Source organism: Corynebacterium gallinarum (genome assembly GCF_014837045.1).
In the GTDB taxonomy this organism is placed as follows: Bacteria; Actinomycetota; Actinomycetes; order Mycobacteriales; family Mycobacteriaceae; genus Corynebacterium; species Corynebacterium gallinarum.
On sequence record NZ_JACSPR010000004.1, the window covers coordinates 1 to 115,343 of the forward strand.

Consider the following 115,343-nt stretch of genomic DNA (forward strand, 5'->3'; position numbering starts at 1 on the left):
CAAAACGCTGTTTCGGTTTCGATGTGATGGTGTCGTTGGGGTCAGCACCTGTTGTCCTACCGCCGCACACTCCAGTAAGTACTGGATGGGGCGTTGTCGGTCGCGCTGACTGGTATTAATCTACACACCCCACCGACAACCCACAAACCCCCAGCTCACAGCACTAAACCGACGAACCGACCAACGGGATCTAGCCTACAACCCGTTGGATATCGGCCCCCAGAGCCTGCAGGTTCTCCACGAAGTTCGGGTAGCCGCGGTCAATATGGAAGACATCGCGGACCTCGGTGGTCCCTTCAGCACAGAGTGCTGCGATGACCAGGCCGGCGCCGGCGCGAATGTCCGAGGACCACACGGTGGTTGAGGACAGTTCCTCTATACCGCGGATCACCACATGGTGACCGTCTACGGAGGTATCCGCACCGAGGCGCTGCATTTCGTCGACAAAGCGGAACCGCGATTCGAAGACGTTCTCGGTCACCACCGCAACTCCATCCGCAATGGCGTTGAGGCCGATGGCCATCGGCTGCAGGTCTGTGGGGAAGCCCGGGAAGGGAAGGGTCTGGTAGTCGGTGGACTTGGGACGCTTGTTCATCACTACGCGGAAACCATTTTCAAAGGTGTCCACCTGGGCGCCGGCGAGCTTGAGCTTTTCCAGTGGGAGGTGAAGGTAACGGGGTGCGATGCCCCCGACAGTGACATCTCCCCGCGTCATGGCGGCGGCGAACGCCCATGTGCCCGCAACGATGCGGTCACCGATGACCTCATGCGAGGTCGGGTGGAGCTTCTCCACGCCGTTGATGGTGATCTTGGGGGAACCCTCACCTTCAATATCGGCACCCATAGAACGCAGCATGCGGCAGAGGTCGACAATCTCGGGTTCGCGGGCTGCGTTATCCAGGGTGGTCTGCCCCTCAGCCATGACTGAGGCCATGAGGATGTTCTCCGTCGCACCCACCGAGGGGAAGTCCAGGGAGATTTCCGCGCCGACGAGCTTTTCAGCCTCGGCGACCACAGCACCATGCTGGGTACGGGTGGTCGCACCGAGCTGCTCGAGTCCACTCTGGTGCATATCCAGAGGGCGGGATCCGATGGCGTCGCCACCGGGAAGTGACACGACTGCCCTGCCACAGCGGGCGGTCAGTGGTCCCAGCACGCAGACCGATGCGCGGAACTGGGTGACCGCCGGGAAGTCAGCATCGGATTTGAGTTCAGCCGGGGTGTGGATGGTGACAGTATGTCCGTCGATCTCCACTTCGCAGCCGAGACCGACCAGGACATCACGCATGAGGGGGACATCGAGAATCTCGGGACAGTTGGTCAGGGTCGTGGTGCCCTCCGCCAGCAGCGCGGCCGCCATGAGTTTGAGCACGCTGTTCTTTGCGCCGTCGACACGCACGGATCCCTGGAGCCTTGCTCCACCATTGACTAGAAACTTGTCTTTCACCCCACCCACCTTATCCGCCCCCGCCGTCGGAATGGTGCACGGCGGGGGCGGATGACGGCTACCGTTTGAAACATGGCTATTCACCTAACCAAGATCTATACCCGCACCGGCGATGACGGCACGACCGGATTGTCGAATTTCAGCCGCGTACCCAAGGATGACGCGCGCCTCATCGCCTACGCCGACACCGACGAAGCGAACTGCGCCATCGGCGAGGTGCTCGCCTTGGGCAACCCCGACGAGGCGATGGTGACGTTGCTGCGTCGGGTGCAGAATGAGCTTTTCGACGTCGGCGCCGATCTCGCCAACCCCATCGAGGAAAACCCCAAGTACCCGCCCCTGCGTGTCCTGCCCGAGTACGTCGACCGGCTCGAGGCGGACTGCGACAAGTGGAATGAGGATCTCCCCAACCTCGATTCCTTCATCCTGCCCGGAGGAACCCCTGCCGCGGCGCTGCTGCACACCGCACGCGTGGTCACCCGTCGGGCGGAACGCTCCGCATGGGTGGCGGTACGCGAACACCCGGACACCACATCCGTCCTGCCGGCGAAATATCTGAACAGGTTGAGCGATCTACTGTTCATTCTCTCGCGCGTCGCCAACAAGGGCGATGACGTGAAGTGGGTTCCGGGTGGAAAACGCTAGGGGAAAACGCTAACTGCTTCTCAGCAGGTGGAACGGATCAGGGCAGTGCGCCGATGCGGCGGGCTGCATTGACTGCTTCATAACGGGTATGGGCGCCGAGCTTACGCATGACTGAGCGCAGGTAACTCTTCACCGTCTCCGCGCCGATACCCATCTCCTCAGCCGCCTCAACATTGGTGTGCCCCAGTGCCACACAGGCGAGCACATCAAGCTCACGGGCGGACAGCTTGGTCGTCTGCTTCACGCGGACCGGCGTGACCATCTGGTCACACAGCTCCTCGAGCTCCCGACGCAGCTCCTCATCCGCCACCCGGTTCGCCAGCATGCGCAGCTTGGAGTGGGTGGATCGGACCTGCTCCCATTCCGCACCATTCATGACGCGGTTCGGCTTGAGTGCGCCACGACCGTCCGGAGCCCCACTGCGGCGCAGGGCGGAGTTGATCGCAAGATCCTGCTCCAGGGTGCGGGCGGTCATGGTGACCTCCTCGATGACAGTGTCGCCGAGACGAACCGCGGAATGGACACCAACGTAGAGAACGCCACGGATCTCCCGGTGGACGATCACGGGAACTGCCACGATGGAGTGCAGCCCCTCATCCTGGATCGCGGAGTCCTTCTCATGCGAGATCACATTGGCACGGGTGTAGTCACTGACACCGACCGGACGACGGGTTGCCACGACCCTGCCACCGACACCCACACCGGGTTCGATGATCAGGTTCTGGAGCGCCGGTGTACGAAGACCAACCCACTGGGTGATCTGAAGGCGATTGTCCGGGAGGACTGTCGCATACATCGTCACGGGAATGCCGGTGGCGGTTTTCAGCGATGCCAGCGCCGAGCGAATGGCATCCTCATCGTCTTTGATCCGCTGGGTATCCACCTTGTTGTTTTCCTCCTGCTTTACACCCGTGCTGGTACACCCGAAGGGGTTCAGACGAGTAAGAAATATCCGTCAGATGTACAGTATAACTCCCCTTTGGGGGTAGTCATAGTTCGCCCTACCTGCTGACTATGTTGACTATCTGCATTATTTCTTTTGACTTTGGGGGTATGGGAAAAAGTTCCCCACCCCCTTAACTCTACCCCCTCCCCACAACTTCCACCCCCATTGTCCACTTACATGCAGTTCACACCGCATTTTTCCCCTTTTCCCACCGTCACAGTGCCCATTACTGCCCACCCACACCCAATCACCCCCGAGTTAGGTTGAAAATTCCGAAAGGTCCCACCATCACAGTGGCGTATAACACGTTTTTGTGGGTTTTCATGTGGGGAATCTGCCAATAAATGCCTCCTCCGCCCTACTTCCACCCACCCTCCGACCACTCCCGCATTTAATTCATCCTTCAAAAAACCCGCCAACCTGCCCAAACCTAACAGTCTAGAAAAACTAGACCGATCCGTCTGCTTTGCGGGGGATCTTTGGTGTAGACTCGCTTCTTATAGGGCGCGGGACACCCCGGTCATCCACACACGGGTATCCCGACCGTCCGGTGAACTTTCCATCGAGAGAACTGTTTAGTTAAGGAGCACCCCCTTCATGGGCAACGTGTACAACAACATCACTGAGACCATCGGCCGCACCCCCCTGGTCAAACTCAATCGCCTCACCGAGGGCCTGGACGCCACCGTCCTGGTTAAGGTCGAGTCCTTCAACCCCGCCAACTCCGTCAAGGACCGCATCGGTCTGGCCATCATCGACGCAGCCGAGGCTTCCGGTGAGCTGAAGCCGGGTGGCACCATCGTCGAGGCAACCTCCGGCAACACCGGTATCGCCCTGGCCATGGTTGGCGCAGCCCGCGGTTACAAGGTTGTCCTGACCATGCCGGAGACCATGTCCACCGAGCGCCGTGTTCTGCTGCGCGCCTACGGTGCGGAAATCGTCCTCACCCCGGGTGCCGCCGGCATGCAGGGCGCCAAGGACAAGGCCGACGAGATCGTCGCCGAGCGCGAGAACGCCATCCTCGCCCGTCAGTTCGAGAACCCTGCCAACCCGGAGGTCCACCGCGCAACCACCGCCAAGGAGCTCATGGAGGACACCGACGGCAACTTCGACATCTTCGTTGCAGGCTTCGGTACCGGCGGCACCCTCACCGGTGTCGGTGGCGTGCTCAAGGAGCACAATCCGGAGGCCCAGGTCTACGCCGTCGAGCCAGAGGCATCCCCGCTGCTGACCTCCGGTAAGGCCGGCCCGCACAAGATCCAGGGCATCGGCGCCAACTTCATCCCGGAGAACCTCGACCGCAAGGTCCTGGATGATGTCATCACCATCTCCAACGAGGATGCTGTCACCTGGTCCCGCAAGCTGGCCACCGAGGAGGGCATCCTGGGTGGTATCTCCACCGGTGCCAACATCAAGGCCGCTCTGGACCTGGCTGCCAAGCCGGAGAACGCCGGCAAGACCATCGTCACCATCGTCTGCGACTTCGGTGAGCGCTACGTCTCCACCGTCCTCTACGAAGACATCCGCGACTAATCAACCGCGAGCATCTCACCGCCCCTTCCCCGCGCCAGTTCGGGAAAGGGGCGGTTTTGTCATTCGGGTCAGGCCCCTGAATTAATCCGGGTGGGATTCTCTGATGGCCCAAGTGCACGCTGTTAGACTTGCCTGCATGCTTTCAGTTGTGAAGATGATCCGCGAAGACCTCGCCAATGCCCGCGACCATGACCCTGCGGCGCGGGGGGATCTCGAAAATGCCATCGTGTACTCCGGTCTTCACGCAATCTGGGCCCACCGCATCGCCCATGCCTGGTGGAAGTCAGGTTTCCGTGGCCCCGCTCGAATCCTGTCGCAGCTGAACCGTTTCTTCACCGGCATTGAGATCCACCCAGGTGCCACCATCGGTCGTCGTTTCTTCATCGACCACGGCATGGGTGTGGTCATCGGGGAGACCTCAGAGATCGGTGACGGCGTGATGCTGTACCACGGCGTCACCCTGGGCGGTCAGGTGCTCACCCAGACGAAGCGTCACCCCACCATCGAGGACAATGTCACCATCGGTGCCGGCGCGAAGGTGCTCGGCCCCATCACGGTCGGAGCGGGTTCCGCCATCGGTTCCAACGCTGTGGTGACCAAGGATGTCCCCGCCAACCACATCGCTGTGGGTATCCCCGCCAAGGCCCGTCCGCGTGGCAAGGAGGAGACCATCAAGCTGGTTGATCCGGACTACTACATCTAATACCAGCCAATCCGTGGCCCGGTTCCCGACAGGGGAACCGGGCCACAGTCATATGTTTGGGCAGTCGCCTACTTCTTCAGGTCCTCATACTCCGGGTTCTTCTTGATGAAGCCGGAGACCGCCCAGCAGGAGTCATGGATGCGGATGCCGTTGGCGCGGGCATCGTCGAGGGCATATTTGATCAGGGGCGTGGACAGCCCCCGCCCGCGGAATTCGGGCTTGATCACGGTGTGGTTGAAGTTGCGGTAGTCCGTGCCGTCGACGTAGCTGGCGAACCCTGCCGCCTCGCCGTCGAGGGTGATGACGAAACGTTTCTGGTTCTCGTGGTGGGTGATGTCGATCTTGCCGGTGTCATCGCTCATGGGCGTGCTCCTTGGGTTTTCTGCTCGTGGTGTGACCTGTCTGAGGCCTTTATACAGAAAACAACAAACCGCCCTCATCAATTCCTTGATGAGGGCGGACATTGTGGCCAGAGCCGGGATCGAACCGGCGACCTTTCACTTTTCAGGCGAACGCTCTACCGACTGAGCTATCTGGCCAGAGAATGAACTACAGTATAGAACATCTCTAGCGACCCTGACGGGACTTGAACCCGCGACCTCCGCCGTGACAGGGCGGCGCGCTAACCAACTGCGCCACAGGGCCTTACAAAATGCACTATCCGAAGCAGTCGCTCCGTCCTGCGCACAAGTGAATACCTTACACAGATGTCATATTAACCCACAAATCCGCAGCTCAACGATGCTTTTCGACGCACGACAGCGCCTGCCCACTAGCGGTCGGCGATGCTCTCCTTCATGATCTCGGCGGCCTCGGACGGAGTGGTGCCCACCCGCACCCCAACTGCCTCGAGCGCCTCCTTCTTCGCCTGGGCCGTGCCGACGGACCCGGTGACGATCGCCCCGGCATGCCCCATGGTCTTGCCCTCCGGGGCGGTGAAACCCGCGACATAACCGACCACCGGTTTACTCACGTGGTCGCGGATGAATTCTGCGGCGCGTTCCTCCGCATCCCCACCGATCTCCCCGATCATCACGATGGCCTCGGTGTCGGGGTCGTCCTCGAAGGCGCGCAGAGCGTCGATGTGCGTGGTGCCGATGATGGGATCGCCGCCGATGCCGATGGCGGTGGAGATCCCGACATCCGCCAGCTCGTTCATCATCTGATAGGTCAGGGTGCCCGACTTGGAGATCAGCCCGATGGGACCGGAGCTGGTGATCGTCGCGGGGATGATGCCGGCCAGTGACACCTCCGGGGTGATGATGCCGGGGCAGTTGGGGCCGATGATGCGGGTAGCCCCCACCTGCTGTGCGTGGGCCCACGCCTCGGCGACATCGTGGACAGGGATACCCTCGGTGATAACCACGAGCAGGGGTATCCGGGCGTCGATAGCCTCCCTCATCGCCTCCCCGGCGAACGCGGGAGGCACGAAGACCACGGACACGTTCGCGCCCGTCTCCTCCATGGCCTCGGCGACGGTGCCGAAGACGGGGAGCTCCACCTCGCCCAGTGTCACCGTCTCCCCGGCCTTGCGGGGGTTGGTTCCGCCGACCACGGTGGCACCCGAGGCGAGCATCCGGGCGGTGTGCAGGGACCCCTCCGAACCGGTGATGCCCTGGATGATGATGCGGGAGGTGTCATCGAGAAAGATGGCCATGAGGGTGCTCCTAGTTGGTGACGGCGGCGAATTCGGTGGTGGGCTGCTCTGCTGCGAGCTGGGCCGCCCGGTCGGCGGCCTCATCCATCCCGGAGATCAGTGTGACCAGCGGGTGGTTGAATTCCTCCAGGATCTCCCGCCCCTTGTCCACATTGTGGCCATCCAGGCGGACGACGATCGGCTTCGACGCCCCGGAGCCGAGCTCCTCCAGGGCACCCACGATGCCCCGGGCCACCTCGTCACACGCGGTGATGCCACCGAAGACATTGACCAGAACGCTGCGCACCTGCGGATCCCCGAGGATCACCTCCAGACCCGCCACCATGCTCTCCGCTGATGCTCCCCCACCGATGTCGAGGAAGTTGGCCGGCGCCTGCCCACCATGCTGTCGACCCGCCTCGGCCACAATGTCGAGCGTGGACATCACCAGACCCGCACCATTGCCGATGATCCCTACGGTGCCCTCCAGCCGCACATAATTGAGGTCGTTCTTTTTCGCCTTGAGCTCCAACGGGTCCAGGGTGTCGGCCGATCCCGCCAGCTCCTCCCGGTGATCATGCCGGAAGTGGGCATTGTCATCCAGGGTGATCTTCCCATCCAGTGCCAGGACCTTTCCCTCCCCGGTGAGGACCAGCGGGTTCACCTCGACGAGGGTGGCGTCCTCCTCATGGTAAACGCGGTAGAGCTGCTGCAGAACAGGACTGATCTTCTGCGCGGTGGTGTCGTCGAAACCTGCAGCCTGGGTGATCTCCCTGGCCTTGGCTTCATCGATGCCGGTCAGTGGGTTCACCTCTACACGAGCCAGGGCCCCGGGGCGCTCCTTCGCCAGGAGTTCGATCTCCATGCCCCCTTCCATGGAGCACATGGCCAGGTAGGAGCGGTTGGCGCGATCCAGGAGGATGGAGAAGTAATACTCCTCGGCGATGTCCACCGCCTCCACCACCATGACCTGCTCGACGGTGTGGCCCTTGATGTCCATGCCCAGGATCGCCCCGGCAGCCTCATGGGCCTTCTGGGGATCCGCGGCTAGTCGCACACCGCCGGCCTTGCCGCGACCCCCGATTTTCACCTGTGCCTTGACCACCGTTGGCCCACCCAGTTCCTCGGCGGCCCGGCGGGCACCCTCCGGGGTGTCGGCCACAATGCCGCGCACCACGGGCACGCCATGGGATTCAAAGAGGTCACGGGCCTGGTATTCGAAGAGATCCATGATCTGTTCCGTCCTCGACAGGGTGTGCGGGTGGATGTGGCTACCCGGGACCTGCCGATGCCGGGAACCACAGTTGCAACTATCCTGTGAAGTCTATCACTTTCATGTTCGCAGCTCAGTGATGAATATTTTCGACCGTCTGCTCCCCCGGAAGCCCCGAAATCCCGGGTTCCCCGATGCAAACCAACGAAAACGTTCAACCAGAAACCGGCGGGAAACAGAAAAAACTGGAGGCACCCACTTTCCAAGAAAGTGGGTGCCTCCAGTGCGCATTGCGACCCTGACGGGACTTGAACCCGCGACCTCCGCCGTGACAGGGCGGCGCGCTAACCAACTGCGCCACAGGGCCATCTGCAATTATCTACCTGCAAGGGCAGATAGTACTCCCAACGGGATTCGAACCCGTGTCGCCGCCGTGAAAGGGCGGTGTCCTAGGCCCCTAGACGATGGGAGCTCGTCGCGTAGGCGACTGGATAAGAATATACGTGACATTTATCCTTATGCAAAATCGCCCGGTGAGCTGGGGTTTTACCCCCACCCAGATGCGCTAATTGCAGGTGCCGTCCACCGAGCAGGTCTGCCCCTCGATGACCTCAAAGGGGCTGGCAGGGTTGGCCTCCGCCCATTCACCGAAGGACTTCTCGATGGTGCCCTCGAAGACCGCCGCCTCCTGGGCGCCACTGATGGCGTATTTACGATCGAAGACGAAAAACGGCACGCCGGTGACACCGAGCTGACGGGCCTCGTGGATGTCACGCTGGACCTCATTGGTATAGGCGTCGGACTCCAATACCGTGCGGGCCTCTGCCCCATCAAGACCTGCGCCCTGCGCGATGGCCACAAGGGTATCGATGTCATCGACATTCTTCTGCTCCGTGAAATAGGCGCGGAACAGTGCGTGGGCGACATCCTTCTGCCTGCCGTGCTTCTTGGCCAGGTGGGTGAGGCGGTGGGCGTTGATGGTGTTGGCGGGGATGGAGGTCTCGGAGTCCATCTCCAGGCCCACGGCGGCAGCGAACTGAGCGACCTGGCTGTTCATCTGACGGGCCTGTTCGACGGTCATGCCCTTGGTTTCCGCGAGCATCTCATTGGTGGTGCGGATGGGGTGGGTCTCCAGGCCGGGCATGAGTTCGAAGCTCTTGAATTCGACGTCGATACGCTCAGCGTCGACGAAACCGGCGAGCGCGTCGTCGAGTTTCTTCTCACCGATGTAGCAGAACGGGCACATGATGTCGCTCCACACTTCAATTTTCATCTTCGCAGCCACGGCGGATTCCCCATTTCTTTTAGTTGACACTTCCACAAATGACAACGGACCCCACGCCTCTTCTATTCCAGATGATTGAACACGGCGAAGAGGTCGGACAGACCAGGCTCCTCGATCGGGAAGTGCCCGCATTCCCGGAGCGTGACCACAGCGGTGGGCCCCTTGGCACGTTTGAGGGTGCGCAGGCTGAGCTGCACGGGGGTCCAGCCATCATGCCCTGGGTGCACCAGGGTGACCGGCACGGTAGGCATATCGTGCTTGAAATGCAGGTAGGAGCTGAGAAACCGCAACGGTACCTTCACTCCCCCGCCGAGTTCATCACTGGCGCACAGTTTGGACAGCCCCGGGCTGCGGCTCATCTTCGAGATACGAGCAAATGACCGGATCCGCACCATCTTTCTACCCGGCGCGAGTTTGAGCAGCGGTTTGGTCAGGATGGCCAGCGACCCGAAGCGGGTCATCTTACGCCGGGCCAGGGGGTCGGCGGGGTTCATCAGGCAGGTCGCCACCACGTGGGTAACGTGTGTGCTTTTCGACGCCACATGCGCCGCCAGCAATCCCCCGACGCTGGCACCAAACAGGATGAGGGGTCGGCCGTCGTGTTCTTCCTCGATGAGATCGATGAGCAGGGCTATCCAGTCGCTATAAAGCACCTCCGTCGGGTCGCAGACGGTGAGGCCGAACAGGGGCAGGTCGACTGCGAGCACCTCGAAACCGCGGTCCACCAGGGTCGCGGCGTGGGGCCAGAGCGCGCCGCTGTGCGCGCCCATGCCGTGGATGACGAGCACACGGGCGCGGGCCTTGGGGCGGCGTGCGCGGGCGATGTGGATTTTGTTGTCACGCCACTGCCACCACGTGTGCTCCGGTTCCACCCGGGAACGGTATGGCAGTGGGAGGAAGGCTGTGTAGGGATTGCTGGTCATCCCCACCCAACTTAGCAACAAATCAGGCCGTGGCCTTCTTCTTTTTCTTCCTAGCTGGCATGAACAGCATCAGCGCAACCAGCGCCGACCCGCCGATGAAGATCACCAGCCACCAGGGGAAGCCAGCGCGGATTCCGTCGCCATCGATGACCTGCTCCCCTCCCGCTTCAGGGCCGGGGATGCGCTGCGCATGGACGAGCAGACGGTGACTGTTCACACCCACCGGGGTGCAGGTGAACAGCGTGACCCAATCCTCGCCTTCAATGATTTGGAAAGAGTCGGTTTCATTGGGCAGGACGGTTTCCAACTCACGGACTTCATAATAATGCTCCTCGCCGAGTACTGAGAACCAGAAGATGTCGCCCACCTGGGCGTCGTGAAGCTCAGTGAAGAGCTTCGCATGCGGCAGACCACTGTGCGCAGTCACCACCGCGCGTGTCGACGGCCCACCCACCGGCAGTGAAGTGCCGTAGAGGTGCCCGATTCCCTTCGAGATCACCTCATCGGAGGTTCCGTGATACATGGGCAGAGCAATATTGACATCCGGATAATTCAGAGTGCCGATGGCATCAGTGCCACTGACCCGGAGCATCTCTTCATAAGCTTTATATACCTCGCTACCGACAAGGGCGTCTTCGGCTTCGCTCAGGTAGGGATCTGTAAGGGGACCGGGTTCAAGCTGGTCATTGTAATTGTAGGCTACGTCCAGGATCCGCTGGCGTTCCTCCGGTGGGGTGTTCTCAATCTGACGCGTATATCCGGAGATCTCAGAATTATGCCCCAGTGAATTTACCCAGTCCGCACCATCGGGATAGATGAGCAGACCGATGCCGAACATGGCGAAGATCTGCAGGAAGATATTGGTGGCAAGCCGCTGTTTCTGCTTCTTGGTCCGTACCTTTTTCGGCTGCCGCTCCAACCGGTGACGGCCTTCAATGGTATCGGTCATTCGTTCTGGTTTCCACGCCTACGCATAATCAATAATACGCCGGCCGCAATGAGTACCAAGGCGAAGGTAATCAGCCCAGTCACCTGCGCACCAGTGGAGGCCAGACCGGTGCGAGAATCTTTGTTGTCGAATTCCTGCGGGCTGCCTGGCTCACTGGATGACGCATCCGGATTGGGGCCGGGGCCACCATCAGCAGATCCAGACGAGGAACCGCCGTTGAACCAATCAAAGGGGAAGAAGATAATCGGCAGCAAGATACCAGGCCTGGTTGGGTCATCTTCACGAATAACCTCATAAATCAATGTCTGGAACGTCACCTCAGAGTTGACAGCCCCGCCCAGTGGATCTGCATCCACCCACTCCCATCCGGGTGGAGAGTTGGTGGGAACAACCCAATACGTCCGGTAGAGGGGATCCGTTAATTCACGATCCAACCCATTGGCGAAGTTGGAGAAACGCAGCCCCTCAATGATCAGGCGCCCCTGCTCATCCGTGATCCATTCAGAGACCCCCTCAATAATGATCGGATCGCGCCGGGCTGCGGCATCCTCCGGGGAGCGATAGAGCTGGAAAGAAGCCCCGGGAATACGATTATCTGGTTTATCATTCTCATGGACCACCACGGACAACGGCCCCCATCGGGTTTCCGCCGTACTGTTGACCCCTATTTGGCTGTCAATCGCCTCACGACTGGGGTAGAGCACCGACGTATTGGCATGAACACCATCGCTTAAGACTGTGGTGCCATATTCAATCTGCACTTCAGCACTTGGATCTGCGGCCACCGCAGCTTCCAACTTCCTCAAACCAGACTCAAGGAAGTCGACGGTGATGGTGCGATCACCGGAAGTGTAATTGATGTGATAATCCTGACCCAGAATCAGAGCGGAAACCCCGACGCCTGTGATGCTCACCTTTACCTGCGCTGTTTTATCGCTGGCAGAGCCGAGAAGCTCCAGCTGGGGGTTAATGATCTGCTGGACACGGTAACCGTCGATCGTGGAGCGCAACGGGATGCCGGACCGGGAAGTCCACTGAACTGTATCCCCCAGGCCCACGGCATCCTGATCAATTACCTCCAGGGTGATTCCTGCCCGGGCATTCTTGGGATAGACATGCACGGTGGTGAGCCAGCTGCTGTGATCTTGCGGGTTGGTCAGCGGGAGTGCCACGAGAAACGGTGATGTTCCTGCAAAACCTGGCTGAATAGAAGTTTCCTGGACATAATAAAGCCCCACCTTGAGGTTGGAAAGTACCGCGGTACCATTGCCGTTTGTTACAGCTTGTGCTGCAATAGGCTCACTGCTGACGCGTTGAGCTGCCTCGGTGACACCTAAACCCGCTGCGGAACGCTGCCCTTCATTGGTATGCAGATCAATACCGGGAACGCGCTTAGCCGTGAAAGAGGCACCGGGGACTGGAACCAATCCGCTGGTGTCTTTCGGTAACCCATCAGCGGAGGGTCGGAGAAGCTCGGGCTGTTCAAACTTATGGACTACCAGGGTGGTTTCTGCATTCCGGTCAATGGTTTGACCGTGTGCAGAAAACGGGATGAGTACTTGAGTCAGCATCAAAGCTATGCACAAAGCAAGCGCGTGCATCGCAGTGGAGGATGCTCCACGACGAGTTCTGATCTCGACCCTCATTATTGCTTCACTTTCAGGATTTGTTTATTCACCCGGTGCCGGCCACCCTGATTTTTTTCCGGACGTTGAGCAAAAATCACATAGGCCACAATGCTGGAGCTTGCGCAGAATATCAGTGCCCACCATGGGATGCCGGCCTTCTGTCCATCACCAGCAATAACGTCATTGACATCCGTGGATGGTGCGGAAACACGTTGAGCGTGAACAAGAAGACGATGGCTATTGACACCGATGGGAGTGCAGGTAATCAGGGTTATCCAGTCCTCACCATCAATGACTTTCAAGGATTCAGTTTGTTGCGGTAATACGGTTTCAAGACTTTTAACTTCGTAGTGGAGGCGTTCGCCGAGCACCGACACGCTGAAGATGTGTCCTACTTCTGCGTCGAAAAGCTCAGTGAACAGGGAAGCATTGACCAGCCCGGAATGACTGGTCAATACCGCCCGTGTAGATTCCCCACCTACCGGAAGCGAGCTGCCATGCACATGCCCGACCCCTTTTTTAAGGACTGCATCATCAGTTCCCTGATAAATGGGAAGAGAGATACCGACATCCGGATACAGGAACTCACCGATTGCCTCACGATCCCCGACCTGCAGCATCTCGGCATAGTTCTGATGAGCACCAGTGGAATTCTGCTGGTTGCCGGTAACAGGCCGGGTGAAGGGATCTTGGAGTATACCTTCAGGAATATCGGCGTTGTATTGGGCTGCGAGACGACGTTGTTCGACCAATTCCGTCGCCGGTGCCTTCTCCACTTCTTGGAGGTAGCCTGAGACTTCAGCGTTATGCGCGCGGGTAGCAAACCAGTCAGCGGCACTAGGATACAGCAGCACCGCGATGCCGATCATGGCACCCAGCTGCAATATCCACGGGATCACAAGATTGCGTTTGGAAGTTCCTACCCGCTTCATATGTGGTGGTGTTTTTAATATTCCACCGGGATCGGAGGAGCCGACCATATCCGCATTCTGCTTCATGGCGGGCTCCTCCCTTGTTTCTTTCAGTTACTGCTTATGCCTCGGATGCGGAACGACGACGCGCCAAGAACAGCACGACCGCCAGGATCAAGATACCGGCGATGGTCAGCATCGCAGTACCCGAACCACCAGTCAGCGGCAGCACGAATGCACCGGTGGTTGCCTGGTTGACAATCGTTTCATCAGAAGTCCATGGAGTACTAGCGCCAGTGGTTTCATCAACAGTGAATGGAACTGGAGCGGCAAGAAGCTGGTGGCCATCAAGTGCCTGGACTTCCACCAGGTAGTAGGTGATGTAACGCGGGTCTGCCTCAGTAAAGGACTCGCCATCGGCGAATCCGCTGTGCCGCAGACCGTTGATGCTGATCTGTCCACTCGCATCAGTTTCCCAGAGGCCATCGGTAGGACCGGTGGTTGGCTCCAGGTGGTTGGTGAGTGCTTCAGCATCATCAAGATTGGAATACACGCGGAATTGTGCGCCTGAGAGATCAGTCAAGGCATCATCAGAACTGTCCTTCTGGAAATTGTAGCTACCGTAGCGAACTTCTTCCGCAGGGGTGACCAGGGGTTCATTCTGAGTCACTGAGTTTTGATTAGGAAAGACACTTGCCGTGTTGTCGATGACCTCTGCAGCAAGAACCTTGGTGTCCAATTCTACGCTCACCTTCGCAATTGGATCTAAATTCACCGCAGCTGCGAGGGCTTCACGACCAGCCTGGGTGAAAAGGATCTGGTAGGTGTTTGCTCCAGAAGTAGAAGAATCCTCGGTGATGCCATAGTCGGTTCCCTCAACAAGCGAGGTGGTTCCAGCAGTGACCCTGATGCCGGTGTTGCTTACTGCATTGAATGCAGGGTCCAACACAAGTTGATCTGCCTGAAGGGTATCATCGATACGGAAATAATCCGGTGCGATGAATCGGGCGTTTGAGCCATTATAGGCAGGATTTTCCACCCGGGGAATATCCGCATTGATGGTCCAGGTTACGGTGTCACCAACGATAAGGTCAGCGGCATTTTCTACCGTCTTCTCAGCATCGATCTGAGAGTTCTTTGGGTACACGTAGATATGATCAAGCCACTCGTCAAGATTAGTAGGATTAGTCAGTGGCACTGCCAGCATAAATGGTGCTGCCGCAGTAACACCCGCAGGAACAGATGTCGGGTCTTCCTGAACCACATAAAGACCGCGTGGGAGTGTGGCGGTGGTCTCTCCTGCGGGAGATGTAGCAGGGAAGGAACCGGTGGGTGAACCAGGAATAGTTGCAGTTGCAGGGGTCAGACTAGCAGCATCTCGCTGACCTTCAATGGTTCCAATATCAGCAGTTCCGTCTGCACCGGTATTTTCAACCAGGTAGTAATCGAAAACCACATCTCTGATGGGGGTTGCGCCCGCAGGCAAAGCTGATAGCGGTTCGCCGGTTGCCGCGGATCCCAGGGTACCGGGCTGAGACAGCTTCGTGATGGTGACGGGAACCGAGGTTGGGAGGGGCTGGGACTGTGCACTAGCGGATGAACCGCCGAAGAGTGCAACAAACAACACCAGGACAGTGCTGATGATTAATGCGCTAGCTGCTTGTAGGCGGCCACGCGTCGTGAAGTTGAGCATGGTTTTCTTTCTTTTCAAGGGACGGAGGAGTCATTGACTTCCTCCTGAATTAGGTGGGAATCATTTCAAAAGCACTAGCGTCTACATGGGATTCTCACCACCAATGATTCTCCGCGACTGGTTTCGACGCCACAACCACAAGCCGATCACTGAAGCAGTTATTACACCGCTACCGGCAACGATGAGCCATGTTGTCCCCTTGCCACCAGTCAAAGGCATGGTTATGGGAACTACATCCTGAACAATCATCAGGTAACCTGTCGGGTTAACGCAGGCAACTGGTCTTTCTCCAACCGGGGCACCTGGGGAACACCGATCTTGTTCTAGACCTTCAATATCCAGCTGTCCCCGGCCCTCCATCGATTGCTGGGGATTCTGTGTACCAAAGTAAGGTGCATCCGCTTCTGGCCACACCCTGAAACCAATTGGTTGAGCCAAGAGCTGGACACCCGGAACAGGGCGTCGTTCTGTGCCTGCATTGTTAATTTGCAACTCCGGGGCTTTTGTCTCAACCAGCCAATAATCACCCTCGCTGAGATACTCCGATCGCCAGCGGCCATCCTGACCACCTGCGTGTGGCTGTCCGCTAAAGGTGCCCTGCGGATAAAATAACCCGCAAAGTGGAAGCTCATTCGGTGATCCTGCTGGCAGAGTATTATTATGCGCAATAATTGCGGCCAAAGTAGCTGAATCTTCACCCCAGTCAGGTGTCCCTCCTGAAATAAAGTTTCCATCCCAGATGGTTGGGTTGTATTCCGCACGGCAGAGCTTTACAGATGGATGATCTGTGGGAGCACCACCTTGATCATCACGGATTTCAAACTCATGGCCGACCATATTTGTAAGACCCGTGGAATCGCCCCATCCCGAAATGGAATCTGGAAACTCGACACCTGCACCCCGAGCATCCTTGCGAATGGTGAAATAATTATCAGACATTTGGTGAATGACCCGGCAGGCCTCAGGAAAATCAACGTCCTGCGGAATAGGAGCAGTTGGAGAGAATCCAGTATTCGGGGCGTTGGTGGTAGCCAAGCTACATTGATTAGGTAAAAGGGCATCTTGTGCCTGAGCTCGAACATAATTAACATACTTGGAACCAAAAGCAGGATTGGAGTCTTCAGGCCAGTTCGAGGGAATATTAGCTGGAAGTTGTCCAGCTTCCACCGCAAACCACATTTCTGCACGCACAGCGTTTACAGGCAGAGTTACTGGGAGTGACCTGATAATCCACCGACCTGTGTCGACATGAAAAGTTGGTTCTGGAACGTACCCACTGTTTTCGTCAAAAGCAGCGACCGGAACTGCTACCGTTCCGACCGGCTCGCCAGCTGCATCAAGAGCCTGATCATTTTCATCGAAGAAATAGATTCCTCGCTTCAATGCTCCTCCGGGCACAGCTGCACCAGGTGCCCAGCCTGCTGTTTTAAAGACGTGAGTCAGGTCATCCTCGAAAACCAGATCTTCAAGAGGCGTTGCCGCATTCATCTTCGTCGCGATGATCTGGTAATGGGTATTACCGCCCTTGTGCAGACGCGCTCCATCGGCAGGACGTGAGTCTTTAGCAACGGACCAGGCCGGAACCGGATGCTGTGTGCAGGAAGATGGTTCTCCAGGAGCTGGTTCAGGGCATGCCTGAGGAACTGGGCTACCAGCAGGCAAGAGATAGTTACTCAGCATATAACCCACCTGGTTAGGAGCTTCGTCTGAGCTGCGGACTATACCTTCTTGACGAGGTCCAGCGTTATCCTGGTTGGACAACACAGTGACCCTAAACCACACTGTTCTGGTTTGGGCTCGCTGAACGGTTCCAGTGATGCCGAGTTGGGGATTAAGCTGATTGAGCTGCTCTGTTACCACAATGCCCGGATCATCCATGTGGTTCGGGTATGCAGTTTCTTCACCATTGGAGATTCTCACGCTGTTGGTGACAAACTGAGCGTCATCCAAGACGTCACCCAGATAGTCTCGGTAATCTAGCTCCATTGCCGCGGTGCCTGAATTTCGGAAAGTCAGTTTGTAGCTGATGGTCTCATTTGCATTGACCACACTGTCTCGATCCACGACATTTCCTGAGGCATCGAAAACTTCCTTCTCTGCCTCAAGTTGCGGTTCTCTGGCGACATTGCGATAGGTGCAAACAATATTATTGCCGGGATTTATCTGAAGGCTGCCAGCAGCTACTGTGCCGTCCTGTCCCGAAGTGAGGGCAAATGCCCCAAGCGCAGTAGACCCTGGTTGAGGAGCACAGACGAGGTTTGCCCAATCATATCCATAAGGCCAATTCCCCTGGGTTTCAGGGTTGGGACCATTTTCTTGAAGTGCATACTGTCCGGTTGCAACGGCCCGTTTTGTCACTGCCGCGGCCTGATTTCCAGGTCCCCGAATCATCGATACCGGGCTGACCTGTCGCGTTGCTTGCAGAGTGAAATCAGCAGCTGTATGTGTCGCTGCTGTCGCTCCATTATCTACTTCTTTGAGAAGAGTGAGATAAGGAGGTGTGTATTCGATATTGCACTTCAAATACTGACCTACCGAAAGTAGCGTGAATGGATCTGATGGGGCCGGTGGCGTGGGGCTCGTAGTAGTTTGGGATGGCCAATATGATGTGGTTCCGTTCGCGGGGTTTGTCCTTTCACATCTCCATGCGGACCTATAAGAGGAGGCCAAAGAGCCGGAGGCCACGGAGGTGAACCGTAATTGTGTTCCCAATGTACTGACTGGCAACGCAGAAGTTCCTTCTGGACTTTGCAGTGCGTTGGTCCCGGTCTCCGTGGTTGCGATTTGGGTATTGCCAATGGTCTGGAGAATGGTTCCAGAGAAGTTAGTCTGGTCCGCAGCTTGATTGGAAGAGTTTACGATACGGTCTGTAACCGAAGTCTGGACTGCTGCTCGAGCGATAATCACGCCGAAAGCAACACCTTGAAGACCATTGCCCTTCATCTGCTGGGTGATCTGAAATGAACCGGTTGAAGGCGGAGCAGTAGCCAACATGGCTGTTCCAGTCTTATTACCGCTTGCGCCACCCTTACAGGAAGCCTGAGCAGTAGGCGTGCTTGAATTCCAAGCCGGGCTAGCAGTGCTGCACGCATTACCCATCACATTTAACTTGGAACCGCCGGGAGGGGTATTTGGCAACCATCTAAACCCCTCTCCGGTAGTCGTCCAGTCGATCGACTCGTTCGTGTCTGTGGATTCAGCATCAGCAACAACGATTGAATAATCACGCAGAAGAGTGCCGTCTCTTTCAAGTTCAATGTTCTTAAGAGTTAGAGAGGTGTCTCCCCCATTACCAGTTTGGTATAGCGCGGGGCGTCCCCCGACACCACTATAGAAATTACGGTTTCCGAGAAAAGCCCCACTCCAAGTAGGAAAACTATTTGCTACCACTTGTTTACCTGCATTATTATTTCCGGTCACATCAAGATCAGCCCTCAGAACATACCCACCGCCAAGATCCATGTTGACCTCATAGTTCTGAATATTTCCCCAGTTGCCGATACGGCCACCAGCGGTGTACTGGGAACCCATCACACTTTGCCAATTCGGAAGCCAACTACCTACATTTCGATAAGCCGTGGTAAAACCAGTGAAATCCAACCAACACAGTGTTTCTGCATAAGCACCAGTGCCAGGATTTGCGTTATTGCAGTTATCATCACCGACAGCCAAGGGTGAAAGCGTTGCATTGAGCTGGTTCAACGACTGGAGGAGTTGCTCAGTCTCGGACAGCGCCGGCGATTGTGGCTCAAGTTCAGTCCCCGACTCAAGGGTAGGAATGTTCTCGTTCGCTTCAGAATTTGAAGGCGAATCAAGAGTTGCACCGCTATTTACATCATCAACATCCCGTTCAGACTCCACCTCCTCCACTGGCGAAGACGACTCGGTATCGGAATCCTCTGTCAGTGCTACTGGTTCCTCGGTCCGGCTTTCCAGATTGAGGGGCACAGCTTCGGCAGGAAGAGCTGTCAGAACGAACAGCAAGATAGCCAACCCCATCGCACAAGCCACTCGCACGAGGTGTCGCCAATTCGCTAATCCGCCTGACATTGTCCGTCCCTTCCGCTAAAAATAGCCCACTGCGTAGATATCGCCACGATAACATCACGCTTTTAACAAAAGCAATCGATAAATTAGCTGCCAAATCCTCAGCTTTTATTAAGCTAAATAGGATAATCACAGGAAATCCAGGTGATTCAAAGTCACCATTGGACTTACCTAATTGCCCCGCGAGCAGAACCTCATGGGAGTTCATCACATTTTTTAAAGCTGTTATGAATAGTTACTCACCCCCTGTGCATCGCCAAGGTATGAAAATCAGTCAAATCCTGCCCACACTAGGCCCCCATTCGAGTAGAATCTTCTTTAAGCACTTCGCAAACTTGCTGATCAACATCAGAAAATAAGAACCTCCCGCAATGAAGTGACCTTTTCATGCCCATGGGAATCTAGTCATTGGTTCTATGCACCTCTCTGAAAATTGTGGAATTACCTATGGTGGCGCACGTTATAGGAAAGAATCACCCCACATCTTCGCCACCCCACTACTGATGTAGGACAAAATCTGCCTATTTGAGCGAATGAAAATCCACACGCTTTAAGTTCACCACCCGAAATATGAGCAAAATCATATTCTCAAGTGATTGTTTGAATACTTTTCACCCCTTTTCCACCCCCTATCGTCTCGAAAAGTTCAGCACAGGTAGGAGAAAATGAAGGCTACGGTTCTCAGAGTGGTGTACAGCTATCGCACGGTGAACTCCCTGATCAAGAACACCGGAAGGCCACCACGGTGCCTTTCGGCGCAGTTTCCACACATCCTCGAAGAGACTTCCGCGAGGGCCTCAGCGCCTCATTCGATCGACCCGATGGAATAAGAAAATCCGCCGGCGCACGAACGTGGTCGGAATCTTCCCTGACCGAGGCTCAGTCGTTCGCCTTGTCGGGGCAGAGTTGGCGGAGCAGCATGAGGACTGGATCCAGCAGCGTCATCATATGCAACTCGGCGTCTTGAAAGACACGGCCGCAATGCTGACCAAAGCGGCTACCGATGCGGTTGACGCTGATCTTTCCGCGAGCTTTAGGGAGGCGATCGTGGTAGAGGAACCGGTGGCCGTAAGTCAGTTAATCCCCACTGAGTCGGGCTGATGCTCATACCACTCGAATAGACTTAACCAAATTATCCCCCGCTTCGGCAGTAATATGTCGAAGCGGGGGCGTTTGTGGGCCCTCCGGGGCTCGAACCCGGGACCTGCGGATTAAAAGTCCGTAGCTCTACCAACTGAGCTAAAGGCCCAACTCTGCACATATTAGTTCATGGGTTTTCCAGATGGAAAACGACCCCCCGGAAATCCCCTGCGATCACCGTTCCACACGCACCCGCATGCCGGTTTCGGAGCGGGTGAGCATCTGTGTCCAGGGGAAACGGGTATCGGCCGGATCTGTGGAGAGCACCACACCGGGCCTGCACAGGGCCTCCACCATGGCTGTGAGTGCGGCCATGGCGATCTTCTCCCCGGGGCAGCGGTGACCGGTGTACACCCCGGCCCCGCCCTGGGGTACAAAGCTGGCGAGCTTCTCGTAGTCCTCCTGAGTGGTCAGATCACCCTGAGACAGGAAGCGCTCTGGCTGGAACGCACTCGGGTTCTCCCACTCATTGGGGTCGGTGTTGGTGCCGTAGATGTCGATGATCACCCGTTCACCCTCATGCACGGGGCAGCCCTGGATCTCGGTGTCGGTGGTGGCGATCGCCGGCAGCATGGGCACAAACGGGTAGACGCGGCGCACCTCCTGGGCGAAGGCGAAGGCCACAGGTTGCCCTCCCTCGCGGATCTTCTCCACCCACTCGGGGTGATCCACCAGGGCACTGCCGGCGAAGGAGGCGAACAGGGATACCGCCACGGTGGGTCGGGTGAGGTTCTGTAATTCGATGCCGGCGATGGAGGCGTCGACAAGCTCCCCGTCCGGACCGACCAACCGGGACATGGCCTCCAGCGCGCTACCCGGTGCCACGTGCCGCTCCCCGGCGCGTGCCTGCCTGATGAGCTTCGCGGCCCACCTGTTCAACCGCGCCCGGTTGATCCAGCCCAGGGCGTGACCTTTGAGGGGATGGCCGAACTGATACACCAGCTCAGCCATCTGATGGGCGCGTCGGCTGGCTTCTTTCTGACTGAGCTCAATGCCCGCCCAGCGGTAGGCCGCGCGCCCGAAGGCCAGCGCCGCGCCGTCATAGACCGTCCCGGGTTCACGGGCCCAGTCCTGCACCACCCGATCCACCTCCCTGCGGACGAGGACATCGAACTCGGCGACCTTGTCATCGTCATAGGCGACATCGGCGAGCTGACGTTTGCGCAGACGGTGTTCCTCACCGTCCAGCGAATGCACCGCTCCCTCACCGAACAGGGGGATGCGGATCACCGCGGGCATGGCCCCGTCGCGTTTCATCCGGTCATTGTCATAGAACAACTCCACCCCGGCCGAACCGCGCACGATGGTCACGGGCTTGAACATCATGCGCGAACGCAGCGGGGTGTTGGCATCGGGCGAGATACCTGCCTTGCGGCGCAGACGGGAGAGAAAAAGATAACCGTGGCGCAGCAGGTTGGGGGCCTGTTCGCCGGGGGCAAAGGGGCAGGAGGATGTCTGGGTCATCGGTGGGACCTCTTCCAAAGGTGGTGTGGTCGGTGAATGCCTTCTGCCAGCCCATCATCCCGAAAAATTCCCATCCCCGTCGGCTCCCCACCCAGGATCACCTATCCGGGGGGCCGGGACGAATGACAAAAGCCGCCCCGTGGGGCGGCTTCATCAGACAGCTGAGGGACTAGACCAGCTGATCCTGGCTCTTCATGGAGCCATTCTTGGCCAGGTTGCGGTGGAAGTCGAACGCGGTGGCCAGGTCATGCGGGGTCTGCATGAACTTGTTGTCACCGGAGGTGGCGCGTGCGTAGTACTCCTCCAGCAGTGGGCGGTAGTCAGGATGCGCCAGGGCGATCATCTTGGATACGCGCTCACGAGGTGCCAGGCCACGCAGGTCGGCGTAGCCGTACTCGGAGATGACCACCATGACATCGTGCTCGGTGTGGTCGATGTGGGAGGCGAAAGGAACGATCGCGGAGATCGCACCACCCTTGGCCTCAGATGGGGTGATGAAGGAGGAGATGTAGGCGTTGCGGGTGAAGTCGCCGGAGCCGCCGATGCCGTTCATGACACGGGAGCCGGAGACGTTGGTGGAGTTCACGTTGCCGTAGATGTCGGCTTCGATCAGGCCGTTGGTGGCGATCAGGCCAACACGACGGATGACCTCCGGGTGGTTGGAGATCTGCTGTGGGCGCAGGATGATGGACTCGCGGTAACGTGCGGCCTCGTTGTTCATCTTCTCCGCGTACTCAGGGGAAAGTGAGAAGGAGGTGGCGGAGGCAACGGTCATCTTGCCGGCGTCGATGAGGTCGACCATGCCGTCCTGGATGACCTCGGTGTAGGCCTGGATGTTCTCGAACTTGGAATCCAGCAGGCCTGCCATCACAGCGTTGGGGACGTTGCCCACGCCGGACTGCATGACATAGCCGTCGTAGGACAGGCGACCAGCGGCAACCTCGCCCTCGAGGAAATCGAGGAAGTTGCCGGCGATCTTCTGGGAGACCTCATCGACTGGCTTGAATGGCGCGTTGCGGTCCGGGGTGTTGGTCTCAACAACGGCGACAACCTTGTCGGTGTCGATCTCGATGTAGGACTTACCAATGCGGTCACCAGCGTTGCTGATTGGAATGGCAATGCGGTTAGGCAGCTTAGGCATGTTCCAGATGTCGTGCATGCCCTCAAGATCCAGGGACTGCCAGGAGTTGACCTCAATGATGATCTTCTCAGCAGCAGCCAGGTACTCAACGTTGTTGCCCACGGAGGAGGAAGGCACGATGTGGCCTTCTTCGGTGATGCGGACTGCTTCCACGATGGCGACGTTCAGCTTGCCGAAGAAGCCGTTCTCCACGTACTGACCGGAGTGGGACAGGTGGATATCGGAGTATCCCATCTTGCCCTCGTTGATCTTGTTACGCATGATCGGATCAGAGGCATAAGGCATGCGGAAGCGGACGGCGTCGGCTTCTGCGAGAACACCATCGCAGTCAGGTGCGGTGGATGCACCGGTGAACAGATCAATCGCGTACTCGGAACCTGCTGCGTGTGCTTCCTTCGCGCGGTTGGCGATGGCGGTCGGCAGGGCCTTCGGGTAGCCAGCACCGGTGAAGCCGGACATACCGACCTTGTCACCGGCGTTGACGAACTGAGCTGCCTCATCGGCAGACATGACCTTGGAACGCAGCTTCTCCGAAGCAATGCGATCTGACATTGGTTACCTCCTCAGGTAGCCGGGGACTCCGGCGGACAATCGTACTGCGGCACATGTGAAACCCTCCGCCTAGCAAAAGGAAGCTGAACCTGCTGCCAAATCACTACCGCGGAGGTTTTATGACGTACCCCACTTTATGATGTTGTGTCCCTAAGGATAAACCATCACATCATCAAATGTCCGAATTTGGGGTGTGATCTGCGCGGATCGGGACGGATCCCCACCCCCTGCTTGACATTGGACCTATCCCGTTGATCCCCGCTCGGGAGGGGGACCGCATGAAATTAATGCCCCAGCCACGCGACAGGACAGCGATATTTTGCCCCCACCGGGTGAGATAGGACAATAGAGAGTGTGACTCTCAAGATCGGACCCTTTGACCTCGCTTCCCCGGTGATCCTGGCCCCCATGGCAGGTGTCACCAACGTGGCGTTCCGCACCCTGTGTCGTGAGCAGGAGCTGCAGCGCACCGGGACGATCTCCGGGTTGTACGTCTGTGAGATGGTCACGGCGCGTGCCCTGGTGGAGCGCAACGAGAAGACCCTCCACATGACCACCTTCGCCCCGGATGAGAATCCGCGCAGCCTGCAGCTGTACACGGTGGACCCGCAGTACACCTATGAAGCTGCGAAGATGATCGTGGACGAGAACCTCGCCGATCACATTGATATGAACTTCGGCTGCCCGGTGCCCAAGGTGACCCGCCGTGGCGGTGGCTCCGCCATCCCCTACAAGCGTCGCCTGTTTGAGAACATCGTCTCCGCAGCCGTACGCGCCACGGAGGGCACCGACATCCCCGTCACGGTGAAATTCCGCGTGGGCATTGACGACGACCACCACACCCACCTCGATGCCGGCCGCATCGCTGTCGACGCTGGCGCGAAGTCCGTGGCGCTGCATGCCCGCACCGCGGCGCAGCGCTACTCCGGCCAGGCGGACTGGAATGAGATCGCCCGCCTCAAGGAGCATCTAGCCGACACCGGCGTGCCGGTGCTGGGCAACGGGGACATCTTCGCTGCCGCAGATGCCACCCGGATGATGGAGCAGACCGGATGCGACGGCGTGGTGGTCGGCCGCGGCTGCCTGGGACGCCCGTGGCTGTTCGCCGAACTGTCCGCCGCCGTGCGCGGGGAACCCATCCCGGAGGAACCCACCCTCGGTGAGGTTACCCAGATCATCCTCCGCCACGCCGAGCTGCTGGTGCAGCACGACGGGGAGCTCAAGGGCATCCGTGACCTGCGTAAGCACATGGGCTGGTATCTCCGCGGTTTTCCGGTCGGAGGTGAGTTCCGCGCCAACCTGGCTCGCGTATCCACCTACACCGAGCTGGAGGACCTCCTGGCACCGTGGGCCACCTCCACCGCGCGGGCTGAGGACGCCGACGGTGCTCGGGGCCGCAAGGGCTCCTCGGCCAAGGTCGCGCTTCCCGACGGTTGGCTCGACGATCCGGAGGATGACACCGTTCCGGTCGGTGCGGAGATGGAGAACTCCGGCGGCTAATACGTCTGGCCTAGACCTTTTCGCCCGTGGGGCCTGCGGTTTCGGCCTCAAGAGCTTATAGTTGGGCCCATGCGTATGGCATACCGGCAGCAACTCGACCAGTTCGCACACGATCTCATCATCCTGTGTGATCTCACCAAGGACACGATGACCAAGGCCACGGAGGCCCTGGTCAACACCTCCCTGGCCTCTGCTGAGGCGGCCCTATCCAATGCCGATCAGTTGGAGGAGGTCCGCCTGCGCTGTGAGGTGCAGGCAGTGGAACTCCTCGCCCTGGAAACCCCGGTCGCCCGCGACCTGCGCCAGGTGGTCTCCTCCATCTACATCGTGGAGGACTTCAACCGCATGGGTGCACTGGGCATGCATGTGGCCAGCGCTGCACGCCGCCGCCACCCGGAGCCGGTGGTCCCCGCCGATCTGCAGGGCTTTGTGAAGGAACTCGGTCGCCTGGTCACCAACATGTCCGACAAGATCCGCGAGGTTCTCATCGCGCCGGACGCGGACATCGCCCTGGCACTATCGTCAGATGATGATGCCGTGGATGATCTCCACCACCACATCATGGGTCTGCTCACCGTCCGCGAGTGGCCCTATTCCGCCCGCGAGGCGGTGGATCTGGGGCTGCTGTCGCGCTTCTATGAACGCTACGCCGACCACACCGTCAATGTGGCAGCCCGCGTGGTGTACCTCTCCAGTGGCCTGCAGCCGGAGGAATACATCCGCAAACGCAAGCAGGAGGAGATCGAGGCCGACGTGGAACGCCGCTGGGTCGAGCTGGAGAAACAGTTCCGCAGCGGGAAGAACCCCCTGACCTAACGCGCCGTCAGTCTCACCGGCACGGAGATGTAGCCACCCAGCGGGTAGGTGGCACGCTCCGGCTCACCGTCGGGGGTGACCAGGTGGGCGTCGACAAGCGCACGGATAAAACTCCGCAGCTCCGCCATGGATAGGTCCCTTCCCGGGCATTCGTGGGGCCCGGTTCCCCAGACGAGGTTCGCCGCGAGATTGTGCGGGTTGAAGGCGTCGGGGTCGTCGAAGACGCGCTCATCGCGGTTGGCGGAGGTCCAGTTGATGTTGATCTGCTCCCCCGCCCCGATCCGCTGGCCCCCGAGTGTCACCGGGCAGGTGGTGACGCGACGGTTGGTGACAAAAGGGCTGTCGATGCGCAGGAATTCATCGATGATCGCCTCCAGCTCCCGGTCTGACACACCGCTGCGGATGCGGTCCTGGATGGCCCGGTTGTGCGCGAGCGCCTGCACCACCACGCCGATACACAGCGCCATGGAGCTCAGGTCCCCACCGGTCCAGTTGCGCAGGATGGACACGATCTCCTCGAATTCGAGCGCTCGACCCAGTGATTCATCACGTACCAGGCTGGCGGTGACGTCCGTGATGGAAGCATCGGTCAGGCGTGGTTCCACCACCTGGCGGATGATCGCGTCGAAATCAGCGGCCACCGTCGCCAGCCTGGAATCATCACCGGAACGTGAGGCCTCGGCGTTGCGGTGCACCCACTCAACCAACCGTGGTTCGAGTTCCCGGGGCCAGCCCAGCCAGGCGGTCATCGCGCGCACAGCGAAGGTGATGCCGAGCTCCAGCGCGTCCTGCTTGTCGACGCCCCCAGTCTCCGCCACCACTTCGTCAGCAATGCTCCGGAGCGTCGGTTCCAGCTCCGCGACCACAGCCCTGGTGAGGTATCGGTCGATCAGGGAGCGGAATTCCCAGTGCTCCGCGCCATCGAGGCCGTTAGGCAGCTGAAGGAACCGGGAGGCGGCAGAGGAGAACACGTGCGGATTATTGGCCACCGCACGGGCCTCAGAATGCCCCAGGACGGTCCAGTTACCGTCCATGCGTTGCACAGGCCCCTGAAGGCGCTTCTGGTCGGTCACAGCACGTGGATCTGATCCCTGCAGCATGTACTTTCCTCCCTTTGATGTACCCGCAGTTTACCGACCCAAAGGAAAAACCGCCGTGCACTACTGCACGGCGGTTTTGTTGGTCTGGCTTATCCGAAGCGACCGGAGATGTAGTCCTCGGTCTCCTTGTTGTCGGGATTCTCGAAGATCTTCTTGGTCGGTCCGAGCTCCACGAGGCGACCCGGCTTGCCGGTGGCCTCCAGGGAGTAGAAGGCGGTCTGATCGGACACACGTGCAGCCTGCTGCATGTTGTGGGTCACGATCACGATGGTGAACTCCTCCTTCAGCTCGTGGATGAGGTCCTCCACAGCCAGGGTGGAAATCGGGTCGAGAGCGGAGCAGGGCTCATCCATGAGGAGGACCTCCGGCTTGACCGCGATGGCGCGGGCGATGCACAGACGCTGCTGCTGACCACCGGAGAGGCCACCACCCGGCTTGTCCAGACGGTCCTTGACCTCTTCCCAGAGATTGGCACCGCGCAGGGACTGCTCAGCGACCTCCTTGAGCTTCTTCTTGTTCTTCTCACCGGAGAGCCTCAGGCCCGCGACCACATTGTCCTCGATGGACATGGTTGGGAACGGGTTGGCCTTCTGGAAGACCATGCCGATGGTGTTACGGACGGCTACCGGGTCGATCTTGGAGCCGTAGATGTTCTCGCCATCGAGCAGGATCTCGCCTTCGACGTAGGCACCCGGGATGACCTCATGCATCCGGTTGATGGAACGCAGCACGGTGGACTTGCCGCAACCGGATGGTCCGATGAAGGCGGTGACCGAACGTGCCGGGACCTCGAGGTTCACGTTCTGGACGGCGTGGAAATCGCCGTAGTAGATGTTGACATCATTGAGCTTGAGCTTCGACATCGCTGGTTTTTCTCCTGAAGGGGTGTTGCGTGAAAAAGTGTGGGGTTACTGCTTGACCGAGAACTTGGCCGAGATCAGTCGTGCGCCGATGTTGAGGACGAGAATGATCAGAACCAGGGTGAGGGCTGCGCCCCACAGCTTGTCCAGGGTTGCCGGTGCGGTACCGGCCTTGTACATGTCCAGCATCATCAGTGGAAGTGAAGACTGCGGGCCGGTGGTGGGGTCCCAGTTGGTGGCCTGGGTGGAACCGACGAGCACGAGGACCGGTGCGGACTCACCCATGATGCGGGCGATGGCCAGCATGACGCCGGTGACAATACCGGATAGGGCGGTCGGCAGGACGATCTTGGCGATGGTCTTCCACTTCGGCACACCCAGAGCGTAGGACGCCTCGCGCAGGTCATGCGGAACCACGCGGAGCATCTCCTCGGTGTTTCGGATGATGACCGGAACCATGAGGATGACCAGGGAGAGGGCCACGGCGAGACCGGAGCGGTCGAAACCGAACAGCACGATCCACATGGAGTAGATGAACAGTGCGGCCACGATGGAAGGCACACCGGTGAGGATGTCCACCATGAAGGTGGTGATGCGGCCGAGTCGGTTGCCGTTGGCGTATTCGACCAGGTAGATGGCGGTGAAGATACCGATCGGGATGGACACGACAGAGGTGATCAATGCCTGAACGAGGGTACCGATCATGGCATGCAGCGCACCGCCACCGGGCAGTTGGAGGAGCACGCCCTGCTGGGAGGTGGTCCACCAGTCAACGGTGAGGATCGGGGCGAGACCCCTGGAGATGACCGTCCAGAGCACCCACACCAGTGGGATGGCAGCGACGAACATCGACATGTAGATAAGGAAGCTGGCGAAACCATCGACGGTCTTGCGTCGGCTGGAGATATCCGAGAAGGCGGAGCTGTTCTTCAACTGCTCATCCATCCGCGGGGTGCTTACTGCGGAAATGTTGTTAGTCATGATGTGTGGAACCCTCTACTTTCCGCTGTTAACAATGCCACGCGCTGCGGCGTTGACGATGAAGGTCAAAAGGAACAGGACCAGGCCGGCTGCGATATAGGCGCCGGCGCGGGTATCGTCGTTGAACTCGGCTGCGGCGTTGGCGATGGCGGTGGCGAAGGTGGTGCCACCGTCGAAAAGCGAGAAGCGGAAGGCCGAGGACGGGGAGACCACCATGTACAGCGCCATGGTCTCACCGAGTGCGCGACCCAGACCCAGCATGGCGCCGGAGATGTAACCGGACATACCGAATGGCAGAACGGTCATGCGGACGACCTCCCAGCGGGTGGCACCAAGGGCGAGTGCTGCCTCAACGTGCCCCTTCGGGGTCTGGACGAACACCTCACGTGCCGTTGCGGCGATGATCGGCAGGATCATCACGGCGAGGACGATGCCACCGGTGAGCATATTACGGCCGGTGGCGAATGCCGGGGAGTTGGAGTAGGTGGCGAACAGGAAGAACCCACCGGCCCAGCTCTCCAGCCAGATGTAGAAGTTGCTCAATGCAGGGCCGAGGACCTGCCAGCCCCAGAGTCCGTAGACAATCGACGGGACCGCCGCGAGCATATCCACCGTGTAGCCCAGTGGCTTGACCAGTCGCTTCGGTGCGTAGTTAGAGAGGAAGATCGCGATGCCGAGTGCGATCGGCATGGCGATCAGCAGGGCGACCACCGAGATGAGCATGGTGGCGGCCAGAAGATTGGGGATACCGAAGCTCATCGCCTGGGTATCGGAGGTGTCCCAGGCGCCGGAGTAGGTGAAGAAGCCGACGAGCCCGCCGACGTTATTGCTGAGGGCTGGGATTGCGCGCCAGATAAGGAACGCACCGATGGCCGCGATCATCACCGTGATGATTGCCGCGGAGGCAGTAGATAAAATCTCGAAGATACGATCTCCGGGGCGTTTCACATTTCCCGATTCCTTGGCCGCGATCGGCTTGGGATTCTCGGGCTGTGCGGTGTTGCCGATGGTTGCCACTGGGTGGGTCTGAGCGTGAAGTGGATCCAGCTCATGTGACTCAGTAGCTGACTCATTTCGGGCCATGATGGGTGTAATTCCTTAACTGACGGATAGTCGCTTCAAACATGCGATAGTTCCACCGGGCACTTTCTCTCAACCTTGTGGTCGTGGGAAGGTGCCCGGGGGAACAGGGTGTGGGGTTGCCTCACGGCAACCCCACGGTCGAGGCAGTTATTTACTGGATTGCCGCGACTGCTTCGACCAGGCGGTCGTAGTGGTTGCCGGTGACCGGGATGTAGCCGAGAGCCTCAAGGTTCTCATCCTGGGAGTCGAGTGCGACGGTCAGGAAGTCCTTGACCTGGTCGCGGGTGGTGTCGTCGTAGCCAGCGGAGCAGACGATCTCGTAGGTGGTGAGAATCAGCGGGTAGGAACCTGCGTCGTCGGCGGCGAAGAGTGCCTCGGTGTCAACGACCATGTTGTTGCCCTCGGTGAGGAACTCAAGGTTGTCCAGTGCCACGCCGACGGACTCAGCGTTGAGCTCAACCGGGCCGTTGCCGAAGTCGAGGTTGGCAATACCGAGATTCTGCTGCTGCGCGAAGCCGGCCTCAACGTAGGTGATGCCACCCTCGATTGCGGTGACCTGGGATGCAACACCGTTGGAGCCGTTGGCGCCCTCACCGACAGCTGCCGGGAAGACCTGGCCTGAGGTCTCCCACAGGTCAGGCTCAGCGGCGGTCAGGAACTTCTGGAAGTTGTCGGTGGTGCCGGACTCATCGGAACGGTAGACAACGGAGATGTCGGTGTCGGGGAGGTCAACGCCCTCGTTCTCAGCGGCGATGGCGTCATCGTTCCACTTGGTGATCTCACCCTTGAAGATGTTTGCCACGGTAGCGGTGGAGAGGTTCAGGCCCTCAACGCCGGGCAGGTTGTAGGCGATGGCGACAGGGCCGATAACGAAGGGCAGGTGCCAGGCCTCGTTGCCATCGCAACGGTCCATGGCCTCTGCGGCCTGCTCATCATCCATCGGGGAGTCGGAGCCACCGAAGGCAACCTGGCCACCGACGAAGTTCTTACGGCCGGAGCCGGAACCGGACGCGGTGTAGGCGAGGGATGCGCCGTCAACAGCCTCGGAGTACTGGACACCGAAGTAGTCCATTGCAGCCTGCTGGGAGGAAGCGCCCTCACCGACGAGCTGGCCGGAGGTGCCGATCAGGCCCTCGGTGGTGGTCTCGGCGGTGGTGCCGGTGGTGTCGGTCTCTTCGGAGTCGCCACAGGCAACGAGGGCGAAGGAGCTGACGGCCACGGCGCCAACGAGGGCAGCAGAACGCTTGAAGATGAGGTTCACAGGGAAGCCTTTCCGGTGTTGTTATACATCGTCAGAGCAACCCCGGATTGTTTCTCTGGGCCGGTTCCGACCCGTGGGTTGCTCACGGAGTAAGAACCTATGGGGCGGAAATGACCAACTAAGGCCGATCTGGTTAACGGAACGTGAACTTAAGGATATCTTTAAGCGAATTCACTACCCGGTAAGCTCTCAATGCCCCCAGAACGCGACACGAGTCACTAAATTAGAGGTTTTTTGAGGGTTTACGCTCCCTGACTGCCCCCATTCCGGGGGATGCTCACGTTCTACCTTCATGCTCCTCATACCCTCTTCGCCTATTTTTCATAGACAACATGGCGTTCCGCCACCGTGAATCCCAGCTTTTCATAGGCGGCAACTGCGGAATCATTATCCGCCTCCACATAGAGAATGACCCGGCGCGCACCGCCGTTGGCCATGTGGCGCAGGCCGAGGCGGACGAGGGGATCCCCGAGCCCCTTCCCGCGGTAGGCCTCGGCAAGTCCCACCACATAGATCTCCTGGAGTTCATCGGAGTGTTTCTTCACCCAGTGGAATCCGACGAGTTCATCCCCTTCCCAGAGGAAGAGGACATCACTCTCCTTGAACCAGGAGGCGCTCTGGGCGCGCGTCAGGCGGTTGCGGTCCCATCCGCCCTGTTCTGGATGCCAGTGGAAGGCCTCGTTGTTGGCCTTGAGCCATTTCTCCTCCACCTCATCGCGGGTGCCGGGGGCGGTCTTAAAGGAGCTGTTGGTGATTCCCGCGGGGTTGTCATAGACGGCCGCCTCACGCAGGGCGTCACCATCGATCGCCATAACCAGTAGTTCACGGGTCTTGTTCAGCCCCAGTGAGGAGGCCAGGGCCTGGGCCGGGGGAATGTCCCCATGCGCCCAGACACCGTTGGTGGGGAGGGCGTCGATAAGCTCCCTGCCGATCCCCTGGCGACGGTGCGCCGGGTGGACGGCCAACTCGCTGGTCTCCCCATCCGTGGCGGCGAGCCCGACGATCCGACCGTCGACGGAGACCGTGTAGTGGGTGTGCCCGAGACCCGGTTCGGCCAGTCCGCGCACGAACTGCTCCGAGAGCGCCTCGACGCCATCGATGGCCCTGACCTCCTTCAGCATGATCAGGGCCTGTTCGCGGAGGTCGCGGTGATTATAGAGGTGGGTGGTGGTGATCGATGTGTTCATGGGCCCAAGCGTAGCCACTCACTTCACTCTTTGGTGGGCCCGTGCGGTAAAGATAGAGGGGTGCAGAAGCGGGTAGGCAGGACCATAGGGATCATCAGCATCATCGCCATCGTGGGTGTGGTGTTCTGGCTTGTTGATTCAGCCATCGCCGCCCGGGCGGAACGCACCATCTCCCGTGCGGTGGCGGACTCCGCCGACCTGGAGGTCGAACCTGCGGTCTATGCCGGCAGCGGTCTTTACACCCTCGCCCTGGTCACGGGGGAACTCGATCACGTCAGCGTGAACATGCTGGATGTGTCGGTGCCCGGCATCGGCGTGGTCAATGCACGCACCGAGGTGCAGGAGGTCGCGGTGTCGCCCGCCCAGGTATTCTCCGGGGATCTCGAGGGGGCGCGTGCCGAGACGTTCACCCGCACACTGCGGATGGATGGTGTGGCGCTGGGTTCCCACCTTGAAATCACGGATCTGGATATCGCCCACCCCACGGATGTCTCCCCCTCCGGTGGGATGGCCAGCGAGGCCGTGCTCACCGGCACCCCACCCGGGTACGAGGACCCCGTGAGCGTGCTGGTGACGCTGCGGCTGGTCGGGTCCGAGTTCCAGATGGTGCCCGTCGAGCTTGTCGACGCCTCCCTCCCCGACCTCACTCTCGCCGATGTGGAATCTGCGTTCTCCTGGCGCATCGACACCCGCACACTCCCCCTGGCTGACCGTGCCATGGCCGTCTACCTGTCCGGTGGGTCCATCCACTTCCAGTCCCAGGCCCGCAATGTGGAGATCACCATGCGGGAACTGTCCCCGCTGGCGGCCCCGGAGGCGGACAGCGCGGACTAGGCTGCGGTGGTGCGCACCCGCACCGCATCGCGGACGTAGTGGAGGATATGGCGGTACCAGGCCATCATGGGCGGATTCGGGTTGACGTCGGGGGCGAACACCTCAAACGCATCCGCCACCGCGTCGAGGTGGACCTGACGGTACGCGCCGACGAACTCACCGTCGACCTGGAAACGTTGTTCCCTCGCACAGGTCAGGGTGAGGTGTTCGACATTGTCGAACTGGATGGTGCGCCGGGCCACCAGCTTCTCGTAGCGCTTCCCGTGTCCCACTCCGATCAGATGCATCAGGGCGGCCACACCGCCGAGCCCGTGCACACTGGTGACACCGAAGAGCCCGAGCCCCATGTCGAAGGAGTTGCGGGGGTTGGTCACCACCGGTAGCGGGCCGAAGAAGGTCCACGGGTTGGTGTTGGAGGCGAACAGCATGGGTACATTCTCCCGCCGCAGTTGCTCGCCGTCAGCGCTGACAGCCTCCACAGTGATCTTCGGCGGGTCCACCTGGGTGGACAACCAGGCGCGGGTACTCAGCAGCAGATACTGGAACGGGGAGGCGGCGAACCCCCGGGAGCGGACACGTTCCATCCGCGCGATCACATCCGCGTCGATCCCGAAACCCGCGTTCACCGCGAACCAGTGCCCCTCCCGGCCTTTCTCCCTATCCCGCCCATGTTCACTCCAGGTTCCGAGCGAGATGGTGCGCCGCAGATCCCCCCTGATCAGATCGATGAGCATGTCCGCCGCAGCATAGGTATCAGAGGGGTAGCCCAGGGCCCGGGCGAACACATTGGCTGACCCGGTTGGCAGCACAGCCATGGCGGGTACCTCACGCCAGTCGGTGAGCCGCTCGCCGGCGTTGCCGAGCAGGCCGTTGATCACCTCGTTGACGGTGCCATCCCCACCGGCGGGGACGATGACATCCGCATCTGCGCGGGTCATTCCCCGGACCATCTCCTCGGCATGCCCGCTGTAATGGGTGAACCGGGTCTCCAGGGTGAGTCCGTCGATGGCAAGCAACTTGGGCACCACACGGCGGAAGAGCTCTGCGGTCTGGGAGGTGGATTGCGGGTTCGCGATCAATAGGAGATGCACGTTGTCCAAGCGTAGTGGGTAAACGCTAGTCTTGACTCCATGAGCGAAAACGACACCAACACGACCGGCGGCAATGCGGGCGTTCCCGGCCTGGGAGCGGACGCGCCATCCTTGTCCGACTCCCCCGCCATCAGCGGGAATGACGCCGTCAACCTGGCGGCCGAGCAGGCCAAGAACACCGCCCACCGCAACATCCCCACCCTGGATGATCTGCCCATCCCCGAAGACACCGCGAACCTGCGCCTGGGTCCGAATCTGCACGACGGACTGCTCGCACTCCTGCCCCTGGTGGGTGTGTGGCGCGGTGAGGGTCAGGCTGACACCCCGGAGGGCGGGCAGTACTCCTTCGGCCAGCAGATCATCTTCTCCCACGACGGCGAGAACTACCTGTCCTTCGAATCACGCGTGTGGAAGCTGGACAGCGAGGGCGCCACCGTCGGCCCGGACCAGCGCGAAACCGGGTTCTGGCGCATCAACCTCCAGGACGAGATCGAATTCGTGTGCACCCACGCCAGTGGTGTCGTGGAGATCTACTACGGCCAGCCCATCAACGAGCGCGCCTGGGAGCTGGAATCCGCCTCCACAATGGTCACCGCCACCGGCCCCGCCACCCTCGGCCCGGGCAAGCGCCTCTACGGCCTGCTGCCCACCAACGAGCTCGGCTGGGTGGATGAGCGCCTGGTGGATGGGGAACTGAAGCCACGCATGTCCGCGCAGCTGCAGCGCATCATCGGCTGATCAGCCCAGGGCCCCGACAATCAGGGCCTTGATCTCCTCCTCATTGGACGGGCGGGGCAACTTGTGCCCGTCCAGGCGGGTGACGCGGGCGGCGATCCGCACGGAGGACACCAGCCAGATGCTGTCCGCCCCCAGCAGGTCATCAATGGTGAGATCCTTCTTGGTCTTGCACCGCCAGCCCTGGGTGGTCGCATACTCAAACAGGGCCGCCTGGGTGGTGCCGGGGAGGATATCCCCGCCGGGGGTCGGGGTGCGCAGTTTGTCCCCCTTGACGCTGACCACGGTGGAGGTCGCCCCCTCAAGCACCCGGTCCCCCTCCGTGTAGATGACGTCATCGTAGCCATGCGCCCGGGCCCACCGCACCGCCGCCATGTTCGCGGCGTAGCTCAGCGTCTTGGCCCCCACCGTCAGCCACGGCGCGGGAGCATCCTCCACCCCCTCGACATCCCCACGGGTGACGTCCCTGACCCCGGGGAGTCTGGTGTCGATGGTGTACCCGCGTGGGCTGGTCATGACCTCCACACCCCGCTCACGTTGGCTGAGCTTTTCCCGCGACACCGCCTGGACCGTCACCCAACCCGAGGCCAGGCCGGTGCTGGCCCGCCCCCGGCTCAGGGTCCACGTGCAGGAGGCATCCCCCGCAGCGGGGTGTTCATACCAGGAGTCGATGGCCATCTGGGTCGCCTTCACCCACGAGTCCATCACCGGGGCGGGTAACCCCAGCAGCGCGGCGGAGGCCTTGAAGCGTTCGGAGTGACGGTCGAGGTTACAGGCCCGCCCCTCCCGGATGAGGATTGTTTCGAAGATGCCGTCCCCGCGGGTGACGGCAGCGTCATCCCAGAACACCATGGGCAGGTTGGGGTTCTGTTGACGGATTGATCCCCCATAGGGTTCGACGATCATGATCACGGGGGTGGGTTCGGGCATTCGACTGGGTAGAGACACCATAATCGCTGATTATGCCTGGTTCCGGGAGGTTCCGCCCACCGGTTGTAACCATTGGCCTGTTTCGCCGACTACCCCTCGCGGGCAGTTTCCGCGTACAGTCGAGTCTGTGGCTAACGAACTCTCCGAGGTCGCGAACGATACCAACCGTGAACAGACTGATCCGCAGCGTTACATTTCTCCCCTTCTGGGCAGGGATGGGGCGGCGGAAGCTCAGGATGACGCCGCTGTGGCGGGTACGGAAGGTGTCGCGTGGCATTATGGTTCCCCGCTCGTCGAACAACGCATCTTCGAAACCGGAACCGGTCTGATTGACCGTTCCAACCGCAAGGTGATCCGAGTCGATGGACCTGATGCCCCCGCGTTCCTCAACAATATTCTGTCCCAGAAGGTCGATGCCGCGGAGGACGGTTTTACCGCCCGCGCACTGGATCTGGATGCGCAGGGTCGCATCCAACACACAATGATGGTCACCGTCGTGGACGGGGTGTTCTATCTCGACACCTCCGCGGCGGAATTTGACTCCCTCATCGCCTACCTCCAGAAGATGATCTTCTGGTCCGAGGTCACCGTCGAAGAAGCGGACCTGGCGATCATCACCCTGATCGGCGGGGAGATCCCCCTCCCGGACGTGGTCTTCCGGCGCACTGTGGATTGGAACGGCCCTACGCGTATCGACGTCGCCGTGCCCCGCGGGTCCTTCGAATCAAGCGTCGACAAGCTCCTGGCCGCCGGCGCCCGGCTCACCGGCCTGATGGCCTACTGGGCCGAGCGCGTCAAGGCCCTGGAACCGGAGGGACCCGATCTGGACGCCAAGACCATCCCCCATGAGATCCCCCACTGGATCGGCCGGGATGAGCACCTGGGTGCCGTCCACCTGACCAAGGGGTGCTACCGCGGGCAGGAAACCGTCGCGCGCGTGGACAACCTCGGGCGGTCCCCACGGGTGATGGTCCTGCTGCACCTGGATGGGTCAGCCCCCGTCGCCCCGGCCGTCGGTGCGGAGATCACCTCCGGCACCCGCACCGTGGGTCGTCTGGGCACGGTGATCCACGACTGCGACCTCGGCCCCATCGCCCTCGCACTGGTCAAGCGCAGCGCCTTGGATTCCGATCTCACCGTCGGTGACGTGGCGGTCACCGTGGACCCGGATTCCCTCCCCGTCGACGACGGCGAACAGCGCGGACGCGCCGCCGTGAACAAGCTCCGCGGCAGGGACTAACCGGGCAGGGAAACCAGGGCGGAAACAGCCTTCCAAGAGGCGACTTTCATGATGACGAAAGTCGTCTACTTTGGCGTTCCCGCCCACCATCAGTGCAGGTCATGGCTATGTTGCAGAAATTTCCGCGTCAACAGGCTATTGTGTCTATCAGGAATACAGTTAATACATCTTGAAAAGCCCATGGGGCGTTCACATTCCCAGGGACGTTCCGCTCACTCCAAGGGGGTCAGGCAATGGGTCGCGGTCGCGCGAAGGCAAAACAGACCAAGGTTGCTCGCCAGTTGAAGTACAGCTCTCCAGAAATGGATCTCGATCAACTGCAGCGGGAGCTGGCACAAGCTCCCCGGCGTTCCTACTCCGATGCCCCTCGTGATGAGGACCAGTACGCAGCTTATGCGAACTGGGATGAGGAAGATGAACAGCACCGCGCCTACGGCGCGCGCTGACTTTTTCATCTGTTGATCAGTACGGCCACAGGCACACGTGTCTGTAGCCGATTGATCAACTCATCATTTCATCATCTGGTGGCTTGTGGCCGTTTCAGGGTGTTGCGACACCAGTGAAAGCGGTCTTCTCCCATTCACCACTACCGCCTCAGACGGCGCACGGTTTATCATGGGCACCCTCCTGGAGTACATCCCTTCTGTGTTCCCACTCCAGGATCCCGGCTCGTGATGGACCGCGCGCCGTCTGAGTCGTTTTTGATGAGTGTGGACACAGCTAAAGCCCCGACCGAAGTCGGGGCTTTAATAATCAGAGGGATCAGTACCCGGGGTGGTCTCCGCTGAGGATGACGTTGGGTTCGCCGTCCTCGCCGTTGCGGACGGTGCCCAGCTCCCAGCAGTCGATGTGGCGGGCGGTGAGCATCGCCAGCGCGCGGTCACGGTCCTTCTCCGCCACGACGGCCACCATGCCGACACCCATGTTGAAGGTCTTCTCCATCTCCTCACGTGGCACACGGCCCAGGGAGGCGATGGAGCGGAAGATCTGCCCCGGGGTCCAGGTGGCACGCGACATCTCCGCGACCAGGCCCTCCGGGATCACGCGGGACATGTTGCCGGCCAGTCCACCACCGGTGACGTGGCAGAACACGTGCACCTCGCACTCAGCGATGAGCGCCAGGCAGTCCTTGGAGTAGATGCGTGTCGGCTCGAGCAGTTCCTCACCGAGGGTGCGTCCGAGTTCCTCGATGTGGGAATCCACGGTCAGCCCCGCGGTGTCGAAGAGGACGTGGCGGGCCAGGGAGTAGCCGTTGGAGTGCAGGCCGGAGGAGGCCATGCCGATGATGACATCACCGGCACGCACACGCTCAGGTCCGAGCAGCTCATCAGCCTCGACCACGCCGACGGCGGTGGCGGAGACATCGTAGTGGCCCGGCTCCATGACACCCGGGTGCTCGGCGGTTTCCCCACCGAGCAGCGCCGCGCCGGCCTGGACACAACCCTCGGCGATGCCGGAGACGATCTCGGCGACATGCTCGGGCACAACCTTGCCGATGGCGATGTAGTCCTGCAGGAACAGCGGCTCGGCGCCACAGCAGACCAGATCGTCGACGCACATGGCGACGAGATCGATACCGATGGTGTCGTGCTTGTCCATCATCTGGGCGACAACGAGCTTGGTGCCCACGCCGTCGGAACCCGCGGCCAGGATCGGCTTCCGGTACTTACCCAGCTCGAACAATCCGGCGAAACCACCGAGGTTGCCGCGGACCTCCGGGCGGGTTGCACGCTTGGCCAGTGGGGCAAACAGTTCGACGGCACGGTCACCGGCCTCGATGTCCACGCCGGCGGCTGCGTAGGATACGCCTTCAGGGGTGGCACCGTTGCCGGTGTCCAGGTGATCACTCATCGTGTTCTTCGCTTCTCCTGCTTGAATTTGGGTGCAGCCGGTGGCTGCTCTACAAAGGGTGAAAAAGTGGGAACCCTAGGTCCCGATCTTATCCTGCCTACCGGCCTGCATCTTGAGCACCAGCTCGGCGTTCGGGTTGGCCTCGGGCAGACCCATGGGATAGTGACCGTTGAAACATGCCAGGCACAGTTCATCAACGGGCTTGGTGGTGGATGCCACCATGCCGTCGATGGAGACATAACCAAGCGAATCAGCACCGATGGCGGAGCGGACAGCCTCCACCATCTCCTCCTCATTGTCACTGGTGACCGCGTTGGCGATGAGTTCACCGGGGGTGGCGAAGTCAATGCCGTAGAAACACGGCCACTTCACCGGCGGGGAGGCGATGCGCACGTGGACCTCGGCGGCGCCGGCCTCACGCAGCATCCGGATCACTGCACGCTGGGTGTTGCCACGGACGATGGAGTCATCGACCACCACGAGACGCTTGCCCGCGATCACCTCGCGCAGCGGGTTCAGCTTCAACCGGATACCCAGCTGACGCAGGGTGTCGGAGGGCTGGATGAAGGTACGGCCCACATAGGCGTTCTTGACCATGCCCTGCCCGAACGGGATGCCGGAGGCCTGGGCGAACCCCACCGCCGCCGGGGTACCGGAATCGGGGGTCGGAATGACCAGGTCGCCCTCAGCGGGGGCCTCGCGGGCCAGTGCGCGACCGATCTCCAGACGGACCTCGTTAACGTTGCGTCCCTTGATCACGGAGTCGGGGCGGGCGAGGTAGACGTATTCGAAGACGCAGGCCTTGCGGGTGGTCTCGGCGAAGCGGGTGGACCGCAGTCCGGATTCATCGATCGCGATGAGCTCACCGGGTTCCACTTCACGCACCAGGGAGGCACCCACGATATCCAGGGCGGAGGTCTCGGAGGCCACCACCCAGCCACGGGCCAGACGCCCGATGGACAGCGGACGGATGCCGTAGGGGTCACGGGCGGCGTAGAGGGTATGACCATCGGTGAAGGTCAGGCAGTACGCACCCTTGACGTCAGGGAGAAGTTTCTTCGCGGATTCGAAGAGATCATCCCCATCACCAATGCCGTTGGCCAGCAGTGCGGTCAACACATCGGTGTCGGAAGGCTTCTGCTGCAGGTCGACGAGTCCGAGTTCGGTTGCCTTCTCACGCAGCTGCACGTGGTTGATCAGGTTGCCGTTGTGGCCGAGCGCCACATCGGTGCCGTCCGGGGCCATGCGGAACATCGGCTGGGCGTTCTCCCAGGAGTTACCGCCCGCGGTGGTGTACCGGGTGTGCCCGATGGCGATGTCCCCCTGCAGGGATTCCAGGATGGGTTCGTCGAAGACCTGGGAAACCAGACCGAGGTCCTTGAATACAAGGATCTGTTCGCCATCACCCACTGCGATGCCAGCGGCCTCCTGGCCGCGGTGCTGCAGGGCGAACAGGCCGAAGTAGGTGAGCTTGGCCACCTCTTCGCCGGGGGCCCAGACGCCGAACACTCCGCATTCCTCCTGCGGGGACTGTTCGTTGTGATCATCGTAGGGGTAGTTCATGACCGAACCGGGGGATGTGTGCTGATCAAGTTGTGCCACATGCATAAATGGTAGTCGGTCAACCTATCAGAAACTAAAACCGTTGAGCAGCGCTACAGCGGGATGATGGGCAACCATGCGGAAATCTCCCCTGCCCTGGTTCCCGATGCCTCGATTCTGCCCCCGGTGAGTTCCTCATCAAAGGTTGTTTTCCCAGTTGCCAGGCGCAACCAGGTGAGGGCATCGGTTTCCACAACGTTGGGTGGGGTACCGCGGGTGTGCCGGGGGCCCTCGATACACTGCACCGCCACAAATGGGGGGACCCTGACCTCCACGCTGTGCCCCGGCGCGTCCTGCGCCAGGGTGCGGGCAGTGAGGCGGGTGGCGTCCGCCAACTGCTTTCTAGCTGGTTTTTCCTGATTATCCGGATCCGCGATCCAGTCGGCTATCGCCTGTACGGCGACACGGGTGTCGTGGGGGTCGATCTTCATGAACCCCACGTTAGTACGGCACGTTAAAGTGTCCCTATGTCTGATAACCAAACCACCGCTTCACCACGTTCCCCCGAAGTGACACTGCGCTTCCTCGCCGCCCCCACCGATGTCCTCATGGCCGGTAGCCACGGTGTCGGAGGTGGTCGTGTCCTGGAGTGGATCGATAAGGCTGCCTACGCCTGCGCCACCCAGTGGTCGGGTACCTACTGCGTCACCGCGTATGTGGGGCATATCCACTTCACCCGTCCGATCCCCTCGGGGCACATGGTGGAGGTCCGTTCCCGCATCGCCATGACCGGTCGGTCCTCCATGCACATTGTCAATGAGGTCCTCTCCGCTGATCCCCGCGACGGGAAGTTCACGCGCGCCTGCGACTGCCTGGTGATCTTCGTGGCCAAGGACACCGCCACCGGCAAGACCCAGGAGGTGCCCACCTTCGTCCCGAAGACCGCGGAGGAGGAGCGTGTGCTGCAGTCCGCCCTCTCCCGCATCGACCTGCGTCGTGCCATCGAGGCGGAGATGGAAAAGCAGACCTATGACGGTCCGTCGGATGCTCCCCGCCTGATCACCCGCTTCCTGGCGAAGCCGACCGATATCAACTGGGGTGGCAAGGTCCACGGTGGTACGGCCATGGAGTGGATCGATGAGGCGGGTGCCGCGTGCACCATGGAATGGTCGGGCAACCACACCGTGGCCGTCTACGCCGGTGGTATCCGTTTCTACAACCCGATCTCCATCGGTGACCTCATCGAGGTGGATGCCCGCCTGATGCGTACCGATACCCGCTCCATGCAGATGTCCATCCACGTCCGCAGTGGCAATCCCAAGGGGGGACGCGACCATCTGCGCACCGCGATCCACGCCACCGTCACCTACATCGGTATCGACCTGGACGGGCAGCCCCTGCCCGCGCCAAAGTTCACCCCGGTCACCCCGGAGGACGTCAAGCTGGCGGAACACGCCAACATCCTGCGTGACCTGCGGGCGGAGTACTCCCCGATCCCGCTGATCCCGCGCCATACGGCACGCAAGATCGACTAGCCCACCACCACCATCCACACCGCCACCAGGTGCACCACCGCCGCGATGATGGTGGCGGCGTGGAAGTGCTCGTGGTAGCCGATCCAGCGGGCCTCACGTCCGGGCCATTTGAAACCGTAGATCAGTGCCCCCAGGCTGTAGATGATGCCCCCGGCGAGCAGGAGCCACACCACGGTGTGGCCCGCCCCCGCCCACAGCTGGGGGATCAGCGGCACGATCAGCCAGCCGAGTGCGAGGTAGACCACCACGGACAGCCACCTCGGGTGGTCGATCCACACCATGTTGAGGATCACGCTGAGGATGGCCCCCACCCAGGCGGTCACCAACACCCAGGTCGCCAGGTTGGGCGGAAGCACAATCATGCACAGCGGTGTGTAGGTGGCCGCGATGAACACTGCGATCGTGGAGTGGTCGGCCCTCCTCCACCAGGCGACGGTGTGCATGCGACGCCACTGGCCGCGGTGATAGGCCGCGGAGACCGCGAACAGGCCGAACATGCACAGGGCGTAGATGGTGACACCGAGGGCCTCCCACCACACAAGGGTCATCCAGGCGTAGGTCGACAGCACCGAGCCAGATATCACGCTGAGAAACGCCGCGATCTGGTGGAACAGTCCCCGCGCCCGGGGGCGGGGGCCACGGTCGAAGACATATCTGGTCAGTTCCAGGATGGGTTCATCGGATTTCCCACCATCTTTTGATCTGGGCGCGCCCTCAATGGAAGGGTCAGCGTCCATGTAATCCCTTGCTTCATCACCGCGGGGTGCGTGTGCTGACATCGTCTTCCTTTCTGCGCCGGGGGCGTTCACAGCCATGTCGTCCCAAAATACAGTTAACCGGGTTTCACCTTAAATGGTGAAACCCGGTCAGCTGCGAGTCGGGGGCGTTATTACCCCACGATATTACTCGACGACGGAGTTGGCTCCCACCGCATGCCCGAAGGCCTCGGGCAGGGTGTTGGACCACGCGTCGTGAAGCTCCCCGACGGATACCTCAACGCTCAGGTCGCCGCCGCGCACGGTGATGACACCGGAGTCGTTGGTGGCACCGATCCGGGTCACCGGCACACCGAGTTCACCGGCGCGCGCAACCAGTTCATCGCCACGGGTGGTGGCCACGACGATGCGGGATGCGGATTCGGAGAACAGGGCGGTGAACAGGTCCCCATGGACCTGCGTGAGATCGACATCCAGGCCACGGCCGGCGTGGATGGCCAGCTCGGCGAGGGTCTGGCCGAGACCGCCCTCAGAGAGGTCATGGGCCGCGGAAACCAGGTCGGCAGCCGGAATCAACAGGTCAGCCAGACGACGCTCATTGGCCAGGTCGATCTGCGGTGGCAGACCGGACAGGCACGCGCCGGAAACCTGCTGCCAGATGGATCCACCGAACTCATCAAAGGTCTCACCCAGCAGGTACAGCTCCTGCTCACCGGCGGGCAGGCGGTTGCCGATGGTCTTTTCCACATTGTCCAGGACGCCGAGGACACCGACGACCGGGGTCGGCAGGATCGGCTCGTCGCCGGTCTGGTTGTAGAAGGAGACGTTGCCGCCGGAGACGGGGATACCCATCTCCTTGGCGCCGTCGGCAAGCCCGTGGACGGCTTCCTTGAACTGCCACATGACGCCGGCGTTCTCAGGGGAGCCGAAGTTGAGGCAGTTGGTCACGGCGACCGGACGGGCACCGGTGGAGACCACGTTGCGGTAGGCCTCGGCGAGCGCCAGGCGTGCACCGGTGCGGGGGTCGAGGCGGGTGTAGCGGCCGGAGGCGTCGGCGGAGATGGCGACGCCTCGGTTGGTCTCTTCGTCGATACGCAGCACGCCGGCGTTGGCGTCCTTCGCCTGGACGGTGTTGCCGCGCACGTAGCGGTCGTACTGCTCGGTGATGAACGCGCGGGAGCACAGTGCCGGGGAGGACACGAGCTTGAACCAGGCGTCACGGATGCCGTCGGCGGTGTCGGGGCGCTCGAGCTCACCGAGGGTCTGGATCTCATCCTGGTTGGCGGGGCGCTCGACGGGGCGGTTGTACACCGGGCCCTCATCGATGGTGGAGGCCGGTGCGTCGATGACGGTCTGGCCGTTGTGGACCACGAGGTAGCGGTCCTTCTCGTCGGTGACCTCGCCGATCTCGGCGACGGTGACATCCCACTTGGCGCAGATCTGCTTGAACTTCTCCACGTTCTCCGGGGTGACCACGGCGCACATGCGCTCCTGGGACTCGGAGGCGAGGATCTCGGCTGCGGACATCTTCTCGGCGCGCAGGGGGACGGCGTCGAGGTTGACGCGCATACCACCGTCACCGGCGGCGGCCAGCTCGGAGGTGGCGCACGCAAGTCCGCCGCCACCGAGGTCCTGGATACCCACGACCACGCCAGCCTGGTACAGCTCGAGGCAGCATTCGATGAGGACCTTCTCTGCGAAGGGGTCGCCGACCTGGACGGCCGGAAGCTTGCGCTCCTCGCCCTCCTCGAAGGAGGCGGAACCCAGGACGGAGACGCCACCGATGCCGTCGAGGCCGGTGCGGGAACCGAAGAGCATGACCTTGTTGCCGGTGCCGGAGGCGAAGGCCAGCTTGAGGTCATCGACCTTGAGGGTACCCACAGCCAGGGCGTTGACCAGGGGGTTGCCGGCGTAGGAGTCGTCGAAGACGGTCTCGCCACCGATGTTGGGCAGGCCGAGGCAGTTGCCGTAGTGGGAGATGCCGCTGACCACGCCGGGCAGCACACGCTGGGTGTCCGGGTTGTCCATGGCGCCGAAACGCAGCTGGTCCATGACGGCGATCGGGCGTGCACCCATGGCCATGATGTCGCGGACGATGCCACCGATGCCGGTTGCGGCACCCTGGTGGGGCTCCACGAAGGAGGGGTGGTTGTGGGATTCCACGCGGAAGGTCACGGCGTTGCCGTCTCCGATGTCGACCACGCCGGCGTTCTCACCGATGCCGGCGAGGATCTTCTCGGCCATCTCCGGGGTGGTGGTCTCGCCGAAGTAGCGCAGGTGGACCTTGGAGGACTTGTAGGAACAGTGCTCGGACCACATGACGGAGTAGACGGTCAGCTCCGCGTCGGTCGGGCGGCGCCCGAGGATCTCCTTGATGCGTGCGTACTCATCGTCCTTGAGGCCGAGTTCGGCATAGGGCTGCTCGAGGTCGGGGTTCTCGGCTGCTGCCTCGACGGTGTCGTTGAAAATCGTGCTCATTATTATCGTCAGACTCCTTAGGCAGCGATGGTGCCGATGGCGGACAGGAACAGCTCGAGACCATCCACGGACGGGCCGGTGAGCGTCTCGATGGCGTGCTCCGGGTGTGGCATGAGGCCGACGACGCGACCGGTTTCGTTGGTGATACCGGCGATGTCGTTGATGGAGCCGTTGAAGTTGTCGGTGTAGCGGAAGACCACGCGGCCCTCCTCCTCCAGCATCTTGATGGTGTCCGGCTCAGCCTGGAAGCGTCCCTCACCGTGCTTGGCGGGGACCAGGATCTTCTGGCCCTGTTCGAGGGTGCTGGTCCAGGCGGTGTCGGTGTTGACCACTTCAAGGTGGGTGTCCACGCAGTGGAAGTGCAGACCCTGGTTGCGGGTCAGGGCACCGGGCAGCAGGCGTGCCTCGGTGAGGATCTGGAAACCGTTGCAGATACCGAGGACGGGCATACCCTTGCCCGCAGCCTCGATGACGGACTGCATGACGGGTGCCAGTGCGGAGATGGCGCCGGTGCGCAGGTAGTCACCGTAGGAGAAACCACCGGGGACCACGACGGCGTCGACGCCCCTGAGGTCCTCGTCGGCGTGCCAGAGGTTGACCGGCTCGGCACCTGCGAGGCGGACGGCGCGCAGTGCATCGACGTCGTCGAGGGTGCCGGGGAAGGTGATGACACCGATCTTGGCACTCACTTGGCGACCTCTACTCCCACCACATCGAAATCTTCGATGACGGTGTTGGCGAGAAGGGTTTCGGCGATCTTCTCCAGGTCGGCGGTGGAGACGGAATCATCGACCTCCAGCTCGAAGCGCTTACCCTGGCGCACATCGGAGACTCCGGTTACCCCGATACGACCCAGGGCGCGGTGTACGGCCTGTCCCTGGGGGTCCAGAATTTCCGCCTTCGGCATGACATTGACAACTACACGGGCCACGTATTTTCCCTTACTCAAGGCGACAATGTTTTACCTGGATAGTGTATCGCCTGATCCCGCAACAACCTAGCCAGGTGCTACACGGGGAGATTGTCCTCAATCACCGAGGTGACCTCGTCATCCTCCGGATCCACGCGCGGACCGAAACGGGCAATGGTCTCACCATCGGCATTGATGAGGAACTTCTCAAAATTCCACTCGATATCGCCGCCGTCCCCGAAACGTTTGAGTTCGGCGTACAGGGGGTGTTCATTTTCACCGTTGACATCGGTCTTGGCCAGCAGCGGGAAGGTGATGTCGTATTTTTCCTGGGCAAAGGCGCAGATCTCGGCGTCGGTGCCGGGTTCCTGGCCCATGAACTGGTTGCAGGGCACCCCGATCACGAAGAAGCCACGGTCCTGGTAGTCCTCGAAGAGACGCTGGAGGCCCTCATACTGCGGGGTTAGTCCACACTTTGAGGCCACATTGACCACCATCACGAGGTGGCCGGCCCAATCGGCCATGGTGGTGTCGGTTCCGTCGGTGAGTGTTACGGGAATGTCATGTATGGAAGTCATGTCCTCCACCCTAGCGTCCCCGAAACTGACATATTCATGAATTCTTACCCATGCGCAGGTGAACTCCCAGCATGAGCTGATCTGCTGATCAGCGAGTGCACATAATCTGCGGTAATTGGTAGGGGTTGTATCCCACTCCCCTCTAGTCAAAGGTCATGTGAATGAAGCACATCCCCGCGCGTGCACTGGCGATCGCCCTCGCCAGCATCACCGCAACCAGCCTGGTGGCAGCCCCGCATGCGGCTGCAGCCCCCGACGGTTCCCTCCCCGTCATCTCCGAGGTCTACGGCGGTGGCGGCAACAGCGGTGCCGTCTACTCCCATGACTTCATCGAGCTGTTCAACCCGACCACCGAGGACATCAACCTGGGCGGCTGGGCGGTCCAGTACTACTCCTCCGGCGGCAACCTCGGCAACACCACCGAGCTCACCGGCACCATCCCCGCCGGTGGCTACTACCTGATCCAGCAGAACCCGGGCAGCAACACCAGCCTGCCGGGGCTTCCCACACCGGACGCCGTCGGTACCGCGAACATGTCCGGTTCCAAGGGGTCCGTCGCGCTTGTCGACGCCGCCGCCACCCGGGTGGACCTGGTCGGCTGGGGCGACGCCACCCTCGTCGAGGGGTCCCCCGCACCTGCCACCACCAATGCCATCTCGGCCCAGCGCGTCGATTCCGCTGTGGACTCCGATGACAACTCGGTGGATTTCGTCGTCGATACGCCCTCCCCGCAGTCCAGTGGCACCGAGGCACCAACTGATCCGGTAGATCCGGTTGACCCAATCACCGTCACCATCGCCGAGATCCAGGGCACCGGTGACACCACTCCCCTGGCCGGCCAGACAGTGATCACCGAGGGTGTGGTCACTGCCGTGTTTGCCGAGGGTGGTTTCAACGGCTTCTACATGCAGACCCCCGGCACCGGAGAGCTCAAGTCCGCAGGCGATGCCTCCGACGGCATCTTCGTCTATGTCGGCACAAGCGGCACCTACCCGGAGATCGGTGAGTCGGTCACGGTCACCGGCACCCCGGCCGAGTACTACGGCATGACCCAGCTGGGTTCCGCCACCTTCACCGAGGCCCCGGCCCCGTTCGAGGAGGTCACCCCGGTGGCCATCGACACCATGCCGGCTGACCCGGGCATCCGCGAGTCCTACGAGGGCATGCTCCTGCAGCCGACCGGTGACTACACCGTGACCAACAACTACGCACTCAATGACTTCGGTGAGATCGGCCTGGCCGCGGGCACCGAACCCTACTACCAGGCCACCGAGAAGGTCACCCCCGGCGCGGAGGCCATCGCCTACGAACTGGAGAACCAGGCTGAGCTGGTCACCCTGGATGACGGTCGCTCCGGCCGTTATATGCAGGGCGACAAGGATGTCCCCATGCCGTGGATCGTGCAGGACGGGGACACCGTCAAGTCCCTGCGCACCGGTGATCAGGTGGATTTCCAGCACCCGGTCGTCTTCGACTACCGCTTTGATCTGTGGCGTTTCCAGCCGACCACCCCGGTCACCGGCAACACCGCGGGCACGGATCTGCCGATCACCTGGGAGGATTCCCGCCCGGCCGCCCTGGCAGCCATCGATGCTGTCGAGGGTGATTTCCACATCGCCAGCTTCAACGTGCTGAACTACTTCACCTCCCTGGGTGAGGATTATGACTGCGATGCCTACACCGACATCAACAGCAATCCCATCACCGCCCGCAACTGTGATGTCCGTGGTGCCTACAGCCAGCAGGCCTTCGCAGACCAGCAGGGCAAGATCGTCGCAGCCATCAACAGGCTGGGTGCTGATGTCGTGGGCCTGGAGGAGATCGAGAACACCGCCGCGGTCACCGGCGATATCGAGCGTCGCGACGAAGCCCTCAACGCGCTTGTCGACGCCCTCAACACCGCCCACGGTTCCGAGCGCTGGGCCGCTGTGGAGTCCCCACTGGAGGTGGGCACCGACGAGGATGTCATCCGGGTGGCCTTCATCTACGACCTCACCACCGTCAAGCCCGTCGGGGAATCCCGCATCTTCGACGACCCGGCCTACACCGGCACGGCCCGCCAGCCCCTGGCTCAGGAGTTCCAGCCGCGGGATGAGACGAAGGAATCCTTCGTCGGCGTGGTCAACCACTTCAAGTCCAAGGGTTCTGCCGTCAACGGCGATGTGGACACCGGTGACGGCCAGGGTGCCTCTGCGAATGTCCGCGTGGCACAGGCGCAGGCTCTGATCGACCACCTGGAGAACCAGGATGACTGGGCTGACAAGCCGGTGTTCATCCTCGGTGACCTGAACGCCTACTCGAAGGAGACCGTGCTCTCCACCCTGGCCGGTGCCGGGTACAGCAACATCGCCGCTGAGTACGACGCCGGGTACAGCTACCAGTTCTCCGGTCGCATCGGTTCCCTCGACCACGCCCTGGGCAATGACGCGGCCATGGGCCGTGTCGTGGATGCCGAGGTGTGGGGCATCAACGCCGATGAGTCCATCGCGTTCGAGTACTCCCGCCGCAACTACAACACGGCGGATGTCTTCGAGGCGGACAATGTCTTCCGCTCCTCCGACCATGACCCCATCAAGGTCGGTTTCAGTCTGGAGAGCACGGACGGTACCGACGAGCCCACCGACGACACCCCGTCCACCGGCTCCACCAGCGGCATCTTCGCCACCGTGGCCGGCGTCCTGGGACAGATCCTGTCCTGGTTCCAGCAGCTGCCCATCATCAAGTCGCTGTTCAGCTGATCAGATGGCCGTCATGTAGGTCCTGGGCTGGGCTCCCCGCTCCAGGGCCGCAATGGCGGCGGCGCGGAAGTCACGCGCCACCTTGGGGTTGACCAGGTTGCGTCCCGACACTGACAACCGGATGGTGTTTCCCCGGGAGGCGCCGCGGGTGGCGGCGGCGAGCACATTCTGCCGCCACCATTTCGCCGCCCCGAAACCCTCACCCACGGACAGGTTCCTGCACTGCAGGAACTCCCCCGTGCGCAGGTCGTGGAGTCCCCTGCTGGACGCCGCCACCTTGAAGTCGAACTCCGGCAGGACCTGTGAGGTGCCCTCGGACATGCGCCACCTCGGTGGGGCGAACACGGTGAAGGTGAAACCGATGCGTTCCATCTGACGGATGGCCCCGGTGAGCCGGAGACGCGCCTCGTGTTTTTCCAGGGTGGCGAATTCGGAGCGTCGGCCCTGCACCGGCTGGTCGAAGCCGTTGAGGATCAGTTCGCGTCCCTGGCCCAGCTGGTCCTCCAGCCAGGCGCGGGTGGCCTTGTCCTTCGCCAGTTTCCAGTCCCCGTCGATATGCGGGGCCACCAGCAGGGACACCCCGATGCCCTCTGCGTGCAGGTCCTTCACCAGCGCATCTGTGGCCTTCCGGGTCTGGTCGAAAATACTGGAGACGGAGACTAACAAACGGCCGGACATGAGGGCATTGTCCCACGTCCGGCCGTTTCCGTCATGTCGAACGGGTTTACTGCGTCAGGCCTGTCGCCTGATTCACAATCCAGGCGTATTCGAAGGCGGTCTGGCGCCACTTCTCATAACGTCCGGACACACCGCCGTGGCCGGCGGACATCTCGGTTTTCAGCAGAAACTGTCCACCGGTGGCCGTCGCGCGCAGGCGGGCGATCCACTTGGCGGGTTCGACGTAGAGCACCCGGGTGTCATTGAGGGAAGTTACCGCGAGGATGTTGGGGTAGTTCTTCGCCTCCACATTTTCATAGGGTGCGTAGGAGGCCATGTAGTCATAGACCTCCCGGTCCCCGAGAGGGTTGCCCCATTCATCCCATTCGATGACGGTCAGCGGCAGCTCCGGCATGAGCATGGAGGTCAGCGGATCGACGAAGGGAACCACCGCCTCGATCGCCTTGAAGCGGTCGGGTGCCATGTTGGCGATGGCACCCATGAGCATGCCGCCGGCGGATCCGCCCTCGGCCACCAGACGGTCGGGGGAGGTGATCCCCTGCTCAATCAGGGCGTCGGCCACATCGATGAAGTCGGTGAAGGTGTTCTTCTTGGTCAGTGTCTTGCCGTTGTCATACCAGCGACGCCCCATCTCACCGCCACCGCGGACATGGGCGATGGCGAAGACCATGCCGCGATCAAGCAGGGACAGCCTGGCCACGGAGAAACCCGGGTCGATGGAGGACTCATAGGAACCGTAGCCGTACAGCAGCACCGGAACATTGCTCAGCTCCAGGTCCGCGCGGTGGACCAGGGACACCGGCACCTGTTCGCCATCCCTGGCCGTGACCCACAGTCTGGATGCGGTGTAATCCTCGCGGTTGTACCCGCCGAGGACCTCCTGCTGCTTCAGCAGCACGCGCTCGCCGGACTCCACCCAGTAGTCGAACAGCTGGCCGGGGGTGGTGAAGGATCCATAGCTCACGCGGATCACCGGGGCATCCCATTCGGGGTTGCCGGAGGAGGCTACGGTGTAGAGCTCTTCGTCGAACCTGAGTTCCTCGAAGCGGGTGAATCCGGCGTCGTCAAGCTTCATCACCGCAACCTGCCCGATGGCGCCCGACCGGTATCCGAGGGTGAGGTGGTCGCGGTAGGCGTCGACGCCCTCGATGCGCACGTCCTCGCGGTGGGGAACCAGCGACTCGAGCGCAGCCAGGGAGGAGAGCTTGCCGACGGGTGCGTGACCCACCTCGAAGTTGGGACCGTTCTGATTGTGCACCACCAGCCAGGTGTCAGCGCCGGCGATGACCGCATGGTCGACGTCGTACTCCACGCCCTCCTCGCGGGGGATGAGCACCACGGGCTCGGCCTCGGGATCCTCGAAGGGGATGTACTGGACCTCGGAGGTCACCTTGGACGCGGACCCGAGGAGGATGAACCGGTCGGAACGGGTGGTGCCGATCCAGGTGGAATAACGCTCATCGGCTTCGCGGTAGACCAGGACATCCTCCGAGGTGGAGGTGCCGATCTTGTGCCGCCAGATGGTGTCCGGACGCCAGGCATCATCGACGCGCTGGTAGAAGAGGTACTCCTCCCCCACCCAGGTGGCACCGTAGAAAATACCCGTGATGGTATCGCCGAGGTGCTCCCCGGTGTGGAGGTCCCTGATGCGCAGGGTGAAGCGTTCATCACCGGTGGTGTCGGTGGAATAGGCCAGGTAGCGGCCCGAGGTGGTCACGGTGGCCGTGCCCAGGGAGAAGAACTCATGTCCCTCGGCGAGCTCATTGGCGTTGAGGAAGACCTCCTCCTCCGGGGTGGGCTCGGCGGGGATCTCCGGTGCCACCCAGGGCTCATCGCCGACGGGGATACGGCAGTAGGTGCCGTAGCTCTTGCCCTCCTCGGTGCGTCCGAAATACCAGTAGCGGCCGTTGCGCACTGGCACCGACATGTCGGTTTCCTTGATGCGTGACTTGATCTCGTTGTAGATATTCTCGCGGAGACCGCCCAGGTGGGCGGTCTGCTCCTCGGTGTAGGCGTTCTCCGCCTCGAGGTAGTCGAGGGTGTCGCGGGATTCCTTGTCGCGGAGCCACTCATAATCATCCACGAAGTCGATGCCGTGGACGGTACGGGTGGTGGGTCGGACAGTGGCCACCGGTGGGGTGAGACGTTCAGAAGACATAAGCCACGATCATAGTCGGGCTAGACGCAGCAGCCGATCCAGGTGGAGAACTTGTTCCCGGAGATCAGCTCATAGGCCTCGATGTAGCGCTCACGGGTTGCCTCGACCACGGAACCGGGCAGGGCGGGTGGCTGGGTTCCACTGTTCTTGTCCCAGCCGGACTTCGGCCCGGTCAGCCAGTTGCGCACATACTGCTTGTCGAAGGACGGCTGCACATGGCCCGCCTCATATCCCTCGGCGGGCCAGTAACGAGAGGAGTCCGGGGTGAGGACCTCATCACCGAGCACCAGTTCCCCGTTGTCGTCGAGGCCGAACTCGAACTTGGTGTCAGCGAGGATCACGCCACGCTCCAGGGCGATCTCGGCGGCACGGGAGTAGATGGCGATGGAGGCATCCCGCAGCTGGTTGGCGCGGGCCTCGCCGAGGCGCTCCTCCACCACGTCGAAGGAGACGTTGATGTCGTGGTCGCCGATATCAGCCTTGGTGGCGGGGGTGAAGATCGGCTCGGGCAGCCGGGAGGACTCGACCAGTCCCTCGGGCAGGGTGATGCCACAGACGGTACCGGTCTGGCGGTACTCCTCCAGGCCGGAGCCGGTGAGGTATCCACGCACCACGCATTCAAAAGGCATCATGGCGAGCTTCTTGCACACCATCGCTCGTCCGAGGACCTCCTCGGGGATACGGGGATCATCAATGGGGCCGGCGAGGTGGTTCGGGAAATCGATGGCATCGAAGAAGAACTGACTCATCGCGGTGAGCACCCGACCCTTGTCGGGGATCTCGGTGTCCAGGATGAAGTCGTAGGCAGAGATCCGGTCGGAGGCCACCATGAGAATGTGGTGCTCATCGATCTCGTAGATCTCGCGGACCTTACCGGCGGAAAGGTGCTTGTACTGGGAGAGTTCAGGACGCATATCAGGAGAGTCTAGACCCACCGGCAACGTTCGGAAAATTGTTGAGAAAACAAAAAGCACCCACCGTGAGGTGGGTGCTAATTTTCGAGTTCCTTCAGGAACTCCCCTAATTAAGAGGAGAGGTTGAAGAAGGAGTCGAGAATGTTGCCACCAGCAGCTGCGCCGGTGCCGAAGAAGTCGGAAACACCGTTGACGATGGCGGAACCAAGTGCCACGATGCTGTTGTAGATGGTCTCGATAACATTCTGAACGTCGCCCATGATGAGCTCCTTTCGATTGGTGCCGAACTCTTGCTGTCCGGCTGGGATAACTCAAGTCTGTCGGAGCTTGCGCAGGAGTGCAAGCTCCCTACCCGCATAAATGCCGAATTCTGCCCAATTGAAAGCTGGTGCCTTTAAGGAAAATTTAAGTTCATGAGGGTTTTATTCATGTTAAAAAATTTATCTAAAATTTTTCCACTTCTGGGGCAAAAACCGGTTTTCGGCGTCGGGGGCGGTCGTTTCGGAGGTCTTAGAGGATCTCACCCGGACGGTAGGCAGCGGCGTCGGGGTGGGCGTCGACAAGCACCTGGATGCGGTCCAGCACACGTGCCACCTGAGACTCGGCGGCCCCGATGAAGGCATGGCGATCGGCGAGGGCCTCGGTGAGTGCGGCCTCATCCATGGGCAGGCGCTCATCGGCGGCGAGGCGCTGGATCAGATCCTGCCCGCCACCGTTCTCGCGCATGTTCAGTGCGACGGCGACGGCGTTCTCCTTGATCACCTCGTGGGCTGTTTCGCGGCCCACGCCCGCGCGGACGGCAGCCATGAGGATGCGGGTGGTGGCCAGGAACGGCAGGTAACGCTCCAGCTCGCGTTCGATCATGGCGGGGAAGGCGCCGAACTCGTCGAGGACGGTGAGGAAGGTTTCGAACATGCCGTCCAAGGCGAAGAAGGAATCCGGCAGCGCCACGCGGCGGATGACGGAGCAGAACACATCGCCCTCGTTCCACTGCTGGCCGGACAGATCCGCGACCATGGTGAGGTAGCCGCGCAGGATCACCTGGAGGCCACCGACGCGCTCGCAGGAGCGGGCGTTCATCTTGTGTGGCATGGCCGAGGAACCGACCTGGCCCTCCTTGAAGCCTTCCGTGACGGTCTCGTTGCCGGCCATGAGGCGGATGGTGTGGGACAGCGATGACGGGCCGGCGCCCAGCTGCACCAGCGCGGAGACGGCATCGAAGTCGAGGGAACGGGGGTAGACCTGGCCGACGGAGTCGAAGACGCGGTCAAAACCGAGGTGGGAGGCGATGCGGGTCTCGAGCTCGGCCAGGCGGGCCTCGTCGCCGTCCATGAGGTCCAGCATGTCCTGTGCGGTGCCCATCGGGCCCTTAATGCCACGCAGCGGGTAGCGGCCCAGCAGATCATCGGTACGCTCGATGGCCACCAGCATCTCATCGGCGGCGGTGGCGAAACGCTTACCCAGGGTGGTGGCCTGCGCGGCCACGTTGTGGGAGCGGCCGGCCATGACCAGGCTCTGGTACTCGGCGGCGCGGCTGCCGATGGCGGAGACCACGGCGATGGCCTTGTTGCGCGCCAGCTGCAGGGAGCGGTGGATCTGGAGCTGCTCGACGTTCTCGGTGAGGTCACGGGAGGTCATGCCCTTGTGGATGTGCTCATGGCCGGCGAGGGCGTTGAACTCCTCGATGCGGGCCTTGACATCATGGCGGGTGATGCGCTCACGGTCGGCGATGGAGGCCAGGTCCACCTGGTCGATCACTGCCTCATAGGCGGTGATGGCCTCGGCGGGGATGTCCACCCCCAGATCCCGCTGGGCCTTCATCACGGCGATCCACAGCTGGCGCTCCATGATGATCTTCTCTTCGGCGCTCCAGAGGTTGGACAGCTCTGCGGAGGCGTAACGGTTGGACAGGACGTTTGCGATTTTCTTCTTTTCAGCCACAAACCTGATTATTCCCCACCAACCGGAACTAACCTAGTTAATCAACCCTGTTGAGGAACTCCCCGATGCGGCGCACACCCTCCCGCGTGTCCGCCGGTGAGGCACACAGACTCAACCGGACCCATTTGTGCCCCTCGGTGGGATCGAAATCCACGCCGGGCGCAACGGCTACCCCGGCGCGCTCGAGCAACTCATGGGCCCATGCCTCGGAGTCATCGGTGTATTTCGACACATCCACCCACAGGTACAACCCGCCGTCGGGGTCGGCGAAGGTGTCCAGCCCGATCTCCGGGAGCTTGTCGACGAAGATATCCCTCGCCTCGCGGTAGACCTCCACATGCGCGTCCAGCTCGGCCGCGGCCTCGAGTGTGAAGGCCGCCTTACCCGCGGCCTGACCGATCGCCGGTGCACACAGGGACACCGACGCCTGGATGTTCTCGATGGGGGTGACCAGCTCATCAGGCACGATGATCCAGCCCACGCGCCATCCGGTCATGGAGAAATATTTGGACAGGGTGCCCACCACGATGGCGTTGTCGGAGAACTGCCGGGCCGTGGCCAGTGGACGCCCGAAGCTCATGCCGTGGTAATCCTCATCGGAGATGAGCACGGTGCCGTGGGCATCGCACCACTGGGCGATGCGCTCGAGTTCCTCGACGTCGATGATGGTGCCCGTGGGGTTGCCGGGGCTGGTGACGATGACGGCCTTGGGGACCTCCGGCAGCTCCTCCAGCATCTGGGCGGTGGGCTGGAAACGGGTCTCGGCAGTGCAGCGCAGATCAAGGACCTCCGCCCCGAGGGTCTGGAGGATGTTGCGGTAGGCCGGGTATCCGGGCGCCGAGAGGGCCACACGGTCACCGTGGTCGAGGGTGGCCAGGAAGGCAGCCATGAAACCACCGGAGGACCCGGTGGTGATGATGACATTGTCCGCGCTGGTCTCCACACCGTAGGTGGCGGAGTGCCAGGCGGCGACGGCCTCACGGAACTCACGGTCACCGACCACCTCGGTGTACCCCAGGGGGCCGGATCGCAGGGCGATCTCGGCCTCGGCGAGCACTGCCTCCGGGGCGCCGGTCGCGGGCTGGCCGGCGCACAGCATGATGATGCTGTGGCCTTCACGCCTGCGGCGATGCACCTGGTCAAGCATCTGCATGACCCGGAACGGCGGGACGTTACTTCGGTTGCTGAGCGGTGAAGGGTTCATGAACCCCTAGCGTAGTTCCTACCCGCGTGGAAGTGGAATGGAGATGCGTCCCTCCACCGCGGGCAGGGCGATATCGGTGCGGTAGTGGCTGCCGTCGAGCTCGATGTCGGCGATGGTGGCGTAGGCCTGATCGCGGGCTGCCTCGAGGGTGTCGCCCACACCGATGACGTTGAGAACGCGGCCACCTGCGGAGACCAGCTCGCCGTTGTCATTGAGGGCGGTGCCGGCGTGCAGGACGTTGTCCGCATCGGCGTTGCGGATGACATCACCGGTGCGTGGGGTGTCCGGGTAGTTGTGGGAGGCCAGCACCACGGTCAGCGCATACCCGTCGATCCACTCCAGCTCGGGCTGCTGCGCCAGGGTGCCGGTGGCAACGGAGTTGAGCAGGCCGGCCAGCGGGGTCTTGAGCAGTGCCAGGACCGCCTGGGTCTCCGGGTCACCGAAGCGGCAGTTGAACTCCACCACGGCCGGTCCCTTCTCGCCCCAGGCGATGCCGGCGTAGAGCAGACCGGAGTATGCACACCCACGTTTCGCCATCTCCCGGGCGACCGGCACGCAGACCTCGTCCACGATGCGCTGCACACCGTCCTCCGGCAGCCACGGCAGCGGTGCGTAGGCTCCCATGCCACCGGTGTTCGGGCCCTCATCATTGTCGAAGACGCGCTTGTGGTCCTGGGCGGGCAGCAGGGGAACGACTGTCTCGCCGTCGACAAGGCAGAACAGGGACACCTCGGGGCCGTCGAGGAAGGACTCGAGCAGCACCGGGTTGCCGGCGGCCAGGACCGCCTCGACATGCTCACGGGCAGCATCCCGGTCCGGGGTCACCACCACGCCCTTGCCGGCGGCCAGTCCGTCGTCCTTGACCACCCAGGTCGGGCCGAAACGGTCGAGGGCAGCGTCGATGTGGGCATCATCTGCGCCGGGGGCGATGGCCTCGGCGTGGGCGGTGAATACCCCGGCGGATGCCATGACATCCTTGGCGAACGCCTTGGATCCCTCGATGCGGGCAGCCTCTTTCCCTGGACCGAAGACGGCGATGCCGGCCTCACGCAGGGCATCGGCGACACCGGCCACCAGGGGGATCTCCGGGCCGATGACCACCAGATCGGCGTTCAGCTCACGTGCCAGGGCGGTGACGCTGTCCGCGTCATCCGCCTTGATGTCCGGGTGGATGGTGGCCAGGGCACCGAGTCCGGCGTTGCCGGGTGCCACATGGAGGTCGGTGGTTGCAGGGTCTTGGGAAAGTCCACGGAGGAGGGCGTGCTCACGGGCGCCCGAGCCGATTACCAGAATGCGCATGGTTGTTGAGTTTATCCTGCAAAACTACCCCCGGCCTATTTCTCCCTCTTCTCATAGCCGTCATCCAACCCCAGATAGAACCGGTAGGTGTTATCCGCGATGGTCTCGGGATCGCCGGGGATGGTCCCCGCGGCGGCATCCGCGTTGGCCCACCCGCGTGCGCTGTGGGCGACAAACTCGGCGTAGGCGTCCCGGGGTGGCTCCCCGGTGACACCGGCGATATAGCGGTCAAGTGCCCAGAGGGTGAGGTCCCATCCCACCGCGGTGGCACCGGAACCGTATCTGTTGGTGAAATCCTCCCGGAGGTCCTCCGTGCGGGTGCTGTACCCCGCCGCCAGGAGTGAACCGGCACCGTCCGGGGTCACCTCCACATTGAGGAAGGATACATCCCCGTCCTTCTCCCAGGTGATCAGGAAGGAATTATCCGCGCAGGATTCGATTCTCCCGCTCGCGGTGCCCTCGATCTCGTAGACGAATTCATCGCGTGTCACCTTCCCGAACCACTGTTCCAGGTGTTTCTCCTCGGTGAGGTAGGTGAACAACACCTCGGCCGGGACGGGGAACCGGGCGCTGACATGATGGGCCACGACCTCAGGATTGTCGCGGTTGACCTGCCTGATGATTGATGTCGTCGGGTTCATGCCACCCGATACTAGTAACCTTGGGCTCATGAGCACCGTTTTCACCAAAATCATCGACGGCGACCTCCCGGGGCGTTTCGTCTTCCGTTCCGACAGCGTCGTGGCATTCCTCAGCATCGAACCATTGGCCTACGGCCACACCCTGGTGGTTCCGGTCATGGAGGTGGACCGCTGGACCGACCTTCCGCAGGACATCTGGGGTGAGGTCAATGAGGCGGCCCAGCTGATCGGTGATGCCATCAGGGAGGCTTTCGACGCACCACGCTGCGGCTACATCATCGCCGGCTTCGACGTCCCCCACACCCACATCCATCTCTTCCCCACCGACAAGATGGCGGATTACAACTTCTCCAATGTCCTGGCCGCCGATGCGACCGATCCGGCGAAGATGGATGAGGCCGCCGAGAAGATCCGGGAGGTCCTGGGCACGGATGAGAACGGGTGGCCTCTGGGTTAAGCGTCCACCCGCACGGGGAGGGTGATGGTGAAGACCGTCCCCTCCCCCTCTGCGCTGTCCACGGTGATGGTGCCGCGGTGGCCTTCCACCAGTGACTTGGTGATGGCCAACCCCAGCCCGGACCCGCCTGAGGCTCGGGAGCGGGAGACGTCCGCGCGGTAGAAACGTTCAAAAATGTGCTGGGCGTCATCCGAGGTCATGCCCACGCCGTCATCGGCGACCCGCACCAGGACAGAACTGCCCTCCATGCTGATCTCGATCCGGACGGAGGCGTCCGGCCCGCCGTGGTTGAGTCCGTTGTTCACCAGGTTTGTCAGCACCTGGTGCAGTCGGGTGGGATCCCCCTCCACCACCGGGACCGATCCCGCATTGTTGACCACGCTGATGCTGCGCTCCGGCCAGGCTGCCCGCATGGAACTGGCCACGGATAGCGCCAGTTCCAGCACGTCCACCGGGCGTTTTTCCATCTGCTGTCCCTCCGCACGGGTCAAAGACAGCAGATCCTCCACCAGCACACTCATGCGCTGGGCCTCGCCACTGATTTTGGACAGCACCCAGTCCGCATCCCGGGTCGCGCCGGAGTGATACAGCTCCGAATACCCCTTCACGGAGGTCAGGGGGGTTCTGAGCTCATGGGAGGCATCGCCGACGAAACGACGCATCTGCGATTCCTTGTCCTGGGCGGTGAGGATCGAGGTCTGGAGCTGTTCCAGCATGATGTTCAGCGCATTGGACAGCTGCCCCACCTCCGTGGTCATCGGCCAGTGAGGCACACGCCGGTCGAGGTCCCCGCCGGCGATGCTCTTGGCGGTGCTCTCCACCTCCCGCAGCGGGCGGAGGGAACGGTTGACCAGGTAGAGGGAACTAAACAGGATGGCCACCACAATGAGCAGGCCGATGACAAGCTGCACGATCACCAACCGGTAGAGCAGCATGGATTCCGGAGCCAGGCTCTTGCCCACCACGGTGATGGCCGTGTCATCGCTGATGGCGATGACACGCCAGGGCACGGATGAGGAGGACCCCGGTGCGGCGTTGACCGTGTGGGGGCCGATGCCGATGGTGGTTTCGCCCAGGTCCGGTGCGGATTCGGACTGGTTGAACACCATGTCCGAGCCATCGGTGAACATCCGGTAGACGTAGTAGTCACTGGGCGGTCCCAGGCTGACGCTTCCGAAGATCTCGACGGTCGGGGCCCAGCTGTTCACGGCGGACTCAAGTTCCTGATCCACGCGTGAATAGGACACCTCCCGCATGAGGCTGGACACCGCGATGGCGTTGACCAGCAGGCCCAGCCCCGCGATGCCCACCACCAGCAGGATGATGCGGGTGCGCAGCGGCACACCCCGGGCGACCTGACGGAGTCGGCTCACCGGGGGTACCTGGGCGGAGGGGTTATCGGGGGCTGTCATACTAGCCGTCAAGTCTAGGTGCGCGGGGTGCGCAGGACGTAACCCACTCCTCGGACGGTCTGGATCAGCTGCGGTTCATGGGTGTCCACCTTGCGACGGAGATAGGAGATGTAGGATTCCACCACGTTTCCATCCCCACCGAAGTCGTAGTGCCACACATTGTCCAGGATCTTCGCCTTGGACAGCACCACCTCGGCGTTGAGCATGAGATAACGCAGCAGGTTGAACTCGGTTGGGGAGAGGTCCACCAGTTCACCGGCCTTGGTCACCTCATGGGTCTCATCGTTGAGGGTGAGGTCGGCGTAGGTGAGGGTGGCGTCATTGTTCTCGGATTCGACGGAACCGCCACGGCGCAGGATAACCCGCAGACGGGTGATCACCTCCTCGAGGGAGAACGGCTTGGTCACATAGTCATCAGCGCCGATGGTGAGGCCGTGGATGCGGTTTTCCACCGCGTCCTTGGCGGTGAGGTACAGGGCTGGCCCGTCCAATCCCTCCGCGCGGAGTTTGGTGAGCAGTTCGAAGCCGTCCATGCCGGGCATCATCACGTCCAGGATGTAGGCATCGGGGCGGAATTCGCGGGCGAGCTTAAGTCCCTCGTTGCCATCGCTGGCGGTCATGACGTTGAAACCCTGGAATTTGAGGCTCACGGTGAGCAGCTCCACGATGTTGGGTTCATCGTCGACGACGAGGACCTTGATCTGTCCGTCAGTCTGGTTGTCCATATGGTTCAGCACTTCCTAAAGGTATGTGTCTGGTGCGATCTTGACCCCCAGTCAACACCCCGGCCATAGACGTCAGCTGACCGATTCCTGTGAGGATGCTGTAAACCTCAATCTCCGATTGTGCCCGAAAAACGGAAATCCCCTAAAGTGGCACTCCATGAATCCCACAGCTTCGCAACGTTGGACCTTCCTGGGCGTGATCAGCGCCGGTCTGTTTCTCATCGGCGTGGATAATTCCATCCTGTATACCGCTCTCCCGGTGTTACGTGAGGAACTGCAGGCCACCGAGTTGCAGGGACTGTGGATCATCAACGCCTACCCCCTGATGCTGGCGGGTCTGCTGCTGGGCACCGGCACCCTGGGTGACAAGATCGGACACCGTCTGATGTTCCTCATCGGCCTGGTGATCTTCGGGGTGGCCTCGCTGACCGCCGCCTTCTCCCCGACCGCGTGGGTTCTGGTGGCGGCGCGCGCCTTCCTCGGAATCGGCGCCGCGGCGATGATGCCCGCCACCCTCGCGCTGATCCGCATCACCTTCGAGGATGAGCGGGAGCGGAACATCGCGATCGGTGTCTGGGGATCGGTGGCGCTGGCGGGCGCCGCGGCCGGACCGGTGCTCGGCGGTGCGCTGTTGGAGTTCTTCTGGTGGGGCTCGGTGTTCCTCATCAATGTGCCGGTCGTGCTGATCGCGCTCGTTCTCACCCTGCTGGTCGCCCCGCCCAATATGCCCAACCCGGACAAACACTGGGATGCCATCTCCTCGGTGTATGCGCTCCTGGCCCTGACGGGTCTGGTCATGGCGATCAAGGAGGCGGTGTCCCCCGCCCGGCAGCTCTGGCTGCTCGCGCTTGCGGTGGTGGTCGCCGTGGCCGGTGCGGTGCTGTTCCAGCGTCGACAGGCATCACAGCCGGAACCCCTCCTGGATTTCTCCCTCTTCCGCAACCGCCTGTTCACCGGAGGCGTGATCGCGGCGGGCATGTCCATGTTCGTGGTCGCCGGTCTGGAGATGACCACCACGCAGCGTTTCCAGCTCTCCGCTGGTTTCACCCCGCTGCAGGCCGGTCTGCTGATGACCGCGCTGGCTGCGGCGAGTATCCCGATGTCCGTCATCGGTGGCGCCAACCTGCACCGATGGGGTTTTCTACCCCTGATCAGCGGCGGTTTCATCAGTGCAACGGTCGGCATTGCCCTGATCATCTGGTCGCTGGATGTCAGTCTGATCCCCCTGATCGTGGGTCTGGTCCTCGTCGGTCTCGGCAGTGGCGCGACCATCTCCGTCGCGTCCACGGCCATCATCGGGTCCGCGCCGGTCCGCAAGGCCGGAATGGCCGCCTCCATCGAGGAGGTGTCCTACGAGTTCGGCACCCTGTGCTCCGTGGCGATCCTCGGCAGCCTCTTCCCCGCGTTCTACGCCCTCTCCGCACCGGCCGAGGTGGCGGACAGTTTCGCAACCGGCGTGGATCACGCGGTGCTCGGCGAGGCCGCCCGCGCCGCACTGGACTCGGCCTATGTCAACGTCCTGTTCATCGCCCTCGGCGTGGCCCTGGTGACCACCTTCATCACCGCGTGGTGTTTCCGCGGCAACCCGAAGCGCCCCGGGTGATGCTTGTCGACGAAAAACCCGGTGGCCGATTCTGTCCCCGAGACAGGAGTTACCCGCTGACTTAGAGTCGTGGGCATGACTGTTGCCGAACATCCCCCGAGGACAACCAAGGCCCCCGTGATCTCCTGGGCCTTCTGGGACTGGGGCTCCGCCGCCTTCAATGCGGTCCTGGTGACGTTTATCTTCTCGGTCTATCTCACCGATTCGGTGGGATCCACCCTCCCCTCGGGTAATGCCACCTCGCTGTATTCCATGGCGGTGGCACTGGCCGGCGTGGTGGTGGCGGTGGTCGCGCCGGTGATGGGCCGACGTTCCGATATCAGGGGCACCCGCCGGGCCTCCCTGCGCATCTGGACGCTGGTCACGGTCCTCCTGATGTTCAGCCTCTTTGCCGTGAAGAACACCGACCCGGTGTATTTCTGGATCGGTGTGGCGATCATGGCGGTGGCCAATGTGACCTTCGAATTCGCCGAGGTCCAGTATTACGCGCAGCTCTCCCAGGTCTCGACGGCGAAAACCGTGGGCCGGATCTCCGGATTCGGATGGTCCATGGGATATTTCGGCGGGATCTTCCTCCTCCTGATCTGTTATTTCGGTTTCGTTGCAGGTGAGGGCGACACCCGTGGTTTCCTCAACATCCCGACGAAGGAGGGACTGAACATTCGCCTGGTGGCCGTGTTCGCCGCCGTGTGGTTCCTGGTCTCCGCGCTACCCGCACTGTTCCGGATCCCGGAGATCACCCCGCAGTCCACGGAGGCCAGCCAACCCCGGGGCATCGTGGCCGCCTACGCCGACCTGTTCCAGCAGATCGGGCAACTGTGGCGGAGCAACCGCAACGCGGTGTTCTTCCTCATCGCCTCGGCGGTGTTCCGCGACGGCCTGGCCGGGGTGTTCACCTTCGGTGCCATCCTGGCGGTCACCGTCTATGGGCTCTCGGCGGGTGATGTGTTGTTATTCGGTGTCGCGGCCAATGTGATCTCCGCGTTCGGCGCCCTGCTCGGGGGCTTTCTCGACGACCGGATCGGCCCCAAACCCATCATCATCGTCTCCCTGCTGATCATGGTGGTGGACGTGGCGATCCTCTACTTCGTGGATGGGCCACAGAACTTCTGGATCTTCGGTCTGATCCTGTGTGCGTTTGTGGGGCCGGCACAATCGGCGTCGAGAAGCTTTTTGACCCGGTTGTCCCCCGACAACCAGGAGGGCCAGCTCTTCGGCCTCTACGCGACCACCGGGCGCGCCGTGAGCTGGATGGCCCCGACGCTGTTCGGACTGTTCGTGGCCATCACCGGTGAGGACCGCGCCGGGATCTGGGGCATCGGCCTGTTGCTGCTGGTGGGGGCAGGATTGCTGACGATGGTTAAAGCGCCGGGAACCACTGCTTCACTGCAGCCTGGATCGCTGGCAGATTCACCGAGAGAGTGACAAGCAGCGAAGACAGTGACATCACCAGGGCGATCAGGCTGATGATCTCCGCGCGGGAGGAACCGGTCTCGGGCTGAGGCTCTGGTTCCGGCTCGGACTCAACCGGCCACGGATTACCCACTGACCCCGGTTCAATATCCACCGCAACGTGGTCGATCTGGAATCGATGTTCAGGGAAATCAGCGGATTCATCCACCGGGGCGATCCAACTGTCCACCCCGGAACGCTCCACCATGGTGTTGAGGATCAGGTGCCATGGCTGTTCCAGTACTGCCCGGTACTCCTCCTCCGGAAGTTTGAACTGTGATGGGCGCAGAGGCGCTGCCTGCGGGGTGACCTTATTGCCGAACACATCCCGGCCTGAGGAATCCACCGGCTGACCATCAATGGTGAACACGACCTGGCCGTCGAATACCTCAACACCCCAGTCGTGCCACTCGCCGAACATGCTCTCCGTCATCTCCATCTGACGCAGCTTCATCTCCGGGCTGGATCCCGCGCAGCCGATGTGCACAGCAGAATACTGGGTGGTCACCCGGGAGCTGTAGAACTCCGTGAGATCCAACTCCCCGTAGGGGCGACCCGGCTCTTCATTGGAGCAGAACTGGGTATCGTTCTGCATCCAGATGGCGGGGCGGAGACCGTCGACAAGCTCATCGGCGACCGCACGGGCGCGCACGGTGAGACGGAAGTTGCCGGCCGGGATCTCGGGCAGGTGGACGCGCGCCGAACTGTACCGGGTGACCTCATCAGCGGCACAGGGCGCGACGCTGGCATTATCCGGTGAGGCGAGTTCCTCCGCACTGTCCAGGCAGTGCCTGCGGGTGACAATATCCATGCGGCCGTCGACGAACTCGACTGCTTCCGGACGCTGCTCCATGTCCGGATTCTTCCAGGATTCCTTCATGTCGAAGTACTTCCACTCCGGTGCGCGGCCGGTGGAGAAATCCTCACTCGATGCCTCGTGGCGTTCCAGCGTCGGGGTGCGCCCCAGGTAATCGAGGGTGTGACCGGTCAGGGGTGCATTGGCATCCGGCAACGGGCGGTCCGGCATGTCAAAGGGCTGCCCCTCAACCGCGATGCGGTCGATGACCATGGAACGGACCGGGAAATCCTCCTGGGAGGAACGCGGCTTGGCCCACGCCGCGCTTTCGACCTTCTGGTTGAGCGTCAGCGTCCACCCACGGTCCATGATGGTGTCATAGGTATCCACATCCAGGCCGAAATCCTCGACGGCGGCATGCCCCAGGGTGACATCCTGCCGCCAGGACTGACGGTTGATGGGCTGGTCATCGATGAAATACTCCACGCCATTCTTGGTGGTGTTGACCGACCAGGTGTGCTCCACCCCGTCGAGCGACTCATCCATCCGCAACTCACGCGGCGCACGGTTGGTGCCGTTGACCGAGTCCGGATCACACCCGAGATGGGTGTTGGACGGGGACCACGGGGCACGGAGATCGTAGGAGAAGTGCTCGATCAGATCGAGTTCGCCGTAGAGGCCATTGTTATTGGCATTTGAACAGGCTGATTCACCGTTCTGCATCCAGATGGCGCTGCGGACACCCTCCACTCCCCCGGTGTTCAGCGTGGCGGTCACCGACAGCGTAAAATCACCACGGGCGATCTTCGGGGTGACGATGCGCGCACTGGTGAACTTCTCAACCTGACCCGGCGCGCAGGGTTCAACCTGGGCGTTATCGTCATTGAGTAGGCCGCGGTTGGCTGGCTTGCTGATATCAACATCCTCATCGAGGCAGTGCCTGCGGGTGGTGATGGTCAGCTTGCCGTCCTCGATGCTCAGAGCATCCTGCGTGTAGAGCACCGTATCGCTGCCGTAATCCGGTTGGCGGAAGATGTTCCACCCCTGCAGCGCCTCCGGGGAATCGAAGTCCTCCACCCAGGCATAGGGGCTGGCGAGATCGGGCACCGGGGTGCCCTGAGCTGTAGCTGGTTGGGACATGGCGACAGTTCCGGCCGCCAAAGCAATGGACAGGGCTGTAGCCACCGCGGTGAGGGACCTGGGCAGTGAGACGCTCAAGAGTTCTGGCCTCCAAGGATTGAGAAAGAAGTTATCTTTTCATTCAACCAAGGGGGTGAGCGGAATTACTAATTCAGAGGCGGTGATTATGGGAGGGGGCCCTGTTCCATCGAGCGGGGGCCCCCGTGTCCACCCCGGCATCTAAGGTGGGATTAGAACATGTGAACTAATCAATTTCACCTCGGGGGTGACACCATGTTTGACCAGTCAGCAGATCAGATCGAAGAATCAGGGGCCGATGGGCCCGTCAACCAGCTTTATTATTACTCCGTCAACAATGTCGAGAGTCCCATGGCCGTGGCCGGCACTTCAATGCGGCGGGCCTGGCACCTGTACTGGGAGGAGCTCATACCGGAGGAAGACGCCGATCTGGAACTCGCGGTGGCTTCGCTGTCGATCGCCACCGGGGAAAGCCGTGGCAGAGTCCAATCACTGATCATGGCGTTCTACCAGCTCGCAGACCTTCCCCGCCTCCACATGATCCAGCACCAGTTCTTCCACCTGGATCTGAACCGGCTGCTCGCGATCTCCACCGCGCTCGCCGGTCTGAACCCCGACCACCTGGCCACGGTGGATGAACACCTCACCGAATACCTCACGCCGTGTGCTCCCAATCAGATGCTCCCCTCCACCGGGGCGATCAAGCGGAAGATCGCGGCCATCAGAGACATGGTCGATGATCCCCGGGCCACCGGCAGCAGATTGCGGAAGAACTTCAACGTCTCCGTCGGCACCGACGGGACCGCGGAAGTCCACGCGGAGGTCTCCCCCATGGATGCCCAGATGATTCAGGATGCGGTGACACAACACGCAGCCAACACCGGCAAGACAGAATCCGAGGCCCTGGTGGACCTGATCCGGGAACATATCAATCTCGATGTCACAGTGAACCTCTACACCGCGAGGGACCTCGCCGATGCCCCTGTGTGGTCAAGCAGCGTCGGTTGGCTGGATGCCTGCTCGGGAGTGGAATGGGTTGGTCTCGCCACCCGACTCCGGGATATGGATGAGGCGATGGGCAAACACGCCTCCGGCCACGACCCAACCCCGGACATCGCTGCGGCACTGACCGGACGGGATGGCACCTGCGGTTTCCCGGGCTGCAACGTCAGGGCAGAGCATTGCGACTGCGACCACCGCGTCAACCACGCTGACGGTGGTGCAACATGCCGACACAACTGCAAGCGGCTGTGCAGGCACCATCACAACCCCAAGACCAACGGCCGGATCGTTTACCTCATGGATCCGGTCAGCGGAATCACAGTGTGGGTGCTGGAGGACGGATCCTGGGCGGTGGATGTTCCGGAAGGGCCACTGACCCCGGCGAGCGCCAGGTGGGCGCAGACCGTCTCCCAGTACCGCACCGCGCACCGTAAGCGCTGGGCGGCTGAGGCTAGAGCTGAGGCCAGGGCGGAAGCAACCGCTGAGCCCCAGCCGGACGAGCCACCGTTCTAGACGTCGCGGGCGATCAGATCGTCGAGTGGCGTCGGGGACAGGAGGTAGGGAGCGACCTCGAGAACAGTGAACGCACCGGTCTGACCGGCCTCTTTCAGACGGTAGGCGGCACGGCCGAATGCGATCTGGGAGGAGGCGGTGAAGTCGGGGTTGCGGTCCAGCTTCAGGGTGTACTCCACGGTGTGGTGGAAACCGCCGGTGTCACCGGTGGTGATCACGTGACCGCCGTGGGGCATTCCGGTGTGCTCGGAATCGAAGGTGGCCTCATCGATGAAGTTGACCTCCACCTCATAACCGACGAAGTAGTCGGCCATGGTGCGGATCTCATTCTCGATGCGCTCATGCTCGGACTCCGGGGCCACCACGAAACACTGACGCTTGTGGGTCTGCTTACCGGTCAGTCCCCCGGCCTCACCCCGGCGTGCCTTTTCCAGGGCCTCCTCGGAGGGAAGGGTGTACTGGACGGCCTTCTGAACGCCGTCGATGCGTCGCAAGGCATCGGAGTGGCCCTGGGACAGACCCGGTCCCCAGAAGGTGTGCTGCTGGCGATCGGCGAGCAGGGCGGCACCGTACACGCGGTTGATGGAGAACATGCCCGGATCCCAGCCGGTGGCGACGACAGCGACGTTGCCGGCGGCACGGGCGGCCTCATCCATCACCTGGCGGTGGCGCGGAATGTCCCGGTGGTTGTCGTAGGTGTCCACGGTGCAGGCGAACGCCGCGAACCCCGGGGCCTGCTCCGGGATGTCGGTGGCGGAACCCATGCAGAGGAAGAGGAGATCAACATCATCGGTGTGCTTCTCCACCTCGGCGACGTTGAACACAGGGGTGTCGGTGTCCAGGGTGTCACGCCGGGAGAAGATGCCCACCAGCTCCATGTCCGGTTGCTGAGTGATGAGCTTCTCGACGCTCTTCCCAAGATTTCCATAACCAACGATTGCTGCGCGGATCTTCGTCATTTCCTATCCTCCAGGATGATGGTGGCAAGTTTCTCCACCGAGCATACTGCCGTGCATACTGGTGTCATGATCAGGGGATCTTTGGAACACCAGGGCCACGAACGCACCTTCACCATCATTGAGCCGGAACAACCCTCCGGTGTCCTCCTGGTGTTCTTCCATGGATCGCAGCAATCCGGAACCGTCACCAGGAAGTTCACCAACTTCACCTTCGATGAACTGACGGACCGGGGATGCGTGGTGGTCTACCCCGACGGGGTTGAGCAGCATTTCAACGATGCCCGCATCGGCCTGGATGAAAAGACCCGGCACATGGACATCGATGATGTCGGTTTCTTCATCAAACTGGTGGAATACATGCACCGGCACCACGACATCACCCGGGTATTCGTCGCTGGCTACTCCAACGGCGGACAGATGGTCATGCGTCTCATGCACGAGGTGCCGAAGATGTTGTCAGGTGCGGCCACCGTGGCGGCGAACATGCCGGTCCCGGACAACACGCTTCCGGAGGTGCTCCTCCACAAGCCGCATCCCGTGCCCTATCTGGCCATGGCTGGCACGGCGGACCCCTTCTCGCCCTACTCCGGCGGGGATGCGGGCATCGGTGCCAGCCACCGACGTGGCCACGGCATGTCCGCCCATGACTCGGCAGCGTATTTCGCCGGGCGCAATGGACTGACGGAATCGACGAAGAACCGGCGCGCGGCGAACATCGTCATCGACCGGTGGGACGGTGACGCGCCCGTGGAGCTGTGGACGCTCATCGGCGTGGGCCATCTGGTGCCGAGCAACAAGAACTACCCGGATTTCCTTGGGCCCTCCACCGATGAGCTGGTCGCCGCGGAGGTCATCGCCGATTTCTTCGGCCTTTAAAGCCTGACCTGGTCCTTTTCAATCAGGCCCAGTTCGATGAAGGCCTTGGCCAGTCCGTCATTATCGGCGCTCTCGGTGACCAGGTCGGCCGCCTCGGTGAGCGCCACCGACGCCCTGCCCACGGCCACACCGCGGGCACTGGCCTCGAAGAGGGAGAGGTCGCGGGCACTATCACCGAAGGCGATGGTGTCCTCGCGGCGTGCGTTGAGGAATTTCAGGAGACGGTTGACCGCCTCGTGCTTGGACACACCGCCGACGCCCACGGATCCGAACAGTGCGTCCTCACCGAAGTTGCCCCAGGTGGAGTGCTCCAGGTCGGGGAAATGACTGCGGGTGTCCTCAAAATCATCGTAGGTGTTGAGGATATAACTGATCTTGTTCACGTCATCCCGGTAGAGATTCTCGTTCCAGATCATGTTCGGGTAGAAGTCGCGGGTGGTCATCTCATCGATGCCCTTCTCCTCCGCCATCCGGCGCAGCAGCGCGTCACCCTCTTCCTCAAAGTTGGGGCTGGCGTAGAGGCCATTGTTGGATTCGAGGTAGAACTCGCACCCGCGTTGTTTGAGCCAGTCCACCACCTGACGGTTCTCCTCACCGGACAGACCCCGGTGGTACACCACCTGCTGATGGCTCTCCACATAGGCACCCTGGGCCCCGATCAGGCCATCAACGCCGATATTCCACAGCTCCTGGGTGACCTCAGCGATGCTTCGGCCCGTGCTCAGATAAACCTTGTGCCCATTGGCGCGGGCTGCACGGAGCGCCTCGACCGCTGAATGGGGCAGCCGGTTGGTGTAGTCGATCAACGTTCCGCCGATGTCGACAAAAAGTATGTTTCCCATGCCACAATCGTACGCTTTTCGACGCTCCATCGTGCAGGGACCACCTCTCAGGGCCAATCTTCCTAGTCAGAGGGCAAAAGTTACAAAATGACACTCATATGTTCGCAAACTGTTACATCCTGGGGAGGGAATCACAGACAAACGGACCTACAATCGGGCCTATCACCGAACAAAGGAGAAAGATCATGCGTGGAAGTGGACTTATCTGGACCATCGTAGGAATCCTGGCCATCATCGCACTGGCCATCTGGATTTTCTCGGCAATGTAATTCGGATTACTGCTCGACCCGGAGAGCGTGACGCACCGTCGTCACGCTCTTCGTTTTTTCTATGCCAGCATAGGATCCCTCACAGAGTGAGTTAGACCACTACTATCTACGGGAACATGCCCCCTTAGTTGTTAGGAACTTCCATGTCCCCGCTCCTGGCGATTGAAAAGCCCCACCTGCCCAGACCGACCCTCCGGGAGATTCTCCGCGACGCCGGCCCCCAGGAGATCGGCAATGGGCTGGTGGCCCTGATCTTCTCCGCATCGGGTCCCATCGCGGTGATCCTCGCTGCTGCGGCGTCCGGGAATCTCACCCCGGATGAAACCTCCTCGTGGATCCTCGGTGCCTTCCTAGGCAACGGTCTGCTGACGCTGTTTCTCACTTACCTCTACCGCAGCCCCCAGGCCTATTTCTGGACCATCCCGGGAACCGTCCTAGCTGGCGACGCCCTGACCCACCTGAGTTTCGGGGAGGTGGTGGGTGCCTATCTCGCCACGGCGGTGCTGGTGTTCCTGCTCGGCTGGACGGGGCTGATCGGCAAGATCATGGCGGTGCTTCCGCCCACCATCGTCATGGCGATGGTCGCCGGCATCTTCCTGCGCTTCGGCCTGGATCTCATCACCGCTGCCACCGGCGACCCCCTCATCGCCCTGCCCATGATCATTCTGTTCGTGGTGCTGAGCATGATGCCGAAGATCGCCGCGGTGGCACCGCCCGTGGCCATGGCTGCTGTGGGGGGAACCGTGGTGGCGATCCTCTCGGGTGCACTCGGGTCCGGCATCCTGGACAACGGTGTCATCGCCACACCGGCATTCACCACTCCGGAGTTCTCCTTCGCCGCCATGACCGAACTTGTCATTCCCCTGGCCATCACCGTGGTCATCGTCCAGAACGGTCAGGGAATCGCGGTGCTCAGTGCCGCCGGCCATAAACCCGCCGTGAATCTGGCGGCCGCAGCCAGCGGCCTGGTGTCCATCCCGATGGCCCTGATCGGCAATGTGACCTCATGCCTGACCGGTCCGACCAACGCCCTGATCGTGTCCGGCCCCAACAAGGAGCGCCACTATGCAGCGGCGATGGTCACCGCACTCGGGGCGGTCGGCGTGGGTCTGGTCTCCCCGGCCTTTGTTGGTTTCATGCTGGCCATGCCGGCTTCCTTCGTGGCCACCCTCGCGGGTATCGCCATGTTCACCCCGTTGAAGAATGCGTTCGTGGCGGGATTCTCCGGCGCGTTCTCCACCGGGGCGTTGGTGTGTTTTCTGGTGACTGTGTCCGAGATTTCCCTGTTGGGTATCTCCGCCCCGTTCTGGGGCATTGTCTTCGGTTGCCTGCTGGCCTGGCTGCTTGATCCCAAGCCCGGCAAGGCCAAGTCCACCACCCAGCAGCCGACGGGGAAGCTGGTGCCCTCGGAGAAAAAGTAACCTCCCTCTCTTTACAGGGGGCCTGGTACCTCACTACTATGTAATGCATAGTAGCTTGCAAAACAATCGAGAAGGTGCCCATGTCTGAATCCCAGATGCGCAAAGGTGTCCTGGAGCTGATGGTGCTGGCCATTCTGGACCGCACACCGTCCTATGGCGGAGCCCTGCTGGAGACCCTCACCGACACAGGGGGAACGGACATCTCCTCCGGAACCCTGTACCCGCTGTTATCCAGATTGCGCCGCAGCGGTGTCCTGGAGACCCGCTGGGAGGAATCACCGGTCGGTCCGCCGCGCAAGATCTATCACCTGACGGAGCACGGTCAGCAACGCCTGACAGCACTCCGCCACGACTGGGCCACCCTGGTCGCCACCGTCACCGACATCCTGGAAGAGGACAAGCCATGAAGATCTTCAACACCACCAATCCCCGTCTCCGTAATTTCGAACCGGAAAACCCGAAACTGTGGGTTCCCCGCACCATCGGCCTGGGATGGGATCTCAACATCGGGGCCGTGGCGGTCAAATTGGGGCTCATCCGACCGGATGATTCCCTGCCGGATCTGGAGGAGCACATCCCCCGCGAGGTGACCACCACGCTGCGCATCGCCCCCATCCTCGGCGCGGCAGCCGTAGCCGCGGCGGGCATCCAGCTCGCCCGCACCCATGACCGCCTCCCCTCCAACTGGGGCCTGACCATGAAACCCACCCGCTGGTCGAACGCCCCGGCGGCAGTGGCCCCTCCCGTGCTCATCTCCGTCGGTTCCGCCGTTTGGGCGACCGCCACCCCGCGTGTCGACGTAACCCTGGCCGCCCAGGCACTGGGTCTGCAGACCATGTCACTGCTACTCCTGGCCGCAGCCGCCCGACCGTCCTCACGCATGCTCCCAGCCGCGGGTCTGGTCACACTCCCCGCCGTGGCCACCGGGATTCTCACCGCCACGGTACGCAGCGCCCTGAACAACCTGGACACCAAACTCAAGGCGGAGAAGGACTCCTAACACACCCAGTAAAAACGAAAAAGCGCCGGATAACCGGCGCTTTTCTGCTGTCAGGAACGATTTACCAGAATACAGCCAGTGCGACGTTGATCAGTGCGAGACCACCAACGGCGTGGGCCAGCCCCTTGGACACCGGCTCATTGCGGGCGACCTTACGACGACCGATGATGGCGGCCACCAGCACGGCGATGAGAATGATCAGCTTGATGCCGATCTTCACATTGTTGACATCACCGTCATTCATCTCCAGCCAACCCACCAGCAGAATGCCGGTGACCAGCTGAACCCAGGCACCGATGTGCTGCCACTGCAACACGGTGGGATTCTTGAACGTTGCCAACCAACCGCCGACCAGCGCGGCCGTGCCCAGAATGTGGAAGAAGATCAGAAGGGAGTGAAGGATATCCATGGGCATGACACTAACAGGAGAATTCCGGTTCCACCCAGTTGGAAAATGAGCTGGAGACGAGACTTGAACTCGCAACCTACGCATTACAAGTGCGTTGCGCTACCAATTGCGCCACTCCAGCACCGCATCTGTCATGACCCCTGACGGGGTTTACGTCAAATACAACAACGTATCGTAGCGCACACGTCGCCGGTGGTGGGAATCGACCCCCGACCGCAGCTAAGGTGGCGGTAATCAACCGTAAAATCAATCTGATTGGACCAGCTCGTGCAGGAATTTCTTCAGCGACTGGTGAGCTTCGCCACGCTCAGGGGACGCATCTCCACCGTGGATGCAGCCAAGGCAGCACCCCCGCCTTCACCCCTTGCCCCCATCGACCTCACCGACCACTCCCAGGTGGCCGGTGTGATGGATCTGGCCGCCCGGATCGGGGATATCCTCCTGTCCTCCGGAACGTCCAACAGTGACACCAAGGTCCAGATCCATGCCGTGACCGCCGCGTACGGCCTGTACTACTGCCATGTGGATATCACGCTCAACACCATCACCATCTTCACCACCATTGGTGCGGAGCGTAAAACCCCGGTCAGTATCTTCCGTGTGGTCCGGAAGCTGGATACCAACTTCTCCAAGCTGTCCGAGGTCGACCGCCTCATCCGCTCCATCCAGGCCGGTGCCACGCCACCCGAGGTGGCGGAGAAGATCCTCGATGACATTGAGCAGTCCCCCGCCTCCTATGGCTTTGCCACCTCGCTCTTCGGCTGGTCGCTGCTTGGTGGTGCTGTCGCCATCCTGCTGGGTGGCGGCTGGTTGGTGGCGCTCGTGGCGTTTCTCACCGCCGGCATCATCATCGGGGTGTCCTCGCTGCTGGGTAGGGCTGGCCTGCCCACGTTCTTCCAGAACGTCACGGGCGGGTTCATCGCCACCATGCCGGCTGCCGTCGCCTACCAGCTCGCCCTCAACTACGGGCTGGAGATCAAACCCTCCCAGATCATCGCCTCCGGCATCATCGTGCTGCTCGCGGGACTGACGCTGGTCCAGTCACTGCAGGATGGCATCACCGGGGCTCCGGTGACCGCCAGCGCGAGGTTCTTCGAGACCCTGCTGTTCACCGGTGGCATCGTCGGCGGTGTGGGTATCGGCATCCAGCTCGCCGGGGCCATCGGGGTGATGCTGCCTCCCCTCGAGACAGCCACCGCCCCCAATTCCGCGTCCATCGCGGCGCGGATCCTCGCCGGTGGCGTCGCGGCGGCGGGATTCACCGTGGCCTGTTACGCAGAGTGGTCCTCGGTGTTCATCGCCGGTGTGACCGCACTGGTGGGTTCCGCATTCTTCTATTTCATGCTGTCCATCGGGACCGGTGGCGTGGTCGCTGCCGCCGCGGCCGCCACGGCCGTCGGTTTCGCCGGTGGTCTCCTGGCGCGTCGTTACCTCATCCCACCGCTCATCGTCTCCATCGCCGGCATCACCCCGATGCTGCCCGGCCTGTCGATCTACCGGGGCATGTACGCCTCGCTGAACGATCAGACCCTCATCGGCTTCACCAACATCGCGGTGGCGCTGGCTACCGCCTCCGCGCTTGCAGCGGGTGTGGTCTTCGGTGAGTGGTTCGCCCGCAGGCTGCGCCGCCCGCCGAAGATCAACCCCTACCGGGCACTGATCAAGGCCACGAAGTTCTCCTTCCAGGATTCGCGCGATACGGAAAACAGCCGTCGGGCATCGCGGAACAAAGCACCACGTCGGTAAACAGTGCGGGAATGGAGTAGACTTGATGGCTGATCGCTTTAGAAAACTCCAGGAGGATCCTTGCCGGCCAAGATCACTGACACCCGCCCCACCCCAGAAACCCTTCACGCTGTTGAAGAGGAGACCGCTGCAGGTGCGCGCAGGATTGTCGCCACATATTCCAAGGACTTCTTCGACGGCGTGACCCTCATGTGCATGCTCGGTGTTGAACCGTCCGGTCTGCGCTACACCAAGGTCGCCTCGGAGCACGAGGAGACGCAGCCCAAGAAGGCCACCAAGCGCACCCGCAAGGCCACCAAGAAGGCTCCCGCGAAGAAGACCACCGCCAAGAAGACCACGGCTAAAAAGACAACCGCCAAGAAGGCCCCCGCGAAAAAGACCACCAAGAAGGCCTAGCGCGTTCTGCGCCTAAACTTGGGTCTCATGGAAGAACTCAACAGTTTCGTTGTCGTTGCCAACCGCCTCCCGGTGGACATGACCGCCCACCCCGATGGCACCTACAGCATCACCCCCAGCCCCGGTGGGTTGGTTACTGGATTATCCCCGGTACTGGAACAACACCGAGGCTGCTGGGTCGGCTGGCCCGGAACGGTCGATGCCGCACCCGATCCCTTCCGCACAGACAGTGGGATTCTCCTCCACCCCGTACGGCTCACCGCGAGTGATTTCGAGGGGTTCTATGAGGGGTTCTCCAACGCCACCCTGTGGCCGCTGTTCCACGACCTCATCGTGCCCCCCGTCTATGACGTCGACTGGTGGCACGCCTTCCGCGAGGTCAACCTGAAGTTCGCCGAGGCCGTCAACCAGGTTGCCGCGGAAAACGCCACCGTCTGGGTGCAGGACTACCAGCTGCTGCTGGTACCGGGCATCCTGCGCCAGATGCGACCCGACCTGCGCATCGGTTTCTTCCTGCACATCCCCTTCCCCAACCCGGAACTGTTCCGGCAGCTGCCCTGGCGGGAGGAGATCGTCCGGGGCATGCTGGGCGCCGATCTCATCGGTTTCCACCTCCCCCAGAACGCCGACAACTTCCTCAGCCTCACCCGGCAGGTCGCCGGCACCGCCGGTTCACACACCGGCCAGCCTGATGAGCTCGAGGTGGAGGGTGAAGCGGCCATCCGTGAGGTCAACGCCCACGTGATCACCGCGGATGGCAGGAAGGTCGGGGTCGGGGCTTTTCCCATCTCCATTGATACCGGGGCGGTGGAACAGGCGTCGCAAAGCGACGTGGAGGCGCTGCGCGCCGACCTGGGCTCGCCGGAGATCGTCTTCCTCGGCGTCGACCGCCTTGATTACACCAAGGGCATCCTGCAGCGACTGCTGGCCTTCGAGGAGCTGCTCGAATCCGGTGGTCTTGACCCGGCGACCACTGTGTTTCTCCAGGTGGCCACCCCCTCCCGTGAACGCATCGAGCACTACCGCGTGTCCCGGTCGCAGGTCGAGGAGGCCGTGGGTCGCATCAATGGCCGTTTCGGACGCATGGGGCATCCCGTGGTGCACTACCTCCACAGGTCACTGCCCAAGGATGACCTGCAGATCCTCTACACCGCGGCTGATGTCATGCTGGTCACCCCGTTCAAGGACGGCATGAACCTGGTGGCCAAGGAATTCGTGGCCGCCCACCGCTCCGGGACCGGCGCGCTCGTGCTCAGTGAATTCGCCGGTGCCGCCGACGAACTGACCGAGGCCTATCTCTGCAACCCCTTCGATCTGGAATCCATCAAACGCCAGATGCTCGCGGCGGTCCAGGACCTGCGCAACAACCCGGACTATGCGGCCGAACGCATGCGGGCCAACAGTGAACAGGTGCTGTCCCACGATGTCAACGTGTGGGCGAACAGCTTCCTGACCTGCCTGGAGGACTTCAAGTGAGAAAGCTCTGGGCACTGTTGTTGGTGCTCCCGCTCACCGCATGCTCCGGTGACGTCATCCGCATGACCGATTCCACCTGGATGGTCACCAATATCTACACCAGCCGCGATGAACCCAATGTGGTCAGTGATCTCGTGGTCACCCAGCCCACCCTGGATTTCGGGCGGTCCTCGCTCTCCGGGCACACGGGTTGCGTGCCCTTCCAGGGGCTGGCGGAATTCTCGCGCGACGGGGAACCCAGCACCGCCGAGGAGGCCGATTACCTCACCTTCACCGAGCTGGAGTTCGATGAACTCACGGACCGGTGCCAGGGACAGGAACGCCTGGTGCACCACAGGCTGGTGGAGCTGCTGCCCGGATCCTTCGAGATCAACCGGACCAGCGACACGGAAATCCTGCTGACCAGTGATGTTGATGAGCTGGACAGGCCGTCGATACGCCTGGTCTCGTGGGTGATGACCGAGTAGCGCCCCTTCCGTACACTCGGGATGTATGAACCACATCCCCACCATCCAGGACATCGCCCAGACCCGCAGCCTGCTCGTCGTCTCCGATTTCGACGGCACCATCGCGGGTTTCAGCAAGGACCCGTACCAGGTTCCCATCAACCAGAAATCCCTGAAGGCCATCAAGGACATGTCCCGCCTGGCAGATACCCGCGTGGTGATCCTCTCCGGCCGTCACCTCGAGGGCCTGGCACAGGTTCTGGACCTGGGTGCCTATGACATCACCACCGTCGGGTCCCACGGTTCCGAGGATTCCTCCCGGCCCCGCAGTCTCACCCCGGAGGACCGCGAGGAACTCGACCGCATCCACACCGAACTCGAGCGCGTCATCGACGGCATCGAGGGCGCCTATGTGGAGGTCAAGCCCTTCCACCGGGTGCTGCACTACATCCGGGTATCCGATCCCGATGCCATCGCCGGGATCCAGGCACGCGCGTCGGACGTGGACACCCGTGATCTCAAGGTCACCAAGGGCAAGAACATCATCGAATACTCCGTCAGCCGGGCCACCAAGGGTTCCTGGCTGCGCGAACACATCAGCCGCACCGAGCCCACCGGCGTGATCTTCATCGGCGACGACACCACCGATGAGCACGGTTTCGAGGTGCTTGCCGACGTCCCGACCGCCCTGACCGTCAAGGTCGGCGAGGGGGAGACCGCGGCCAAGACCCGCATCGACAGCATCGACGATGTCGGGATCATGCTGGAGGAACTGGCCTATGAACGCCAGCAGCATGTGGAGGCCAAGGCACTGGGGCTCTAGAGTGCCCTGACGGTGCCGCCCGGGGCGAACGTCGTGTCCAGGAGGACACGGCGGGCATCGCCGCCCTCAATCATGCTGAAGAGTAGTTTGCCGGCCTCCATCCCCTTCTGCCTATTCGGCTGGATGACGGTGGTGAGATTGCGTGCCAACGCCAGCTGGGTGCCGTCGAAACCGGTGACCGACAGGTCCTCGGGAACGGATTTCCCGATCGACGCCAGATACTCCAGCACACCGAACGCCAGGGAGTCGGTGGTGCACAGCACCGCCGTGAGATCGGGGTGCGCCTCCAGGAGGGCCTTCGCCGTCGCCACGTTGTGGGGGCGGTCATTAAGCCAGCACTCCATGATGGGGACATCAGCCGGGTTGATCCCGGCCTCACGGAAGATATCCAGCGCACCCCTCACCCGGGACTGCTGCACGTGGTGGTGGGCGTTGTCCAGGCGCTCACGGGTCACCCGGCCGTCATTGCGCTCGCGGTCGAGGCGGATGGACAGGATCCCGATGTTGCGGTGCCCGGCAGCCACCAGCGCGCGGGCCGCCGGGGCGATCGCCGCCCGGTCCTCGATGCCCACGAACGGCAGATCCTCCTCATCCGCGGGCTGGTCACAGATCACCACGGGCAGCCCGCGCTGGCGGACCGCCTGCAGGTGCGGATCCCCCTTGGCCACGGAGTAGATGACAAAACCGTCCACCACCGACTGGCTCACCAGCTGCTGCGCGGAGGTGAGATCCACCGAGGATTCCGGGTTGGCCGGAACCAGGGTGAGCATGGTGTTGCCATAGGCCGCCTCCGCCATACCGGCGAGGAAATCCACCGATGCCATATCCTCGAAGGCATAGGAGAGGTGATCGGTGAGCAGAACACCGATGCTGCCCGCGTGCCGGGTGCGCAATGATCTCGCCATGGGGTCCGGGCCGGGGTACCCCATCTTCTCCGCGGTGTCGAGGATGCGTTGCCGCAGTTCCGCCGACAACTGCTCCGGCCGGTTGTAGGCGTTTGAAACGGTGGTTCGGGAGACACCCAACTTCGCCGCGAGTGATGCGAGGGTGCCGGTCTGCTGAGGTCGCCGTGCCATAGTTCCCTAAACCTACCTTCATTTTCAATAGATTTTCATGTTGACAATCGTTTCCAATAAGATTTTACTGGGTGTCATGAAGAAACTCGGACTCCTCGCTCTCGTGTTACCCCTGACCGCCTGCGCAGCGCCCGCGGAATCAGCCTCCGACGGTCTCACCATCGTCGCCTCCACCCAGGTCTGGGCGGATGTGGCTGAGGCGGTCGTCGAGGACGTCGATATCCATGCCATCGTGCAGGGGGATGTGGATCCGCACTCCTTCGAACCCTCCGCCGCGGATATGGCCCGGGTGGAAGCCGCCGACATCATCCTCGTCGGCGGGGGTGGATATGACTCCTGGCTCTACGATTCCCTGGAGGATGATGACCGCATCATTGCCGCCATGGATCTGGAGCCGCATGATCACTCCGATCACGATTCCGACAATGAGCACATCTGGTACTCCCCGGAGGCCGTGACCCACTTCGCGGAGGACCTGGCGGAGAAGGTCACGGAGACCTCCCCCGATACCCGGGTTTCCCCCGATGCGGTGGCCACCCAGATGGCTGACCTGGCCACACGCATCGCCGATCTGCCCGCGGCCCGCGTCGCTCAGACTGAGCCCATCGCCGACCACCTGCTGGCCCACTCCGCCATGGTCGAATCCACCCCGGCCGGGTACCGTGCCACCACCCTGAGTGAGGGCGAACCGACGGCAGCGGATGTCGCCGCGTTCCATGAGGCGATTCGAAACGGGGAGATCGACATCCTCATCCACAACCCGCAGTCGGCGGCTTCCGTGTCCACCGGGATCCGGGAACTCGCAGAACAGGAAGGTATTCCGGTGGTTGAGATCGCGGAAACCCCGGAACCCGGCACCAATTTCCTCGAGGCGTTCAAAAAGGCAGTCGCGGATCTCGAGCAGGTTGGTCAGTAGAATCGACGCAATGTTAGTCAACTTCACCGACGCGGCGGTGGATCCCCTCTGGAAGGACCTCAATCTTGAGCTCCGCAGGGGGGAATTCATCGCTGTTCTGGGTCCCAACGGTGTGGGAAAATCCACCTTTCTGGGCACCATCCTGGGCACCCGCAAACTGACCTCGGGCACCGTCTCGGTCGGCGCCCGGCTGGGATACATCCCCCAGCAGCAGATGTTCCCCGACCTGCCGCTGCGGGCACGCGACCTGGTTTCCCTCGCCGCCGAGCACCGGGTGTTCCGACGCGGACACCGGGCTGAGGTCGACGCCCTGCTGGAACGCGTCGGCGCCACCGGCCTGGCCGACCGCAGGGTGGGCAAATTGTCCGGCGGGCAGCAACAGCTGATCCGGCAGGCACAGGCACTGGCGATGAAACCGCAGGTGCTGCTTGCCGACGAACCCCTGCTCTCCCTCGACCCCGGCGTGCAGCAGCGCACCGTGAGGCTGTTCGGGGAACTCAAGGCCGAGGGTGTCGCCCAGATCGTGATCACCCACGACATCAACCCCTTCCTCGGGCTGATCGACCGCATCCTCTACCTGGCACCCCACGGCCACACCCTGGGGCGGATGAATGAGGTCATGCAGTCCGACCGCCTGTCCGAACTCTACGATGCCCAGGTGACGGTCGCGCACATCAACGACCGGATCGTGGTGGTGTAGATGGGCACCTGGCTGGCAGATACCCAGTACCTGCTCTCCGTGGATTTCGTGCAGCACGCCCTGATCGCCGCGGCTGTGCTCGGCGTGCTCTCCGGGGTGATGGCCCCCCTGATCGTGATGCGTCAGATGTCATTCTCCGTGCACGCCACCGCCGAACTAGCCCTCATGGGCGGCGCTGCCGCGCTGCTCTTCGGATTCAACGTCGGGGGCGGGGCGATCATCGGATCCGTGCTCACCGCGATCCTGTTGGCGGTGCTGGGCATGAAACAACAGGATGCCGCGGTGGGCGTGGTGATGAGCTTCGGTCTCGGCCTGGCCGTGCTGTTCATCCACCTCTACCCGGGGCGCAGCTCCACGGCGTTCTCCCTGCTGACGGGTCAGATCGTGGGCGTGTCCTCCGCCTCCCTATGGATCCTGGTGGCGGTGACGGTCATTGTGGTGGGGGCGGTGGCCATCTTCTGGCGCCCGCTGCTGTTCGCATCGGTGGATCCCGTGCTGGCGCGGGCCTCGGGGCTGAACGTGCGGATGATTGCCATCGGCTTCGCCGTGCTCATGGGCCTGGCCACCTCCCAGTCCGTTCAGATCGTGGGCGCGCTGCTGGTGATGTCACTGCTCATCGTGCCCGGCGCGGCCGCCGTGCAGGTGACATCCAACCCGATCACCGCGGTGATCCTGTCGCTGATCTTCGCCGAGGTGGCGGCGGTGGGTGGTCTGCTGCTCTCCCTGGCGCCGGGGCTGCCGGTGAGCGTGTTCGTGACCACCATTTCCTTCGTCATCTACCTGGTGTGCAGGCTGATCGGGTGGTGGCGCGGGCGCGGTGCGCAGCGCGACGAGGATGCTTATCGACGCCGCCTGCTCCACGCCTCCATCGAGCCGTCTATTTAGCCAGACGTCGCTGACGGGCGAACTCCGACAGCACCACACCTGCGGCCACCGAGGCGTTGAGGGATTCCACCCACGACTCGGTGGGGATGGACATGATGGTGTCGCAGTTCTCGCGGACCAGACGTGAGATGCCCTTGCCCTCGGAACCGACCACGATGACCACATTGTCGGTGCCGTCGTAGGTGTCCAGGGTGTGATCCCCACCGGCGTCCAGACCGACGACCTGGTAGCCGTTCTTCTGGAACTCCTTGATGGTGCGGGTCATGTTGGTTTCCTTGGCCACCGGGACACGCGCCGCGGTGCCCGCGGAGGTGCGCCATGCCACGGCGGTCACCGATGCGGAACGACGCTCCGGGATGATCACACCGTTGCCACCAAAGGCACCCACGGAGCGGATGACCGCGCCGAGGTTACGGGGATCGGTGATGTTGTCCAGGATGACGAACATGCCGGGCTTCGGGGACTGTGCTGCGTCGGCAAGCAGGTCGTGGATGTCCGCGTACTCGAACGGCGGGATGGCCAGGCCGATGCCCTGGTGCATGCTGTTGCCGGTCATGCGATCGAGCTCCAGCTTGTTCACCTCGAGCACGGGCATGGAGCGGTCAGCTGCGAGACGCACCGATTCGCTCAGGCGCTCATCGTTGGTGGCGCCTTCCGCAACATACAGTGCGGTTGCCGGGACCCTGGCGTGCAGGCACTCCAGGACCGGGTTGCGACCCACCACCAGTTCAGTCTGTTCCCGCTGGTGACGACCCTTCTCCCGACGCTGTCGCTCCAGCTTGCGCTGGTGGGCCGCGTGGTAGACGCGGTCCTCTGCCTTGGGGGTCGGACCCTTGCCTCTCAGGCCACGTCGAATCTGGCCGCCACTACCCTTCTGGGCGCCCTTCTTGTTTGTCTTGCGCACACCGCCGTGGCGGCCGTCATTTCCTGCCATGGTGAATAAATTCCCTTCCTAGAAGTCTCACACTCTACTGCAGTTTCCAGGACACGCCATCAGCGGTGTCCACCACTTCAATACCCGCGGCCGCCAGACGGTCACGTACCTCGTCTGCTACCGCCCAGTCCTTCTCTGCCCGCGCCGTGGCGCGTCGTTCCAGTTCCGCATGGACCAGCACCTCCAGGGCGTCATGGGCCGCGGAGTCATCGGTCTGGGTGCCCCACTCCACCGGATCAAACCCGAGCACGCCGGTCATGGCCCGGACGGAACCGGCCAGCTCGCGTGCCTTGTCCACGTCACCGGTCGCCAGAGCACTGTTGCCCTCGCGCACCGCGTTGTGGATCTCCGCCAGAGCTTTCGGCACTGCCAGATCCTCATCCATGGCAGCGTCGAAACCAGCGGTCCGCTCGCCCACCTCCACCTCACCGACGCGGTCCACAAACGCCTCGATGCGACGATAACCGGCGGCGGCCTCCGTCAGTGCGCCCTCGGAGTACTCGAGGACACTGCGGTAATGCGCGGAACCGAGGTAGTAGCGCAACTCGACGGGGCGGACCTTCTCCAGCATGTTGGGGACGGAGAGAACATTGCCCAGGGACTTCGACATCTTCTCCCCCGCCATGGTCACCCAGTGGTTGTGCATCCAGTACCGGGCGAAACCATCACCGGCGGCATGGGCCTGGGCGATCTCATTTTCATGGTGGGGGAACTGCAGGTCCAGGCCACCGCAGTGGATGTCAAACTCCGCACCCAGGTAGTAGGTGGCCATGGCGGAGCACTCCAGGTGCCAACCGGGACGTCCCTCACCCCACGGGGTGGGCCAGGACGGCTCCCCCGGCTTGGCGGCCTTCCAGAGCGCGAAGTCCTGGGGACCACGCTTACCGAAGTTGTCGGTCTCCCCCTGCTCCATGTCCTCCACCCGGTTGCCGGAGAGGGAACCATAATCGGAGCCCTCCGCAGCGACCCAGGCCGCGACATCGAAGTAGACGGAGCCATTGACCTCGTAGGCGAAACCATTGTCGATGAGGCGCTGCATGTACTCCACCATCTGGGTGACATGGCCGGTGGCGCGGGGTTCCACACTCGGCGGCAGCACACCCAGGGTGTTGTAAGCCCAGGTGAACTCGCGCTCATAGGTGGACACCCACTCCCACCACGGGCGACCATGTTCAACCGCCTTGGTGAGGATCTTGTCATCGATGTCGGTGACATTCCGGACGAAGGCCACATCCAGCCCCTTGGCCAGCAGCCAACGACGCAGGATATCAAAGGCCACCCCGGAGCGGACATGGCCGATGTGCGGCTGCGCCTGCGGGGTGGCACCACACAGGTACACGGAGGCATGTCCCGGCTTCAACGGGGTGAATTCTCGGAGCGTACGGGTACCGGTGTCAAAGATGCGTAGAGTCACGCCACTCAGTTTAGCCCGCCGCCATCTAGCGCAGGCGGATCCGCTCCATGGTGCGGTAGTAATCGGCGTGCTCCAGCCTGGATGCCGCAGCCTCATCCACCACGAGGGTGACATTTGCATGCAGCTGCAGGACGGAACCCGGGCACAGGGCGGTCAGGGGCCCCTCCACGATGCGGTGGATGGCGTCGGCCTTGGCCTCGCCGGTGGCCACCATGATGATGTTCTCCGCGCGGGTGATGGTGCCCAGACCCTGGGTCATGGCGTGGGTGGGCACGTCCTCGAGGCAGTCATTGAAGAAGCGCGCATTGTCCTTGATGGTCTGCGGGTGCAGTGCCTGGACCTTGGTAGGGCCCTGCAGCGCGGAGGTCGGCTCGTTGAAACCGATGTGGCCGTTCACGCCCACACCCAGCAGCTGGATCGCCACACCGGTGTCGATGATCTTCTGTTCATAGAGGGCAGCCGCGTGGTACGGGTCCGGATCGGTGCTGTCCGGGCTGTGGACGTTCGCGTCCACGAAATCGACATGGGCGGTGAACTCATCGCGGATGGTGCGGAAGTAGCTGTTCTTATCATCACGGGCCAGACCCACGTACTCATCCAGGAGGAACGCCTGGATGGTCTTGAAGGTCAGTTCCCCCGACTCATACATGCGGATCAGTTCCCGGTAGGTGGTCAGCGGGGAGGATCCAGTGGCCAGACCGATGGTGCGCCCCTGCTTGATGAAGGGGGCCATGACCGCAGCAGCTTCCTTGCCGACCTCCTGGGCATCCGCCCGAATGATGATGTCCATGTTCGAAATCCTTTTAAGTCTCGGGTGGATTCGCTTGATCCACAACCCGCCTAATTCTGCCACCTGGGTGCCAAACCACAATATTTCAGCGGGCATCCGGGGTTGAACGGTGATCTGCGTGAACTAGTCCGTGCCCAGTTTCTGCGCCAACAACCTGCGGAAAGGTGCGTAGTGGTTCTTCACCGCGTCGTGGTACCTGTCCGGGTCCGCGGCGTTCAACGCCTCCACAATCTCCTGGTGTGCGTCGATGGTCTGGTGGATATCGGCCGGCATCGGCAGGCTCAGCAGCGGCTGGGATTCCGCCTGGATACGCCAGAACGCGTCGTTGAGCTCACGGATCAGGGGGTTGCCCACCTTGGACGCCAGCGTCAGGTGGAAGGAACGGTCCTCGGCTGCGAAGGATTCCCCCTTCTCACTGTGCTCACGCATGCGGTCCACGAACCCGAGCAGGTCATTGCGCAACTGCCCGTCGAAGGTGCGCAGCAGCTCCGTGCCCAGGGCCAGGTCGAGGATCTCCCGGGTCTCCACCACATGGAGCAGGTTCTTCAGGGAGGTGTCAGTGTTCAGGATGGTCCGGAAGACCATGCCGTTGATCAGGGGTTCCAGGGACATATCGGACACGAAGGTGCCGTAACCATGACGCACCTCGACGATGTCCAGGGTGACCAGGGACCTGATGGCCTCCCGGATCGCCGACCGGGAGCATCCGATCACCGCGCACAGCACGGTTTCCGACGGCAGCATATCGCCCCGCCGGAGTCCCTGCTCCCGGATGTAGCGTTTGATACCCGCCACCGCCTCCTGGGTGGTGGATCTGGAACGCGATGGCCTGCGCGCTATGGTCATGGCACTGCCCTTCTGTAATCCCACTGGTTGTTATTCAAGTTAGGCCGTGGGACGCAGGAAAACACTGTGAACACCGAAACGGGGGTGAGGGGACCCTACCCGGTCCACACCACCGCGGTGGCCAGCGCGGCCCGGCCCTCACCGCGGCCGGTGAACCCCATGTGGTCGGTGGTGGTGGCGGACAGGGAGCACGGAGCACCGAGAATGTCGGAGATCACCTGCTGTGCCTCCTCCCTGCGCGGACCGAACTTCGGGGTCTGCCCCACCAGCTGCGCGGCCACATTGCCGATGATGAAACCGCGGGAGGTGAGAAGCTCCCGGACCTCGATGAGCAGCTGTGTTCCGGAGACACCGTCATATTCGGGACGTCCCACCCCGACGAAGGACCCGAGATCCCCGAGCCCGGAGGCGGACAGCAACGCATCCACAATCGCGTGGGCGACCACGTCACCGTCGGAATGCCCCTCGCAGCCGTCGACGCCGTCGAAAAGCAGACAGGCGATCCAGCAGGGCTTACCCACCTCGATCTGGTGGGCATCGGAGGCGATTCCCACGCGCGGGATGATCTGTTCAGTCACCTGGCACCTCAAATATCGTCGGTTCTGCCTCATCGGTGATCCGCTGGGCAAGCATCATGTCAATCGGGGTGGTCACCTTGAACGCCATCGGATCGCCCTGCACGCAGGTGACCTCCACCCCGTACCACTCCATCAGGCTGGCATCATCGGTGGGGATGAAACCCGGATCCGGGGTGGAGAAGAACTTCTCATTCGCGGCGCGCAACCGGGAGAGGAGGAAACCCTGTGGGGTCTGCACCGCGCGGAGTTCCGCCCGGTTGGGGGTGTCCACGACTATCGGTCCGTCGACACGCTTGATCGTATCGGCGACCGGCACCACCGGGATCACCGCGGGCGCACCATCGGCAACCATCCGCGCGACCCGCGCGATCATCCCGGGCGGGGTCAGGGCGCGGGCACTGTCGTGGATGAGCACGATCGCATCATCATGGTCGATGGCCTGCAGACCCGCCCACACGGAATCAGCACGTTCGCCGCCGCCGTGGACCAGGCGGACGCGGATCCCCTCGGGATCATTGAGCAGGCCGCGCTTCTCCAGCAGTTCCCGGGCGTAGTCTTCCATATCGGGACTGACCAGGATGATGACCTCATCCACCACCTCGGAGGTGAGCATCGCCCGGAGGGAGCGTTCCACCAGGGACCTGCCCCGCAGCGTCACAAACGCCTTGGGGATCGGGCCACCCAAGCGGGTGCCACGGCCGGCCGCCGCAAGGAGGGCGACCACGGGGAGCCTGGACATCAGGTTCTAGTCTTCGTCGTCGAAGCTCAGATCGTCGAGATCCACATCGGAATCATCGAAGTCATCGAAGGCGTCCTTCTTGTCCGCATCATCACCGAGCAGATCAGCACGGTGGCGGGCGATGGTCTCATCGACCTCGGCGAGGAAGGTATCAGCCTTCTCCTCATCCACCGTCTCCGCGAGCGCGAGCTCACCGACGAGCACCTGACGGGCCTTGGCCAGCATGCGCTTCTCACCGGCGGACAGGCCACGGTCCTGATCACGGCGCCACAGGTCACGCACGACCTCGGCCACCTTGTTCACGTCACCGGAGGCCAGACGCTCCTGGTTCGCCTTGTAGCGGCGTGACCAGTTGCCGGCCTCCTCCACGTCGGTTTCCCGCAGCACGGCGAAGACCTTCTGCAGGCCCTCCTCACCGACCACGTCGCGCACACCGACGAGCTCGGCATTCTTGGCCGGGACGCGGACAACGAGATCGGACTGGTTGATCTTGAGAACCAGATAGTCCATCGTCTCACCGTTCAGCTCACGCTGTTCCAGGGCTGTGATCATCGCAGCACCGTGATGCGGATAGACGACGGTATCGCCGACCTTGAAATCCATTCCCACTCCTCTTCATGGCACTACGCCATGTCATCGCCCCGGCCGCCTCTTCAGGCGCCAGAGCACAGACCTTAACCACACAGATTCTAGCATGAACAGCCAAAACAGGGCACGGATGGGCAGGCGGACTCCGATCCGGCACTAATTCCCACCCCATCGCACATGCCCCTTTAGTTTGCCCCCGTTTACACCCTCGGTTAAACCAACCAACTGTGTGAACCAGATGAAACGGACTAGGGTTGTCTGCAGCATATCCAGTTTTTCTGGATGGTTCCTGGAATATAGACCCAAGTGGAGGACGAATCCGTGAAGTCCCTGAATTCAGCTGCCCGTCGCGGCGCGATCATGACTGTTGCCGCACTGTCGGCGCTTGCGCTTGCTTCCTGCAGTGCAGGACAGGTCACTCAGACCTCGACCCAGGAAGCCGCTGTTGACGGCGCCAACGCCGACTCGGAGAACGGCGAGGTCGCAGTCCGCGACGTCACCATCCACGTCACCGAGGAGGGCGAGGCCGGACTGAAGTTCACCGCCATCAACCAGGACACCAGCCACACCACCCACACCCTCGAGAGCGTCAGCATTGACGGCACCGAGGTTGAGATGGATGACCCGTCTCCGCTTGAGCGTGACTGCGTCCTCGTCGCTGACCTGCAGGAGGAGCTGGACAAGCTCGTCGAGCCGGAGGCCGGTTGCACCGAGCACGTCGCCACCTCTGTCGAGAACCCGGGCTTCGCCTACGGCGGTAACCTGCCTGTGGAGTTCGTCTTCGACACCGGCACCATCACCGTTGACGCCACCATCTCCGCACCACTGCTGGAGTCCGGCACCTTCAACCGTGAACAGGGTGAAGGCGGCGCACACGAGAGTTCCCACTAGAACCACACCTTCTCCACACCCAGGCCCCCGGGCCTGGGTTTTGTGTTTTTCGAACATGTTTTTGTCCGGGCCACCGTTTAGGATGTGGCCATGGTTAAAAAGGCACGCAGTGTGCATGAATGTTCCGAATGCGGTTACTCCAGCCCCAAGTGGCTGGGCCGCTGCCCCGAATGTGGTTCCTGGGGTTCCATGGAGGAACGCACCGTCGGTGCCGCCACGGGTGCCGCGAAGGCGGCCGTCTCGGGGGCTGCACCCACCGGCCTGACGCCCACCTCCCCTGCTGTGCCGATCGGCAAGATCGTCGCCTCCACCGCCACCAGCATCTCCACCGGCATCGGCGAGCTCGACCGTGTGCTGGGCAGCGGCATCGTCCCCGGTTCGGTGGTGCTCATGGCCGGTGAGCCCGGTGTGGGTAAGTCCACGCTCCTGCTCGAGGTGGCCAGCCGGTGGTCGTCGATGAAGGAGGGTGACAGCACCCGCACCGCGCTCTATGTCACCGCCGAGGAGTCCGCGGGGCAGGTGCGTCTGCGTGCGGAACGCACCAATGCGCTCAAGGACACCCTGTACCTGGCGGCGGAATCGAATCTGGATGTGGTATTCGGCCATGTCAACCAGCTCAAACCCAGCCTCCTCATCGTCGACTCGGTTCAGACCATGCACGCCGCCGGTGTGGAGGGCGTGGCCGGTGGTGTCGCCCAGTCGCGTGCCGTCACGGCGGCCCTGACCACCCTGGCCAAGACCTCCGGGGTGCCGATCCTGCTCGTGGGTCATGTGACCAAGGACGGCAATGTGGCCGGCCCCCGCGTGCTGGAACACCTGGTGGATGTGGTGCTCAACTTCGAGGGTGACAGGCATTCGTCGTTACGCATGCTCCGTGGCATCAAGAACCGCTTCGGCGCCACGGATGAGGTGGGCTGTTTCGAGCAGCAGTCCGATGGCATCAAGGAGGTCCCGGACCCGTCCGGCCTGTTCCTCTCCCACCGCGGTTCCACCCCCGATGGCACGGCCGTGACGGTCGCCATGGACGGTGTGCGCCCCCTGCTGGCCGAGGTGCAGAGCCTGCTTGTCGACGCCCCCTCCAAGAACCCCCGACGCGTGGTCACGGGGCTCGACGCCAACCGGGTTCCGATGGTGCTGGCGGTGCTCTCCGCGCGCGCCGGGCGCGCCACCCAGGGCAAGGACGCGTATGTGGCCACCGTCGGTGGCATGAAGGTGGGTGAACCCGCCACCGATCTCGCGGTGGCGCTGGCGACCGCCTCCGCACTGGCCAAGAAACCACTCCCGGACAAGACAGTGGTCCTCGGTGAAGTTGGTCTGGCCGGTGAGATCAGACGGGTGCCCAACGTGGAACGCCGCCTGGCGGAGGCTGAACGGCTGGGATATGAAAAAGCTGTCGTACCTGCGGGTTCCGGGGTGAAGAAGACCGGCCTGCAGGTTATGGAGGCATCAACGCTGGTCGATGCCCTAGCAGCTGTAAAGTTGTGATTCATGAGCACCACCACCGATATCCTCCCGGATGTCCACACCATGCGTGACACCCTGCAGCGTCTCGCACCCGGCACCCCACTGCGCGACGGCCTGGACCGCATCGTCCGTGGCCACACCGGCGCCCTCATCGTCCTCGGCGATGAGGAGAATGTCACCTCCATCTGCGACGGCGGCTTCGAATTCGACGTCACCTTCGCCGCCACCCGCCTGCGCGAACTGTGCAAGATGGACGGTGCCGTGGTCCTGTCCTCGGACGGCGAACGCATCAAACGCGCCAATGTGCAGCTGATCCCCTCGCCGTCCTGGCCCACCCAGGAATCAGGCACCCGCCACCGGTCTGCGGAACGCACCGCCCTGCAGACCGGTGTGCCGGTGATCGCCGTGTCCGAATCCCAGAACACCATCACCCTCTACGTCGAGGGCATGTCGCACATCCTGGAGGAACCCTCCACCCTGCTCAACCGGGCGAATCAGGCGCTGGGCACCATGGAGCGCTACCGTGACCGCCTTGATCAGGTCAATACCCGGCTCCACATGGCGGAGCTGCACAACTACGCCACGGTGATCGATGTGGTCTCCGTGATCCAGCGTGAAGAGATGCTTCGACGTGTCGGCGAGACCATCGACACGAATGTGCTCGAACTTGGCCGGGAGGCCAAACAGATCAAGATCCAGCTCACCGAACTGCGTGGCGACAACGACCGCGAACGCGGCTACATCATCGCCGACTACCTGGTCACCGACGGCATCCCCGCCGATGAGGCGATCACCGAGGCGCTGGAGGCTGTCTCCGGTCTGGACGACAAATCCCTGATGAAGCCCTCCAACATCGCCCGCATCCTGGGTCTTCCCCCCACGGAGGAGGCACTCGATGAACCGGTGATACCCCGCGGCTACCGCACCCTCAACCGGGTGCCCCGCGTGCAGAAATTCCTCATGGATAAACTCGTGGGCGAATTCGGGAACCTGCATGCACTGACCAGCGCCTCCGTGGAGGAGATCAGTGCTGTCGACGGCGTCGGATCGCTGTGGGCCCGCCACATCACCGATGGGCTGGCCCGGCTGACCTAACCCAGGTTGAAGGTCAGTGCCTGGGAGGGGTTGTCCCCGATGACGGTGTGCAGGAAGTAGGCACCCGCGGGCACCGGCTGACGGTCGGAGCACCGCTCCGGCGCGGAGGTGGTGCGTGACCAGATGGCCTGGAAATAACGCTGCTCCCCTGCGGGGAAGACACGGGTTCCGGTTTCCACCGCCGGGTTGCAATCCACATCCGCCCAGACACGGGCGTTGGTGGCCAGGTCATAGACCTCGAAGCGCAGGACCTCATCATCCAGGTCGACCTCACAGTCGGCGGCGGTGGGGTTCTCCACCGTCATATACAGCTGTGGTTCCTCACCGGCGGCGAAGTTCGGTTTGTTACTGCCGGCGGTGATGACCAGATCCGACAGTTCGCAGGAGTCCTTCGGCGCACCGGTCGGCTCCGCGGATTCCTCCGTGGTGCCCTCAGCTGCCGACACCGAGGAACCGGCGGCATCCTCCGGGCTGGAGGAGGCTGCGGTTCCGGTGGTCTCCGTCGTGGTCTCCGGGGTGATGTCCACGGAGTTGTCCAGCGTGGTGGTGGCCGCGGCGGTGTCGGTGTCTGTCTCCTCGGAGGATTCCCCACCGAGGGAGGTCAGACCCCAGATGGCCAGGGCGATCACGACCAGCAGAATGACAAGCGCAGCGATACGACGGCGCCTGTAGATGACTTCGTTGTGTCTCGGAGTTCCCACAGGCATCAGCTTATTCCTTGGTCACCCTGGGAGGAGGCACCAACACGTGAACGGGTTAGTTTTCACCCCCTCCTGTTAATCCACGTTGCGGGTAATCACAGGCTCGGTGAGGCCATCGGACAGGCGGTAGCGCAGGCCCACGATGCCGACCTTGCCGTCCTCAACCCTCTCGGCGATTTCAGGGGCACGGGTGAGGATCTGGTCCACGGTCGCCTTCACATGGTGGCACTCGAATTCCTTGATGCTTTCCAATCCCAGGCCACGGGCCTCCAGGATGGAGGGGGCGACCTTCTCGATCATGACACGCTGGTACCCACCCGGGATGTCCCCACCGTCGAGGGCGGCGGCGGTGGCGGCGACGGCACCGCAGGACTCATGGCCCATGACCACAACGAGCGGAACCTCAAGAGCCTCGATGGCGTATTCAATGGAGGCGAACACCGCCTGGTCGAGGATCTCACCTGCGGTACGGACCACGAAGAGATCACCCAGTCCGACGTCGAAGATGATCTCCACCGGGACGCGGGAATCGGAGCAGGACAGGATGACTGCGGAAGGACGCTGGCCTTCCCGGAGTGCCTGACGACGCGGGGCGTCCTGGTTGGGGTGGTCGCCCTGGTGGTCGATGAATCGCTGGTTACCGGCCCGCAGCGCCTCCCAGACGGCGGCAGGGGTACGTTCTACATTTCGCAATGGCATGAGTTCTATTCTTCCATCATGAATGTTTGGGATGCGAACCGACCCATGCATTAGAATTTCCGGGGACATGTCACATAACACTCTCCAGTCCTCCATCCTCCAGTGGTTCCGCCTCAACGCCCGCGACCTGGCGTGGCGCGATCCCGACACCTCTGCCTGGGGAATCCTGCTCTCCGAGGTGATGAGCCAACAGACTCCGGTGGCCCGCGTCGAACCGATCTGGCTGAAGTGGATGGCCACCTGGCCCACCCCGCAGGCGTTTGCGGAGGCCTCCCCCGATGAGGTGCTGCGCGCCTGGGGAAAGCTGGGGTATCCGCGTCGGGCCCTGCGGTTGCTGGAGTGTGCGAGGGTGATCGTCGACAAGCATGGTGGCCGGGTACCGGACACCGTCGACGAACTGCTCGCCCTGCCCTGCATCGGCGACTACACCGCGCGCGCCGTGGCCGCGTTCGCGTTCGGGCGAAACGTACCGGTCGTGGACACCAACGTGCGCCGCGTGTACCGACGCGCCGTCGAGGGCCGCTTCCTGCAGGGAACCGCCTCCAAAAAGGAGCTTGTCGACGTCGCCGCCATTCTCCCCGCTGCCTCCGGCCCCGAATTCTCCGCCGGGATCATGGAACTGGGCGCACTGATCTGCACCGCCACGTCACCGAAATGTGCTTCGTGCCCACTGTTGGAACTGTGCGAATGGCAACGCCTGGGATGCCCCGCCCCCTCCGAGGAGGAACTCGCCTCCGCGAAGAAACGCGTGCAGAAATTCGCCGGCACCGACCGGCAGGTCCGCGGCCTGATCATGGATGTGCTGCGCGGGGCGGACGCACCCGTGGCGAAATCAGCCATCGACGTGGTCTGGCCCGACGAGGCACAACGCTCCCGGGCACTGTTCTCCCTGTTATCCGATGGCCTGGCCGAGCAGGATGCCGACGGGAACTTCCACCTGCCTCGTTAACCCCGAGATCCTGTTTCCAGAGACCGCAATACTTAACCCAGAGATCACTGGTGGTTTCTGGAGACAGGATCTCTGGGTTAAGGTTCGGCGGTCTAGTTGTAGAGCATGCCACCGTCGACGAGAATGACCTGGCCGGTGACGTAGTCGGAGTTCCCGGACGCCAGGAAGGAGACGACACCTGCGACATCCTCCGGGACGGAGGGCCTGCCCAGGGCGATGGTGGAGGAGTATTCCTCGAAATTCTGACCGATGGGCTTGCCGTTGATCTTGGACAGCTCCTCATCGATCTGCTTCCACATGCCGGTGCCCACGATGCCCGGGGCATAGGCGTTGACGGTGTGGCCCTTGGGTGCCAGCTCCTGTGCCGCGGCCTGGGTGAGACCACGGACCGCGAACTTGGTGGTGGCGTAGGCGCTGAGAATCGGGAACCCCTGGATCGCCGCGATGGAGGCAGCGTTGATGATCTTGCCCTTCACACCGAGTTCGTCGAATTTCTTCGCCGCCACCTGGATGCCGAAGAACACCGAGAACACATTGATGGAGTAGATCTGCTTGAGGTCCTCCTCGGTAATCTCCATCAGCTGCTTGATCTGTGCGATGCCGGCGTTGTTGACCAGGACATCGAACCCACCCAGTTTCTCGGCGACTTCATCAACAGCTGCCTCGAAATTGGCCTTATCGGAAACATCGAGTGCGACGAAGTGGGCTTTCTGGCCAGCGGCTTCGATGTTCTTGAGAACCTCTGCCGCGGTCTCCTCCTGGTGGGGGAGGTCTGCGATGGCAACATCAAGGCCATCATTGGCGAGTTTTTCTGCGATTGCACGGCCGATGCCCTGGGCACCTCCGGTGACAAGTGCTACTTTGCTCATGATCTTGATCCTTTCCTCGTGAATTGGCCCAGAGGCCGGAAGGGACAAGACCCGCTGGCCTCTCTTGGGGGCCCACGTTAGGTGAGTGCGTCAGATCGTGCAGAAAGCATCCTGTGAGCAAACTCCAGGCACAACAAAACCCCGCATCGTCGATGCGGGGTTTCGTCGTGAAGCGCTCTACTGGTCGCGCTGTGGTGCAGCACCACCCGGCTGGTCATCGGTGCCGTAGTAGTCACCGGTGACGCGCTCGGATTCCGTGGGGTTGGAGGAGGCATCCTCATCCAGCTCGCGGAGGGTGTCCGTGTCGATGTCATCGAGGGAGCCGGTCTCCGGGACATCGCCGTCGGCTGCGGAGTCGACATCCTGGATGGCCTCGGCGGCCTCAACGGAGATCTCGGAGAACTTGCCGTCCGGCAGTGGCTTCGGGCGCGGGGTGAAGGTGAAGGTGGCGCCGTCGGTGTTCTTCGACTCGCCATCCCAGCCGTCGACGTCAACGGTGACGATCTCGCCGGCACCGATCTCGCCGAAGAGGATCTTCTCCGACATCGCGTCCTCGATCTCACGCTGGATGGTACGACGCAGTGGTCGTGCACCCAGTACCGGATCGAAACCGCGGGAGGCCAGCAGAGCCTTGGCCTTGTCGGTGAGCTCGATGCCCATATCCTTGTCCGCCAGGGCACGGGAGACACGGCCGATGAGCAGCTCGACCATCTGGACGATCTGGTCGCGGGTCAGCTGGTGGAAGACCACGATCTCGTCGATACGGTTGAGGAACTCGGGGCGGAAGTGCTTCTTCAGCTCGTCGTTGACCTTGTTCTTCATCCGGTCGTACTGGGCGTCGGAATCGGTTTCGTTGCTTCCGCTGAAGCCCAGGCCGACAGCCTTGGAGATGTCCTGGGTGCCCAGGTTCGAGGTGAAGATCAGCACGGTGTTCTTGAAGTCCACCACACGACCCTGGCCGTCGGTGAGACGACCATCCTCGAGCACCTGCAGGAGGGTGTTGTAGATCTCCTTGTGGGCCTTCTCGATCTCGTCGAAAAGCACCACGGAGAACGGCTTGCGGCGGACCTTCTCGGTGAGCTGGCCGCCCTCCTCGTAGCCGACGTATCCGGGAGGTGCACCGAAGAGACGGGAGGCGGTGAAGCGGTCGTGGAACTCGCCCATGTCGATCTGGATGAGGGAATCATCGTCACCGAACAGGAACTGGGCCAGCGCCTTGGACAGCTCGGTCTTACCCACACCGGACGGACCGGCGAAGATGAAGGAACCGGACGGACGCTTCGGGTCCTTCAGGCCTGCACGGGTACGGCGGATCGCGCGGGAGACAGCCTTGACGGCCTCGTCCTGCCCGATAATGCGCTTGTGCAGCTCCTCCTCCATGTTGAGCAGGCGGGAGGACTCCGCCTCGGTCAGCTTGAATACCGGGATGCCGGTCCAGTTAGCCAGAATCTCAGCGATCTGCTCCTCACCGACCTCGGCGATCTCCTCGAGATCACCCGCACGCCACTGCTTCTCCTTCTCGGCGCGCTCCTCCCCCAGCTTGCGCTCCTTGTCGCGCAGTCCGGCGGCCTTCTCAAAGTCCTGGGCGTCGATGGCCGCCTCCTTCTCACGGCGGACATCGGCGATACGCTCGTCGACCTCACGCAGCGATTCAGGGGCGGTCATGCGCTTGATGCGCATGCGGGCGCCGGCCTCATCGATGAGGTCCACGGCCTTGTCCGGCAGGAAACGGTCGTTGATGTAGCGGTCCGACAGCTGGGCTGCGGCCACCAGGGCACCATCGGTGATGGACACACGGTGGTGGGCCTCGTAGCGGTCACGCAGACCCTTGAGGATCTCAATGGACAGCTCAACAGAGGGCTCCGGCACCTGCACCGGCTGGAAACGACGCTCCAGGGCGGCGTCCTTCTCGATGTGCTTGCGGTACTCATCCAGGGTGGTGGCACCGATGGTCTGCAGCTCACCACGCGCCAGCTTCGGCTTCAGCAGGGAGGCTGCATCGATGGCACCTTCAGCAGCACCTGCACCGACGAGGGTGTGGATCTCATCGATGAACAGAATGATGTCGCCGCGCTGGTTGATCTCCTTGAGCACCTTCTTCAGGCGCTCCTCGAAGTCACCGCGGTAACGGGAACCGGCAACCAGGGAACCCAGGTCCAGTGAGTAGACCTGCTTGTCCTTCAGGGTCTCCGGGACCTTGCCGTTGACAATGTCCAGGGCCAGGCCCTCGACCACGGCGGTCTTACCCACACCGGGCTCACCGATGAGCACCGGGTTGTTCTTGGTACGACGCGAGAGCACCTGCATGATGCGCTCGATCTCCTTGTCACGACCCACCACCGGATCCAGCTTGCCGTCTTTGGCAGCCTGGGTCAGGTTACGGCCGAACTGGTCGAGGACCAGCGAGTTGGAACGCTCACCGGCACCGCCGCCCGTGGCGCGGCCACCGGGGGCGGAACCGGCGCCGACAGCGTCGCCACCCTGTCCACCCTGCGGGCTATCCGGGGATCCACCCTGGCCACCTTCGTAGCCGGAGAGAAGCTGAATAACCTGCTGGCGCACGCGCGGCAGATCAGCGCCGAGCTTGACCAGCACCTGGGCTGCCACGCCCTCACCCTCGCGGATGAGGCCGAGAAGCAGGAACTCGGTGCCGATGTATTTGTGGCCCATCTGGAGACCCTCACGCAGTGAGAGCTCCAGGACCTTCTTGGCACGCGGGGTAAAGGGGATGTGACCGGTGGTCGGCTTGGAGCCGTGACCGATGATCTCCTCGACCTCCTGGCGAACAGCATCGAGAGAAATGCCCATGGATTCCAGGGCCTTCGCTGCTACACCCTCACCCTCATGGATGAGACCAAGAAGGATGTGTTCGGTGCCGATGTAATTGTGGTTGAGCATGCGCGCCTCTTCCTGCGCGAGCACAATCACGCGGCGTGCACGATCGGTAAACCTCTCGAACATGTTCTCCCCTTACCTATTTCCTCTAATTTTAACTTTCACCCACTCTAACGCGGGGACCGGACAAAACTTCCCCTGTTTTGTCGGCGCAGGCCCGCGGCAAGCGGGCAGAACGGTTGTATTGGCAGGTCAGGGGGTGTTTTCTGAGGGGTTTCCGCCCTGTACGCCTGTAGCGAACAACGTCGGGCACGGGGATTCTGGCGGGCGTCGACAAGCAAAAACGGCGGGAGCATGTATCCTAGCGGGCGTTCTGACCGCCGACCCAGGGAGCTTGCACCATGCGTTTTCTCAACGATTCCACACCGCCGTATGAACTGACCTACGCGGATGTGTTCATGGTCCCGTCGCGCTCCGATGTGGGGTCCCGGATGTCGGTTGACCTGCGCACGGTGGATGGCACCGGCACCACGATCCCGCTGGTGGTGTCGAATATGACCGCGGTTGCCGGGCGGCGCATGGCGGAGACGATTGCGCGTCGCGGTGGCATCGCGATCCTGCCCCAGGACGTGCCCGCCGAGATCGCCGCGGAGACGATCGGCAAGGTCAAGGAGGCGGATCTGGTCTTCGACACCCCGATCACCATCAAGCCGCACCACACCGTCGGGTATGCCCGCAACCTGCTGCACAAGCGGGCGCACGGTGCCGCGATCGTGGTGGAGGGTGAGACCCCGATCGGCCTGATCACCGACAAGGATCTGCGTGCGGTGGATAATTTCACGCAGGTGGGCACACTGATGAGCACCTCCCTGCTCACCCTGCCCGATGACATCGCACCCGAGGAGGCCTTCGGGATCCTGCACGGCGCGAGCCGCAAACTCGCGCCCGTCGTCTCCTCCAGCGGCCGTCTGCGCGGCATCCTCACCCGCGCCGGCGCCCTGCGCGCCACCATGTACGACCCCGCGGTCGACTCCTCCGGCAGGCTCCGGGTGGGCGCCGCGATCGGCATCAACGGCGACATCGAGGGACGTACCCGCACGCTTATCGACGCCGGTGCGGACGTCCTCGTCGTCGACACCGCCCACGGGCACCAGGCTGGCATGATCGATGCTTTAGGACGCGTCCGTGCCGTCGGCGTCAACGTCCCCGTGGTCGCCGGCAACGTGGTCACGGCGGATGGTGTGCGCGACCTGGTGGCGGCGGGCGCTGACATCGTGAAGGTGGGCGTCGGACCGGGTGCCATGTGCACCACCCGCATGCAGACCGGCGTCGGTCGCCCGCAGTTCAGCGCGGTGCTGGAATGTGCTGCCGCAGCCCGCGAACTGGGTGCCCACGTGTGGGCCGACGGTGGCGTGCGCGATCCCCGCGATGTGGCACTGGCCCTGGCCGCGGGTGCCTCCAATGTGATGGTCGGGTCCTGGTTCTCCGGCACCTTTGAATCCCCCGGTGACCTGCACGTGGAATCCGACGGCCGGATGTACAAGGAATCCTTCGGCATGGCCTCACGCCGCGCGGTGGAGAACCGCAACCAGAAGGTCGAAGCCTTCGAGAAGGCCCGGCGCGCCATGTTCGAGGAGGGCATCTCCACCGCACGCATCTACATCGATGAGAAGAACGGCGGTGTGGAGGATCTGGTGGATGACATCATCGCCGGTGTGCGCTCCGCCTTCACCTACGCGGGTGCGGACTCCATCCCGTCATTCTCCGAGCGCGCCGTGGTGGGTGTGCAGTCCACCGAGGGTTACGCCGAGGGCAAGCCGCGGGCGTCGCGTTAGGCTGCTTCGGTTTCCTCCACGCGGGTCACGAACAAGGAGGCGACCAGGGCGATCGTGGCGATGACCGCACCGGCAATGAATGCGGTGCGTGCACCTGCAGCCACCGCCTCCGCCTGTGCGCTGCCGGCATTGCTGGCCAGCACGGTACCCAGGGACAGTGCCGCGATCATGATGGCGGTACCCGCGGCACCGGCCAACTGCTGCAGGGTGTTGAGGATCGCCGAACCGTGCCCATAGAGGATCCGGGGCAGTGAGCCCAGCGCGGTGGTCATCAGTGGGGTCATCATCAGACACATGCCGATGGAGAACACGATGTGCAGCCCGACCACCATTTCCACCGGGGTGGAGCTGTTCAGGAAGGTGAAGGACCAGGCGGCCGCGGTGAGCAGAATGGCACCGGGGATCAGCAGCGGACGTGGGCCCACCTTGTCGTAGAAGCGTCCGATGAACGGGGCGACCAGACCCTGCAATAAGCCGCCGGGCATGACCACCAGGCCGGTGACCAGTGCCGTGACACCCAGCGAGGTCTGCAGGTAGATCGGCAGCACCATCACGGTGCCCAGCATCGCACCGAAGGCCAGGAGGATGGCTACCAGCGCGAAGGTGAAATTGCGGATGCGGAACGGACGCAGGTCCATCAGCGCACGGTCCTGCTTACCCAACTGGAGCTGACGACGGATGAAAATCGCCAGGGCCAGGGCGCCGACGATGATGACGACGATGCCCGTCATGCTATCGCCGTTGAGGACCGCACCGATGGAGCTGAACCCATAAACCAGGCCACCGAAGGCGACCGCGGACAACAGCACGGACGGGATATCCAGCGGGGAGATCCTGTTCTCGCCGATGTTTTCAATCAGTAGGGTGCCCACGATGAAGGTCACCGCGACGATCGGGAGCATGATCCAGAACAACCAGTGCCAGGTCAGTGAATTGAGGATGAAACCGGAGACCGTCGGCCCCAGCGCCGGTGCCACCGAGATCACAATAGAGATGATGCCCATCACCGCACCACGACGCTCCGTAGGCACCACGGTGAGGGTGACGGTCATCAGCAGCGGCATGATCAGGGCGGTGCCGATCGCCTGGATGACGCGGGCTGTCAATAGGACGGCGAAGGTCGGTGCCAGCGCCGCCACGAAGGTACCCACCAGGAAGAACAACAGCGCCGTGACAAAGATGGTCTTGGTGCTGAAACGGTCCAGCAGATACCCCGTCGTGGGGATAACCACCGCCATGGTGAGCATGAAACCGGTGGTCAACCACTGGGCGGTGGTCTCCGGGATCCGGAAATCCTCCATGATGGAGGGAAGAGCCACAGAGAGAATCGTCTCGTTGAGGATCATGATCATCGCGGAAATCACGAGGATTGCGAGCACGATGACAACATCCCTGGGAAGTGCCGGAGAGCTCTGTTTAGTAGGGGTTTCCATAGAGGGAGCTGAAGACCTTTCGAGGGGGGCACTCCACCGGGTTGGATACCTGATGGAGTAAATACCCAGTGGGTGAAAGAGGTGAAAAAACTTCTCAATCCTGTCACAATTGGCGCTCATCCACCAACCCGCGATTGTACGGGCAGATCACCTGGGATTCTTCCCGATCGCCGACACCGGTATTTAAGCATAATTAGAAAGTCTGGTATTATGCTAGGCTTCGTGGCCTCCTGGCCACGACGGTGATCAATGACACGACACGTAGGGGTATCTGCAGGACCTCCTGACACGGCACGGTTGATCAGCCGATTAACGCCAAATGTCAGGAAAATCTATGCCCCCATCTCAAACTGCCCCTGTCCACTCACCGGCACGTGCCGCCTGGATGATTGCAGTTGCGGCCGCCGCAGCATTCCTCGCCACCTTCAATGAGACATTCCTCAACGTGGCCTTCACACCGATCATGGATGACTTCGGGGTGGATGTGAACACCGTCCAGTGGCTGACCACTGGTTATCTGCTGGTTGCGGCGGTATTCGTACCAGTTTCCAATGTGCTCTACCACCGGTTCCCCACGCGACCTTTGTTTGTTGCCGTCGTTGCGATCATGGTGATCGGTTCTGTGGTTGGTGCTCTTGCCCCGAGCTTCACTGTGCTCCTGATCGCACGCCTGCTCCAAGCCATCGGCACGGGCCTTCTCACCCCGATCGGCATGAACATCACCTTGGCTGTTTCTCCCCGTGAGAAGCTGGGAATGAACATGGGCATCATGGCCGCCATGACCACGCTTGGGCCCTCACTGGCCATCGTTCTGTCCGGTGCTCTGCTGACCATCGCACCGTGGACCACCCTGATGTGGGTCTTCAGTGGACTGACCGTTGTGGTGTTACTGTCCGGTGCCCTCATTCTGTGTAATGTCGCCGCCCTGGGCCACCCGGTGTTGGATATCCCATCCTTCCTGCTCGTGGCCGTGGGCCTGGTCGGCATCCTCTACGGTGTCTCCGCCGCCTTCGGTGGCGCTGCGCTCTACGCTGGTATCTCCGCTGTGGTTGGTCTGGTGGCCATGTGGATGTTCGTCATCCGCCAGCGCCGCATCGAGCACCCACTGATCGACATGCGTCCGTTCTCCAACGCACCCTTCGTCATCGGTGTGCTGATGACCATGCTGGGCCTGGTCTTTGTCTTCGCCATGAATGTCATCATCCCGCTGTTCCTACAGTCAGCACGCGAGATGTCTCCACTGGGTGCTTCACTGACCCTGGCACCGGGAATTCTCCTCACCGTGGTGGCGGGGCCACTGGCCGGCCGCCTCTTCGACCGCCACGGTGGCCGCTGGTCGATCCCGCTGGGTTTCCTGCTCATGGCGGTCTTTGTCACGATGGTCGGAGTTGCTGCGGGTTATTCCTCCATCCTGCTCTTCGGTGTGCTCTACGTCCCGGCGGTGCTGGCCACAGCACTGGTCATCGGACCGTCACAGACCTTCGCACTCTCCCAGCTCGACCGTGAGACCAGCCCCCACGGTGTCACGGTGGTCTCCACCAGTTTCCAGATCGCAGGCTGTGTGGGTACTTCCCTGGCTGCCGGTATCTACGGTTCCCTGACCGCTTCCAATATCCGCGCTGGCAACAGTGAAGCTGATTCCCTGCTCACCGGTTTCCGTGGTGCTGTTGCACTGGTTGTGATCACCTCCATCATCGGGATCATCCTGGCATTCCTCGCGTACCGCTCCAAGCGCCCGGTTGAGGCTGCTCAGCACCCGGAGAACACCGTCGAATCCATCATGAAGACCGATGTGTACACCCTGTCCGCTGAACAGACCGTGCTCAGCGCCCTGCAGACCTTCACCGAGCGCGGCATCTCCGGAGCACCAATCGTCCACCCGGATGGCTCCCTGGCGGGTTTCCTCTCCGATGGCGATGTCATGCGCTACCTTTCTGCAACGCATCCATCCTCCACGTCGATCTACTCCTACGCGATCGGTGCCGATGATGACCTCGCACAGGCGATGTCCGACCTAGCGAGTCTGAATGTCATGAGGTTGGCCACCCGCGACGTGCTCACCATCGACGCCAGTTCCTCCATCGCTGATGCCGTTGCCGCTCTCTCTGATGCAAACATCAAGAAGGTGCCGGTGGTACGCGGTGAGAACGGCCCCGTCGTGGGCATCATGAGCCGCTCCGCCATCAACCGTTTGGCTATCGGCAGTTACCTCAGCTCCCGGGACGAGCTGCTGCATCCCGTGGGTTCAGGATCTCATTCATAGCCCGCTAGAGATCATAGGAACATAGATTTCTCGGCCTGCACTTTGCCGGTGCAGGCCGTTTTCTATTTAACAGTCAGCCTTGCTGTGCATGACTACATCTCACCTGCCCCGACTTCAGCAGCTAGTCTAAATGCCTATGTCAATGATCAGTGAACTTGACCTCGGAGTACTCCTACAAAAGGGTTTCGCCACTGCGGTGGAACTCCGGCTCACCCGAACCTGGGAGTCTGGTGAAGAACAGTTCTTTTTCACTTTCAGTTATATTCCTGCTGTATTCCCGGATGCTGAAGGCCTGCAGCTGGAACGCCAGGGCATGAAACTACGCATGCATCATGATGGTGTTGAGGTTCTGCGCCGCACCCGGGAAGGTATCTGGCATTTTCCCGAAGGTTCCGATCTCCCCTTCCACCACGCAGGCACCGAGGTTCAAATCCTGGAACCACTGCGTTTCCTCGTTGAGCCCTACCGCAGGTGGTCTGATTATTACCCACTTGCACGGCTGGATGTCACACAGGCGGTGACATCCACCGTCGCCGGACGTTATGTGTGGAAGATCCCGGTTCACACTCGGAATGAAGACGGATTGACCAGTCTCGATATCGATGCAGAAACAGGCGTGGTGCTGGCAGCGGAGAGTACAAAGGAAAGAATTGAAGCTGCCATAGTTTCCTACCCGGAATCCATCCCTGACCCCACCTGGACAGGAGAACTGGCGCAGGTTCCGGATACTCCTGTTTCTATCACTCCTCTTGAAGAGGGCAACCACATCAGGATCCATGCGGAACGCCATGACAAACGGCATTTTCACAATGCGCAGGCCGGCGATATGATGCGTCTCCCCCTGATATTCCAGGTGGATTCTGATGCACCCGCTCACCGCAGCATCACCCGGCGTGGTCAGGTCTTGAATAACAATAAAGAACCCCGGGATGGCCAGTGGGAGGCACATTTCATCGGTGATGGCTGGCATGCCGACCTCCGCTCCCCCACCCCATTGATCGGCGAGGTGGAGATCAGCGGAGTCCTGACACCTGCTCCCAATGAGGACGGTCCTGCAGTCAACTTTGAGGTTGTGCGCATCCACGACGCTGAAGAGCTGCTTATCGACGCCCTCCCCTGCTCACCCACCGCCCCGATCCAACCCCGCGCATTCCACCCCTTCAACTGCGCCCACGATGACACCCACCTCTGGATGTCCGACCACCAGCTGCCGATTGTGCGCTACTGGTCAGTGGAGACAGGGGAATACTGCGGTGAGGTGGCAGTCCCTGCGGCTATCCAACCATATGGGACCTCCATCTTTCTCTCCCGCAACGGGGACGGTGACGTGGTGGCAACCTGGCAGGAGCAAGACTGGTTGGTCAAAGACCGGTCCCCCTTTGTGTATCCACCCCCGGAACCATCTCCTGCTCCATCTGCTCCGGGGTTGCCGGACGGTTGGGTTCTGGGCCGTGTGCTCACGGATGGACTTTTCACCGCCTACCCTCACCCACCGCTCAAGGGTGCCTTCACACTCCATATCGGGATGGAAGATAAACTTCAGCCCCTGGACATCGATAAGCGGGCGGTCTCGGGTGGCTTTATCTTTAACGGGCAGGTCATGATTGTCACCGGAAAAACCGAATATCATCTGGATAATAATCTTCACCTGCAGGAGACCATTGAGATCACAGACCGGGCCCGCTATGACATCTTTGGCGATATTCTCCTTCGCCGCACCGGTACCCAGGGACAGTTCTTCCTCCGTTCCACCGGTGAGGAACTCTGTTCCACCACATGGCATCAGCCGCACCTTCTCACGGTGAGCCGTGAACACATCATGGTGCTGGACAACTTCGAGGACCTTGCCACCTGGACCCCGCAGGACGGTTGGCGGACGGTGGAGTTGGAGGGGCGTCGATAAGCTCAAAGCCATGACCCTCCGCAAGCTACGCGTCCTGTGCACCTTCCATGGAATGGAAGGGTGGATCCCCGACTGGAAACCCGGTGACCACCTGCACCTGTTTTTGTCATTCAACCTCGAACCACCTCCGCTTGAGGGGTTACGGACCACCCGCCGGGGTTTCCTCGAACGGGGAGATCTGGTTGAGGGAGGTCGGACCTACGGCTTCCATGCAGATGGGTGGAATGCGGAGCTCTACACGCCCATTCCCCTGCCCCGGGAGGTGGAACTGAGTGGCTATTTCACCCACAGTCTCCATTCCAGTTTCGACATCCCCACCTACGTCGTGGTTACCGCCGTGCACCGGCATGAGGCCGGCACCATCATCGATGTCACACTCGACGGTGCCACCCCACGCCCGCTGCCGGTGCCGGCTGACGGTCAGGTGCTTTGCGACGACCAGACCCTCTGGATCCTTGACGCTACGCTCCACTCCCTGCGCGGATTCTCCATATCCACCGGAGAACTGATTACGCAGCTTTCTGTTCCCACCTGGGATCCTCTCATCCGTCTAGGCCCTAATCTGATCAGTGACAGGTCCAACTGCTGGCGATTACCTGATCTTGCACCGGTGGTGATTGCTGATCCAGAGGCACCGGAGGGATGGGAAATTATGCGGGATTTCGGGAACGGACTGTACTCGCTCATTAAGACTATCGAGGCGAGCACAGGGGACTATTCTTCCACCTCCCTCCTGCAGGTGGATCCACCCAGGTTCCTGGACTTTGATCTCAGTGGGTATGAAGTTACTGCCGCCTATCACTTCGGGAATAAGATTCATATCTTCACCTGGAAACACCATCTGGTCCTGACAGAAGATTTCAGGGTGCTGGAGGTTGAGACCAAGGAAGATCTGCCGGGGATGTACACCCCGATCGCTCGCGCCACAGGACTTGAGTCCGGCACAGTATTCGGCCCCTACGTTGTCTTCGCGGAGCATGACGGTCTGGTATTTCATGATCAGGTGACCACCGAGAAGATCACTGAGCTACCCCGACCGGACAAGGGATGGCTGGAAGTTGCACATGCATCGGCAGAACGCATCGTGGTCGCCCTGCGCAGGAATACAGTTCACGCCATCGCAGTGTGGGAAACCGGGCAATGGAACACTATAAGGTTGGCCAGATGACTCCTGTTGAACTTCTTGACCTGCTCAAATCAGCTCAATCAGTCCCCACCCGGATGGTGTTGGACAGAACGGTGAAAAAACCTCCTGAATACCGCGGGTGGGCGATTGGCGGACATGCGTTCTTCTTCTCTGATCCTGCGGGGCTGACTATTACCCGCAATGGCCGAGAACTGCATGTTCATCGTGATGGCGTGGATCTGTTGCGAAGAGCCGCAGGCAGGGTATGGCAGTTCGATGGCCCCGTCCCGGTGGAATACCGTGATGATGACATCGGTGTGCCGGGTCTGCTCGGGGGTTTTCTGGGATTTGTTGATTCCCTCTCCGAGCTGAGTGGTTTTGATGCGGCACAGGTGCGGGAGGGCTCCATTGCGGGGCGTGATGTCCTGATCGTGCCGCTCGACGAAGTGATTTTGAGCCTCGATGCCGAGCACGGTGTGATCCTCGGGGTGGAAAATGACATGGAATCCGTCTTCGCCACCTCCGTGGATTTCCTGAATTTTTGGGATTCACCCGTATGGGGCGGGCCGGTCACCGAACCTGAACGGGAGCCTGAGCCGGCAGGAATTCCGCCGATAACGCTGCCACCTGCACCGACAAGGGAACGTGACCTGCGTGTTCTCTGCACGCAGGAGGCGATGGAAGGTGAGATCCCCGATTGGAAGCCAGGCGACACGGTGCGCCTGGAATTGTCATTTACTATCGGTTCTCCACCGTTGGAGGGTTTGCAGAGCACCCGGCGCGGACGACTCATCCCGGAGAAGCTCCTGCATCGTGGACGGACCTACACTTTTCTCGCCCACGGTTGGGCGGCACGGGTGTTCACCAGGACTCCCCTGCCAGAGGACGTGAAGCTGAGCGGTTACTTCATTCACTGCACCTATACCGGATTCGAAACTAATACCTACGTGGTGATCACCGCGGTATACCGGCATGGATCAGACACCATCATTGATGCCACCCTAGACGGAGCGGTTCTACCTCCGATTCAGCCGGTGACCGATGGCTCCTGTATATCCGATGGGGAAATTCTCTGGATCACTTCTTCCGAGTTGCCGCTGGTCCGTGGTTTCTCCTTAAGCGATGGAAAGCTGCTCCATGAACTGACGATCCCCACCTGGGACCATATCTATCTGGAAAAACCCGACAAGGTGACTGCAGGGGAAAAGCACTGGCAGTTACCGGGGTTGGAAAAGGTGGAAGCACCTGAACGAAAAGAGCCTCCTCCTGGTTGGGAACAGCCCCAGAAACACACCGAGAATCTCTACAGCCTGTGGGCCGAACTGGGTCCTGATTTGCAGGGCGGAACCTGTCAGGCGCTGATGACCCTCGATCCCTTCCAGCTGGTATCCCTGGACCTCGATGGCTTCACTATCAGCAATGCCTACCGCTTCGGCGATCGGATCTACGCTGAAACCATGCACCACGTGATCGTGCTCAGCCTGGCGTTGGAGGTTGAGCAGATCTACACCAACCATGGCTTCTTCACACCTCACCCCGATGCACCCCAGATGGGTACGCCGGCGGGTGAGCTCATCTGCTTCGAGGATGCTGAGATTTTTTCATTTCATGATCCGCTGACCACAAATCAGCTCGTTGATTTTGTGATTCCTGATGGTTTCATCCCCCATGTCGTGGTGGGTGAACCCGATAGAATTGTGATCTCCCTGGAGAACAAAACCTCCCGCTTGCACAAGACTGCCTGGGTATGGGAATCAGATTCCGGGTGGAGAGAATGCAGGTTAGTCAGGCCGCTTTCCTGAAATGGGTTGGCGGGCCAGAGGCCAGGACGTCTGTGAGTAATCGGAGAAGTTCTGGTTCCTGCCCATTCAATTGCTTTGGTTCAATACGCAGAACCACATATCCGTGGTTGGTGAAGAATTTCTCCCGGTCCCGCTCTGCTATGAGTGCGGATTCCAATTCCTTGGGGCTTCCGGCGTTATATTTTGAGCGCCCGTCGACCTCCACGATAATCCATCCGTTGATCAGGAAATCCACCAGATAGAACCGTCCGTTTACATCTCGATTGAAGCGCACCTGCGGTTGGATGGAGGTGATTCCCGGCAGGTCGGCCTCTTGGAGAATGAGCCGGGCGCGGGTTTCCTGGGCGCTGTCGGAGTTGGGTACCGAACGGCCAATGGCCTGGCGGAGCACCCGCATGCCACGGTAACGTCGATAGCCCTCAAGGCGTCTGTACAGTTCTGCCCGGGTGAGCTCCGGATACCTGCGGCGGGCCGAATCGATCACCACCACCGCCGCATGCAGTCCGTCATAATGCGCCACATCCAGCAACAACCTCATCAATGAGGCCACACGGATCCCGTGGTATTCCCGTATGTCCGTTGGATCCAGACGGCCGTAGCGGTAGATCACCCCTTCAGGCCAGGTCCTGGGGGAACTCGGGGTGCCGCAATTGGGCAGGTAACAGGCCACATGTTTTTCTACCTCCAGCGTGTCCAGCTCCCACAGCCTGGCGGCAGCCTGTCCCCCGATAACCGCCTTGTCCATTGTCATTCCCACCGCGAAAGCTTTTGCGGCGGCCTTGTCCCAGGGGGTGAGATCTAGGTAGGCGGCGGAATTCATGGCGACCTCGGCGGTCAGCTTGCGCAGTGTGCCATCGCGTAGATGAGCGTTGAGCACATGGTCACTTTGTTTCAGTCTGGTCAGGTTGATCAGATTGAATTCCTGTCCCCAATTCTTCATACAGCTAATCATCAGTGGACGGGGCTGAAATCCTCAAGTATCTGGTCTGGGAGCAGCGGAGAACCTGTGGATAACCAGAATCTATCCACAGACTCAGATGGTCTCGGGTTGCGGATCAGGGGCACAGCCATTAACCCAGAAATCCTAACCCAGAAAGGACAGAAGTTAACCCAGAGATCACTACTGCTTTCTGGAAACAGGATCTCTGGGTTAATGGGGAAAGGGATGGGGGCGGGGAAATTTAGTGCTGTTCGGGCTTGACCAGGGGGAACAGCACGGTCTCGCGGATGCCCAGGCCGGTCAGGGCCATGAGGAGGCGGTCGATGCCCATGCCGTTGCCGGAGGTTGGGGGCATGCCCTGTTCCATGGCGGCGAGGAAGTCCTCATCCAGCACCATGGCCTCGTCGTCGCCACCTGCGGCCAGGCGGGCCTGATCCTCGAAGCGTTCGCGCTGGATCACGGGGTCAATCAGCTCGGAGTAACCGGTGGCCAGCTCAAAGCCGCGGACATACAGGTCCCACTTCTCGGTGACACCGGGCTTGTCCCGGTGCTGGCGGGTCAGGGGGCTGGTTTCCACGGGGAAGTCCTTGACGAAGATCGGGCCGTGCAGCTGGTCCTCGCACAGCAGCTCCCAGATTTCCTCGACCAGTTTGCCGTGGCCCCAACCACCCTTCTCGGGCACGGCCAAGCCGATGACGGCAGCGATCTCCCGCAGCTCAGCTACCGAACTGTCCACTGTGACCTCGGGCTGACCGGGGAATTTACGCTGCAGCGCTTCATTCAGGGAGGGGTACATCTCGATGGTCTTCCACTCGCCGCCGAGGTCGTAGGTGGTGCCGTCGACAAGCGTCACCTCGGTGGTGCCGAAGACCTCCTGAGCCACGAACTGCACAAGGCCCTGGATCAGGCGGGCGCCGGTCTCGTAGGTGCCCCAGGCCTGGTAGGTCTCCAGCATGGCGAATTCGGGTGAGTGGGTGGAATCGGCACCCTCGTTGCGGAAGTTGCGGTTGACCTCGAAGACGCGCTCCATGCCACCGACCACGCAGCGCTTGAGGAACAGCTCCGGCGCGATACGCAGGTAGAGGTCCAGGTCGAAGGCGTTGGAGTGGGTCACGAAGGGACGTGCTGCGGCACCGCCGTGGAGGGTCTGCAGCATCGGGGTCTCCACCTCGAGGAAGTCCTCGCCCTCCAGGTACTTGCGCAGGGCACGCATGACCTTGATGCGGGTCAGGGCATTGGTGCGGGCCTGCTCGCGCATGATCAGGTCGGTGTAGCGGTGGCGGACGCGGGTGTCCTCGCTCATGTCCGCGAATGCGACCGGCAGGGGGCGCAGAGACTTGGAGGCCATGTGCCAGGAGTCGGCCATGACGGAGAGTTCGCCACGCTTGGAGGCGATGACCCGGCCGCGCACGGAGACGATGTCACCGAGGTCGACATCAGCCTTCCATCCGGCCAGGGCCTCCTCGCCCACGGCGGCCAGGGACAGCATCGCCTGGACGGTGGTGCCGTTGCCCTCCTGGATGGCGGCGAAGCAGAGCTTGCCGGTGTTGCGGATGAACATGACGCGGCCGGCGATGGCCACCACATCATCGGTTTCATCACCCGCGGCGAGGTAGGTCACGCCCTCGGCGTCACCCTCCCCCACCACGTACTTCTCACGCAGGTCAGAAATCGAGATGGTGCGGTCGACCTCGACAGGGTAGGCGTGTTTTCCACTGTCCAGGATGCGCTGGCGCTTCTCGCGACGAATGCGCAGCTGCTCAGGCAAATCGGCGGAATTGTTCTTGGAAGTGGAATTCGAGTCAGTCACGGATACCAACGTTAGTCGATACCCCGGGCTCGGGAGCAATCACTCTGCAATCACTCGATATTCTTGAAACCGATTCCCAGCGGGAGGCCTACGTTGTCGATGAGGAGGACGTCGCCAAGCGTCACGGCGATAAACAGGCGCGCGTCGCCGACCTCGGGCGCTGGCCCCATGTCCAGGCCGCGGAGCTCCAGGTGGTCGGGGGTGACACCGGCCGCCTCGAGCACCCCGCGGGTGGTCTCCAGCACGGTCGCGGCGCCGTGTTCGGCGGAGTGCGCGCCGGCGGTCAGGGCGGCGCCGATGGCCGTGGCGCGCTCACGGTCCGTGGCGGCGATGCGGGTGTTGCGCAGGGAGATCGCCAGGCCGTCGGGCATGCGTACGGTGGGCACGCTGTGCAGTTTCACCGGCAGGTGCAGATCGCGGATCGCGCGCTGCACGGCCACCAGCTGCGCATAATCCTTCTCACCGAGTACGACATCGCTCGCGGCCGTCGCACCGACCAGGCCGAGCACGCGCGTGACCGCGTCCCCGACGTCCATGCTTATCGACGCATCAACCCTGGTGCGAATTCCACCCGGCCACATCATCTCATCGGTGTAGGGGAAGAGGGCATCGATGCGTTCCTCACGGATACGCTCGTGATCCTCCGCAGGCCCGGCGTAGGCCACCACAACCACCGCACCCGGGATGCGCTTGGCCGCGCGGATCAGCGCGATGTGACCCGCGTGCAGCCCCGTGCCCAGGGGCACCAACACCACCGGTTTTCCGGTCCGGCGCAGGGCGCGACCGAACATCCCGATGTGGTCCACACTGTCAAAAACCCGACCCTGGCCGTGTTCGAAACTCACCGGTCCTCCTTCTGGATTGCCCACAATTCAATATCCTGCGCCCGCGAGATCTCCGCCTGCCGACGCGCCAGATCCCGGAACAGTCGTTGCCTGCCGGGATCCGCCACGGATTCATACTGACGTATCAGACTATCCAGCCGGGGCACGGGGACAAATCTGCCGGTGGCGGCCTCGACGATGTCGGTGGAGGTTTCAATGTCACCGAGGAAGGTGTCCAGGAACCGCACGGCGTCCTGGGTGAGGGTGCGCACATACCCCATGTAGGTCACGGCGGCGGCGAGTTCGACCCGCTGCGCATCATCAACCTCGATGACCGATCCGCCCAACTCCCCCACCAACAGGCCCACGATGGTCTCACCCAGTTCATCGGTGGAGGCGGCCACCCAGCGGTCCTCGCCCAGCGGGTAGGCGCACATGACGATCGCCCCCTCCGTCTCCAGGGGATCCATGATCTGGATGCCGTGCATGAGGGAGGTGTGCAGGAACATCTGCCCGCGCCGGGCGTAGGTGGCGAGCTGGACGATGATGTCAGCCAGGCTGTCATCGGCCACCGCGATGACCACCAGTTCATAATCCCGGATGTCCGCGGCGGCGGTGACGGCATGGACGGTGTGGTCGGCGGCGGATAACTCCCGGGTCAGATCCACCAGGTTCTCACCGTCGGCCAGCACCCCCACCCTCAGGCGTGGTGCGCGCACTACTTCTTGTCCTTCTTCTTCGCGGCGGCGAGCAGCTCTGCGACGGAGACCCCTCCGCTGCGCTCATCACGGCGACGGCGCCCACCTCCGGCATCAGGCGATGCATGTCGGGAACGGCGGGGCTGCTCCTCTTCCTCGGGCTGCTCCACCTGGACATCGACCACTTCGGGTTCCTCCGGTGCGGTCCACTCAGGGGTGGGTACGGTATCAACCTGGTCTGGGGCAACCTGCTCCGGCGTTTGCTCCTCCCGCTTCTGGCGGTTCTGCTCGGATTCCAGCTCGATGATCCTGCGGGCCTCAGCCTGGACCACCGCAGGCTCGTAGACCCATTCCCGGCCGGAGAGTTCGGACAGCTGCACGCGCATCTCCTCGAGCTGCTGACGGATCTCCTTCAGCGTCTCATTGTCCTTCACGCGCAGTTCGTTCTGGTGTTGTTTCTCCAGGCGGAATTTCTCGGCCTGCTGCTCCGCCTGTTTCCGCTCCATTTCGGCGCGGTGGATGGCCTCCGTGGACTCCAGTTCCTTCTGTGCCTGCTCCACCTGTTTGCGGTCTTGGAAGAGGAGGAAGAAGGCGAGGACGGCGGACCAGAGCGCGGCAAGCAGGGCGATCTTCTGGGCCCCGTCACTGTCGGTGAGGAGCATGATCACGCTGGCCACCAGTGCCAGGCCTATCAGGACAATGAGGAGAACTTGTCCACGGTCGACAGGGGAAGCGCCGGGCTCCGGCCTGCTGCTCGACGATTCGTGACTCATGGATTCCAATCTAGCTGATCGATTCCCCGGATTGGGGAGGTGGGACCTCGCAGCTGCGTTCGAGGTACAGTCCCGCGGCAGCCAGGGCGATGCCACCCAGGGCAGAGGCCAGTGCCCCGGGGAGGTCCTCGGAGGCGGCGACCAGGTCACCGACCCGGGGGATCACATGGCTGGAAATGCCCACGTAGATGCCACCCACGATGGCACCGGTCCAGGCTCCTGCCCGGCCCACCAGCATGAGCTGCGCGATGGTCATGGGGTTCATCTGGCTGCGGTCCTGGCCGATCAACCCGTCCTCCATCCGGCCGCGGACCTTGATGCCGGCGAACACACACATCACCGCCATCACCCACAGGCTGATGGAGATGGCCACCGGGATGGTGCTCATCGAACCGTAGAAACGCCACGTGAGAATCGCGGAGACGGCGGCGATGAAACCACCGACCGCGATCAGCATTGCCGTGGACGTCCGCTGCATGGGTTAGAACTCCCTGACCTTGGTCACGCCCTCAATATCCGTGGGGTCGAGGTTCTCCACCAGGGCCGCCACGGTGGTGCCGTGGAGGACGGCATCGGGTTCGATCTCCAGCCACGGGATGAGCACGAAGGCACGCTGCCAGGCCCACGGGTGCGGCAGGGTCAGCACGGGATCCTCGGACAGCAGCTCCTGCGCACCGTTGCGGATCTGGACGATATCCACATCCAGGGTCCGTGGGCCCCATTTGCGGGTGCGTACCCGTTCGGCGTCGTTCTCCAGTTTCTGGCAACGGCGCAGCAGCTCGATGGGGATGCCGTCGACATCGACCACCAGCACCGCGTTGAGGAATTCATCCTGGTCCTCCACACCCCACGGCGGGGTGGCGTAGATGGAGGACACGGCGACCAGGTCGTCTCTGAACTCATCGATGACACCCTGCAGCAGGGCATACCGGTCATCCATGTTGGAACCGATGGAGAGTACCGCACGCATCTAACCAGTGCTCCTTCCGTGAGCCTTGCGGGAACGACGGGCCACCACCGCCACATCAGCAAAGGTACGCGGAATCGGGGCCTTGGGCTTGTGGATGGTCACCTCGACGGCATGCAGCGCACCGAAGGTGTCCATGATCTTCTCGGACGCCTCGGTGGCCACGGTTTCAATGAGGTCCCGTGATGGGCCCTCCACGATCTCCGCCACCAGCAGCGCCAGTGCGCCGTAGTCGACGGTGTCGGAGAGGTCATCGCTGGCGCCGGCGGCCGCGAAGTCCATCCAGCAGGTCACGTCCACGATGAACGGCTGGCCCTGTTCCTTCTCAAAAACGAAGACCCCGTGGTGGCCGAAACATTCCAGGCCGGTGAGTTCAATGCGGTCAGCCACGGTAGTCACCCGCGCTGCGCCAGTGGGCGGCCACATCGACGGCATCGCGGGACACCGGCACATTGTGCACCCGTACGCCCCAGGCGCCCATGTGTGCGGAGATGGCGGTCACCGCGGCGGTGGCTGGATCGGCGTCGACAGGCGTCACCTCCAGGCCGCGTTCGCGGCGCACCCCGGCGAGGAAACGCTTGCGGGAGGCGCCGACCAGGACGGGGAACTCCCCGCCGATGAATTCGGGCAGGGCGTTGAGCAGTGACCAATTGTCCTCACGCGACTTGGCGAATCCCAGGCCCGGATCCAGAACGATCTGATCCTTGGCCACACCGGCAGCCAGAGCGCGGGTGACCAGGTCATCGAGGGTCTCGTGGACATCGGTGACCACATTGCCCCCGTGATCCGCTCGTCCCGCGGCATCCCCGAACTGCACGGTCTTCCAGTGCATGAGACATACCGGGATTGCGGCGTCGGCCATGACGGAGAACATGGCCGGATCAGCCAGACCACCGGAGACATCATTGATCATGGACACCCCCGCCTCCGCAGCGGCAGCCGCCACCGAGGCACGCATGGTGTCCACCGAGGTGTGGATGCCCTCCTCACGCAGCGCCTCGATGACCGGCACCACGCGGTTGCGCTCATCCTCGGCGTCCACGCGGACGGCACCCGGGCGGGTGGATTCACCACCGATGTCGATGATGTCCGCCCCCTCGGCCACCAGACGGCGGGCGTGTTCAATGGCGCGGTCGGTTTCGATATAGCGTCCGCCATCCGAGAAGGAATCCTCGGTGACATTGACGATGCCCATCACCAGACAACGACCCGGCACAGTAAGGTCTGCCACGTTCATCTAGTTGCCCCGGATCAGCGCGAAGACCTCGGCGCGGGACGCCGTGCTGGTCTTGAACCCACCACGCACCGCGGAGGTCGTGGTCACCGCCCCCGGCTTCCGGATGCCACGCATGGCCATGCACAGGTGTTCTGCCTCGATGACCACGGCGACGGACTGGGCACCGAGCTTGTCGACGAGCGCATCCGCGATCTGCGAGGTCAACCGCTCCTGCACCTGCGGCCGCTTCGCATATATATCAGCCAGGCGGGCCAGCTTGGACAGGCCGGTGACCTGACCGGACTCACCGGGGATATAACCGATGTGCGCCACCCCGTAGAACGGC

General features: G+C 62.0%; 103 protein-coding genes, 6 tRNA genes and 1 pseudogene (1 of these 110 running past the window's edge). 37 read left to right on the forward strand and 73 right to left on the reverse strand.

The window, feature by feature from the left end; genetic code table 11:
* Nucleotides 1-190 precede the first annotated feature (190 nt).
* Nucleotides 191-1,447: a UDP-N-acetylglucosamine 1-carboxyvinyltransferase gene (murA, locus tag H9627_RS06540; RefSeq protein WP_191733218.1), complete on the reverse strand. Its 1,257-nt coding sequence runs from the start codon at nucleotides 1,445-1,447 to the stop codon at nucleotides 191-193.
* Between the two features lie 72 nt (nucleotides 1,448-1,519).
* Here murA and H9627_RS06545 point away from each other — a divergent pair, with 72 nt between their 5' ends.
* Nucleotides 1,520-2,092: a cob(I)yrinic acid a,c-diamide adenosyltransferase gene (locus H9627_RS06545; protein WP_191733219.1), complete on the forward strand. Its 573-nt coding sequence runs from the start codon at nucleotides 1,520-1,522 to the stop codon at nucleotides 2,090-2,092.
* 37 nt (nucleotides 2,093-2,129) lie between these two features.
* Here H9627_RS06545 and ramA read toward each other — a convergent pair whose 3' ends face one another.
* On the reverse strand, nucleotides 2,130-2,975 hold the full coding sequence (gene ramA / locus H9627_RS06550; protein WP_006769199.1) for an acetate metabolism transcriptional regulator RamA: 846 nt from the start codon (nucleotides 2,973-2,975) through the stop codon (nucleotides 2,130-2,132).
* Nucleotides 2,976-3,635: 660 nt separating this feature from the next.
* Here ramA and cysK point away from each other — a divergent pair.
* On the forward strand, nucleotides 3,636-4,571 hold the full coding sequence (gene cysK, locus H9627_RS06555; protein ID WP_191733220.1) for a cysteine synthase A: 936 nt from the start codon (nucleotides 3,636-3,638) through the stop codon (nucleotides 4,569-4,571).
* A gap of 136 nt (nucleotides 4,572-4,707) precedes the next feature.
* Nucleotides 4,708-5,274, forward strand: a complete 567-nt coding sequence (epsC, locus tag H9627_RS06560) for a serine O-acetyltransferase EpsC (RefSeq protein WP_191733221.1) — start codon at nucleotides 4,708-4,710, stop codon at nucleotides 5,272-5,274.
* 68 nt (nucleotides 5,275-5,342) lie between these two features.
* On the opposite strand, the gene H9627_RS06565 is transcribed toward epsC, so the two are convergent.
* The 14 genes from H9627_RS06565 to H9627_RS06630 form a co-directional block, all read right to left on the reverse strand.
* Nucleotides 5,343-5,738 carry a GNAT family N-acetyltransferase gene (locus tag H9627_RS06565; RefSeq protein ID WP_318247765.1) on the reverse strand — a complete coding sequence of 132 codons (396 nt, stop codon included), beginning with the start codon at nucleotides 5,736-5,738 and terminating at the stop codon, nucleotides 5,343-5,345.
* A gap of 2 nt (nucleotides 5,739-5,740) precedes the next feature.
* A tRNA-Phe gene (locus tag H9627_RS06570) sits at nucleotides 5,741-5,813 on the reverse strand.
* Between the two features lie 32 nt (nucleotides 5,814-5,845).
* Nucleotides 5,846-5,919: transfer RNA gene (locus tag H9627_RS06575), tRNA-Asp, on the reverse strand.
* A 127-nt stretch (nucleotides 5,920-6,046) separates the two neighbouring features.
* On the reverse strand, nucleotides 6,047-6,931 hold the full coding sequence (gene sucD / locus H9627_RS06580) for a succinate--CoA ligase subunit alpha (protein ID WP_191733223.1): 885 nt from the start codon (nucleotides 6,929-6,931) through the stop codon (nucleotides 6,047-6,049).
* A 10-nt stretch (nucleotides 6,932-6,941) separates the two neighbouring features.
* On the reverse strand, nucleotides 6,942-8,141 hold the full coding sequence (gene sucC / locus H9627_RS06585; RefSeq protein WP_191733224.1) for an ADP-forming succinate--CoA ligase subunit beta: 1,200 nt from the start codon (nucleotides 8,139-8,141) through the stop codon (nucleotides 6,942-6,944).
* A 275-nt stretch (nucleotides 8,142-8,416) separates the two neighbouring features.
* Nucleotides 8,417-8,490: transfer RNA gene (locus tag H9627_RS06590), tRNA-Asp, on the reverse strand.
* A 32-nt stretch (nucleotides 8,491-8,522) separates the two neighbouring features.
* Nucleotides 8,523-8,595: transfer RNA gene (locus tag H9627_RS06595), tRNA-Glu, on the reverse strand.
* 93 nt (nucleotides 8,596-8,688) lie between these two features.
* Nucleotides 8,689-9,408 carry a DsbA family oxidoreductase gene (locus H9627_RS06600; protein WP_318247766.1) on the reverse strand — a complete coding sequence of 240 codons (720 nt, stop codon included), beginning with the start codon at nucleotides 9,406-9,408 and terminating at the stop codon, nucleotides 8,689-8,691.
* A 62-nt stretch (nucleotides 9,409-9,470) separates the two neighbouring features.
* Entirely contained in the window at nucleotides 9,471-10,331 is an 861-nt protein-coding gene (locus tag H9627_RS06605; RefSeq protein ID WP_191733225.1) for an alpha/beta fold hydrolase, read from the reverse strand.
* Nucleotides 10,332-10,353: 22 nt separating this feature from the next.
* Complete coding sequence (locus H9627_RS06610; RefSeq protein ID WP_191733226.1) at nucleotides 10,354-11,280, reverse strand: class C sortase; 927 nt, start codon at nucleotides 11,278-11,280, stop codon at nucleotides 10,354-10,356.
* Complete coding sequence (locus H9627_RS06615) at nucleotides 11,277-12,926, reverse strand: SpaH/EbpB family LPXTG-anchored major pilin (RefSeq protein WP_191733227.1); 1,650 nt, start codon at nucleotides 12,924-12,926, stop codon at nucleotides 11,277-11,279. Before H9627_RS06615 ends, H9627_RS06610 begins: the two co-directional genes overlap by 4 nt.
* Nucleotides 12,926-13,906: a class C sortase gene (locus H9627_RS06620; RefSeq protein ID WP_225213574.1), complete on the reverse strand. Its 981-nt coding sequence runs from the start codon at nucleotides 13,904-13,906 to the stop codon at nucleotides 12,926-12,928. The genes H9627_RS06615 and H9627_RS06620 overlap by 1 nt, the downstream gene beginning before the upstream one ends.
* A 34-nt stretch (nucleotides 13,907-13,940) precedes the next feature.
* Complete coding sequence (locus tag H9627_RS06625) at nucleotides 13,941-15,512, reverse strand: SpaH/EbpB family LPXTG-anchored major pilin (RefSeq protein ID WP_191733228.1); 1,572 nt, start codon at nucleotides 15,510-15,512, stop codon at nucleotides 13,941-13,943.
* Nucleotides 15,513-15,593: 81 nt separating this feature from the next.
* Entirely contained in the window at nucleotides 15,594-19,373 is a 3,780-nt protein-coding gene (locus tag H9627_RS06630) for a DUF7927 domain-containing protein (RefSeq protein ID WP_191733229.1), read from the reverse strand.
* A gap of 1,005 nt (nucleotides 19,374-20,378) precedes the next feature.
* Between H9627_RS06630 and H9627_RS06635 the strand changes: the two are divergent.
* Nucleotides 20,379-20,660, forward strand: a pseudogene (locus H9627_RS06635) (transposase); the annotation flags it as partial.
* A 75-nt stretch (nucleotides 20,661-20,735) separates the two neighbouring features.
* Here H9627_RS06635 and H9627_RS06640 read toward each other — a convergent pair.
* The 3 genes from H9627_RS06640 to H9627_RS06650 form a co-directional block, all read right to left on the reverse strand.
* Nucleotides 20,736-20,808: transfer RNA gene (locus H9627_RS06640), tRNA-Lys, on the reverse strand.
* 65 nt (nucleotides 20,809-20,873) lie between these two features.
* Nucleotides 20,874-22,163 carry a cytochrome P450 gene (locus tag H9627_RS06645; RefSeq protein ID WP_191733230.1) on the reverse strand — a complete coding sequence of 430 codons (1,290 nt, stop codon included), beginning with the start codon at nucleotides 22,161-22,163 and terminating at the stop codon, nucleotides 20,874-20,876.
* Between the two features lie 169 nt (nucleotides 22,164-22,332).
* Complete coding sequence (locus tag H9627_RS06650; protein ID WP_191733231.1) at nucleotides 22,333-23,856, reverse strand: acetyl-CoA hydrolase/transferase family protein; 1,524 nt, start codon at nucleotides 23,854-23,856, stop codon at nucleotides 22,333-22,335.
* Between the two features lie 354 nt (nucleotides 23,857-24,210).
* On the opposite strand from H9627_RS06650, the gene dusB reads away from it, so the two are divergent.
* Both dusB and phoU read left to right on the forward strand, forming a co-directional pair.
* On the forward strand, nucleotides 24,211-25,356 hold the full coding sequence (gene dusB / locus H9627_RS06655) for a tRNA dihydrouridine synthase DusB (protein ID WP_191733232.1): 1,146 nt from the start codon (nucleotides 24,211-24,213) through the stop codon (nucleotides 25,354-25,356).
* 69 nt (nucleotides 25,357-25,425) lie between these two features.
* Nucleotides 25,426-26,172, forward strand: a complete 747-nt coding sequence (gene phoU, locus H9627_RS06660) for a phosphate signaling complex protein PhoU (protein WP_191733233.1) — start codon at nucleotides 25,426-25,428, stop codon at nucleotides 26,170-26,172.
* On the opposite strand, the gene H9627_RS06665 is transcribed toward phoU, so the two are convergent.
* From H9627_RS06665 to mshD, 6 genes are all read right to left on the reverse strand, one after another.
* Entirely contained in the window at nucleotides 26,169-27,272 is a 1,104-nt protein-coding gene (locus tag H9627_RS06665) for a cytochrome P450 (RefSeq protein ID WP_191733234.1), read from the reverse strand. The genes phoU and H9627_RS06665 overlap by 4 nt on opposite strands.
* A gap of 89 nt (nucleotides 27,273-27,361) precedes the next feature.
* The gene (gene pstB, locus H9627_RS06670) at nucleotides 27,362-28,135 is read right to left on the reverse strand and encodes a phosphate ABC transporter ATP-binding protein PstB (protein WP_191733235.1); all 774 of its coding nucleotides are present in this window, start codon (nucleotides 28,133-28,135) and stop codon (nucleotides 27,362-27,364) included.
* 45 nt (nucleotides 28,136-28,180) lie between these two features.
* Complete coding sequence (pstA, locus tag H9627_RS06675; protein WP_191733236.1) at nucleotides 28,181-29,113, reverse strand: phosphate ABC transporter permease PstA; 933 nt, start codon at nucleotides 29,111-29,113, stop codon at nucleotides 28,181-28,183.
* Between the two features lie 15 nt (nucleotides 29,114-29,128).
* Entirely contained in the window at nucleotides 29,129-30,196 is a 1,068-nt protein-coding gene (gene pstC / locus H9627_RS06680; RefSeq protein ID WP_191733237.1) for a phosphate ABC transporter permease subunit PstC, read from the reverse strand.
* A gap of 151 nt (nucleotides 30,197-30,347) precedes the next feature.
* Nucleotides 30,348-31,457 carry a phosphate ABC transporter substrate-binding protein PstS gene (gene pstS / locus H9627_RS06685; protein WP_191733238.1) on the reverse strand — a complete coding sequence of 370 codons (1,110 nt, stop codon included), beginning with the start codon at nucleotides 31,455-31,457 and terminating at the stop codon, nucleotides 30,348-30,350.
* A 314-nt stretch (nucleotides 31,458-31,771) separates the two neighbouring features.
* Entirely contained in the window at nucleotides 31,772-32,662 is an 891-nt protein-coding gene (mshD, locus tag H9627_RS06690; protein WP_191733239.1) for a mycothiol synthase, read from the reverse strand.
* Nucleotides 32,663-32,704: 42 nt separating this feature from the next.
* On the opposite strand from mshD, the gene H9627_RS06695 reads away from it, so the two are divergent.
* Complete coding sequence (locus H9627_RS06695) at nucleotides 32,705-33,478, forward strand: LmeA family phospholipid-binding protein (protein ID WP_191733240.1); 774 nt, start codon at nucleotides 32,705-32,707, stop codon at nucleotides 33,476-33,478.
* Here the strand turns inward: H9627_RS06695 and H9627_RS06700 are convergent.
* Nucleotides 33,475-34,578: a diacylglycerol/lipid kinase family protein gene (locus H9627_RS06700; RefSeq protein ID WP_191733241.1), complete on the reverse strand. Its 1,104-nt coding sequence runs from the start codon at nucleotides 34,576-34,578 to the stop codon at nucleotides 33,475-33,477. The two genes, H9627_RS06695 and H9627_RS06700, sit on opposite strands and share 4 nt — an antisense overlap.
* Nucleotides 34,579-34,608: 30 nt before the next feature.
* Between H9627_RS06700 and H9627_RS06705 the strand changes: the two genes are divergently transcribed.
* Nucleotides 34,609-35,307, forward strand: coding sequence for an FABP family protein (locus H9627_RS06705; protein ID WP_191733242.1), 699 nt, complete (start codon nucleotides 34,609-34,611; stop codon nucleotides 35,305-35,307).
* Here H9627_RS06705 and H9627_RS06710 read toward each other — a convergent pair whose 3' ends face one another.
* A complete protein-coding gene (locus tag H9627_RS06710) occupies nucleotides 35,308-36,234 on the reverse strand; it encodes an aminodeoxychorismate lyase (protein ID WP_191733243.1) in 927 nt (308 codons plus the stop codon). It abuts the gene before it with no gap.
* A 127-nt stretch (nucleotides 36,235-36,361) separates the two neighbouring features.
* Here H9627_RS06710 and ygfZ point away from each other — a divergent pair, with 127 nt between their 5' ends.
* Together ygfZ and H9627_RS06720 are read left to right on the forward strand one after the other, a co-directional pair.
* Complete coding sequence (ygfZ, locus tag H9627_RS06715; RefSeq protein ID WP_191733244.1) at nucleotides 36,362-37,474, forward strand: CAF17-like 4Fe-4S cluster assembly/insertion protein YgfZ; 1,113 nt, start codon at nucleotides 36,362-36,364, stop codon at nucleotides 37,472-37,474.
* A gap of 233 nt (nucleotides 37,475-37,707) precedes the next feature.
* Entirely contained in the window at nucleotides 37,708-37,920 is a 213-nt protein-coding gene (locus tag H9627_RS06720) for a DUF3073 domain-containing protein (protein ID WP_191733245.1), read from the forward strand.
* Nucleotides 37,921-38,236: 316 nt separating this feature from the next.
* Here H9627_RS06720 and purM read toward each other — a convergent pair whose 3' ends face one another.
* The 3 genes from purM to H9627_RS06735 form a co-directional block, all read right to left on the reverse strand.
* A complete protein-coding gene (gene purM, locus H9627_RS06725; RefSeq protein WP_191733246.1) occupies nucleotides 38,237-39,325 on the reverse strand; it encodes a phosphoribosylformylglycinamidine cyclo-ligase in 1,089 nt (362 codons plus the stop codon).
* A 75-nt stretch (nucleotides 39,326-39,400) separates the two neighbouring features.
* The gene (gene purF / locus H9627_RS06730; RefSeq protein WP_191733247.1) at nucleotides 39,401-40,933 is read right to left on the reverse strand and encodes an amidophosphoribosyltransferase; all 1,533 of its coding nucleotides are present in this window, start codon (nucleotides 40,931-40,933) and stop codon (nucleotides 39,401-39,403) included.
* A gap of 47 nt (nucleotides 40,934-40,980) precedes the next feature.
* Nucleotides 40,981-41,358 (reverse strand): sterol carrier family protein, encoded by a 378-nt coding sequence (locus tag H9627_RS06735; protein WP_191733248.1) that lies wholly within the window; start codon nucleotides 41,356-41,358, stop codon nucleotides 40,981-40,983.
* A 36-nt stretch (nucleotides 41,359-41,394) separates the two neighbouring features.
* Here H9627_RS06735 and H9627_RS06740 point away from each other — a divergent pair, with 36 nt between their 5' ends.
* Nucleotides 41,395-42,402 carry an acyl-CoA thioesterase gene (locus H9627_RS06740; protein WP_191733249.1) on the forward strand — a complete coding sequence of 336 codons (1,008 nt, stop codon included), beginning with the start codon at nucleotides 41,395-41,397 and terminating at the stop codon, nucleotides 42,400-42,402.
* On the opposite strand, the gene trhA is transcribed toward H9627_RS06740, so the two are convergent.
* The 5 genes from trhA to H9627_RS06765 form a co-directional block, all read right to left on the reverse strand.
* Entirely contained in the window at nucleotides 42,399-43,139 is a 741-nt protein-coding gene (gene trhA / locus H9627_RS06745) for a PAQR family membrane homeostasis protein TrhA (protein ID WP_191733250.1), read from the reverse strand. The two genes, H9627_RS06740 and trhA, sit on opposite strands and share 4 nt — an antisense overlap.
* A 165-nt stretch (nucleotides 43,140-43,304) precedes the next feature.
* Complete coding sequence (purL, locus tag H9627_RS06750; protein ID WP_191733251.1) at nucleotides 43,305-45,596, reverse strand: phosphoribosylformylglycinamidine synthase subunit PurL; 2,292 nt, start codon at nucleotides 45,594-45,596, stop codon at nucleotides 43,305-43,307.
* 17 nt (nucleotides 45,597-45,613) lie between these two features.
* Nucleotides 45,614-46,285, reverse strand: a complete 672-nt coding sequence (gene purQ / locus H9627_RS06755; RefSeq protein ID WP_191733252.1) for a phosphoribosylformylglycinamidine synthase subunit PurQ — start codon at nucleotides 46,283-46,285, stop codon at nucleotides 45,614-45,616.
* Nucleotides 46,282-46,527, reverse strand: coding sequence for a phosphoribosylformylglycinamidine synthase subunit PurS (gene purS, locus H9627_RS06760; protein ID WP_011075948.1), 246 nt, complete (start codon nucleotides 46,525-46,527; stop codon nucleotides 46,282-46,284). The genes purQ and purS overlap by 4 nt, the downstream gene beginning before the upstream one ends.
* Nucleotides 46,528-46,604: 77 nt before the next feature.
* On the reverse strand, nucleotides 46,605-47,084 hold the full coding sequence (locus H9627_RS06765; protein WP_191733253.1) for a glutathione peroxidase: 480 nt from the start codon (nucleotides 47,082-47,084) through the stop codon (nucleotides 46,605-46,607).
* A gap of 161 nt (nucleotides 47,085-47,245) precedes the next feature.
* On the opposite strand from H9627_RS06765, the gene H9627_RS06770 reads away from it, so the two are divergent.
* Nucleotides 47,246-49,822: an ExeM/NucH family extracellular endonuclease gene (locus H9627_RS06770; RefSeq protein ID WP_191733254.1), complete on the forward strand. Its 2,577-nt coding sequence runs from the start codon at nucleotides 47,246-47,248 to the stop codon at nucleotides 49,820-49,822.
* Here H9627_RS06770 and H9627_RS06775 read toward each other — a convergent pair whose 3' ends face one another.
* From H9627_RS06775 to H9627_RS06810, 8 genes are all read right to left on the reverse strand, one after another.
* On the reverse strand, nucleotides 49,823-50,500 hold the full coding sequence (locus tag H9627_RS06775; RefSeq protein WP_191733255.1) for a DUF2334 domain-containing protein: 678 nt from the start codon (nucleotides 50,498-50,500) through the stop codon (nucleotides 49,823-49,825).
* A 46-nt stretch (nucleotides 50,501-50,546) separates the two neighbouring features.
* Entirely contained in the window at nucleotides 50,547-52,658 is a 2,112-nt protein-coding gene (locus tag H9627_RS06780; protein ID WP_191733256.1) for a S9 family peptidase, read from the reverse strand.
* A gap of 20 nt (nucleotides 52,659-52,678) precedes the next feature.
* Nucleotides 52,679-53,572 (reverse strand): phosphoribosylaminoimidazolesuccinocarboxamide synthase, encoded by an 894-nt coding sequence (locus H9627_RS06785; protein WP_191733257.1) that lies wholly within the window; start codon nucleotides 53,570-53,572, stop codon nucleotides 52,679-52,681.
* Nucleotides 53,573-53,682: 110 nt separating this feature from the next.
* Complete coding sequence (locus H9627_RS06790; protein WP_191733258.1) at nucleotides 53,683-53,832, reverse strand: hypothetical protein; 150 nt, start codon at nucleotides 53,830-53,832, stop codon at nucleotides 53,683-53,685.
* Between the two features lie 250 nt (nucleotides 53,833-54,082).
* Nucleotides 54,083-55,522: an adenylosuccinate lyase gene (gene purB / locus H9627_RS06795; RefSeq protein WP_191733457.1), complete on the reverse strand. Its 1,440-nt coding sequence runs from the start codon at nucleotides 55,520-55,522 to the stop codon at nucleotides 54,083-54,085.
* 28 nt (nucleotides 55,523-55,550) lie between these two features.
* Nucleotides 55,551-56,666: a pyridoxal phosphate-dependent aminotransferase gene (locus H9627_RS06800; RefSeq protein WP_191733458.1), complete on the reverse strand. Its 1,116-nt coding sequence runs from the start codon at nucleotides 56,664-56,666 to the stop codon at nucleotides 55,551-55,553.
* A gap of 69 nt (nucleotides 56,667-56,735) precedes the next feature.
* On the reverse strand, nucleotides 56,736-58,016 hold the full coding sequence (purD, locus tag H9627_RS06805) for a phosphoribosylamine--glycine ligase (RefSeq protein ID WP_191733259.1): 1,281 nt from the start codon (nucleotides 58,014-58,016) through the stop codon (nucleotides 56,736-56,738).
* 35 nt (nucleotides 58,017-58,051) lie between these two features.
* Entirely contained in the window at nucleotides 58,052-58,657 is a 606-nt protein-coding gene (locus H9627_RS06810) for an SRPBCC family protein (protein ID WP_191733260.1), read from the reverse strand.
* A gap of 28 nt (nucleotides 58,658-58,685) precedes the next feature.
* Here H9627_RS06810 and H9627_RS06815 point away from each other — a divergent pair, with 28 nt between their 5' ends.
* Nucleotides 58,686-59,114, forward strand: a complete 429-nt coding sequence (locus H9627_RS06815) for an HIT family protein (RefSeq protein ID WP_191733261.1) — start codon at nucleotides 58,686-58,688, stop codon at nucleotides 59,112-59,114.
* Here the strand turns inward: H9627_RS06815 and H9627_RS06820 are convergent.
* Both H9627_RS06820 and H9627_RS06825 read right to left on the reverse strand, forming a co-directional pair.
* On the reverse strand, nucleotides 59,111-60,526 hold the full coding sequence (locus H9627_RS06820; protein WP_191733262.1) for a sensor histidine kinase: 1,416 nt from the start codon (nucleotides 60,524-60,526) through the stop codon (nucleotides 59,111-59,113). The two genes, H9627_RS06815 and H9627_RS06820, sit on opposite strands and share 4 nt — an antisense overlap.
* Nucleotides 60,527-60,540: 14 nt before the next feature.
* Nucleotides 60,541-61,251: a response regulator transcription factor gene (locus tag H9627_RS06825; RefSeq protein WP_191733263.1), complete on the reverse strand. Its 711-nt coding sequence runs from the start codon at nucleotides 61,249-61,251 to the stop codon at nucleotides 60,541-60,543.
* 157 nt (nucleotides 61,252-61,408) lie between these two features.
* Between H9627_RS06825 and H9627_RS06830 the strand changes: the two genes are divergently transcribed.
* Both H9627_RS06830 and H9627_RS06835 read left to right on the forward strand, forming a co-directional pair.
* Entirely contained in the window at nucleotides 61,409-62,854 is a 1,446-nt protein-coding gene (locus H9627_RS06830) for an MFS transporter (RefSeq protein ID WP_191733264.1), read from the forward strand.
* 75 nt (nucleotides 62,855-62,929) lie between these two features.
* Entirely contained in the window at nucleotides 62,930-64,279 is a 1,350-nt protein-coding gene (locus H9627_RS06835; RefSeq protein ID WP_191733265.1) for an MFS transporter, read from the forward strand.
* On the opposite strand, the gene H9627_RS06840 is transcribed toward H9627_RS06835, so the two are convergent.
* On the reverse strand, nucleotides 64,215-66,320 hold the full coding sequence (locus H9627_RS06840) for a glycoside hydrolase family 16 protein (protein ID WP_225213577.1): 2,106 nt from the start codon (nucleotides 66,318-66,320) through the stop codon (nucleotides 64,215-64,217). The genes H9627_RS06835 and H9627_RS06840 overlap by 65 nt on opposite strands.
* 195 nt (nucleotides 66,321-66,515) lie before the next feature.
* Between H9627_RS06840 and H9627_RS06845 the strand changes: the two genes are divergently transcribed.
* Entirely contained in the window at nucleotides 66,516-67,775 is a 1,260-nt protein-coding gene (locus H9627_RS06845; RefSeq protein WP_191733266.1) for an HNH endonuclease signature motif containing protein, read from the forward strand.
* Here the strand turns inward: H9627_RS06845 and H9627_RS06850 are convergent.
* On the reverse strand, nucleotides 67,772-68,734 hold the full coding sequence (locus H9627_RS06850; RefSeq protein WP_191733267.1) for a diaminopimelate dehydrogenase: 963 nt from the start codon (nucleotides 68,732-68,734) through the stop codon (nucleotides 67,772-67,774). The two genes, H9627_RS06845 and H9627_RS06850, sit on opposite strands and share 4 nt — an antisense overlap.
* A gap of 66 nt (nucleotides 68,735-68,800) precedes the next feature.
* Here H9627_RS06850 and H9627_RS06855 point away from each other — a divergent pair, with 66 nt between their 5' ends.
* Entirely contained in the window at nucleotides 68,801-69,610 is an 810-nt protein-coding gene (locus H9627_RS06855) for an alpha/beta hydrolase family esterase (protein ID WP_225213578.1), read from the forward strand.
* Here H9627_RS06855 and H9627_RS06860 read toward each other — a convergent pair.
* Nucleotides 69,607-70,452 (reverse strand): HAD family hydrolase, encoded by an 846-nt coding sequence (locus H9627_RS06860; protein WP_191733269.1) that lies wholly within the window; start codon nucleotides 70,450-70,452, stop codon nucleotides 69,607-69,609. The two genes, H9627_RS06855 and H9627_RS06860, sit on opposite strands and share 4 nt — an antisense overlap.
* 412 nt (nucleotides 70,453-70,864) lie before the next feature.
* Between H9627_RS06860 and H9627_RS06865 the strand changes: the two genes are divergently transcribed.
* From H9627_RS06865 to H9627_RS06875, 3 genes are all read left to right on the forward strand, one after another.
* Nucleotides 70,865-72,142 (forward strand): benzoate/H(+) symporter BenE family transporter, encoded by a 1,278-nt coding sequence (locus tag H9627_RS06865; RefSeq protein WP_191733270.1) that lies wholly within the window; start codon nucleotides 70,865-70,867, stop codon nucleotides 72,140-72,142.
* Between the two features lie 80 nt (nucleotides 72,143-72,222).
* Nucleotides 72,223-72,549 (forward strand): PadR family transcriptional regulator, encoded by a 327-nt coding sequence (locus H9627_RS06870; RefSeq protein WP_191733271.1) that lies wholly within the window; start codon nucleotides 72,223-72,225, stop codon nucleotides 72,547-72,549.
* Nucleotides 72,546-73,142 (forward strand): DUF5808 domain-containing protein, encoded by a 597-nt coding sequence (locus H9627_RS06875; protein WP_191733272.1) that lies wholly within the window; start codon nucleotides 72,546-72,548, stop codon nucleotides 73,140-73,142. The genes H9627_RS06870 and H9627_RS06875 overlap by 4 nt, the downstream gene beginning before the upstream one ends.
* A gap of 61 nt (nucleotides 73,143-73,203) precedes the next feature.
* Here the strand turns inward: H9627_RS06875 and H9627_RS06880 are convergent, their stop codons facing one another.
* Both H9627_RS06880 and H9627_RS06885 read right to left on the reverse strand, forming a co-directional pair.
* Nucleotides 73,204-73,551 (reverse strand): hypothetical protein, encoded by a 348-nt coding sequence (locus H9627_RS06880; RefSeq protein ID WP_191733273.1) that lies wholly within the window; start codon nucleotides 73,549-73,551, stop codon nucleotides 73,204-73,206.
* 48 nt (nucleotides 73,552-73,599) lie between these two features.
* Nucleotides 73,600-73,672 (reverse strand) — tRNA-Thr (locus H9627_RS06885).
* Between the two features lie 167 nt (nucleotides 73,673-73,839).
* On the opposite strand from H9627_RS06885, the gene thrE reads away from it, so the two are divergent.
* From thrE to otsB, 5 genes are read left to right on the forward strand one after another with little or no spacing between them, the layout of a single operon-like run.
* Nucleotides 73,840-75,297 carry a threonine/serine exporter ThrE gene (thrE, locus tag H9627_RS06890; RefSeq protein ID WP_191733460.1) on the forward strand — a complete coding sequence of 486 codons (1,458 nt, stop codon included), beginning with the start codon at nucleotides 73,840-73,842 and terminating at the stop codon, nucleotides 75,295-75,297.
* 60 nt (nucleotides 75,298-75,357) lie between these two features.
* Nucleotides 75,358-75,693: a hypothetical protein gene (locus tag H9627_RS06895; protein ID WP_191733274.1), complete on the forward strand. Its 336-nt coding sequence runs from the start codon at nucleotides 75,358-75,360 to the stop codon at nucleotides 75,691-75,693.
* A gap of 27 nt (nucleotides 75,694-75,720) precedes the next feature.
* Nucleotides 75,721-77,169, forward strand: a complete 1,449-nt coding sequence (locus H9627_RS06900; protein ID WP_191733275.1) for an alpha,alpha-trehalose-phosphate synthase (UDP-forming) — start codon at nucleotides 75,721-75,723, stop codon at nucleotides 77,167-77,169.
* On the forward strand, nucleotides 77,166-77,636 hold the full coding sequence (locus H9627_RS06905) for a hypothetical protein (protein ID WP_191733276.1): 471 nt from the start codon (nucleotides 77,166-77,168) through the stop codon (nucleotides 77,634-77,636). Before H9627_RS06900 ends, H9627_RS06905 begins: the two co-directional genes overlap by 4 nt.
* Before the next feature lie 25 nt (nucleotides 77,637-77,661).
* Nucleotides 77,662-78,438, forward strand: coding sequence for a trehalose-phosphatase (otsB, locus tag H9627_RS06910; RefSeq protein ID WP_191733277.1), 777 nt, complete (start codon nucleotides 77,662-77,664; stop codon nucleotides 78,436-78,438).
* On the opposite strand, the gene H9627_RS06915 is transcribed toward otsB, so the two are convergent.
* The gene (locus tag H9627_RS06915) at nucleotides 78,435-79,514 is read right to left on the reverse strand and encodes a LacI family DNA-binding transcriptional regulator (RefSeq protein WP_191733278.1); all 1,080 of its coding nucleotides are present in this window, start codon (nucleotides 79,512-79,514) and stop codon (nucleotides 78,435-78,437) included. The two genes, otsB and H9627_RS06915, sit on opposite strands and share 4 nt — an antisense overlap.
* A 37-nt stretch (nucleotides 79,515-79,551) precedes the next feature.
* On the opposite strand from H9627_RS06915, the gene H9627_RS06920 reads away from it, so the two are divergent.
* Genes H9627_RS06920 through H9627_RS06930 form a run of 3 tightly spaced genes read left to right on the forward strand, consistent with a single transcriptional unit; the run spans nucleotide 79,552 to nucleotide 82,015 of the window.
* Nucleotides 79,552-80,430, forward strand: a complete 879-nt coding sequence (locus H9627_RS06920) for a metal ABC transporter solute-binding protein (RefSeq protein WP_191733279.1) — start codon at nucleotides 79,552-79,554, stop codon at nucleotides 80,428-80,430.
* A 10-nt stretch (nucleotides 80,431-80,440) separates the two neighbouring features.
* Nucleotides 80,441-81,130, forward strand: coding sequence for a metal ABC transporter ATP-binding protein (locus tag H9627_RS06925; RefSeq protein WP_191733280.1), 690 nt, complete (start codon nucleotides 80,441-80,443; stop codon nucleotides 81,128-81,130).
* Entirely contained in the window at nucleotides 81,131-82,015 is an 885-nt protein-coding gene (locus tag H9627_RS06930; RefSeq protein ID WP_191733281.1) for a metal ABC transporter permease, read from the forward strand.
* Here H9627_RS06930 and rlmB read toward each other — a convergent pair.
* From rlmB to H9627_RS06965, 7 genes are all read right to left on the reverse strand, one after another.
* The gene (gene rlmB / locus H9627_RS06935) at nucleotides 82,008-82,949 is read right to left on the reverse strand and encodes a 23S rRNA (guanosine(2251)-2'-O)-methyltransferase RlmB (RefSeq protein WP_191733282.1); all 942 of its coding nucleotides are present in this window, start codon (nucleotides 82,947-82,949) and stop codon (nucleotides 82,008-82,010) included. The genes H9627_RS06930 and rlmB overlap by 8 nt on opposite strands.
* A 34-nt stretch (nucleotides 82,950-82,983) precedes the next feature.
* On the reverse strand, nucleotides 82,984-84,363 hold the full coding sequence (cysS, locus tag H9627_RS06940) for a cysteine--tRNA ligase (RefSeq protein ID WP_191733283.1): 1,380 nt from the start codon (nucleotides 84,361-84,363) through the stop codon (nucleotides 82,984-82,986).
* Between the two features lie 25 nt (nucleotides 84,364-84,388).
* The gene (locus tag H9627_RS06945; RefSeq protein ID WP_191733284.1) at nucleotides 84,389-85,153 is read right to left on the reverse strand and encodes a glucosamine-6-phosphate deaminase; all 765 of its coding nucleotides are present in this window, start codon (nucleotides 85,151-85,153) and stop codon (nucleotides 84,389-84,391) included.
* 123 nt (nucleotides 85,154-85,276) lie between these two features.
* Nucleotides 85,277-85,999, reverse strand: coding sequence for a FadR/GntR family transcriptional regulator (locus tag H9627_RS06950; protein ID WP_191733285.1), 723 nt, complete (start codon nucleotides 85,997-85,999; stop codon nucleotides 85,277-85,279).
* Between the two features lie 95 nt (nucleotides 86,000-86,094).
* Complete coding sequence (gene ispF, locus H9627_RS06955) at nucleotides 86,095-86,577, reverse strand: 2-C-methyl-D-erythritol 2,4-cyclodiphosphate synthase (RefSeq protein ID WP_191733286.1); 483 nt, start codon at nucleotides 86,575-86,577, stop codon at nucleotides 86,095-86,097.
* Nucleotides 86,570-87,316, reverse strand: a complete 747-nt coding sequence (gene ispD, locus H9627_RS06960) for a 2-C-methyl-D-erythritol 4-phosphate cytidylyltransferase (protein WP_191733287.1) — start codon at nucleotides 87,314-87,316, stop codon at nucleotides 86,570-86,572. The genes ispF and ispD overlap by 8 nt, the downstream gene beginning before the upstream one ends.
* A gap of 6 nt (nucleotides 87,317-87,322) precedes the next feature.
* Nucleotides 87,323-87,919, reverse strand: a complete 597-nt coding sequence (locus H9627_RS06965) for a CarD family transcriptional regulator (RefSeq protein WP_191733288.1) — start codon at nucleotides 87,917-87,919, stop codon at nucleotides 87,323-87,325.
* A gap of 291 nt (nucleotides 87,920-88,210) precedes the next feature.
* Between H9627_RS06965 and H9627_RS06970 the strand changes: the two genes are divergently transcribed.
* From H9627_RS06970 to disA, 3 genes are all read left to right on the forward strand, one after another.
* The gene (locus tag H9627_RS06970; protein ID WP_191733289.1) at nucleotides 88,211-88,795 is read left to right on the forward strand and encodes a hypothetical protein; all 585 of its coding nucleotides are present in this window, start codon (nucleotides 88,211-88,213) and stop codon (nucleotides 88,793-88,795) included.
* 90 nt (nucleotides 88,796-88,885) lie between these two features.
* The gene (gene radA, locus H9627_RS06975) at nucleotides 88,886-90,280 is read left to right on the forward strand and encodes a DNA repair protein RadA (protein WP_191733290.1); all 1,395 of its coding nucleotides are present in this window, start codon (nucleotides 88,886-88,888) and stop codon (nucleotides 90,278-90,280) included.
* Between the two features lie 3 nt (nucleotides 90,281-90,283).
* Nucleotides 90,284-91,354 carry a DNA integrity scanning diadenylate cyclase DisA gene (gene disA / locus H9627_RS06980; RefSeq protein ID WP_191733291.1) on the forward strand — a complete coding sequence of 357 codons (1,071 nt, stop codon included), beginning with the start codon at nucleotides 90,284-90,286 and terminating at the stop codon, nucleotides 91,352-91,354.
* On the opposite strand, the gene H9627_RS06985 is transcribed toward disA, so the two are convergent.
* Both H9627_RS06985 and H9627_RS06990 read right to left on the reverse strand, forming a co-directional pair.
* Nucleotides 91,351-92,061 carry a hypothetical protein gene (locus H9627_RS06985; protein WP_191733292.1) on the reverse strand — a complete coding sequence of 237 codons (711 nt, stop codon included), beginning with the start codon at nucleotides 92,059-92,061 and terminating at the stop codon, nucleotides 91,351-91,353. The genes disA and H9627_RS06985 overlap by 4 nt on opposite strands.
* Nucleotides 92,062-92,130: 69 nt before the next feature.
* Nucleotides 92,131-92,754: a carbonic anhydrase gene (locus tag H9627_RS06990; protein WP_191733293.1), complete on the reverse strand. Its 624-nt coding sequence runs from the start codon at nucleotides 92,752-92,754 to the stop codon at nucleotides 92,131-92,133.
* A 67-nt stretch (nucleotides 92,755-92,821) separates the two neighbouring features.
* Here H9627_RS06990 and H9627_RS06995 point away from each other — a divergent pair, with 67 nt between their 5' ends.
* Nucleotides 92,822-93,703 carry an HhH-GPD family protein gene (locus tag H9627_RS06995; protein ID WP_191733294.1) on the forward strand — a complete coding sequence of 294 codons (882 nt, stop codon included), beginning with the start codon at nucleotides 92,822-92,824 and terminating at the stop codon, nucleotides 93,701-93,703.
* Nucleotides 93,704-93,795: 92 nt separating this feature from the next.
* Here the strand turns inward: H9627_RS06995 and H9627_RS07000 are convergent, their stop codons facing one another.
* Nucleotides 93,796-94,572: an acetoin reductase gene (locus H9627_RS07000; protein WP_191733295.1), complete on the reverse strand. Its 777-nt coding sequence runs from the start codon at nucleotides 94,570-94,572 to the stop codon at nucleotides 93,796-93,798.
* Between the two features lie 177 nt (nucleotides 94,573-94,749).
* Nucleotides 94,750-97,533, reverse strand: coding sequence for an ATP-dependent Clp protease ATP-binding subunit (locus tag H9627_RS07005; protein WP_191733296.1), 2,784 nt, complete (start codon nucleotides 97,531-97,533; stop codon nucleotides 94,750-94,752).
* 275 nt (nucleotides 97,534-97,808) lie between these two features.
* On the opposite strand from H9627_RS07005, the gene H9627_RS07010 reads away from it, so the two are divergent.
* Nucleotides 97,809-99,242, forward strand: a complete 1,434-nt coding sequence (locus H9627_RS07010; RefSeq protein WP_191733297.1) for a GuaB1 family IMP dehydrogenase-related protein — start codon at nucleotides 97,809-97,811, stop codon at nucleotides 99,240-99,242.
* On the opposite strand, the gene H9627_RS07015 is transcribed toward H9627_RS07010, so the two are convergent.
* Entirely contained in the window at nucleotides 99,239-100,675 is a 1,437-nt protein-coding gene (locus H9627_RS07015) for a DHA2 family efflux MFS transporter permease subunit (protein WP_191733298.1), read from the reverse strand. The two genes, H9627_RS07010 and H9627_RS07015, sit on opposite strands and share 4 nt — an antisense overlap.
* Nucleotides 100,676-101,009: 334 nt before the next feature.
* Between H9627_RS07015 and H9627_RS07020 the strand changes: the two genes are divergently transcribed.
* The 4 genes from H9627_RS07020 to H9627_RS07035 all read left to right on the forward strand — a co-directional run bounded on the left by H9627_RS07020 (nucleotide 101,010) and on the right by H9627_RS07035 (nucleotide 107,769).
* Nucleotides 101,010-102,938: an MFS transporter gene (locus H9627_RS07020; protein WP_225213579.1), complete on the forward strand. Its 1,929-nt coding sequence runs from the start codon at nucleotides 101,010-101,012 to the stop codon at nucleotides 102,936-102,938.
* Nucleotides 102,939-103,074: 136 nt separating this feature from the next.
* Nucleotides 103,075-104,841, forward strand: a complete 1,767-nt coding sequence (locus tag H9627_RS07025; RefSeq protein WP_191733299.1) for a hypothetical protein — start codon at nucleotides 103,075-103,077, stop codon at nucleotides 104,839-104,841.
* Between the two features lie 10 nt (nucleotides 104,842-104,851).
* Nucleotides 104,852-106,009 (forward strand): hypothetical protein, encoded by a 1,158-nt coding sequence (locus tag H9627_RS07030; RefSeq protein WP_191733300.1) that lies wholly within the window; start codon nucleotides 104,852-104,854, stop codon nucleotides 106,007-106,009.
* Nucleotides 106,006-107,769: a hypothetical protein gene (locus tag H9627_RS07035; protein ID WP_191733301.1), complete on the forward strand. Its 1,764-nt coding sequence runs from the start codon at nucleotides 106,006-106,008 to the stop codon at nucleotides 107,767-107,769. Before H9627_RS07030 ends, H9627_RS07035 begins: the two co-directional genes overlap by 4 nt.
* Here H9627_RS07035 and H9627_RS07040 read toward each other — a convergent pair.
* From H9627_RS07040 to folE, 10 genes are all read right to left on the reverse strand, one after another.
* Entirely contained in the window at nucleotides 107,753-108,709 is a 957-nt protein-coding gene (locus tag H9627_RS07040) for a DUF559 domain-containing protein (protein WP_225213580.1), read from the reverse strand. The genes H9627_RS07035 and H9627_RS07040 overlap by 17 nt on opposite strands.
* Nucleotides 108,710-108,950: 241 nt before the next feature.
* Entirely contained in the window at nucleotides 108,951-110,519 is a 1,569-nt protein-coding gene (gene lysS / locus H9627_RS07045) for a lysine--tRNA ligase (RefSeq protein WP_191733303.1), read from the reverse strand.
* A 50-nt stretch (nucleotides 110,520-110,569) separates the two neighbouring features.
* The gene (locus H9627_RS07050; RefSeq protein ID WP_191733304.1) at nucleotides 110,570-111,364 is read right to left on the reverse strand and encodes a pantoate--beta-alanine ligase; all 795 of its coding nucleotides are present in this window, start codon (nucleotides 111,362-111,364) and stop codon (nucleotides 110,570-110,572) included.
* Nucleotides 111,361-112,062: a 6PGD fold domain-containing protein gene (locus H9627_RS07055; RefSeq protein ID WP_191733305.1), complete on the reverse strand. Its 702-nt coding sequence runs from the start codon at nucleotides 112,060-112,062 to the stop codon at nucleotides 111,361-111,363. The genes H9627_RS07050 and H9627_RS07055 overlap by 4 nt, the downstream gene beginning before the upstream one ends.
* Nucleotides 112,062-112,814, reverse strand: coding sequence for a DUF6779 domain-containing protein (locus H9627_RS07060; RefSeq protein ID WP_191733306.1), 753 nt, complete (start codon nucleotides 112,812-112,814; stop codon nucleotides 112,062-112,064). The genes H9627_RS07055 and H9627_RS07060 overlap by 1 nt, the downstream gene beginning before the upstream one ends.
* Nucleotides 112,815-112,824: 10 nt before the next feature.
* Nucleotides 112,825-113,292 carry a DUF3180 domain-containing protein gene (locus H9627_RS07065; RefSeq protein WP_191733307.1) on the reverse strand — a complete coding sequence of 156 codons (468 nt, stop codon included), beginning with the start codon at nucleotides 113,290-113,292 and terminating at the stop codon, nucleotides 112,825-112,827.
* Between the two features lie 3 nt (nucleotides 113,293-113,295).
* Nucleotides 113,296-113,784, reverse strand: coding sequence for a 2-amino-4-hydroxy-6-hydroxymethyldihydropteridine diphosphokinase (folK, locus tag H9627_RS07070; protein ID WP_191733308.1), 489 nt, complete (start codon nucleotides 113,782-113,784; stop codon nucleotides 113,296-113,298).
* Nucleotides 113,785-114,171: a dihydroneopterin aldolase gene (gene folB, locus H9627_RS07075; protein WP_191733309.1), complete on the reverse strand. Its 387-nt coding sequence runs from the start codon at nucleotides 114,169-114,171 to the stop codon at nucleotides 113,785-113,787.
* The gene (gene folP / locus H9627_RS07080; RefSeq protein ID WP_191733310.1) at nucleotides 114,164-115,018 is read right to left on the reverse strand and encodes a dihydropteroate synthase; all 855 of its coding nucleotides are present in this window, start codon (nucleotides 115,016-115,018) and stop codon (nucleotides 114,164-114,166) included. The genes folB and folP overlap by 8 nt, the downstream gene beginning before the upstream one ends.
* A protein-coding gene (gene folE, locus H9627_RS07085; RefSeq protein ID WP_225213583.1) for a GTP cyclohydrolase I FolE crosses the window boundary here: on the reverse strand, nucleotides 115,019-115,343 show its 3' portion. 284 nt of this gene lie beyond the right edge of the window; only the last 325 of its 609 coding nucleotides appear in the window; its start codon lies beyond the right edge, outside the window; its stop codon occupies nucleotides 115,019-115,021. It lies immediately after the preceding gene.

Excerpts from the sequence above, each read along its gene's own strand:
- H9627_RS06545 (WP_191733219.1), top strand. The coding sequence starts at position 1,520 with ATGGCTATTCACCTAACCAAGATCTATACCCGCACCGGCGATGACGGC.
- cysK (WP_191733220.1), top strand. The coding sequence starts at position 3,636 with ATGGGCAACGTGTACAACAACATCACTGAGACCATCGGCCGCACCCCC.
- epsC (WP_191733221.1), top strand. The coding sequence starts at position 4,708 with ATGCTTTCAGTTGTGAAGATGATCCGCGAAGACCTCGCCAATGCCCGC.
- H9627_RS06565 (WP_318247765.1), bottom strand. The coding sequence starts at position 5,738 with ATGTCCGCCCTCATCAAGGAATTGATGAGGGCGGTTTGTTGTTTTCTG.
- sucD (WP_191733223.1), bottom strand. The coding sequence starts at position 6,931 with ATGGCCATCTTTCTCGATGACACCTCCCGCATCATCATCCAGGGCATC.
- sucC (WP_191733224.1), bottom strand. The coding sequence starts at position 8,141 with ATGGATCTCTTCGAATACCAGGCCCGTGACCTCTTTGAATCCCATGGC.
- H9627_RS06605 (WP_191733225.1), bottom strand. The coding sequence starts at position 10,331 with ATGACCAGCAATCCCTACACAGCCTTCCTCCCACTGCCATACCGTTCC.
- H9627_RS06610 (WP_191733226.1), bottom strand. The coding sequence starts at position 11,280 with ATGACCGATACCATTGAAGGCCGTCACCGGTTGGAGCGGCAGCCGAAA.
- H9627_RS06615 (WP_191733227.1), bottom strand. The coding sequence starts at position 12,926 with ATGAGGGTCGAGATCAGAACTCGTCGTGGAGCATCCTCCACTGCGATG.
- H9627_RS06620 (WP_225213574.1), bottom strand. The coding sequence starts at position 13,906 with ATGAAGCAGAATGCGGATATGGTCGGCTCCTCCGATCCCGGTGGAATA.
- H9627_RS06625 (WP_191733228.1), bottom strand. The coding sequence starts at position 15,512 with ATGCTCAACTTCACGACGCGTGGCCGCCTACAAGCAGCTAGCGCATTA.
- H9627_RS06645 (WP_191733230.1), bottom strand. The coding sequence starts at position 22,163 with ATGACCCAGACATCCTCCTGCCCCTTTGCCCCCGGCGAACAGGCCCCC.
- H9627_RS06650 (WP_191733231.1), bottom strand. The coding sequence starts at position 23,856 with ATGTCAGATCGCATTGCTTCGGAGAAGCTGCGTTCCAAGGTCATGTCT.
- phoU (WP_191733233.1), top strand. The coding sequence starts at position 25,426 with ATGCGTATGGCATACCGGCAGCAACTCGACCAGTTCGCACACGATCTC.
- H9627_RS06665 (WP_191733234.1), bottom strand. The coding sequence starts at position 27,272 with ATGCTGCAGGGATCAGATCCACGTGCTGTGACCGACCAGAAGCGCCTT.
- pstB (WP_191733235.1), bottom strand. The coding sequence starts at position 28,135 with ATGTCGAAGCTCAAGCTCAATGATGTCAACATCTACTACGGCGATTTC.
- pstA (WP_191733236.1), bottom strand. The coding sequence starts at position 29,113 with ATGACTAACAACATTTCCGCAGTAAGCACCCCGCGGATGGATGAGCAG.
- pstC (WP_191733237.1), bottom strand. The coding sequence starts at position 30,196 with ATGGCCCGAAATGAGTCAGCTACTGAGTCACATGAGCTGGATCCACTT.
- H9627_RS06705 (WP_191733242.1), top strand. The coding sequence starts at position 34,609 with ATGAGCGAAAACGACACCAACACGACCGGCGGCAATGCGGGCGTTCCC.
- H9627_RS06710 (WP_191733243.1), bottom strand. The coding sequence starts at position 36,234 with ATGCCCGAACCCACCCCCGTGATCATGATCGTCGAACCCTATGGGGGA.
- H9627_RS06720 (WP_191733245.1), top strand. The coding sequence starts at position 37,708 with ATGGGTCGCGGTCGCGCGAAGGCAAAACAGACCAAGGTTGCTCGCCAG.
- purM (WP_191733246.1), bottom strand. The coding sequence starts at position 39,325 with ATGAGTGATCACCTGGACACCGGCAACGGTGCCACCCCTGAAGGCGTA.
- purF (WP_191733247.1), bottom strand. The coding sequence starts at position 40,933 with ATGCATGTGGCACAACTTGATCAGCACACATCCCCCGGTTCGGTCATG.
- H9627_RS06735 (WP_191733248.1), bottom strand. The coding sequence starts at position 41,358 with ATGAAGATCGACCCCCACGACACCCGTGTCGCCGTACAGGCGATAGCC.
- H9627_RS06740 (WP_191733249.1), top strand. The coding sequence starts at position 41,395 with ATGTCTGATAACCAAACCACCGCTTCACCACGTTCCCCCGAAGTGACA.
- trhA (WP_191733250.1), bottom strand. The coding sequence starts at position 43,139 with ATGGACGCTGACCCTTCCATTGAGGGCGCGCCCAGATCAAAAGATGGT.
- purL (WP_191733251.1), bottom strand. The coding sequence starts at position 45,596 with ATGAGCACGATTTTCAACGACACCGTCGAGGCAGCAGCCGAGAACCCC.
- H9627_RS06765 (WP_191733253.1), bottom strand. The coding sequence starts at position 47,084 with ATGACTTCCATACATGACATTCCCGTAACACTCACCGACGGAACCGAC.
- H9627_RS06770 (WP_191733254.1), top strand. The coding sequence starts at position 47,246 with ATGAAGCACATCCCCGCGCGTGCACTGGCGATCGCCCTCGCCAGCATC.
- H9627_RS06775 (WP_191733255.1), bottom strand. The coding sequence starts at position 50,500 with ATGTCCGGCCGTTTGTTAGTCTCCGTCTCCAGTATTTTCGACCAGACC.
- H9627_RS06780 (WP_191733256.1), bottom strand. The coding sequence starts at position 52,658 with ATGTCTTCTGAACGTCTCACCCCACCGGTGGCCACTGTCCGACCCACC.
- H9627_RS06785 (WP_191733257.1), bottom strand. The coding sequence starts at position 53,572 with ATGCGTCCTGAACTCTCCCAGTACAAGCACCTTTCCGCCGGTAAGGTC.
- H9627_RS06790 (WP_191733258.1), bottom strand. The coding sequence starts at position 53,832 with ATGGGCGACGTTCAGAATGTTATCGAGACCATCTACAACAGCATCGTG.
- H9627_RS06800 (WP_191733458.1), bottom strand. The coding sequence starts at position 56,666 with ATGCAGATGCTTGACCAGGTGCATCGCCGCAGGCGTGAAGGCCACAGC.
- purD (WP_191733259.1), bottom strand. The coding sequence starts at position 58,016 with ATGCGCATTCTGGTAATCGGCTCGGGCGCCCGTGAGCACGCCCTCCTC.
- H9627_RS06810 (WP_191733260.1), bottom strand. The coding sequence starts at position 58,657 with ATGAACCCGACGACATCAATCATCAGGCAGGTCAACCGCGACAATCCT.
- H9627_RS06815 (WP_191733261.1), top strand. The coding sequence starts at position 58,686 with ATGAGCACCGTTTTCACCAAAATCATCGACGGCGACCTCCCGGGGCGT.
- H9627_RS06820 (WP_191733262.1), bottom strand. The coding sequence starts at position 60,526 with ATGACAGCCCCCGATAACCCCTCCGCCCAGGTACCCCCGGTGAGCCGA.
- H9627_RS06825 (WP_191733263.1), bottom strand. The coding sequence starts at position 61,251 with ATGGACAACCAGACTGACGGACAGATCAAGGTCCTCGTCGTCGACGAT.
- H9627_RS06830 (WP_191733264.1), top strand. The coding sequence starts at position 61,409 with ATGAATCCCACAGCTTCGCAACGTTGGACCTTCCTGGGCGTGATCAGC.
- H9627_RS06835 (WP_191733265.1), top strand. The coding sequence starts at position 62,930 with ATGACTGTTGCCGAACATCCCCCGAGGACAACCAAGGCCCCCGTGATC.
- H9627_RS06845 (WP_191733266.1), top strand. The coding sequence starts at position 66,516 with ATGTTTGACCAGTCAGCAGATCAGATCGAAGAATCAGGGGCCGATGGG.
- H9627_RS06850 (WP_191733267.1), bottom strand. The coding sequence starts at position 68,734 with ATGACGAAGATCCGCGCAGCAATCGTTGGTTATGGAAATCTTGGGAAG.
- H9627_RS06855 (WP_225213578.1), top strand. The coding sequence starts at position 68,801 with ATGATCAGGGGATCTTTGGAACACCAGGGCCACGAACGCACCTTCACC.
- H9627_RS06860 (WP_191733269.1), bottom strand. The coding sequence starts at position 70,452 with ATGGGAAACATACTTTTTGTCGACATCGGCGGAACGTTGATCGACTAC.
- H9627_RS06865 (WP_191733270.1), top strand. The coding sequence starts at position 70,865 with ATGTCCCCGCTCCTGGCGATTGAAAAGCCCCACCTGCCCAGACCGACC.
- H9627_RS06870 (WP_191733271.1), top strand. The coding sequence starts at position 72,223 with ATGTCTGAATCCCAGATGCGCAAAGGTGTCCTGGAGCTGATGGTGCTG.
- H9627_RS06875 (WP_191733272.1), top strand. The coding sequence starts at position 72,546 with ATGAAGATCTTCAACACCACCAATCCCCGTCTCCGTAATTTCGAACCG.
- H9627_RS06880 (WP_191733273.1), bottom strand. The coding sequence starts at position 73,551 with ATGGATATCCTTCACTCCCTTCTGATCTTCTTCCACATTCTGGGCACG.
- H9627_RS06900 (WP_191733275.1), top strand. The coding sequence starts at position 75,721 with ATGGAAGAACTCAACAGTTTCGTTGTCGTTGCCAACCGCCTCCCGGTG.
- otsB (WP_191733277.1), top strand. The coding sequence starts at position 77,662 with ATGAACCACATCCCCACCATCCAGGACATCGCCCAGACCCGCAGCCTG.
- H9627_RS06915 (WP_191733278.1), bottom strand. The coding sequence starts at position 79,514 with ATGGCACGGCGACCTCAGCAGACCGGCACCCTCGCATCACTCGCGGCG.
- H9627_RS06920 (WP_191733279.1), top strand. The coding sequence starts at position 79,552 with ATGTTGACAATCGTTTCCAATAAGATTTTACTGGGTGTCATGAAGAAA.
- H9627_RS06925 (WP_191733280.1), top strand. The coding sequence starts at position 80,441 with ATGTTAGTCAACTTCACCGACGCGGCGGTGGATCCCCTCTGGAAGGAC.
- H9627_RS06930 (WP_191733281.1), top strand. The coding sequence starts at position 81,131 with ATGGGCACCTGGCTGGCAGATACCCAGTACCTGCTCTCCGTGGATTTC.
- rlmB (WP_191733282.1), bottom strand. The coding sequence starts at position 82,949 with ATGGCAGGAAATGACGGCCGCCACGGCGGTGTGCGCAAGACAAACAAG.
- H9627_RS06945 (WP_191733284.1), bottom strand. The coding sequence starts at position 85,153 with ATGGACATCATCATTCGGGCGGATGCCCAGGAGGTCGGCAAGGAAGCT.
- H9627_RS06950 (WP_191733285.1), bottom strand. The coding sequence starts at position 85,999 with ATGACCATAGCGCGCAGGCCATCGCGTTCCAGATCCACCACCCAGGAG.
- ispD (WP_191733287.1), bottom strand. The coding sequence starts at position 87,316 with ATGTCCAGGCTCCCCGTGGTCGCCCTCCTTGCGGCGGCCGGCCGTGGC.
- H9627_RS06965 (WP_191733288.1), bottom strand. The coding sequence starts at position 87,919 with ATGGATTTCAAGGTCGGCGATACCGTCGTCTATCCGCATCACGGTGCT.
- radA (WP_191733290.1), top strand. The coding sequence starts at position 88,886 with ATGGTTAAAAAGGCACGCAGTGTGCATGAATGTTCCGAATGCGGTTAC.
- disA (WP_191733291.1), top strand. The coding sequence starts at position 90,284 with ATGAGCACCACCACCGATATCCTCCCGGATGTCCACACCATGCGTGAC.
- H9627_RS06985 (WP_191733292.1), bottom strand. The coding sequence starts at position 92,061 with ATGCCTGTGGGAACTCCGAGACACAACGAAGTCATCTACAGGCGCCGT.
- H9627_RS06990 (WP_191733293.1), bottom strand. The coding sequence starts at position 92,754 with ATGCCATTGCGAAATGTAGAACGTACCCCTGCCGCCGTCTGGGAGGCG.
- H9627_RS06995 (WP_191733294.1), top strand. The coding sequence starts at position 92,822 with ATGTCACATAACACTCTCCAGTCCTCCATCCTCCAGTGGTTCCGCCTC.
- H9627_RS07000 (WP_191733295.1), bottom strand. The coding sequence starts at position 94,572 with ATGAGCAAAGTAGCACTTGTCACCGGAGGTGCCCAGGGCATCGGCCGT.
- H9627_RS07005 (WP_191733296.1), bottom strand. The coding sequence starts at position 97,533 with ATGTTCGAGAGGTTTACCGATCGTGCACGCCGCGTGATTGTGCTCGCG.
- H9627_RS07010 (WP_191733297.1), top strand. The coding sequence starts at position 97,809 with ATGCGTTTTCTCAACGATTCCACACCGCCGTATGAACTGACCTACGCG.
- H9627_RS07015 (WP_191733298.1), bottom strand. The coding sequence starts at position 100,675 with ATGGAAACCCCTACTAAACAGAGCTCTCCGGCACTTCCCAGGGATGTT.
- H9627_RS07020 (WP_225213579.1), top strand. The coding sequence starts at position 101,010 with ATGCCCCCATCTCAAACTGCCCCTGTCCACTCACCGGCACGTGCCGCC.
- H9627_RS07025 (WP_191733299.1), top strand. The coding sequence starts at position 103,075 with ATGTCAATGATCAGTGAACTTGACCTCGGAGTACTCCTACAAAAGGGT.
- H9627_RS07030 (WP_191733300.1), top strand. The coding sequence starts at position 104,852 with ATGACCCTCCGCAAGCTACGCGTCCTGTGCACCTTCCATGGAATGGAA.
- H9627_RS07035 (WP_191733301.1), top strand. The coding sequence starts at position 106,006 with ATGACTCCTGTTGAACTTCTTGACCTGCTCAAATCAGCTCAATCAGTC.
- H9627_RS07040 (WP_225213580.1), bottom strand. The coding sequence starts at position 108,709 with ATGAAGAATTGGGGACAGGAATTCAATCTGATCAACCTGACCAGACTG.
- H9627_RS07060 (WP_191733306.1), bottom strand. The coding sequence starts at position 112,814 with ATGAGTCACGAATCGTCGAGCAGCAGGCCGGAGCCCGGCGCTTCCCCT.
- H9627_RS07065 (WP_191733307.1), bottom strand. The coding sequence starts at position 113,292 with ATGCAGCGGACGTCCACGGCAATGCTGATCGCGGTCGGTGGTTTCATC.
- folK (WP_191733308.1), bottom strand. The coding sequence starts at position 113,784 with ATGCGTGCGGTACTCTCCATCGGTTCCAACATGGATGACCGGTATGCC.
- folP (WP_191733310.1), bottom strand. The coding sequence starts at position 115,018 with ATGAACGTGGCAGACCTTACTGTGCCGGGTCGTTGTCTGGTGATGGGC.